Source organism: Psychrobacillus vulpis, from assembly GCF_006861825.1.
Classification (GTDB): Bacteria; Bacillota; Bacilli; order Bacillales_A; family Planococcaceae; genus Psychrobacillus; species Psychrobacillus vulpis.
Window position 1 is genome coordinate 294 of the sequence record NZ_VDGI01000004.1, and the last position, 115343, is coordinate 115636.

At 34.0% G+C, this 115343-nt stretch carries 109 protein-coding genes, 8 pseudogenes, 3 riboswitches and 2 other annotated features; of the genes and pseudogenes, 27 read left to right on the top strand and 90 right to left on the bottom strand.

Going from position 1 to position 115343, the window contains the following annotated elements; translation table 11 throughout:
- A partial coding sequence (locus FG384_RS05700; RefSeq protein WP_142641792.1) for an IS3 family transposase occupies positions 1–86 on the top strand: 86 nt, incomplete at its 5' end.
- Positions 87–389: 303 nt separating this feature from the next.
- Positions 390–1556, top strand: a complete 1167-nt coding sequence (locus FG384_RS05705; RefSeq protein WP_142641632.1) for an MFS transporter — start codon at positions 390–392, stop codon at positions 1554–1556.
- A gap of 159 nt (positions 1557–1715) precedes the next feature.
- Here FG384_RS05705 and FG384_RS05710 read toward each other — a convergent pair whose 3' ends face one another.
- Positions 1716–3080: an amino acid permease gene (locus FG384_RS05710; RefSeq protein WP_142641633.1), complete on the bottom strand. Its 1365-nt coding sequence runs from the start codon at positions 3078–3080 to the stop codon at positions 1716–1718.
- A gap of 380 nt (positions 3081–3460) precedes the next feature.
- Positions 3461–4332: pseudogene (locus tag FG384_RS05715) on the bottom strand (pentapeptide repeat-containing protein).
- A gap of 125 nt (positions 4333–4457) precedes the next feature.
- Between FG384_RS05715 and FG384_RS05720 the strand changes: the two are divergent.
- Together FG384_RS05720 and FG384_RS05725 are read left to right on the top strand one after the other, a co-directional pair.
- Positions 4458–6155, top strand: coding sequence for a ribonuclease J (locus FG384_RS05720; protein ID WP_240793357.1), 1698 nt, complete (start codon positions 4458–4460; stop codon positions 6153–6155).
- Between the two features lie 18 nt (positions 6156–6173).
- On the top strand, positions 6174–6425 hold the full coding sequence (locus FG384_RS05725) for a (4Fe-4S)-binding protein (RefSeq protein ID WP_142641635.1): 252 nt from the start codon (positions 6174–6176) through the stop codon (positions 6423–6425).
- A 149-nt stretch (positions 6426–6574) separates the two neighbouring features.
- Here the strand turns inward: FG384_RS05725 and FG384_RS05730 are convergent, their stop codons facing one another.
- Entirely contained in the window at positions 6575–7444 is an 870-nt protein-coding gene (locus FG384_RS05730; RefSeq protein ID WP_142641636.1) for a DMT family transporter, read from the bottom strand.
- Positions 7445–7779: 335 nt separating this feature from the next.
- Between FG384_RS05730 and FG384_RS05735 the strand changes: the two genes are divergently transcribed.
- Positions 7780–8601 carry a GNAT family N-acetyltransferase gene (locus FG384_RS05735; RefSeq protein ID WP_142641637.1) on the top strand — a complete coding sequence of 274 codons (822 nt, stop codon included), beginning with the start codon at positions 7780–7782 and terminating at the stop codon, positions 8599–8601.
- Positions 8602–8665: 64 nt separating this feature from the next.
- On the opposite strand, the gene FG384_RS05740 is transcribed toward FG384_RS05735, so the two are convergent.
- Together FG384_RS05740 and FG384_RS05745 are read right to left on the bottom strand one after the other, a co-directional pair.
- Positions 8666–9577: a phosphotransferase gene (locus tag FG384_RS05740; RefSeq protein WP_142641638.1), complete on the bottom strand. Its 912-nt coding sequence runs from the start codon at positions 9575–9577 to the stop codon at positions 8666–8668.
- Between the two features lie 45 nt (positions 9578–9622).
- A complete protein-coding gene (locus tag FG384_RS05745; protein WP_142641639.1) occupies positions 9623–10396 on the bottom strand; it encodes a Cof-type HAD-IIB family hydrolase in 774 nt (257 codons plus the stop codon).
- A gap of 252 nt (positions 10397–10648) precedes the next feature.
- On the opposite strand from FG384_RS05745, the gene FG384_RS05750 reads away from it, so the two are divergent.
- Entirely contained in the window at positions 10649–11392 is a 744-nt protein-coding gene (locus FG384_RS05750) for a MerR family transcriptional regulator (protein WP_166462385.1), read from the top strand.
- 10 nt (positions 11393–11402) lie between these two features.
- On the top strand, positions 11403–12056 hold the full coding sequence (locus FG384_RS05755; protein ID WP_142641641.1) for a VC0807 family protein: 654 nt from the start codon (positions 11403–11405) through the stop codon (positions 12054–12056).
- Positions 12057–12109: 53 nt separating this feature from the next.
- Here the strand turns inward: FG384_RS05755 and FG384_RS05760 are convergent, their stop codons facing one another.
- The 8 genes from FG384_RS05760 to FG384_RS05795 form a co-directional block, all read right to left on the bottom strand.
- Complete coding sequence (locus tag FG384_RS05760) at positions 12110–12367, bottom strand: phage holin (protein ID WP_142641642.1); 258 nt, start codon at positions 12365–12367, stop codon at positions 12110–12112.
- A gap of 75 nt (positions 12368–12442) precedes the next feature.
- Positions 12443–12997 carry a GNAT family N-acetyltransferase gene (locus FG384_RS05765; protein WP_142641643.1) on the bottom strand — a complete coding sequence of 185 codons (555 nt, stop codon included), beginning with the start codon at positions 12995–12997 and terminating at the stop codon, positions 12443–12445.
- Between the two features lie 240 nt (positions 12998–13237).
- The gene (locus FG384_RS05770) at positions 13238–14194 is read right to left on the bottom strand and encodes a tyrosine-type recombinase/integrase (protein WP_142641644.1); all 957 of its coding nucleotides are present in this window, start codon (positions 14192–14194) and stop codon (positions 13238–13240) included.
- 657 nt (positions 14195–14851) lie between these two features.
- Positions 14852–16462 (bottom strand): amidohydrolase, encoded by a 1611-nt coding sequence (locus FG384_RS05775; protein ID WP_142641645.1) that lies wholly within the window; start codon positions 16460–16462, stop codon positions 14852–14854.
- A 32-nt stretch (positions 16463–16494) separates the two neighbouring features.
- The gene (brnQ, locus tag FG384_RS05780) at positions 16495–17814 is read right to left on the bottom strand and encodes a branched-chain amino acid transport system II carrier protein (RefSeq protein WP_142641646.1); all 1320 of its coding nucleotides are present in this window, start codon (positions 17812–17814) and stop codon (positions 16495–16497) included.
- 178 nt (positions 17815–17992) lie between these two features.
- Positions 17993–19357 carry a sigma-54 interaction domain-containing protein gene (locus FG384_RS05785; RefSeq protein ID WP_142641647.1) on the bottom strand — a complete coding sequence of 455 codons (1365 nt, stop codon included), beginning with the start codon at positions 19355–19357 and terminating at the stop codon, positions 17993–17995.
- 33 nt (positions 19358–19390) lie between these two features.
- On the bottom strand, positions 19391–20308 hold the full coding sequence (locus tag FG384_RS05790; protein WP_142641648.1) for an aminoglycoside phosphotransferase family protein: 918 nt from the start codon (positions 20306–20308) through the stop codon (positions 19391–19393).
- A 155-nt stretch (positions 20309–20463) separates the two neighbouring features.
- Entirely contained in the window at positions 20464–21270 is an 807-nt protein-coding gene (locus tag FG384_RS05795; protein WP_142641649.1) for a YitT family protein, read from the bottom strand.
- A 266-nt stretch (positions 21271–21536) separates the two neighbouring features.
- Here FG384_RS05795 and FG384_RS05800 point away from each other — a divergent pair, with 266 nt between their 5' ends.
- A complete protein-coding gene (locus FG384_RS05800; RefSeq protein WP_142641650.1) occupies positions 21537–21914 on the top strand; it encodes a hypothetical protein in 378 nt (125 codons plus the stop codon).
- Positions 21915–22020: 106 nt separating this feature from the next.
- Here the strand turns inward: FG384_RS05800 and FG384_RS05805 are convergent, their stop codons facing one another.
- From FG384_RS05805 to FG384_RS05845, 9 genes and pseudogenes are all read right to left on the bottom strand, one after another.
- Complete coding sequence (locus tag FG384_RS05805; protein ID WP_166462386.1) at positions 22021–22821, bottom strand: DUF4097 family beta strand repeat-containing protein; 801 nt, start codon at positions 22819–22821, stop codon at positions 22021–22023.
- Positions 22822–22965: 144 nt separating this feature from the next.
- Positions 22966–23409 (bottom strand): GNAT family N-acetyltransferase, encoded by a 444-nt coding sequence (locus FG384_RS05810; RefSeq protein WP_142641793.1) that lies wholly within the window; start codon positions 23407–23409, stop codon positions 22966–22968.
- 14 nt (positions 23410–23423) lie between these two features.
- Positions 23424–24002, bottom strand: a complete 579-nt coding sequence (locus FG384_RS05815) for a lysophospholipid acyltransferase family protein (protein ID WP_142641652.1) — start codon at positions 24000–24002, stop codon at positions 23424–23426.
- Positions 24003–24096: 94 nt separating this feature from the next.
- Positions 24097–24993, bottom strand: a complete 897-nt coding sequence (locus FG384_RS05820; RefSeq protein WP_142641653.1) for an aminoglycoside phosphotransferase family protein — start codon at positions 24991–24993, stop codon at positions 24097–24099.
- Between the two features lie 145 nt (positions 24994–25138).
- Positions 25139–25528, bottom strand: coding sequence for a cytochrome-c oxidase (locus FG384_RS05825; RefSeq protein ID WP_142641654.1), 390 nt, complete (start codon positions 25526–25528; stop codon positions 25139–25141).
- 132 nt (positions 25529–25660) lie between these two features.
- Positions 25661–26146 (bottom strand): tetratricopeptide repeat protein, encoded by a 486-nt coding sequence (locus FG384_RS05830; RefSeq protein ID WP_142641655.1) that lies wholly within the window; start codon positions 26144–26146, stop codon positions 25661–25663.
- A 37-nt stretch (positions 26147–26183) separates the two neighbouring features.
- Positions 26184–26708: pseudogene (locus FG384_RS05835) on the bottom strand (YfiT family bacillithiol transferase); the annotation flags it as partial.
- 11 nt (positions 26709–26719) lie between these two features.
- On the bottom strand, positions 26720–27601 hold the full coding sequence (locus FG384_RS05840) for a GNAT family N-acetyltransferase (RefSeq protein WP_142641657.1): 882 nt from the start codon (positions 27599–27601) through the stop codon (positions 26720–26722).
- Position 27602: 1 nt separating this feature from the next.
- Positions 27603–28430 (bottom strand): MerR family transcriptional regulator, encoded by an 828-nt coding sequence (locus FG384_RS05845; protein ID WP_142641658.1) that lies wholly within the window; start codon positions 28428–28430, stop codon positions 27603–27605.
- A 103-nt stretch (positions 28431–28533) separates the two neighbouring features.
- On the opposite strand from FG384_RS05845, the gene FG384_RS05850 reads away from it, so the two are divergent.
- Together FG384_RS05850 and FG384_RS05855 are read left to right on the top strand one after the other, a co-directional pair.
- Positions 28534–29007 (top strand): GNAT family N-acetyltransferase, encoded by a 474-nt coding sequence (locus FG384_RS05850; protein WP_142641659.1) that lies wholly within the window; start codon positions 28534–28536, stop codon positions 29005–29007.
- A 29-nt stretch (positions 29008–29036) separates the two neighbouring features.
- Positions 29037–30401 (top strand): MATE family efflux transporter, encoded by a 1365-nt coding sequence (locus FG384_RS05855; RefSeq protein ID WP_142641660.1) that lies wholly within the window; start codon positions 29037–29039, stop codon positions 30399–30401.
- Between the two features lie 72 nt (positions 30402–30473).
- Here FG384_RS05855 and FG384_RS05860 read toward each other — a convergent pair whose 3' ends face one another.
- From FG384_RS05860 to trpD, 7 genes are all read right to left on the bottom strand, one after another.
- Positions 30474–30809, bottom strand: coding sequence for a hypothetical protein (locus tag FG384_RS05860; RefSeq protein ID WP_142641661.1), 336 nt, complete (start codon positions 30807–30809; stop codon positions 30474–30476).
- 103 nt (positions 30810–30912) lie between these two features.
- Positions 30913–31089 (bottom strand): hypothetical protein, encoded by a 177-nt coding sequence (locus tag FG384_RS19730; RefSeq protein WP_166462387.1) that lies wholly within the window; start codon positions 31087–31089, stop codon positions 30913–30915.
- A gap of 426 nt (positions 31090–31515) precedes the next feature.
- A complete protein-coding gene (trpA, locus tag FG384_RS05865) occupies positions 31516–32304 on the bottom strand; it encodes a tryptophan synthase subunit alpha (RefSeq protein ID WP_142641662.1) in 789 nt (262 codons plus the stop codon).
- Entirely contained in the window at positions 32304–33503 is a 1200-nt protein-coding gene (gene trpB / locus FG384_RS05870) for a tryptophan synthase subunit beta (protein ID WP_142641663.1), read from the bottom strand. Before trpB ends, trpA begins: the two co-directional genes overlap by 1 nt.
- A gap of 13 nt (positions 33504–33516) precedes the next feature.
- On the bottom strand, positions 33517–34110 hold the full coding sequence (locus FG384_RS05875) for a phosphoribosylanthranilate isomerase (RefSeq protein WP_142641664.1): 594 nt from the start codon (positions 34108–34110) through the stop codon (positions 33517–33519).
- The gene (gene trpC, locus FG384_RS05880) at positions 34107–34898 is read right to left on the bottom strand and encodes an indole-3-glycerol phosphate synthase TrpC (RefSeq protein WP_142641665.1); all 792 of its coding nucleotides are present in this window, start codon (positions 34896–34898) and stop codon (positions 34107–34109) included. The genes FG384_RS05875 and trpC overlap by 4 nt, the downstream gene beginning before the upstream one ends.
- On the bottom strand, positions 34898–35926 hold the full coding sequence (gene trpD, locus FG384_RS05885; RefSeq protein ID WP_142641794.1) for an anthranilate phosphoribosyltransferase: 1029 nt from the start codon (positions 35924–35926) through the stop codon (positions 34898–34900). The genes trpC and trpD overlap by 1 nt, the downstream gene beginning before the upstream one ends.
- 86 nt (positions 35927–36012) lie before the next feature.
- Positions 36013–36237: a binding site (T-box leader), on the bottom strand.
- 582 nt (positions 36238–36819) lie between these two features.
- Here trpD and FG384_RS05890 point away from each other — a divergent pair.
- Positions 36820–37524, top strand: a complete 705-nt coding sequence (locus FG384_RS05890) for a metallophosphoesterase family protein (RefSeq protein ID WP_142641666.1) — start codon at positions 36820–36822, stop codon at positions 37522–37524.
- Between the two features lie 279 nt (positions 37525–37803).
- Here FG384_RS05890 and ileS read toward each other — a convergent pair whose 3' ends face one another.
- The 5 genes and pseudogenes from ileS to FG384_RS05910 all read right to left on the bottom strand — a co-directional run bounded on the left by ileS (position 37804) and on the right by FG384_RS05910 (position 43796).
- Complete coding sequence (gene ileS / locus FG384_RS05895) at positions 37804–40893, bottom strand: isoleucine--tRNA ligase (protein WP_142641667.1); 3090 nt, start codon at positions 40891–40893, stop codon at positions 37804–37806.
- A gap of 55 nt (positions 40894–40948) precedes the next feature.
- Positions 40949–41191, bottom strand: a binding site (T-box leader).
- A gap of 142 nt (positions 41192–41333) precedes the next feature.
- A pseudogene (locus FG384_RS05900) lies at positions 41334–41887 on the bottom strand (GNAT family N-acetyltransferase).
- Between the two features lie 85 nt (positions 41888–41972).
- The gene (locus FG384_RS05905; RefSeq protein WP_142641668.1) at positions 41973–42197 is read right to left on the bottom strand and encodes a hypothetical protein; all 225 of its coding nucleotides are present in this window, start codon (positions 42195–42197) and stop codon (positions 41973–41975) included.
- 158 nt (positions 42198–42355) lie between these two features.
- Positions 42356–42487, bottom strand: a complete 132-nt coding sequence (locus tag FG384_RS20280) for a hypothetical protein (protein WP_276612733.1) — start codon at positions 42485–42487, stop codon at positions 42356–42358.
- A gap of 1 nt (position 42488) precedes the next feature.
- Complete coding sequence (locus FG384_RS05910) at positions 42489–43796, bottom strand: helix-turn-helix domain-containing protein (RefSeq protein ID WP_142641669.1); 1308 nt, start codon at positions 43794–43796, stop codon at positions 42489–42491.
- Positions 43797–44337: 541 nt separating this feature from the next.
- Here FG384_RS05910 and FG384_RS05915 point away from each other — a divergent pair.
- Genes FG384_RS05915 through FG384_RS05925 form a run of 3 tightly spaced genes read left to right on the top strand, consistent with a single transcriptional unit; the run spans position 44338 to position 45218 of the window.
- On the top strand, positions 44338–44853 hold the full coding sequence (locus tag FG384_RS05915; RefSeq protein WP_142641670.1) for a sigma-70 family RNA polymerase sigma factor: 516 nt from the start codon (positions 44338–44340) through the stop codon (positions 44851–44853).
- Positions 44846–45019 carry a YvrJ family protein gene (locus tag FG384_RS05920; protein ID WP_142641671.1) on the top strand — a complete coding sequence of 58 codons (174 nt, stop codon included), beginning with the start codon at positions 44846–44848 and terminating at the stop codon, positions 45017–45019. Before FG384_RS05915 ends, FG384_RS05920 begins: the two co-directional genes overlap by 8 nt.
- A 1-nt stretch (position 45020) precedes the next feature.
- Positions 45021–45218: a hypothetical protein gene (locus tag FG384_RS05925; protein ID WP_142641672.1), complete on the top strand. Its 198-nt coding sequence runs from the start codon at positions 45021–45023 to the stop codon at positions 45216–45218.
- A gap of 166 nt (positions 45219–45384) precedes the next feature.
- Here FG384_RS05925 and FG384_RS05930 read toward each other — a convergent pair whose 3' ends face one another.
- From FG384_RS05930 to FG384_RS05945, 4 genes are all read right to left on the bottom strand, one after another.
- On the bottom strand, positions 45385–46026 hold the full coding sequence (locus tag FG384_RS05930; RefSeq protein WP_142641673.1) for a hypothetical protein: 642 nt from the start codon (positions 46024–46026) through the stop codon (positions 45385–45387).
- A gap of 17 nt (positions 46027–46043) precedes the next feature.
- A complete protein-coding gene (locus FG384_RS05935) occupies positions 46044–46685 on the bottom strand; it encodes an HD domain-containing protein (protein ID WP_142641674.1) in 642 nt (213 codons plus the stop codon).
- Positions 46682–47338, bottom strand: a complete 657-nt coding sequence (locus FG384_RS05940) for an HAD family hydrolase (RefSeq protein ID WP_142641675.1) — start codon at positions 47336–47338, stop codon at positions 46682–46684. Before FG384_RS05940 ends, FG384_RS05935 begins: the two co-directional genes overlap by 4 nt.
- 117 nt (positions 47339–47455) lie before the next feature.
- Positions 47456–48346, bottom strand: a complete 891-nt coding sequence (locus FG384_RS05945; RefSeq protein ID WP_142641676.1) for an alpha/beta fold hydrolase — start codon at positions 48344–48346, stop codon at positions 47456–47458.
- Positions 48347–48573: 227 nt separating this feature from the next.
- A riboswitch (M-box (ykoK) riboswitch) is annotated at positions 48574–48739 on the top strand.
- A 249-nt stretch (positions 48740–48988) separates the two neighbouring features.
- On the opposite strand from FG384_RS05945, the pseudogene mgtE reads away from it, so the two are divergent.
- Positions 48989–50347: pseudogene (mgtE, locus tag FG384_RS05950) on the top strand (magnesium transporter).
- A 568-nt stretch (positions 50348–50915) separates the two neighbouring features.
- Here mgtE and FG384_RS05955 read toward each other — a convergent pair.
- From FG384_RS05955 to FG384_RS05995, 8 genes and pseudogenes are all read right to left on the bottom strand, one after another.
- Positions 50916–51788 (bottom strand): Cof-type HAD-IIB family hydrolase, encoded by an 873-nt coding sequence (locus FG384_RS05955; protein ID WP_142641677.1) that lies wholly within the window; start codon positions 51786–51788, stop codon positions 50916–50918.
- Between the two features lie 131 nt (positions 51789–51919).
- On the bottom strand, positions 51920–52702 hold the full coding sequence (locus FG384_RS05960; RefSeq protein WP_142641678.1) for a DeoR/GlpR family DNA-binding transcription regulator: 783 nt from the start codon (positions 52700–52702) through the stop codon (positions 51920–51922).
- 27 nt (positions 52703–52729) lie between these two features.
- Positions 52730–53743, bottom strand: coding sequence for an ABC transporter ATP-binding protein (locus FG384_RS05965; protein WP_142641679.1), 1014 nt, complete (start codon positions 53741–53743; stop codon positions 52730–52732).
- The gene (locus FG384_RS05970) at positions 53743–54615 is read right to left on the bottom strand and encodes an ABC transporter permease (RefSeq protein WP_142641680.1); all 873 of its coding nucleotides are present in this window, start codon (positions 54613–54615) and stop codon (positions 53743–53745) included. The genes FG384_RS05965 and FG384_RS05970 overlap by 1 nt, the downstream gene beginning before the upstream one ends.
- Positions 54616–54755: 140 nt before the next feature.
- Positions 54756–54878, bottom strand: a pseudogene (locus tag FG384_RS20420) (ABC transporter permease); the annotation flags it as partial.
- Positions 54879–55584: 706 nt separating this feature from the next.
- Positions 55585–56418 carry an alkaline phosphatase family protein gene (locus FG384_RS05980; RefSeq protein WP_142641682.1) on the bottom strand — a complete coding sequence of 278 codons (834 nt, stop codon included), beginning with the start codon at positions 56416–56418 and terminating at the stop codon, positions 55585–55587.
- Positions 56408–57520 (bottom strand): ABC transporter substrate-binding protein, encoded by a 1113-nt coding sequence (locus FG384_RS05985; RefSeq protein ID WP_142641683.1) that lies wholly within the window; start codon positions 57518–57520, stop codon positions 56408–56410. The genes FG384_RS05980 and FG384_RS05985 overlap by 11 nt, the downstream gene beginning before the upstream one ends.
- Positions 57521–58376: 856 nt before the next feature.
- On the bottom strand, positions 58377–58931 hold the full coding sequence (locus tag FG384_RS05995) for a helix-turn-helix domain-containing protein (RefSeq protein WP_142641684.1): 555 nt from the start codon (positions 58929–58931) through the stop codon (positions 58377–58379).
- Positions 58932–59056: 125 nt separating this feature from the next.
- Between FG384_RS05995 and FG384_RS06000 the strand changes: the two genes are divergently transcribed.
- A complete protein-coding gene (locus FG384_RS06000; RefSeq protein WP_142641685.1) occupies positions 59057–60016 on the top strand; it encodes a PLP-dependent cysteine synthase family protein in 960 nt (319 codons plus the stop codon).
- Positions 60017–60059: 43 nt separating this feature from the next.
- On the opposite strand, the gene fosM is transcribed toward FG384_RS06000, so the two are convergent.
- The 13 genes from fosM to FG384_RS06060 all read right to left on the bottom strand — a co-directional run bounded on the left by fosM (position 60060) and on the right by FG384_RS06060 (position 72479).
- Complete coding sequence (fosM, locus tag FG384_RS06005) at positions 60060–60482, bottom strand: FosM family fosfomycin resistance protein (RefSeq protein WP_142641686.1); 423 nt, start codon at positions 60480–60482, stop codon at positions 60060–60062.
- A 108-nt stretch (positions 60483–60590) separates the two neighbouring features.
- Positions 60591–61169: a histidine phosphatase family protein gene (locus FG384_RS06010; protein WP_240793350.1), complete on the bottom strand. Its 579-nt coding sequence runs from the start codon at positions 61167–61169 to the stop codon at positions 60591–60593.
- Entirely contained in the window at positions 61159–61710 is a 552-nt protein-coding gene (locus FG384_RS06015) for a GrpB family protein (RefSeq protein WP_142641688.1), read from the bottom strand. The genes FG384_RS06010 and FG384_RS06015 overlap by 11 nt, the downstream gene beginning before the upstream one ends.
- A 233-nt stretch (positions 61711–61943) precedes the next feature.
- A complete protein-coding gene (locus tag FG384_RS06020; RefSeq protein WP_240793351.1) occupies positions 61944–62456 on the bottom strand; it encodes a DinB family protein in 513 nt (170 codons plus the stop codon).
- Between the two features lie 944 nt (positions 62457–63400).
- A complete protein-coding gene (gene metA / locus FG384_RS06025) occupies positions 63401–64309 on the bottom strand; it encodes a homoserine O-acetyltransferase MetA (protein ID WP_142641690.1) in 909 nt (302 codons plus the stop codon).
- A gap of 90 nt (positions 64310–64399) precedes the next feature.
- A riboswitch (SAM riboswitch) is annotated at positions 64400–64509 on the bottom strand.
- Between the two features lie 99 nt (positions 64510–64608).
- The gene (locus FG384_RS06030; protein WP_142641691.1) at positions 64609–66609 is read right to left on the bottom strand and encodes a methyl-accepting chemotaxis protein; all 2001 of its coding nucleotides are present in this window, start codon (positions 66607–66609) and stop codon (positions 64609–64611) included.
- A gap of 158 nt (positions 66610–66767) precedes the next feature.
- A complete protein-coding gene (locus FG384_RS06035) occupies positions 66768–67295 on the bottom strand; it encodes a 5' nucleotidase, NT5C type (protein WP_142641692.1) in 528 nt (175 codons plus the stop codon).
- Positions 67296–67326: 31 nt separating this feature from the next.
- A complete protein-coding gene (gene abc-f / locus FG384_RS06040) occupies positions 67327–69198 on the bottom strand; it encodes a ribosomal protection-like ABC-F family protein (protein WP_142641693.1) in 1872 nt (623 codons plus the stop codon).
- A gap of 116 nt (positions 69199–69314) precedes the next feature.
- The gene (locus tag FG384_RS20285) at positions 69315–69446 is read right to left on the bottom strand and encodes an RAxF-45 family protein (protein ID WP_276612734.1); all 132 of its coding nucleotides are present in this window, start codon (positions 69444–69446) and stop codon (positions 69315–69317) included.
- 75 nt (positions 69447–69521) lie between these two features.
- Entirely contained in the window at positions 69522–69743 is a 222-nt protein-coding gene (locus tag FG384_RS06045; RefSeq protein WP_142641694.1) for a lipoprotein, read from the bottom strand.
- 126 nt (positions 69744–69869) lie between these two features.
- Positions 69870–70265: a sporulation protein gene (locus FG384_RS06050; RefSeq protein ID WP_142641695.1), complete on the bottom strand. Its 396-nt coding sequence runs from the start codon at positions 70263–70265 to the stop codon at positions 69870–69872.
- A gap of 5 nt (positions 70266–70270) precedes the next feature.
- Entirely contained in the window at positions 70271–71464 is a 1194-nt protein-coding gene (locus FG384_RS06055; RefSeq protein WP_420849946.1) for an AI-2E family transporter, read from the bottom strand.
- A gap of 70 nt (positions 71465–71534) precedes the next feature.
- Positions 71535–72479 (bottom strand): LCP family protein, encoded by a 945-nt coding sequence (locus tag FG384_RS06060; protein ID WP_142641697.1) that lies wholly within the window; start codon positions 72477–72479, stop codon positions 71535–71537.
- 120 nt (positions 72480–72599) lie between these two features.
- On the opposite strand from FG384_RS06060, the gene msrA reads away from it, so the two are divergent.
- Positions 72600–73115 (top strand): peptide-methionine (S)-S-oxide reductase MsrA, encoded by a 516-nt coding sequence (msrA, locus tag FG384_RS06065; RefSeq protein ID WP_142641795.1) that lies wholly within the window; start codon positions 72600–72602, stop codon positions 73113–73115.
- Positions 73116–73621: 506 nt separating this feature from the next.
- On the opposite strand, the gene FG384_RS06070 is transcribed toward msrA, so the two are convergent.
- From FG384_RS06070 to FG384_RS06080, 3 genes are all read right to left on the bottom strand, one after another.
- Positions 73622–73819, bottom strand: coding sequence for a hypothetical protein (locus tag FG384_RS06070; protein WP_142641698.1), 198 nt, complete (start codon positions 73817–73819; stop codon positions 73622–73624).
- Between the two features lie 12 nt (positions 73820–73831).
- Positions 73832–75211, bottom strand: coding sequence for an NAD(P)-binding domain-containing protein (locus FG384_RS06075; protein ID WP_142641699.1), 1380 nt, complete (start codon positions 75209–75211; stop codon positions 73832–73834).
- A gap of 103 nt (positions 75212–75314) precedes the next feature.
- Positions 75315–75761 (bottom strand): MarR family winged helix-turn-helix transcriptional regulator, encoded by a 447-nt coding sequence (locus FG384_RS06080; RefSeq protein ID WP_142641700.1) that lies wholly within the window; start codon positions 75759–75761, stop codon positions 75315–75317.
- A gap of 103 nt (positions 75762–75864) precedes the next feature.
- Here FG384_RS06080 and FG384_RS06085 point away from each other — a divergent pair, with 103 nt between their 5' ends.
- On the top strand, positions 75865–76365 hold the full coding sequence (locus tag FG384_RS06085; RefSeq protein ID WP_142641701.1) for a GNAT family N-acetyltransferase: 501 nt from the start codon (positions 75865–75867) through the stop codon (positions 76363–76365).
- Between the two features lie 207 nt (positions 76366–76572).
- Here the strand turns inward: FG384_RS06085 and FG384_RS06090 are convergent, their stop codons facing one another.
- The 5 genes from FG384_RS06090 to FG384_RS06110 all read right to left on the bottom strand — a co-directional run bounded on the left by FG384_RS06090 (position 76573) and on the right by FG384_RS06110 (position 80333).
- A complete protein-coding gene (locus FG384_RS06090) occupies positions 76573–76902 on the bottom strand; it encodes a DUF3889 domain-containing protein (RefSeq protein WP_142641702.1) in 330 nt (109 codons plus the stop codon).
- Between the two features lie 273 nt (positions 76903–77175).
- Complete coding sequence (arsC, locus tag FG384_RS06095; protein ID WP_142641703.1) at positions 77176–77595, bottom strand: arsenate reductase (thioredoxin); 420 nt, start codon at positions 77593–77595, stop codon at positions 77176–77178.
- A gap of 14 nt (positions 77596–77609) precedes the next feature.
- Positions 77610–78905 carry an arsenic transporter gene (locus tag FG384_RS06100; protein ID WP_142641704.1) on the bottom strand — a complete coding sequence of 432 codons (1296 nt, stop codon included), beginning with the start codon at positions 78903–78905 and terminating at the stop codon, positions 77610–77612.
- A gap of 14 nt (positions 78906–78919) precedes the next feature.
- Positions 78920–79264, bottom strand: a complete 345-nt coding sequence (locus FG384_RS06105; RefSeq protein WP_142641705.1) for an ArsR/SmtB family transcription factor — start codon at positions 79262–79264, stop codon at positions 78920–78922.
- Positions 79265–79679: 415 nt separating this feature from the next.
- Positions 79680–80333: a hypothetical protein gene (locus tag FG384_RS06110; RefSeq protein ID WP_142641706.1), complete on the bottom strand. Its 654-nt coding sequence runs from the start codon at positions 80331–80333 to the stop codon at positions 79680–79682.
- Between the two features lie 29 nt (positions 80334–80362).
- A riboswitch (cyclic di-GMP riboswitch) is annotated at positions 80363–80447 on the bottom strand.
- Positions 80448–80527: 80 nt separating this feature from the next.
- Here FG384_RS06110 and FG384_RS06115 point away from each other — a divergent pair.
- A pseudogene (locus tag FG384_RS06115) lies at positions 80528–80704 on the top strand (tyrosine-type recombinase/integrase); the annotation flags it as partial.
- 100 nt (positions 80705–80804) lie between these two features.
- Positions 80805–82400 carry an ABC-F family ATP-binding cassette domain-containing protein gene (locus FG384_RS06120; protein ID WP_142641707.1) on the top strand — a complete coding sequence of 532 codons (1596 nt, stop codon included), beginning with the start codon at positions 80805–80807 and terminating at the stop codon, positions 82398–82400.
- 28 nt (positions 82401–82428) lie between these two features.
- Here FG384_RS06120 and FG384_RS06125 read toward each other — a convergent pair whose 3' ends face one another.
- Positions 82429–82917, bottom strand: a complete 489-nt coding sequence (locus FG384_RS06125; protein WP_240793352.1) for a YkvA family protein — start codon at positions 82915–82917, stop codon at positions 82429–82431.
- 99 nt (positions 82918–83016) lie between these two features.
- Here FG384_RS06125 and FG384_RS06130 point away from each other — a divergent pair, with 99 nt between their 5' ends.
- A complete protein-coding gene (locus FG384_RS06130; protein WP_142641708.1) occupies positions 83017–83664 on the top strand; it encodes a hypothetical protein in 648 nt (215 codons plus the stop codon).
- Positions 83665–84248: 584 nt separating this feature from the next.
- Here FG384_RS06130 and FG384_RS06135 read toward each other — a convergent pair.
- Positions 84249–84449: a cold-shock protein gene (locus FG384_RS06135; protein ID WP_142641709.1), complete on the bottom strand. Its 201-nt coding sequence runs from the start codon at positions 84447–84449 to the stop codon at positions 84249–84251.
- Between the two features lie 193 nt (positions 84450–84642).
- On the bottom strand, positions 84643–84918 hold the full coding sequence (locus tag FG384_RS06140; protein WP_142641710.1) for a DUF1033 family protein: 276 nt from the start codon (positions 84916–84918) through the stop codon (positions 84643–84645).
- 161 nt (positions 84919–85079) lie between these two features.
- On the opposite strand from FG384_RS06140, the gene FG384_RS06145 reads away from it, so the two are divergent.
- The 3 genes from FG384_RS06145 (at position 85080) to FG384_RS06155 (ending at position 87280) form a co-directional block, all read left to right on the top strand.
- The gene (locus FG384_RS06145) at positions 85080–85361 is read left to right on the top strand and encodes an acylphosphatase (protein ID WP_240793353.1); all 282 of its coding nucleotides are present in this window, start codon (positions 85080–85082) and stop codon (positions 85359–85361) included.
- 79 nt (positions 85362–85440) lie between these two features.
- On the top strand, positions 85441–86118 hold the full coding sequence (locus FG384_RS06150; RefSeq protein WP_142641711.1) for a 5-bromo-4-chloroindolyl phosphate hydrolysis family protein: 678 nt from the start codon (positions 85441–85443) through the stop codon (positions 86116–86118).
- Complete coding sequence (locus tag FG384_RS06155) at positions 86090–87280, top strand: toxic anion resistance protein (protein ID WP_142641712.1); 1191 nt, start codon at positions 86090–86092, stop codon at positions 87278–87280. The genes FG384_RS06150 and FG384_RS06155 overlap by 29 nt, the downstream gene beginning before the upstream one ends.
- Positions 87281–87317: 37 nt before the next feature.
- Here the strand turns inward: FG384_RS06155 and FG384_RS06160 are convergent, their stop codons facing one another.
- The 9 genes from FG384_RS06160 to FG384_RS06200 all read right to left on the bottom strand — a co-directional run bounded on the left by FG384_RS06160 (position 87318) and on the right by FG384_RS06200 (position 100843).
- Positions 87318–88595 (bottom strand): histidine--tRNA ligase, encoded by a 1278-nt coding sequence (locus tag FG384_RS06160; protein WP_166462394.1) that lies wholly within the window; start codon positions 88593–88595, stop codon positions 87318–87320.
- Between the two features lie 260 nt (positions 88596–88855).
- Complete coding sequence (locus FG384_RS06165; RefSeq protein ID WP_142641714.1) at positions 88856–90739, bottom strand: vWA domain-containing protein; 1884 nt, start codon at positions 90737–90739, stop codon at positions 88856–88858.
- Positions 90740–90748: 9 nt separating this feature from the next.
- Entirely contained in the window at positions 90749–91612 is an 864-nt protein-coding gene (locus tag FG384_RS06170) for an AAA family ATPase (RefSeq protein ID WP_142641715.1), read from the bottom strand.
- A 48-nt stretch (positions 91613–91660) separates the two neighbouring features.
- Complete coding sequence (locus FG384_RS06175) at positions 91661–91858, bottom strand: DUF6501 family protein (RefSeq protein ID WP_142641716.1); 198 nt, start codon at positions 91856–91858, stop codon at positions 91661–91663.
- A 917-nt stretch (positions 91859–92775) separates the two neighbouring features.
- Positions 92776–93993 (bottom strand): 2-oxoglutarate dehydrogenase complex dihydrolipoyllysine-residue succinyltransferase, encoded by a 1218-nt coding sequence (odhB, locus tag FG384_RS06180; RefSeq protein ID WP_142641717.1) that lies wholly within the window; start codon positions 93991–93993, stop codon positions 92776–92778.
- Positions 93994–94022: 29 nt separating this feature from the next.
- Positions 94023–96833, bottom strand: coding sequence for a 2-oxoglutarate dehydrogenase E1 component (locus FG384_RS06185; RefSeq protein WP_142641718.1), 2811 nt, complete (start codon positions 96831–96833; stop codon positions 94023–94025).
- A gap of 268 nt (positions 96834–97101) precedes the next feature.
- Entirely contained in the window at positions 97102–98475 is a 1374-nt protein-coding gene (locus FG384_RS06190) for a sensor histidine kinase (RefSeq protein WP_142641719.1), read from the bottom strand.
- Positions 98472–99143, bottom strand: a complete 672-nt coding sequence (locus tag FG384_RS06195) for a response regulator transcription factor (protein ID WP_142641720.1) — start codon at positions 99141–99143, stop codon at positions 98472–98474. Before FG384_RS06195 ends, FG384_RS06190 begins: the two co-directional genes overlap by 4 nt.
- 29 nt (positions 99144–99172) lie before the next feature.
- A complete protein-coding gene (locus FG384_RS06200; RefSeq protein ID WP_166462388.1) occupies positions 99173–100843 on the bottom strand; it encodes a diguanylate cyclase domain-containing protein in 1671 nt (556 codons plus the stop codon).
- Between the two features lie 358 nt (positions 100844–101201).
- On the opposite strand from FG384_RS06200, the gene FG384_RS06205 reads away from it, so the two are divergent.
- On the top strand, positions 101202–101747 hold the full coding sequence (locus tag FG384_RS06205) for a GNAT family N-acetyltransferase (RefSeq protein WP_142641722.1): 546 nt from the start codon (positions 101202–101204) through the stop codon (positions 101745–101747).
- Between the two features lie 73 nt (positions 101748–101820).
- Here FG384_RS06205 and FG384_RS06210 read toward each other — a convergent pair whose 3' ends face one another.
- Positions 101821–102897 (bottom strand): undecaprenyldiphospho-muramoylpentapeptide beta-N-acetylglucosaminyltransferase, encoded by a 1077-nt coding sequence (locus FG384_RS06210; protein ID WP_142641723.1) that lies wholly within the window; start codon positions 102895–102897, stop codon positions 101821–101823.
- Positions 102898–102942: 45 nt separating this feature from the next.
- Here FG384_RS06210 and FG384_RS06215 point away from each other — a divergent pair, with 45 nt between their 5' ends.
- Positions 102943–104301 carry an MATE family efflux transporter gene (locus tag FG384_RS06215; RefSeq protein ID WP_142641724.1) on the top strand — a complete coding sequence of 453 codons (1359 nt, stop codon included), beginning with the start codon at positions 102943–102945 and terminating at the stop codon, positions 104299–104301.
- Positions 104302–104312: 11 nt separating this feature from the next.
- On the opposite strand, the gene FG384_RS06220 is transcribed toward FG384_RS06215, so the two are convergent.
- The 4 genes and pseudogenes from FG384_RS06220 to FG384_RS20425 all read right to left on the bottom strand — a co-directional run.
- Positions 104313–105377 (bottom strand): Ger(x)C family spore germination protein, encoded by a 1065-nt coding sequence (locus FG384_RS06220; protein ID WP_142641725.1) that lies wholly within the window; start codon positions 105375–105377, stop codon positions 104313–104315.
- Entirely contained in the window at positions 105361–106395 is a 1035-nt protein-coding gene (locus tag FG384_RS06225) for a GerAB/ArcD/ProY family transporter (protein ID WP_142641726.1), read from the bottom strand. The genes FG384_RS06220 and FG384_RS06225 overlap by 17 nt, the downstream gene beginning before the upstream one ends.
- Positions 106388–107812 (bottom strand): spore germination protein, encoded by a 1425-nt coding sequence (locus tag FG384_RS06230; protein ID WP_142641727.1) that lies wholly within the window; start codon positions 107810–107812, stop codon positions 106388–106390. The genes FG384_RS06225 and FG384_RS06230 overlap by 8 nt, the downstream gene beginning before the upstream one ends.
- Positions 107813–107932: 120 nt before the next feature.
- Positions 107933–108298: pseudogene (locus FG384_RS20425) on the bottom strand (CAP domain-containing protein); the annotation flags it as partial.
- Between the two features lie 657 nt (positions 108299–108955).
- On the opposite strand from FG384_RS20425, the gene FG384_RS06240 reads away from it, so the two are divergent.
- On the top strand, positions 108956–109642 hold the full coding sequence (locus FG384_RS06240) for an ArsR/SmtB family transcription factor (RefSeq protein ID WP_142641729.1): 687 nt from the start codon (positions 108956–108958) through the stop codon (positions 109640–109642).
- Positions 109643–109749: 107 nt separating this feature from the next.
- Here FG384_RS06240 and FG384_RS06245 read toward each other — a convergent pair whose 3' ends face one another.
- The 6 genes and pseudogenes from FG384_RS06245 to FG384_RS06270 all read right to left on the bottom strand — a co-directional run bounded on the left by FG384_RS06245 (position 109750) and on the right by FG384_RS06270 (position 115334).
- The gene (locus FG384_RS06245) at positions 109750–110634 is read right to left on the bottom strand and encodes a DMT family transporter (protein ID WP_142641730.1); all 885 of its coding nucleotides are present in this window, start codon (positions 110632–110634) and stop codon (positions 109750–109752) included.
- Positions 110635–110855: 221 nt separating this feature from the next.
- Positions 110856–111371: a DinB family protein gene (locus FG384_RS06250; RefSeq protein WP_142641731.1), complete on the bottom strand. Its 516-nt coding sequence runs from the start codon at positions 111369–111371 to the stop codon at positions 110856–110858.
- A gap of 765 nt (positions 111372–112136) precedes the next feature.
- A pseudogene (locus FG384_RS06255) lies at positions 112137–112577 on the bottom strand (CAP domain-containing protein); the annotation flags it as partial.
- A gap of 596 nt (positions 112578–113173) precedes the next feature.
- Positions 113174–114016, bottom strand: coding sequence for a CAP domain-containing protein (locus FG384_RS20290; protein ID WP_338101318.1), 843 nt, complete (start codon positions 114014–114016; stop codon positions 113174–113176).
- Positions 114017–114175: 159 nt separating this feature from the next.
- Positions 114176–114436 carry a hypothetical protein gene (locus FG384_RS06265; protein WP_142641733.1) on the bottom strand — a complete coding sequence of 87 codons (261 nt, stop codon included), beginning with the start codon at positions 114434–114436 and terminating at the stop codon, positions 114176–114178.
- Positions 114429–115334, bottom strand: a complete 906-nt coding sequence (locus FG384_RS06270) for a CobW family GTP-binding protein (RefSeq protein WP_142641734.1) — start codon at positions 115332–115334, stop codon at positions 114429–114431. The genes FG384_RS06265 and FG384_RS06270 overlap by 8 nt, the downstream gene beginning before the upstream one ends.
- Between the last annotated feature and the right edge of the window lie 9 nt (positions 115335–115343).

Consider the following 115343-nt stretch of genomic DNA (forward strand, 5'->3'; position numbering starts at 1 on the left):
AATACATTACTTATTATAACAATATCCGTATTCAAACGAAACTAAACAGCCAATCGCCGGTTCAATACCGTCAATTGGCTGCATAATATGGTGTTTTATTCCTGTCTCAAAAAGGGTAGTCACTGCCGAAGGATATCAGGGTTTTGTCAATAAATGAAAAAATGGTTGATTATTATCACGAAATAGGGTATATTTATTAACTATTATTAATTAGGTAGTTTCTATTATAAATAAACAACTAGGCAATCTGAGTGAGATGCCTTTTTATATTGATAAATTTATAATTAAAGAGGGTGAATCAATTGATTAAAGACATAAGGCAGTTGAAAAACGTTTCAGTGTTCCAGGCGCTTCTAAGTTAAAAAAATTTAGAAGCGAGGAATCTTAATATGGACAATCAAAAAATCTTTAGTAAATCATTTCTTTTTATATTTATCAGCAACTTTTTAGTTTTTATTGGGTTTGAAATGTTACTGCCTATTTTGCCAACTTATTTGTTAAGTCTTAATGCTTCTACCATTCAGGTAGGTTTAGTGACAACGTTATTTACTATAGGCGCTGTACTAATCAGACCATTGGTAGGATACTATTTAATAGATAATCAACGGAAAAGTCTAGCAATTGTGGCCAGTGCAGTTTTAATGATTACTACAATCATCTATCCTTTGCTCAATATCGTATGGATGTTTCTATTGATACGATTTTTTCACGGCATTGCCTGGGGTGTATCAACAACAACCAATAGTACAATAGCAGTCGATATAATTCCTAAGACAAAGTTAGGAGAAGGAATGGGTTATTTCTCTATTTCAACAACTGTGGGGGCAATCATAGCACCGAGTTTAGGTATTTTTCTATATAACTCTTTTTCCTTTGACATTTTAATTTGGTCATCTGTAATACTTAGTCTATTGGCAGTCATAGCACTACAATTCGTACAATCACCTTCTCCTGTACAGAGAGAGAAACAACCATTTCGATTTTTTAACATGATTTTTGAGAAAGACGCATGGTTTCCAGCATTACTGGCGGTCATCACAACACTTGGTTTTGGAGCGATTATTACTTTCTTAGTTCTTTTCGGAAAAGAACAGGGATTAGAACACATTTTTTTATTCTTTCTTATCAATGCAACGGTAGCTACTTTATTACGCCCGTTTACAGGAAAATGGTATGACAAAAAAGGACCTTGGTCTATTATCATTGTGTCAGCAATGTTGGGATTCTTATCACTTGTTATACTTTCTTATGCTACAAATGATCTCCATCTCATTATTGCAGCTATATTATTTGGGGTAGGTTATGGAACAGTTATGCCATGTTTACAAACATGGGCAGTTCAAAGTGTAAGTGAAGAAAAAAGTGGAGCAGCCAACGCAACCTTTTATTCCAGTTTTGACGTTGGTATTGGGGTTAGCGCATTTGTACTAGGTATTTTAGCTGAATGGATTAGTTTAGAGATGATCTTTCGAGTTGTTAGTATAAGTTTTATTGTTGTTGCTGTTTTAGTCTATAAAGATTATTTAAATGAAAAGAAAAGATATAAACAAATATAAATCGGACAAATCCACTTCTTTATTAATAGAAGTGGATTTGTTTGCAAAATGCTTCTCCATGAAATATGAAAACTCCCTATCCCAGTAAGGATAATTGGGAGTTTTCATATTTTATAACGACTTTTCTATTTATCCAAATTGGTACTAATTGTGGTTGTTTTATCTAGGATTCAATTGCTTAACCTTTGTTTTTCGCATCGAATAAATCACAACGAGCAGAACAAACCATACAGGCGTTACAAATAAAGCAATACGAGTGTCTTCGGCAAGTGCTAACACGACAAGAACGAAAGCTAAAAATGCAAGGATTAAGTAATTTGAAAATGGATAGAGTGGTAGTTTAAATTTGTTTACCTTCGCTAGATACGGTCTTGTTTTACGGTATTTTAAATGGCTAATAACCGTAATTCCCCAAATAAATATAAAACATACTGTAGAAACACTTGTAATAAGTGTAAATACACCTTCTGGCATTACATAATTCAACACAACCGCAACAAGAATGACAATAGTTGAGAAGAACAATGCATTAGAAGGTACTTTGTTGGAAGTTAATTTTGTAAATGGAACTGGTGCGTTCTCATCTTTTGCAAGCGTATAAACCATTCTGCTAGTACTAAAAATGGCACTGTTACATGCTGAAGCTGCGGATGTCAGAACAACGAAGTTGACAATCCCTGCTGCTGCAGCAATTCCAACTGCAACGAATACTTGAACAAATGGGCTTGCTAATGGATTGATTGCACTCCAAGGATAAATGCTCATAATGACAACAAGTGCACCGATATAGAATATTAAAATTCGGATTGGAATGTTATTTATAGCTTTCGGAATAACTTTTTCAGGATTTTCCGTTTCTCCTGCAGTCAGACCGACAAGTTCAATACCGACAAACGCAAAAACAACCATTTGGAATGATAGAATAAAGCCATGCATACCATTAGGAAACATTCCACCGTGACTCCATAAATTAGAGAAGCTCGATGCCCCAGCATCAGTGGAAAAGCCTTTAATTATCATGAAAATACCGATTACAATTAATGCTAATATTGCGATAACTTTGATTAAGGCAAACCAGAATTCCATTTCACCAAAGAGTTTAACAGTTGCAAGATTCATAATGAGCAATATGACTAGTGCGATTAAGCCTGGCATCCACTGTGGTACTTCAGGTAACCAATATTGTGTATAGAGACCAACTGCCGTTAAGTCTGCCATTGCGATTGATATCCAGCAAAACCAGTACGTCCAGCCAGTAATAAATGCAGCCATATTTCCTAAATAGTCTTGGACAAAGTCTACGAACGAATGATAATTCAAATTACTTAGCAGAAGTTCACCAAGTGCGCGCATAATTAAAAAGCAAACGATACCTGTTATCAAATATGCGAATAGAATGGATGGTCCAGCAAGATGAATAGATTTACCTGCTCCAAGAAATAATCCAGTTCCTATTGCCCCACCAATTGCTATTAACTGCACATGTCTGTTTTTAAGACCTCTAGATAATTGTTGTTCTTGCATACAATCTTCCTCTCTGCTCTTCTAAGATGCTCAATGAATAAATTATGAGATGACAATTGCGAATTAAGATGAATAACTAGTATCCAAATAAAAGTCTAGCATATAATTCACAAATTCGACAATGGTCAAAATCTTACAATTTAGAAAATGGTAAATACTCAATATGGTATAACATTTCTTTCTTTCCTGCATTTAAATATATATAACCGGATTGTCTAAAAACAAAAAAGTAGAGTGCGGGAACTTCAATCATTCCCACACTCTACTCTATTTTTTCATTATTAGAAAATCGTTCAAAAAGTTGATACTCCTAACCCACCCAGGGAAAAGGAGCCGTTTAAACGATTTTCTTACTTATTCGACGGTCTCATTTAAGTTGTTTAGTTAGTTGACCAATGTGCAGGGTGAGAAAGTAAGTGCGGCAATTTTGTCCTTATGTCCCCTCTTGCCGAGTTAACCTGAATTTGTGTAAGAAAGATACTCCCGGTGAAATCTGCTCCTCTAATATCAGCATCTCGTAAATCAGCACCTATAAAGTCAGCATCTCTCAAGTCGGCATTTTGGAGATTAGTAGCAATAAGATATGCACCTCTTAAGTTTACCCCTCTTAGATTAGCTCCTCTTAAATTTACACCGATAAGATCTGCTCCTCGGCGGTCAAGTTTCAACTTTTTACTGGAATTCGTATTCTTATGTAGTGCTTCCTTCCGTACTAGTTCACTTGTTTGTACTAACAATGAATTAATAGAAGCTCGGTGAGAATGAATGTCTAGTCGCAGGATTTCATCAGGACTAAGTTCAGTCAGATGAGCAGTTTCGTCTAATGCCAATTTAAGCTCTCGGTGAATAGGAATACACGCTTTTAACTCAAGTGCTTCAGCCAAATACGATTGCATCTCATGAAGTTGCTGCATAATTGGGAACACATCGAACATTTTTTTGCTGTTTCTGGGTTATCTCGCCAATCGACGCCATTAAAAGTATATTGAGAAACCTTTTGACCTGCTCCAAAGCAATCAAAAACAGTACAACCTTTGAAACCATTCTGACTGAGGTTTTTATGAATGCCACATCGAAAGTCTGATTGAAGATTCTTACATGGCTTTCCGCTATCTTTATTGATTGTAAAATCAGAGGAAGCTACAAAGGTTAATGCTACACAACATAAGCCAAAACAATTTTCACAATCAGCGCGCAATATACTTTGACGTAAATTGCTTTTTGGATTAGGGTAGTCGATATTCTCTAACAATACGTGCACCCCCTCTTTCAAAATCAGTATTTTATATTAATAACATGATTTTTTCCATATTTTTTTGAAAAAATTTTACTTCCAATATCCCTTATAAAACCAATAAATAAGGCAATACTTTGTATATGATATTGAAGTGGAGGAAACACAATTTGAATACATCAGATCATACACTATCCATTTTCGCTCTTGGCGGTGTAAATGAAATCGGCAAGAATATGTACGTTATACAATCCTCAGATGATATTGTTGTAATCGACTGCGGAGCAAAGTTTCCTGATGAGAGTCTTTTAGGAATTGATTTAATTATTCAAGATATTTCTTTCTTAAAAGAAAACAAGGACAAAATTCGAGCATTGATTGTTACCCATGGGCACGAGGACCATATTGGAGGTATTCCCTATCTCTTAAAACAATTGAATATGCCAGTCTATGCCACCAATCTAACACTTGGTCTAATCGAATTAAAATTGAAAGAACACGGCCTACTTAGACAAACAAAGCTGTTATTAATTGATGAGGAGTCTATAGTACGGCTAGGTACAATTAGGACAACTTTTTTTAGAACGAGTCATAGTATTCCTGATTGTTTAGGAATAGCATTTCATACACCACAAGGTACGATTGTACACACTGGCGATTTTAAATTTGATTTTACGCCTGTTGACAATCAATCTCCAGACATTCATAAAATGGCGGAACTTGGTCAACAAGGTGTACTACTACTTTTATCAGAAAGTACGAACGCAGAAAGACCTGGTTCTACCCCATCCGAACGACTTGTAGGAGATCATATTGTGGATGCATTTCGTGATGCGCCTAGGAAAGTATTTATTTCAACATTTGCTTCTAACGTTCATCGTGTACAGCAAGTTGTGAATGCAGCTATAAAGACAAATAGAAAACTTGCTTTAGTTGGTCGTAGTATGGTTAATGTAGTATCTGTAGCGATAGAGCGTGGTTACTTAGAAGTACCAGAAGGCATGTTAATAGAATCTAGAGAAGTAAGTGCGATGGATCCAGAAAAAGTAGCAATTCTATGTACTGGAAGTCAGGGAGAGCCGATGGCCGCATTATCACGTCTATCGAGTTCAAATTTTCGTGATATTGAAGTTCTCCCCGAAGATACAGTTATCCTAGCTGCAAGTCCAATTCCTGGGAACGAGCGGAGTGTTTCACGCATAATCGATAATTTATTTCTGTTAGGTGCTAGGGTGATATACGGATCTGGTACTGTTACGGGAATGCATGTTTCTGGACATGCTTGCCAGGAAGAGTTAAAACTTATGCTTACTCTAATGAAACCTAAATACTTTATCCCTATTCACGGAGAATATAGAATGCTCCATCAACATCGAATATTAGCCGAATCAGTCGGGGTAAAATCAAATAACATTTTCATTGTAAATAATGGTGATGTTGTAGATATTGTCGATGGAAAAGCTGTTCAAACACGCAGTGTCGATTCAGGGAATATTTTTGTAGACGGCTTCGGTATAGGTGATGTTGGAAATATAATATTACGAGATCGGAAACTCCTTTCAGAGGATGGTATGCTTGTCATTGTGACGACAATTAGTAAATCGCAAGGTAAGATTATTTCTGGACCAGATACTATTTCACGTGGATTTATTTATGGTCCGGAATCAGAAGAACTAATAAAAGAAGTAAATGAGTCAGTTCGAGCAACCATTAACAAAACGAGGGATTTCAATAGAAACCAGCGAGAGTTAAAACAAAATATTAAAAAATCTATTGAAAAACTATTATACAGTCGAACAAAAAGAAGACCGATGATACTACCAATCATTATCGACATTTAAAAGCACTGGAGATTAAATATGCATGAGGAAAATGAAAAGGATCTTATCAAAGCTGGATACAAAAAATATAAAAGCGAAGAGATAGATGTTTTTTTTCACGCAGGAAAATGTACGCATGCAGCTAACTGTATTAAATATTTACCTTCAACGTTTAACATGAATCGAAAACCATGGGTCGAACCAAGCGCATCACTGCATGAAGATGTAAAAAGAGTCATTGCAACATGTCCAAGTAATGCGTTACATTTTATAGAACATAAAAGCTTTTAATCAAAATACTCAATCACGAAATGCCGTTTAATCTGAAGTGTTCCTTCTTCTCTAACGGCATTTTTATATTTAGTACACTCTTCCGACTATCGGAGCAGCATATTTAAAAAGCTGATCGGTAAATACACCAATCAGCTTTTTCTTATTGCTTACTCTTCTCGAATGACTAATAATACACCCATAAAAATTAGTATTGTACCAATCCAAAAAGACAAGCCAATTTGTTCTCCTAGTAATAACCATCCTAAAAATGTACCGACTATAGGTTGGAAAAAGAAAAATAATCCTCCACTTGAAGCATTCAGCATTTGCAGTCCACGGTTCCACAGTAAAAAACCGCATGCTGTGGAAATAACTCCTAAGTATACAAGACCACCCCAAATGGATGGATTCATCATGGAAACAAAATCTAATTCAGGAAGACGACTAAATGTAAATGGCGTAAGTACCAAAATTGCCACCAGAATAGCATAGCTTGTTATAACAATTTGTGAATAATGCCCAGGTACTCTTTTAATAATAACTGACATAAGTGCCCAAGTTAGTGCTGCGGTAAGCAGTGATATGCCACCAAGTTGTGATGAATCTATATGGGCGCTTCCAACAATAACACATACACCAGTTGTTGCAAAAATAATAGAAATAGCTTTTTTAATTGTAATTCTTTCTTTTAAAATGATACGCGCAAATATTACCATAAATGCAGGAGTTGTTGAAGTAATAATGGCCCCCATTTGGGCTGTAGATAGCATAGTACCTACTTCTTGGGTTACGATTGAAATTGTATTTCCAACTAGCCCTATTACAAAGATTAATAACCAGTCTTGTTTCTCGATCCGCCAAGATTGTTTTGTTACAATACCAATAATTAGTAATGTAAAAAATGCAATTACATAACGAATCCATACTAATTCTAACGGCGGAACAACGTCAACTACAACTTTTACAACAACATACATCCCTCCCCAAATACTAGCAGCAATTGATAAATATAATGAACCTAATAAAGTGTTTTTCATTTAGTACCCTCCGTTTTCTCTAGACAGTTCCTGTCCCTAACGGAGATGTAGTTTACTCTACCGTTAAGGGAGAATCACTACAGGTACATCATTTTCAAATAGAGGTGACCACATCATCAGTTTCAACTCCCTTTTAAAACTTTTATTCTATCATACAATATTCTAGTTCAGCATACAAAATGATTCATGTGAGACAGCACAAAATTCTTACTACGTGTTTTTTGTTATCATTCAGATCCCTCATAAATTCTCTGAAAATTATTGTTTTTTTTATTCACTCGTGTAAAATAAAACCATAAATTGTATAATACAAGTCCAAATAAAGGGAGAAATTCATGCTAACATCAAAACAATTGCAAGATATTGAAAAGCTTCAAAAGGAATGTGAAGCACACGATCATATTCAATTAAAATTAAACTGGGAAATGCTTCGGAATAGAGATTCAGATCAACTTGACTTCTTTCATTATGTTAATGATGAACTAGTAGCTTTTTTAGGTTTATACGCTTTTGGTTCTACGGTAGAAGTATGCGGTATGGTGAAACCAAGTGAGCGACGAAAACAGTATTTTTCTCAATTATTTCAACAAGGGATGGCTCTAGCAAAACAAAATGGTTTCAAAAGAATCTTGTTAAATGCACCAGCAAGTTCTGATGAAGCTAAAGCGTTTTTAGCTAAACAAGGAGCTCAGTACGAATTTTCCGAACATCAAATGACGTGGAAAGAAAAGTCTCTCGAAGAGGTCCAAGTGATTACTCTAAGAAATGCAAAATCAGCAGATTTAGAAATGCGTGTCCGTTTGTCTGTAGAAGCATTTGGTCTTCCTAAAGAAGATGCATTATCAATGGAAAGTAGAATAGACGGAGACTCTGACAATAATATGATGATGATCGATGTAAATGAAGAGACGGTTGGGAAGATCCGAGTGAAGCGAGAAAATGGCGAAGCATGGATTTATGGTTTCTCCATCTTGCCGATTCATCAAGGAAAAGGAATTGGACGTAAAGTTTTGCAAAAAGTAGTTAAACAACAGTCTGAGTCGGGTTACTCGGTACATCTTGAAGTAGAAACCAAAAATGCACATGCCCTCCGACTTTATGAATCAATCGGATTCCAAGTAGTACATGCTCAAGATTATTATAATTGGCAAGAATAAGTAGACTTACATGTAAAAATCCCGATTTACCTTTATAGATAAGTCGGGATGGATTATTAGTGAACTATAAATACTTGCGTATTTCTTGAGTTAGAAAATGGACACGTTTAACATAGTAATCTCTTTTTTCGGAATCATTTATGAAAAAGGTGAACAATATAGATAACATTAAAGCAGTATCAAGTCTATATATTGATTGTATAACTGCATCAGTATTTTTGATAATGTCTACTTCTTTATATCCTTTTAAAAATTCACCCTCATTCAACTCTTCAGATTCAGAAATTCTCATTAACTCCATTATTGGATTTCCAATAATGGCATTATCCCAATCTATAATCGCTTTAATTTTTCCATTTTCCCCTATTAAATTTGGCTGCCTTACATCAAGGTGTAGCAAACTATTTTTTGTTTGTGAAGTATCCAAAATTGTTTCAAATTCTTCTTGACTAGGTACAACAATATTAATATTCATTAGTTTACTTAGTGATTTAACTCGTTCTGCTATTCTGTGAGAAACAATGTTACTCAAAGTCCGTTCATTTTGATCGACAATGGATAGACCATCCAACGGAACTGTATGTATTTTAGATGTAAGCTCTCCAATGTCGTAGGAAGAAATCTCTTGATTATCCCCCGATACAAAATCAGATACTAGAAAGTTTATTTCATTACTTAAATACAACTTATGTATTTTTGGTACTGGTATTTGATATTTGTGACAATGCTCTGAAATAGTTGCTTCTTTTTTTAAGGAGATAATTCCACTTGAATCTTTATCCATCATATTTTCTTCTGATCTCCAAGGTGTCCTCACTGCAAGTTTCCCTAAATTTTTCTCGTTTATTAGAAAGACAGCGTTTACTACTCCGTTGTCTATAAAGCTTATCTCTTCAATTTGCCAGTCAAGTCTTTTATTTAGAACATTAAGTATACTCATACTTAACTTTTCTATTGTATTATTTGTTAAAATCATATCCGTAGTTCCTTTTTTATATTATGTCTTCTGTATTCTTATTCCTTAAATGATCCCAAACTTTTTTAGTGCAAAGTCAATTCCGTCTTCACTTGATTTTTTAGTTACGAAATCTGCAGCTCTTTTTAATCTTTCATTTCCATTCCCCATCGCTATACCAAGTCCCACTAATTCCAACATGTCTATATCATTTTCACCATCCCCAAACGCAATTGCTTCTGATTTATCCAAGTCAAAATGCTGTAAAACTTTAATAATAGCTAAAGATTTAGATACTTCTTCCTGTAATACATTCAATACAAAAGGATGCCATCTTTGAAATATTAGATGAGGAAATTTTTGAATATATTTCTCAACAATTTCGTCAGACGCATATAAACACATTAAATATACTTCTTGCGTATAAATCAGTTGATCTACTGTAGGATAGTCCTCTAATGACAAAGTTTCCTTCAATGATTTTAATATCTCATCATTCTTTACACCGTTCATGCTAAAATTCTCCGTGAAGAATGACAAACCATGATTTTCTGTATACGCAAATTCAAATACTTCTTGGATAATGCTTCTATCCAAAGCTACTTTATGAATAACCTCGTTATTGTGCTTTACATATCCTCCATTCGCAGTGATGAAAGTATCTATTCCTAGTTCTCTTATTTCTTTGCACATAGATAAAGGTCTTCCAGTTGCAGCTACTACCCTAATGCCATTGTTTTTTAATACTTTTATTGCTTCTTTCGTATTTTTTGAAATACTACCATCTTCGTGATTCGTAATAGTTCCATCAACATCAAAAAACACAATTTTGTAATCCATAAAAATCCCCTTTAGTAAAAATCATTTGATAACGATTATAGGAAAGTATGTATATACAACTATACAAATATTACCATATAATAAAACTATAAACTTGAATACAAATTCACGCAACATTTCAAAAAAGTATTTTCCGAATCCGCAAATAATCCTCTGTTTAAAAAAATATCTGATATTTTAAAAATTTCACTTGATTCTAACGTAGCGTTAGCTTTTATAATGAATTTAATGTATTGGAAATGAGGGATTATTTTGTATTCAATAGGTAGTCTGGCCAAATTAAGTACTACTACAGTAAGAACTCTTCGTTATTATGATGAAATAGGCTTGTTAAAACCGACTAACATTAGTGATGGTGGACATCGCTATTACGAAGAAAAAGAAGTGACAAAGCTCCTTTATATAAAGATGCTAAAGGAAATTGGCTTTCCACTAACCTCTATTCATTACATGTTAGCGTATCAGAATTTAGATCATAAAGAAGCGCTTATGATGCAATTAGCATTGTTAGAAAAAGAGAAAAAGGAGATTGAAAAACGCGCTCATTCTATTCGATATATACTCCAGTTAAGTGAATTGGAGGAAATAACTAATTGGAAAGATATTTTAAAAGAAACTAGCCTTCACTCTACACCTACCAAACTTGATGTATATGAGGACTTATGGAGACAACACTTTTCGAAAGACGAAATTACTCAGTTAAGAAAATTGCCTAGAATTGGTGATGATGGTGAACAGATGCAAAAATATATTGCACTAATCAATGATGTTCGCAGAAGTGTTGACTTAGATGTTAAAAGTCCTAAAGCACAAGAGTTAGCACGTAGATGGGTTACGTTGCTAGAAGAGGCCTTCAATGGAGATTTTCAAATGGCGCAAAAAGTATGGTCAACCCAAAAAGAGTCAAATGGAACAATTGGTATGTATCAACTAGAAGAAGTAATTGTAAACTTTATCGAAAAAGCAATTGACCATTTTATTAAAGTGAACTATTAAGGAGAATTGTATGAAATCAAAATTTATTATTCTTGAACTCATCTTTTATATGGCGGCTCCCTACCTCATTTGGACATACGGTAGAGAATATTTAGGTGATTATTATGCTATGCTACTTTCTACCTTACCTGCAATCATATATACTCTGTACCGTTTTTTTATAGATAAACAGTTTAATATAGTTGGACTATTTATTATTTCTTCCATGGCACTTAGTACAATTGTTGACTTACTTTCTGGTTCTGCTTTACAAATGCTATGGAATTCTGTTTGGTTGGGCTATGCCTTCACTTTTGTTCATATAGTATCAATGCTTATAAAGAAACCTTTTGCATTATATTTTGCCGTGGATATTTCTTATTTTCAAGGATATCCAAGAGAAAATAGTAAAAAGCTATTTTATTTAAATGGAAATGTAAAGTATTTTCAATTGGTAAATGCAATTATGGTTATTAGGGGACTTGTGATGAACAGTATTCAAGCTTGCCTAATTTTAAATTATGGAGTAGATGCGTTCATGCATTTAATTTTCATCCGAAAAGCTCTCAGTATAGTTTTTGGAGGACTCATATTTATAGCATTTGGATTTGCCATGAAAAAGTGTAGTGAATCTATAAACAATCAGAATATTGATTGGCCAGTACCTATACACGCAACCAAATAGACAAAAAATAGGAAGTAAAACGATTTCACTCGTTTTGCTTCCTAGTTCATTGCTTATCTTAAGCCTTTGTCTTTCAGATACTGTGTATTGCGCCTTGCTTTGTAACGCACATCGTTATTTTTCCACCATGCCCAAACCGATGCAATAAAAGCAAATCCAAACGTAACTGCAAATTCCAACTCTTCGTTATTAATCGGCAATGGACTATAGCCTTTCATAACTAGAAATTGGTTTAACCATGCAACTAATAGTACGACCGTCCGAACAATCATCATTTTCTCAAATGGTGCTGGATGTTGCTTATTCGTCATATGAGGTCCTCCTAAGAGTAATTGATTACAATTAATCATATGATAGGATCTCTTTCAACATTCATATGGCTACTATTATTTTAGTTTGCTGTTTTCCCATTCGCTTCTTAGCATACCGTATACAACGTGATCGACGAAATGATCGTACAACCATTCAGATTGTCTTACACAACCTTCTTCCGTGAATCCTAGTCTCTCTGGTACTGCTCTACTTTTCTTATTTTCTACTGCTGCACGAATCTCGACTCTATTTAATTGCAAGTCTTTCAGAGCATAATCAACTAAAGCTTTGACTGATTTCGTCATCAGCCCTAATCCAACATAATCATTTCCAAGCCAGTAACCAATGCTTGTCGATTTATTGTTCCAATCAATTTTATGAAAACCAATGACTCCAGCAAGATTTCCTTCGTACCAAATACCTGCTTGAAATCCATTATTTTCGCTATATTGTTTCATCGTTGATTGTATAAAATTTTGAGTATCTGAAACAGTTTTCGTGAAATCAATAAATGGTAACCATTCTCTTAGCGTTTCTTTTGATCCAATCATCAAATCGAACAAACGTTCCGAGTCCCGTAAATCGAGCATTTTTAACATTGTTTTATCATCCATATGATATGTAAACATACAAATTCCCCCTTTTTATTATTATACTGAAATTTCATTTAATTTCCAGACCATTCCATAAAATAGTCGGATACATGATTTAAATTTCTATATTGGTTTATCCTATATTTGGACAGAAAAGATTTTATACCATCATAAAATTAATTATCCGGTCTTAATTTTTAGTATTCGGTAATAAATTTTTCTATCTGGTCAGAAACTCTTAAAATCCTTACAACTAGTTTACATAACATTATTATGTTAACCTGAATGATTAAATGGGTTTCTTTCAATTACTTGTTGTATTTCTTTATCTTCTACATGTGTATATATTTGTGTTGTGGAAACACTTGAGTGCCCTAAGATATGCTGTAAACTTCTAATGTCTGCTCCATTTTTGTACATAATCGTTGCAGATGTATGTCTTAGTTTATGAGGGGTTAGTTTATCTTTCTTCAAACCAGAAGCTTCATTAATTTGTTTAACAATCTTTGCAACCGTTTGTCGAGTCAATCTCGTGCCCTTTTGCGATAGGAATAGTGATTCATTCGTACTCGCACCTTTTATATACTGGCGTTCCTTTTGCATGTAAACCTTTAGTGATTGGATACACACATTGTTTAAGAAAACCGCTCTTTCTTTATCGCCCTTCCCTACTACATACAACACCTTCTCCTGTATCGAAGTCAGATTTAAGCTACATAGCTCTGACACACGAAGTCCTAAGTTTAAAAAGAACATTATCATGCAATAGTTACGGTAATAATGATTATTTTTCTTAATCCCATCAATAAAGGTTTCTGCTTCTACTTGATTCATATAAATTGGCTTTTTCTTCCCGATTTTTGGTGTCTCCAATTCATCAGCAGGATTATACTCTAGTAGTCTTCTCTTCCCTTTTAAATACTTAAAGAACGACTTGATTGTTGCTGCTTTTCTTGCACGTGAAGCTGCACTATTATGTCGCTGCACCTCACAATACTCCAAAAATAAATATATGTCTTCTAGCGAAATATCTTTTATAAAGTCGATATTCATTTCTTTTATACTAATTTCATTCATTTGGGCAAGATCGATGTCTTCCTCTATAGATTTTAGGAATCTTAAAAACAGGATTAGATCATATTCATATTCTTTACGTGTTCGTAATGACTTCCCTTTAATTGTAGTTAAATAAACTAGAAAATCCTTTAATATTTTTGGTATTTCTCTATTCATTTTTTACACCTCTTATTCTCCTAGTTTATCACAAAATAAGGTTCCCAAATATGAATTTGGGAACCTTATTTTTTATTCACTGTTTTTATGCAAAATATCAATTTTATTAACTATTTTATGGATATTTATGGGTTGCTTCAAATTGCTCCTGAGACGCTTTTAACTTTTGTTTTGTGTGTGATTATACGTTAGAAGCTTCTAAAATCGAAATGGACAAATGAAGTAAAAAAGCTAAGAGTCTATTAAACTCTTAGCATAAAGTGTAGACAAATACTTATCATTTGAAAAAATGAGTAGTCTACAATCTTTTATTTTTATATTAGACAGAACATGTTTTCCGAAGCTTACTGTTCGCTTTCCGCGGGCGAGCGCCGAGCCGCTTCGTCGCTACGCTCCTTCAGGTCTCGTCTGTCTCGCTGTCCCGCTGGAGTACTGAATACTCCTAGTATTGATTCCTTCATCTAAATTTAAATGGTAACACATGGAAAGGTACACAAACTGCACAAACAGTGCCTTAAGCGGACATAATTTTCAGCACAAACCTTCATCTCAAGGATAAATTTAAAAATCAAAAGGTTTCGAAAGTGTTGATCACTCCCGAAACCTTTTGTCTTACCTCTGAGCTAAAAGTTTATTAATCTCTTAGCAATTTATAACTTATTTCATAATATAGTTTTTTTTATAAACTGAATTTCCTTTTACGTATGTCTCATCTACATTAATTTGATCAATTTCTTCTGGTGAAATTTCTAAAATATCATTGTTGAGTATGATAAAATCTGCTTGATACCCCGATTTTAACTGTCCGATATGCGGAATACGAGTGATTTGTTGAGCGCAACGAGTATATAATTCAATAGCTGTTTCTACATCAACCTTTTCAGATTCTCCAGTGTTTGTTCCTTTATAAGCAACTCTTGTTACCGCTGATTTAATACCAACAAAAGGATTTACAGGGTCTGCCCATGCAGTTGCCGGTGCGTCAGAAGAAAAAGCTACAGGGATTCCAGCTTCTAGCATCTTGTTAACAGGATAGGTTGTTTTTGTACGTTCTGCACCTAAATTATTTATATAGCTCTCAATTTCAGCATATAGAAATATTGGTTGTGGTACAAAAGCAATGCTCATTGTTGATGCACGCTCTAAAGCTTGTGTTGTAGGCATAGCTACATGTTCAATTCGAATAGAAGGCCCATCTTGAACCCAACCTTCTACACCATAGAATGTATTAACAATTAGATCGATCGCTTGTTCTCCCATAGCATGAACAACTAATTGAACTTTATGTTTTTTTGCATATGCAGCAGCTTCCAATAATTCTTCTTCAGAAGTAGTAGAAATACCGTAATTATTCTCATCACCCAAAAAAGCTGGATTTACCCAAGCCGTTTTACCTGAAACACTGCCATCTGCGAATAATTTAACTCCACCTATATGGATAGGGTTTTTACGATTAGTATTTTCATCATTTAATACAGGATTTACTCGTAAATCTTCCCACATATAATAGAGCACAACATTTTGTGAAAGACCCTTTTCTCTAGCTAAATTATACATGTCTAGGTAATCCATTGGTTTATGACTAGCCATTAAATCTGTAATTGCTGTAATTCCATGCGCATATAAAGATTCGGTTAGCTCAGCAAGACGGCTTGCATTTTCATCCATTGAAAGCTGTGGCATCTTATTCAAAACTAGTAAGCGAGCGCTTTCTCTTAAAATACCAGTTGGTTCTCCGTTTTCATCTCTATCTATTTGCCCTCCTGCTGGATCAGGAGTTTCTTTCGTAATACCTGCAAAAGCAAGCGCTTTACTATTTACCGAAACAATATGTCCACATGTACGAGTAATTACTATCGGATTTGTAAGAGAAACTTCATCTAAATCGTGACGATTTGGAGTTCTACCTTCCTTAAGCTTTCCTTCGTCATAGCCCCATCCTTCTATCCATTCGATTTCACTAACATCAACAGCTTTTTTAGAAAGTTCTTCAATCATATCTTTTATGGAATAAACAACTGGAGGAGTACATGCAATTTGTTTGGTTGCATTTGCTAACATTAAAGGATGCATATGAGCATCAATTATACCAGGAAGTACTCGACGATTATTTAAATCTATGACTTCCCCATTGAAGTCATGAATTTCATCCGCTTGTCCTATCCACTCCACAATGCCATTATCAATAATCATTGCATCAGCATATTTTTGGTCTCTATTAGATGTGAAAATCTTACCGTTCTTAAACATTTTTTTTGTCGTATTCATGATGTAAAACTCCTTTGTATTTCAAAATTAAATTATTCCACTTCTACAGGTTTAATAGAATTAGTAGATTCTTTTTGTAGTTTAAATTTATAAATTATCGTACCTACAATAAATCCGACAATAGCAGGCACTAGCCAACTAAACCCGTCAGAACTTAATGGCAACATAACAATTAACTGAGACATCACAGGAACCTTTACACCTAAAGATCCAATTGTTTCAAAGAGACTAACGATAAATGTTAACAAAATTGCTCCTTGATAAGATCCTGCATTTGGAACGAAATTACGGAAAGTTCCAAGTAGAACTAATACAATTGCTACTGGATATAACGCTGTAAAGATTGGCATCGCATAAGTAACAATAGCACCAACTCCAGCAGAACCAATTACAATTCCTACGATACAGACAACAGCTACCCATATACGATAGCTTAATTTATTTTTCGTTAAGTCATTTAAGAAATCAGCGATTACAACAATTACTCCTATTGCAGAAGTTAAACATGCTAATCCAATCGCAACCGCTAGTGATATTGCACCGAAATTTCCAAGTGATATTTCAATTACGTTTGATACCAAGGTAGTGTCTTCGATACCAGTAGGGAATTTCCCACTACCTGAAGCACCAAGAAATAATAATCCACCATACACAACTAATAATCCTAAACCAGCAATAAGAGTTCCTGTTATAGCCATCTTTCGAGCTTGTTTTCCTTTATATCCAAAGCCTGCAATTGCAGCTATAAAAATTGGTGCGCAAAATATTCCAGTTACAACATCTCCAGTTTGATAAGCGCTTATAAAAGCATTAGAAAATGAATTTTTAATGTCTGTTACAACTGGTATTCCAATTGGATCAAAAATACCTTTTCCAACGATTATGAGAAGAATAATTACTAACACCGGTGTAAGAACTTTGCCTATTTTATCTATAACATTTGATTTATCCATAGCGAAGTAAAAACAAATGGAAAAAAACACAATTATCGTAACAATAGCTGGTACCTTCGGAAAAAGCTGGTGAACCCCTAACTCATGTGTCGTTGCAGACATACGTGGGATAGTTACGAACATCCCGATACCAACCATTAATAATAAGTTAAATACTTTATAAAACCACGGGCTAATCGGCCTTGTTAAATCCTCAAATTTACCACCTGCATTTAAGATTGCAATGACAGCTAAAAGCGGCAATACAATACCTGTAATACAAAATCCTATCAACGCTAACACCCATTCAGAACCTGAAACGTTTCCGATGGAAGGTGGAAATATTAAATTCCCAGCTCCAAAAAATATTGCAAATAATGCAAAGCCTACTATTAAGCTATGTTGAACTGATTTTTTCATTTCGTTCCCTTCTTCCCCTTGATTTCCCCATTGAAAACCCTTACAAATTATTGGATTTTTATAAAATGTTATAGCTGGCATCCAATGTTTTAATTTTCTAATAGTTACTTTTTATCTTAATGACTAAATAGAAATAAAAAAAGGAGGTAAATTTTTCACCCCCTTCGTAAAAATATTTTTACCTCAACTCATATTTTTCCATTTTGTATTTCAATAACTGTTTTGAAATTCCTAATCTTCTCGCAGTTTCCGCCAGTTTTCCGCCAGTTTTTCCAAGTTCCATAACTATTAAGCTTTTTTCAAAATCTTCTACTTTATCCTTTAGATTGATTGTGCTATCTATTTTTCCGATTTTCTCTTGTGCACTAGAGTAATTTCTTATTTTCGATGGTATATCGTGTAATGTAATTTGATTAGAATCTGCATTATTATAAGCAGTTTCAATTGCATTCTTCAGTTCTCTAACATTCCCTTGCCAATGATATTGCTCAAAAGCAAACAATACTGTATCATCCAATTTCTCCATTTTCATTTGCATATGACGATTGTAAAAATCTATAAAGTAACGGGAGAGAATGGAAATATCTTCTTTTCGCTCTGATAATCGAGGTAAATCAATTTGAAAAACACTAAGACGATAATATAAGTCTTCCCTTAATATTTTCTCATGAACCAATTTATCTGGACTCTCGTTAGTAGCAGCTATTACTCGAATATTTAAATGAATATCTTGTTTTCCACCTATTCTACGAATGAGTTTTTCTTCAATTACTTTTAATAGTTTAACTTGGAGCTTAATGTCTAGAGCATTTACTTCGTCTAAAAAGATTGTACCTCCATTTGCTTGCTCTAATATACCAAGAATATCGGGTGTGGCAGATAGATTATCCTTCTCTGTTCCGAATAGAGTATGTTCTACAAAATTAGAAGGAATCTCACCACAATTAATAGAGATAAATGGCTGGGTATAGCGATTACTGAGATTATGAATGGATTGAGCAACAATTTCTTTTCCTGTACCTGTTTCACCATTTATTAATATGGTTGAATCTGTATTTGATACTTTATGAATTTTATTTTTTATATCCTCCATCACACTACTTTTCGAAACTAAATTTTCTATTGTATAAATGGTATTATTTTTCCGATATATTTTATGACTAGCAAATTGATCAAGTATTTGCATGTCTTCTTTTTGATAGTAATGCTTTGAAAATTCTATTGCTCCAATTATGGAAGTACCATTTATTATTGGAAAAGTGGAACTTCTCGAGACATATGTAAAGCCATTATTGGATGTTAATTCCTGATCTGTATTCCATAATGGTTTACCGGTCGCTAAAACGTTCATTAATGTACTTGCTTCCTTTGGTAAATTTTTATAGAAGGATGTCACATTTTTCTTTAGAAACTCTTCAGGTTTAAGTCCTATTTGCTTTAAAATATGAAGATCAGCTACATCATAAAAAATTGTATTACCATTCGCATCGACTATTAACACATTGTCATAATCAGATAAATGACTAAGTTCTTTGAAACTCATTTATTTGTCCGTCCTTTCCATTCGGTGAAGGGATCATGCAAACTGTTTTTTAGGATCTCTCAATTCTTCAAACCAAAGAGCGCATTGGTATGTTTTTTTCCAATCTGAGTCATTATCTTCAATTCCCCAACAAGCATATAAAATAGACATCGTAAATCCAGACTTAAGAAGTCGATCCTTATCTAAATTCATTTCTTCACACAACCCAATGACTCTCTGTTCAATTAGTTGTTTAGGATTTGTTTTATGAAACAACTGATTCGTTAAAAATGAAATGAAATCAAAATATGGGTCTCCGATGACACCTTTCGGATCAATTGCAATCCATCCGTATTTATCTGAAAATAAGATATTTTCATGATGTAAATCCCCGTGCAAAAGTTCGCTTCCAATGGAAGTATTACATATTTCATTAAAATAAGTTTGAGCAAGTTGAATGTTATATGTTGAAATTGGCCCTTCATTATTTGTGTAAACTTCTAGATATCTGTCCAATGCCCTCATCCAATGTTTGATAGATGGATGATCTGCATTTTTTTCTACTTGTCTCCTTAGTTGAGTCCATACCTTTGCGAAATGTTTTATTGCAAGCATTTCTTCGACTTCTACAAGCATAGTACCAGGCAGTAAATGTTCTAATAACATTGCTCCGCATTCAGGTTCGCTTTTAATTACTTGAACACAACCCTTCCCATTATACGTATGGAGTGTTCGAATTTCATTGTCAAAGTCGTAGTTTGGAACACCAAGCTTTAGAATTGCTCGATTATCATTCTCATAATTCACTTTTAATACATAATTATACGATAGGTTATCAACTGGACCTTCCGATTGAAGATCCCATTTATCTAAATACTTTTGGACAGTGATATCCAATTCATTTAGCCACTCTCTTCCAATAGTTCCAAAAGCACCTGTCACTTTATTTTCAAACACAATTGGGTATTTCATCTATTGAACACACCTCTCAACTTTATTTGCTAATCTATTCAATTTCAATATTCTTGTTTTATTATCGTATTTATTTTGAAATTGTTTCTTAAAAAGAAATAAAATAGTGAAAAGCAGATACTCATGATTAATGAAATATCAGCTTTTGGGATTGGTTAATTTCTCGCAAAATTTCCGTCTACTTCTACGGTTTCAAAAATATTGATAAATGCTTTTTCATCGTGGTTACGAACAATTTGTTTAATTTGCATCGTTTCATAACGTGTTACGACCATCATTAAAATTTGCTTCTTTTCTTGCGTGAATCCTCCATACCCTTCGGTAATTGTTACACCTCGATAGATGGAATTCACTAAATCTTTTCGAATTAGGTCACCTTTTGTAGTAACAATTTGCATCGTCAATTTCTCGTGATTTGTGTATAAAGTATCCACCATTTTCCCAGACAAATAAATTGAGAGTAATGTATATAAAGCAATTTCCCAATTGAATACAGCACCTGAAATAAGGACAATTACTCCATTCATTCCTGTTAGAAGTAAACCAACACTCATATTACTTGTTCTGGAAATGATAATTGCTATGATATCTAGACCACCCGATGTTCCAGAGTATTTCAAAATAATTCCGACTCCAAGTCCACCAATAATCCCCCCAAAAATAGTTGAAAGTAAAATGTTATCGGTAATGGATTGTGCCGGTATTATATACAAAAAAGCTGAAAGTGAAATAACGCAAATCATGGTACTAATAGTTATCTTTTTCCCAAGCTTAAAGTATCCCAAAACAAGCAAAGGTAAATTGAGCACTAGGTTTAATAGACCTATATCAAAAGGTGTTATTAGACCTATAAGGATGGCAATTCCACTAATTCCACTACTTAATATTCCATGAGGAACTAGAAAGCAATTAAAACCAAATGCAATAATAAGTGAACCTACAATGACGATTAAGTTTTTCAAAATAATTACTCCTTTAACGATTTCATAAAAAAACTCGCCTATCCATTCAGACGAGTTTCATCAGCATTTACTACTAGTTTTCCTATATATCTTCACTTTACAGAATAGATAGATTAGAAACAATTTATCAGAATGGGATATGCAAGTCAATAATTGAAAAATTCTTGACTACTTCCACATAAAATTGTCCACCCCAAAGTTAGTAAAATTCGTTGTATGAAGTTCACGAACAAGTACATCATATGTAAAAAGGAGTTGTGAAAATTTTGCATAAAAAATTCATTATGATTGTTCTAATGATTTTCATTTCTTTAAATATATCCTGGACTGCATTTGCAAAAGATAGACCAGAGGATGAGTTTTATTCTTCGTTATCTCAAAATGAAATTAAGTACAAAGAATATAAAAATGCTACCATGAACATTAGGAAAAAACTGAATGGAAGTGAATTGGAGAAATTAGATAAAGGTTTAGGAAAGTTTGCTTTTCGTTCTTTTGTAGATTATCCTCCGGTAGATGTATATTTTTACGCTTCGATCTATGAGGATAATCATATGATTGTAAAAAAATACGCTATTTATGATTTATACGGAAAATTTTTAAATGGAGGATATGTGGAGAATTTAATGGTTGGGACCAATTAATAGGGGTAGATGAACTGGCAGATGAAAATCCAACTGATTGATTCGTTTACTTTAATTTTCACACATAAAAAACCGATTGATTTGTAAATCAATCGGAAAAAATGTGTTATTGTTTTTTTACAGTTATTTTTCCATTGTCTGTTTCTAATTTTATTAAGTTTTCACCATTTCCAAAGATCGTTTGTTTATTGGATGTACCGAAAACTTCAATTTTCCCATTATCCACCTGTGCATCAATTGTAGCATTAGTAGGCTCTTTATCGGTTTGGATTTGGATTAAGCCGTTATCTGTTTTTAGATTTATCGAACGATCTAAGTTATTAGAAGTTAAGATAATACGTCCATTATCTGTTTTCGCATGGATAGCACCTTCTACTTCTTCCATACGTATTTGCCCATTATCCGTTTTAACTTGAACATTGTCAGCAACTATATTATTCATATCGATCAATCCGTTATCTGTTTCTAAGCTTATTTCGTTCGCATGGATACTTTCTGTTTTTATTTTACCATTATCAATTTCAGTTTTAAGTGATTGATACTCTTTTTCTGGTACGTATACTATTAATTGAATATTACGAGAAGTAAATCCAAATTGGATAAAATTCCATCTTTTTTCTTTTAGCTCTACGTAAAGTGTGTCCCCATTTACATCAGCATTAAATATATAGTTAGATTTTTTCTTGATTTTACCCGAAAATTCTACTTTTGTTTTACCATCTTTTGCTGGTAAAACTTTAACTGATGCGTTCTCTGATAGCACTTCAATGTTCGAATAATTATTATCCTCTACCAGTATTTCATCAGCCTTATCAACAAATGTATCTTTAATGTTTAAAATAATACTAATAGCTGCTCCAGCCAATAACACAAACAAACACCCAATTGCAATTTTTTTAATACTCATCTTTTCATCCTCCATAAAATGTACTTATTATTTCCACCCGTTACTATTGATTATAAAGTATGTCGAAACAAATCAAATGGTCTGGAGAAGTGATTTCATCTACGCCTTAGGACGTAGAAAAGATGTTACAACATAATGCTATGTTTAAACTAATTCTTTTATCATTGTGTAAAAACTGCTTCCAGGTGGATAGTCTTTTACTTCACCTACAACTTTATATCCTTTCGTTTCATAAAAAGTACGTGCTTGAAACTCAAAAGTTTTTAACAATGCTTTTGTTGCACCTTTTTCTTTTGCAATTTCCTCTGTTTTCTCTAGTAAAAAACTGCCTAAACCTTTCCCTCGACATTCATCACTAAACCAAAAATCGTTTATCTCCAGCCAATCCCAATACACCTCGGAGGTAATTCCACCAATCCATTCTTTTTTTTCATCAGATACTATAATATGTATTGGCTTTATGGAGCTTTTTTTTCTAACATCATTGTGATGAACTGAATGTTCATTATTGAATTGTTTAATCATGCTGTTTAAATAAGAGGAAAATTTCTCGTTTTTTTCTAATAAAATTTCAATACTATAATCCATGTTTTTCACCATTTTCATCCTATTTGGTCCTCTAGTAAATTCGTTTTATTGTTCAAGAGTTCTGTGTAAGTAGACAATTCATCTTTGTTAGTTGTTTTCACATAAATAGGTTCACCGAAGATAATAGTTGCTTTCTTCATCTTCTTTAACTCTTTTAAGTTTCGTGGACCTACATAATGAGCTGGTACTATTGGAGCTTGTGATAGATTTGCAATGGTTACAGCACCTCTCTTTAATGGTACCTCCTCAGCTGTTCTAGTACCACTTGGAAAAATTCCTACCACTTCTCCTGATTTTAATAACTTCACAGGCTTTTTTATACTGCTTGGAGAAGGATTTTTCCGATCTACAGGAAAAGCGTTTATTTTATGTAATAAGTAGCCGATTAGTTTGTTTTCAAAAAGTTCTTTCTTTGCCATGAAATGAATTTCTTTTGGCACACACATACCTAAAATGACTATTTCCAACCACCCTCTATGTGTACACGTTACAATGTAGCCTTCGTTTTTGGGTAATAAATGTTCGTTTTTCACTTCCACCTTACCGAGTGAACGTACAACCAATTTCGCAATATTTAATGTAAAATTATACATAGCAACCACCCTTTTTATATCTAGTTTTAGGACCTAGTGATAATTGTATATAAAGAGTAAGAAAAAATCCATGTTTTAAAAAGATTTGGCAAGTCTATAGTGTTACTTTAGATGAATACCATTTCGGAATAAGTGACTTGAAATCATCGAACTGAATTAATGTAAAACGAGTATATTTTTGAAATTTTCCAAGTTGTTTAATACCACCTTCATGTCCCCAAACCTCAGCTGATACGATATGAATAGCTGCATACAACCTATGTAACTCCCAAAAAGAAGAAGGGATAGTTTGTTTATCATGGTAACCATCTAGAACGCCTTGAGAATAGGACCTACTTATAGGTACATTAAAATATTCCATTTTATAAAACTCATTGATTGGATCCGCGTAAGTAATTTTTTGCATATCTATTAAACCAGTAAAAGTATCTTTATGAATTAATATATTCCCAGGATGAAAATCATAATGCTGAACACTGCTTGGCCTATTTTCTAATAAATGTAGATTATCAAATATAAATGGTAAGACGTTTTGATAGTGGGGATGCTTACTGACTATTTCTTCAAAACGAGGTGTTAGTCTTTCTACTCTATCTCGCCACGTTTGTTCCCAACTTGGATAATTATGTGGAGCAGGGATACTATGCATATTTTTAAGAGTTTCTCCTACCTGAATCCCAATCGTATACTGATTCTCGATACTTTTCGTAGGTAGAGCTACTTCTCCGTTTTCTCCGCTTAAATAATCTAAAATCATATAAGCTTTGCCCTCATACATTCCGACATCATGTACATAAGGTATGCGAACATCTTTAACATGAATTTGGTTCGTAATTTCGGCTTGCCTTTGTAATTTATTTAGATCACCATGCGGTGAAATTCGTAGCAAATATGTATGATCTACGCACCATTTTTCATCATCTGAAAATCCTTCATTTATTAGTTGAAAAGACGTACAATTTTTTAAAAATGGAATACCTAGTTTAAACATGCTTCTCCCTCCTTGTTCTTTATATCATGTTTTATATTAAATGATACTAAATTTTACATCTTTTCCTAATAAATAGATAGAGATATAAGACAAGAAAAAGCTGATCAGCTATTTAGCTATAGCTGATCAGCCTTTTGTAATATATTTACTTTAATGCAGCTGATTCCCTAGCTCGCACGTTCATTAATACGTTTATAGCAAATATCACTACACTAAACACTACTAATAAGCTGCCAATGACAACAAAAATTGTTGCTGACTCAACACCACGAAGAATCAGAATGGTTAATGCGATCATCATAATAGGCAGTCCAATATTACCGCTCCAAAAATGTAGCTTCGCAAGCATGTTATTACTTGATTTAGGGAATAAATGATAAATAAATCCAGCAAGTGCAAAGGAAGTCCAGCCTAAAAGATTAATGTGCACATGAACTCCTTTCAACACATAGTCATGTGCCATAGACATGTACAGACCTAAAATTATACCGATGACAAAATAGACAACCGCAATTTGAAGAAATCTGACACCCATTCCTTGTTTCCCCCTTTCCTATAATAGAATAATGAGTCCTTATATATTCTATTGAAATATGAAAAAGAGTATTCTTCCATGGAAAAATAATAGAGTTGTCCTAGTATAAAATATTCTTGCAGTATGTAAGTTTTATGTCCATATCTCATCCAATTTGTCTGCATAAAAATCTATAGCTTTTTGATAACTAAGGATTTCTTTATCGTTAGTCGTATGTGATAAGCACTTCAACAATAGCTCCATCGCAGTGTCATGCTCTTTTAGGTTGTAAAGTGTCATTGCATAGAACACTTGCAAGGCATTATTTTCAGGAAATAGTTTGATAGCATGAAGGAATACTTTTTTAGATTTTTCGTAATCACCTAGTACTCTGTAAGTACTCCCCAATCCTAATAATGCACCTTCCATTTCGTTTTCAGGAAGTCCAAGCTCAATCGCTTTTTCATAGTAGGGCACAGCCTTAGATTCTTCACCTAAAACGTCAAAGCTCCAAGCACAATGGTATTGAATAAATGCGTCATTCGGATGTTGTGATACTATTTGTAATAGTAACGTATTGGATTCCTTTAATTTACCCTCTTTTCTCCATATGATCGCTTGTTGTAATTCTTTCCTCATATTGTTTCTCCTTTACAACTTCGTTTAACGTCAGTCCCTTACTGCTCCAGCCTTGTTGAATACATAAATTAGTAATATGTGCTAGATGGTGTTTTCCATGCCATACGTAGAGACCAATATTTTTTTCAATTGAAATTATACCTGAATCTAGATGAATGAATGTCTTTTTTAGTTCTTCTGGAGTTAAACTATTTAAAAGTTTTACTAATCGAATATGTAATGATTGAAGAAGGGATAATGAAATACCAATTGGAAGCTCGTTATCAACAAATTCTGCCCATTGCGCTTCGTCATATGGTTTTATTACTGGACTTTCTTCCGTAAGAGTTAATTTAAATCGAATGTATGCATTCATATGACTATCCGCTAGATGATGTACCACTTGTCGTACAGTCCATCCACCTTCTCGATAAGGGGTATCTAATTGCTCCTCAGTTAGATCTTTTACTGCTTCATTTAGTAATATCGGGAAATCCTCAAGCTCACTAATCCAACTATGGATAACATCACTTGTCATTTTCCCTTCAAAAATAAATTTACCAATAGGATATTTTACATCCATATTTACCCTCCTCATTTGTTCCAAACGTAATAGGTAAGCTCATGTACTTCTTTAAAACCTGCAGCTTTATATAGATTTATAGCGCGCTCATTATTTTTTGCAACGCTTAAAGTTATTTCTTCAATCTCTTCAAAAGAAAACAGATGCGCTAACGCTGCTCTAACTAGTTTTGTTCCAATGCCTTGCTTACGATTACCTGCTATTACAGCAATATATTCTATAGATCCTTCCTTATGCTCAGGATCTCCTTCAACATACACATAACCTGTAAGTTTTCTTTCATTATCTAGCATAACTAATAATTGATTGTGATCATTTATCCTATACACTATTTCTGATGCGCTATAGTATGTATTGGGAAAAGATGTATCATGAAGATTAGTAAATGGATTTTTATATAATAAGCTGTATGTTTCAATTTGAGTTAAGTCAACTGTTTTTAAATCGTTACGAAAAGCTTTCAATACAAAGTAGTTACCCTTATTGACAGCCCCTTTATTTATTGCAAAATCTTTTGCAAATGAATTTTCTTCATTTACAAAAAACGAAAATTCATTCATCTCAATCCTAGACAATTCAATCACTTTTTCCCATAGTTCATCAGCAAGACCTAAATATTCACTTCTATTTTTTATAAATGGTCCCCATACTTCTGCACTCTTACTTTCTTCGTCTATATCAAGCCCTAAAGCTCCTATTATTTCATCTTTTACGTATGCAATTACAAATGATCTGGCTAAATCTAAATCAGAGAAATCAGAGATTAATGTAGCATAAATCTGTTGTTTTTGTTCCCCACAATAACCGATATGTGTTTCTCTTTTGCTATTCATTTCTTCTAAAAATAAGGCAAGTTTCTCTATATCTTTTGGTGAGCTTATAACAAAGGACATATTATTTACCCTCAACTTCTATCATTATTTGCGTTACATAATTATCATTGCCACTCACAGAAATTTCATCGAGTACATATTCCTCATACGAATAATTACCAAGCTTTATATGATGTGTATCGATAAATTTCATAATTTTTTTATACGTTTTTGAAATATTTTTATCATTCCCTTTATGATACGCGACAACATACAACCCTTTTGGTTTTGTATAAAAAGAAATGTCTTCGGTATTATTTCTTGTTTTTGTATACAAATAAGAGTAATTATCATACTCCTCATTCAGAAGTTTTTCTCTACTTACAATTGCCCCGATTGGATAGCCAATGTCCAATTCATTTTTGTATAGATAATCAATAAATTGAGAAACTGAATTTAAAAATTCACGATCAGAGCAATCTAATATTGACCCACTTAAAAACAATTGATCTTCCTCTTGTTCTATTATTTTTATTTCGGAGAAATCTATTGTTAATGCAAATTCTGTTAGTTCAATCTTTGTGTCGATAATCTTTTGAATTTGATGCAGATTTTCTATCTTTTTTTTAATTTCCAATGACTTTCCCTTTAAAAGTTCGATCAATTCGGAAGGAGTTTTGTTCTTCAAAAATAATTTGATTTCTTTTAAAGGCATGTCCACTTCCTTCAATAGCTCTATCACATTAAAAACATCAAATTGATGGTAGGAGTAGTATCGATAGCCTTTTTCGCTTTTTATTTCTGGTGATAGAAGGCCGATTTCATCGTAATGAAATAAAGTTTGTTTTTTCACATTGCATAATTTTGCAAATTCTCCTGTCGTAAAATATTTTCGTAAATTCTCGCTCATTAATAAATTCCCCCCCTTGACTATATGGTTACCGGATACTTTAGGATGTAACTATACCATTTTCAATCGTTTATTTGTATTAAAAAGAAAGGATTTGATAGTCATGGACATATCTATTCATGACGTAACACATGAAAACATGGAGCAAATTTTAAATTTATCTGTTGGAAAGTTACAAACATCTTTTATAGAAACGACTAGTCAATGTTTGGAAGAAGCCAACGCGTGTACATTCTATAAACCAGTTGGGCTATACTCGGATAATACGTTAGTTGGTTTTGCTATGTATGGCTTTTTCCCTGAAGAAGAGGTAAGTGGTCGATTATGGCTAGATCGGTTTTTAATAGACTCAAAATACCAAGGACAAGGGTTTGGAACGATCATGTTAAATGCTTTAATACAAAAATTAGTCCATGATTTTTCATGTACTCAAATATTCCTGAGTGTATTTGAAGAAAACCAAGCAGCACTACATTTATATGAAAAATTCGACTTTCATTTTAATGGAGAGTTCGATGTCAATAACGAGAAGATTATGGTGAAAAATATATCAACTTTAAACGGACAGCAAGAATAACTCTACTTTTTAGACTTTAGGTGAATAAAATGAATAAAACATCAGTAACTTTACGAAACACACCAACAAAAAAATTATTTATATCCTATTTAATCCCTTCTCTACTCGGGATGTTGCTAATGGCCATAAATATATTAGTTGATGGTATTTTCGTCAGTAATGGAATTGGACCGGAAGCACTTGCCGGAATTAATATAGCAGTTCCTATTTTCTCTATTTTACTATCTATTTCGCTTTGGATAGGTATGGGGGGAGCAACTTTATATTCTATTTCCCTTGGACAAAATAATGTTCAAAAGGCACGCTCCATTTTTACACAATCATTTTTCCTAGCACTTATTGTCGTTGGAGTATTAGTGATATTAAGTTTATGGAAACAAAAAGAAGTTGCATATCTATTTGGAGCAAGTGATGAAATTTTCCCATATGTAAAAGATTATCTCCATATTATTTTAGTATTTGGAGTCATTTATGTGATGGAAAATATTTTGAGTATTTTTATACGAAATGATGGTAATCCAAAGCTTGCGATGCTTGGTCTTGGAATAACTTCATTATTAAATATTGTATTTAACTATATATTTATTTTCATGTTAGAACTAGGTGTAAAAGGTGCAGCGTATGCAACAGTTTTATCAACGGCAATTGGATTAATTGTGTTACTATCTCACTTCGTTCGAAAATCGAGCGTGTTACGATTTGTAAAATTACAATTTGATCTAAAAACAGCGAGCGAAATTTTGAAAATTGGTTTACCGAGTTTTATTGTAGAAGGATCTGCAGCTGTAACTATCATAGCGTACAATGTCACATTTATGCATTTTGTTGGAGCAGTCGGTGTAACTTCGTATGCCGTTGTAAACTATATGCATGCAGTTTTCATCATGTTATTTATCGGTATTGGAGCAGCACTTCAACCAATAGTTAGCTTCCATTATGGTGCAAAGCTGTATGATAGACTGCAACAATCTTTGAAGTTAGGTGTTATAACCGGAGTCGTATTTGGTGCAAGTATTTTACTTGTTGGATGGCTATTTGGAGAAAATATAATATCATTATTTGGAGTTACGTCAGAAGAAGTTATTACTTATACAAAAAAAGGTATCTCCATGTTCTTCATAGGCTATTTATTTTTAGGATTTAATCTAGTTTATGCGGAATACTTCCAAGCGATAAAAAAAATCAAACTTTCTTCTATTATAATAGTAACAAGAAGTATCATTTTGTTTTTACCTCTTCTGTGGCTATTGCCAACCTATCTTAATAGTGATTATATCTGGCTTGCATTCCCAATCGCTGAAGGAGTTACAGCAATTTGCCTAATCGTAGCTAGATATACGTTGAAAGCATTGGCACCGCTTAAAAACACTTCTTCACCAATAATTGAATCATAATACTTATAGAAACTGATGATTTCTAAATTAGGAATCATCGGTTTTTTCTGTTTGATTAAATGATTTCGCATTTTAATTAGTATTTAAGTACTTTCGAGTATTATTCTTCTCTTGCTCCATTAGAATAAAGAGCTTTTCAATTTGTATCCATGCTTTTATATTAAATCTTTCGGGATATGTTTCCTCTAAGTGTTTATTAGTTTCTAATAATTCGACTCCTTTTTTAGTTAAACGGGCAATTTTTATAGAGAAGTCATCATTTACTCTCAAAACTCTCTCTAAATATCCTCTATTTTCTAAAAAGAATATAAAATTTTCAAATTCTCTAGTTTTTAATCCATAATCACTAGCACTAGGTATAAACTCTTTTCTATGAATTTCTCTTAATACACTATAAGCAACACGCACTTTTCAGTCCGCCCTTCCACTTTCATCGTCTATATCCTATCACAAAATTAACACTATTCATTTTTTTGTAGGAGTATTATGGATTTTGAGAGCCAAGTTTGTTTTATTTAACATTTTTTTTATATAAATTAAGACCTGTAATACCTACAACTAAAGTAATTATCATAACTACATAAAGTATTTTTTCATAACCACCACCAGTATGTAAATCGATATATAACCAATAAACTTCCATAAACATAATTACAACCCATGTAATATATGCAGTTAATAAACTCAAATTCCTCTCCTCCGCTTGAAAATATTATTTAGGATTAAACTCAAAACTATCATTGGATTATTATACCATATAGAACATTAAATATTGTTAGTATTCAGATAATTAATAATGCTAATAGAGTCCACCTTATGCTTAGTGCTTCGTAAGACAACAAAAAATTATCTATCCTTTCTGAGGAAATAGCTGCTCTGAATATAGAGTTGTTTTACATTTAATACAATTATAGATTCTTTAATAATTTGGCTCTGTTAAACTATATTATATCGTTGATTTTACTCATTTAATTGATTGTAGTGAAAGGCGGCGACTCCTGCGGGAAAAGCGAGTCTAGGTGAGACCCCCCAGGAGCTTGCGACGAGGAGGCTCACAGACCGCCCGCGGAAAGCGTCCGCCTATAACGGAAATCAGAAGTATTATACATTGCCATTAATTAAGTACTTTCTTTTTGCTTGCTTGAATGAGTGCTTGAATTTTACTTAGGTCATTCTGATGAAAGGCATCTACTATGGCACTTCCAACGATAACCCCATCTGCTAATGCACCGATATTTACTACTTGTTCCGGAGTAGAAATGCCGAAACCAGCTAGAACTGGAATCGGACTTTTCTCTTTTAATGAAACAAAATGCTGTTTCAGTTGTTCATCAAAACCGTCGCGAACCCCAGTTATCCCATTAACAGTTACTGCGTAAATAAAGCCTTCACCTGACGCTATAATTTTAGCGATACGTTCCGCAGGACTTGTGAGCGAAACAAGTGGAACTAAAGCAACATCTGTACTTGCTAGTTCCATCCGAAGAGTATCACTTTCCTCGATAGGTAAATCTGGAACGATTAATCCACTAATTCCGATTCGCTCACAGTCAACTGCGAATTTCTTCAACCCATAGCTCAAAATAGGGTTATAATATGTCATTAGTACAAGCGGTACTTTTACTACTTCGTAAAAGGATTCAATTTCCTTCATTATTAAACGAAGTGTTGTTCCATTTGCAAGTGACCGTTCTCCTGCACTCTGAATCGTTGGTCCATCTGCAACAGGATCGGAAAAAGGAATACCGACTTCTATTGCTGTTGCACCCAAATCTTGGAGGTATAATAGTTTTGTTTTTAACGAATTTAGTCCGCCATCTCCAGCCATTATATACGGGATAAACGCCTTTTCTCCATCGAAGTTAATCTTATTAATCGCTTCTAATAATCTCTTTTTAGCCATTACTGCTCCCCTCCTAACGCATCTCTTACTGTCTGCACATCTTTATCGCCACGTCCTGAAAGGCAAATCACTAATATCTGCTCTGGACTCATTTCTTTTGCAAGGCGAACTGCATAATGAATTGCATGCGCACTCTCTAAGGCGGGAATGATTCCTTCTTTTTTCGACAACAGTTTTACGCCTTCCAAAGCTTCTAAATCGGTGACAGATGTATATTTTACACGACCAATATCATGTAAATAACTATGTTCTGGACCAATTGCAGGATAATCTAACCCAGCTGAAATGGAATGAGCCTCTTGTATATAGCCATCGTCATCTTGCAATATATACATAAATGCTCCGTGTAGAACACCTTCCTTCGCACTAGCAACTGCAGCCGCATGAAGTCCAGTTGTAATTCCACTTCCCCCTGCTTCTACTCCGAATAGTGCTACCGCTTCATCTTCTAAAAATGGATGGAACATTCCGATTGCGTTACTACCACCACCGACGCATGCAACAACCGCATCTGGTAGTTTTCCTTCTCTTTCAAGTATTTGCTGACGTGTTTCAACACCAATGACACGTTGAAAATCACGTACTATTTGTGGGAAAGGATGTGGTCCAAGTGCTGAACCTAAAATATAATGTGTATCTTCTACATTTGAAACCCAATATCTAAGTGCTTCATTCACCGCATCCTTTAGCGTTCCAGAACCTTGATCAACAGACACGACCTTTGCCCCAAGAAGTTCCATGCGAAATATGTTTAACTCTTGCCGACGAATATCTTCTTTTCCCATAAACACAACACATTCCATGTCAAATAAAGCACAAACAGTTGCAGTAGCGACCCCATGCTGCCCAGCCCCTGTTTCAGCTACTATTTTCTTTTTCCCCATACGCTTTGCTAGTACTGCTTGTCCAATTGTATTATTAATTTTATGCGCACCTGTATGGTTCAAATCTTCACGTTTTAAATAGATTTTTGCTCCACCAAGTTCCTTTGTAAGTCGTTCCGCATAGTATAAAGGAGTTTCACGACCTACATAATCTTTCAAATAGTAATCTACTTCTTCTTTAAACGTAGGGTCGTTAATTGCATTATTATATGCCAATTCTAGTTCATTTAAAGCTTTCATCAACGTTTCTGGAACATACTGACCTCCAAACCGACCATATCTCCCAGCTCTTGACTCATCCCTAAGATTTACCATTTGCTCATCTCTCCTAATCTTTGACTGTACGAATAAACGCACGAATCAATTGCTCATCTTTTCTACCTAGTCTCTCTACTCCACTTGAAACATCTACCATATAAGGTTTTACGCGATTTATAGCTTCTGCTACATTTTCTTGATTTAGCCCGCCTGCTAAAATCACTTTTTCTTGATCCACATTATGTCCTTTCATAAGCTTCCAATCAAAAGTTATGCCGCTACCGGCTTGTGGTGCATCAAATAAGAAAAAGTCCGTATCATACATTTTTGCACTCTTAACGTCCTCTTCACTTCGTATAGATAAAGCTTTTATCGAAGGATACCTATTAGATTGAATAAAGTCAGGTTTTTCATTGCCATGGTATTGAATGAAATCTAATGGAACTTCCAGATATGCACGCTCTAACTCTTCTTGTGTTGCGTTTACAAAGACTCCGATTTTCATGACAGAAGAAGGAATTTCTTTCGCAAGTTCATGAGCCTTTGCAATAGATACTTGCCTTTTACTCGGCGCGAAAACAAATCCAATAGCATCTGCACCTGCTTCAACCGAGGCAACTACTTGATCATTTTCCATCAATCCACAAATTTTCACTTTTGTCACTTAGAATTACCTCCTCGCAACACTTGTAAGGACCGAAGTGCATTTCTAACATCGCCACTCCTCATAAGCGATTCTCCGACAAGTACCCCATTAACTCCCATTTGAGCAACACGCTCTGCATCATTTTTTTCCCAAATACCACTTTCACTTATAAGTACCCTTTTTTCATGAAATGGAAAGAGGGAAGCAATTTCCTCCGTTCGATTTAAATCTACCTTAAAGGTTCGTAAATCACGATTGTTTACACCTATTAGCTTAGCTCCAACTTTTAAAGCACTTGCTAGCTCTTTGGAGTCATGCACTTCCACTAATACTTCTAGACCTGTAGAAGTAGCATACTCATAAAGTTCTTTTAACTCTTCCTCACTGAGAGCTGCAACAATTAAAAGAATGACAGAAGCTCCTGCATTTTTAGCATGATCAATTTGTACTTGATGGATGATGAAATCTTTACACAATATAGGAATAGGAACTGAAGTTGCAACTTTAGTTAAGTCTTCAAAAGAACCTTTAAAAAATGGAGTGTCTGTCAAAACAGAAATACACGCAGCTCCTGCCTCGTAATAAGCTTTCGCCTGTTCCATTGGGTCCACATCTTCGGCGATTAATCCTTTAGAAGGTGAGGCCCGTTTTATCTCTGCAATTATTTGTAAGTGATTCGCACGATATAATTGATTGAATAAAGAAGGACGTAAAGCTCCTTCTTCTACTATTGGTATTTTTTTCTCAAGTAAAACCTCGATTTGCTTCTTTTTCTCTATTAGAATCTTATCTAAAATGGTTGGCATCAGACGACCTCCTTTTTACGAGACTCGTTGCTGTATGTGATAACTGCTTCTAATTTCTCTAAAGCTTTTCCAGACAAAATACTATCAGTAGCTAGTTTTACACCTTCCGGGATATTACTAACCATTCCATTTGCAAAGAATCCAACACCTGCATTAAAAATGACTGAATCAAAATAAGCACTTCGATTACCTTGAAGAACTGTTCGCATAATAGTTGCATTTTCCTGTGCATCTCCACCTTGTATAGCTGATATCGGTGCATAGGTTAGACCTACATCTTCGGGAGTTAGAGTAAATGGTATCAAGTCGCCTTTATCTACTAATACAAATTCACTTTTTCCAGCGAGTGATGCTTCGTCCATTCCTTCCGCCCCGCACACAACTATCGCTCGTTCTCGTCCTAGCATTTGTAAAACAGTAGCATATTCTATCGTAAAGTTTGGTCTATTAATACCTGTATACTGACTCTTAAGAGCTACTGGATTTGTTAATGGACCAATCAGATTGAAAATTGTCGGCTTACCAATTTGTTTTCGGACTAGCCCAATTCGTTTTAATCTAGGATGAACATTTGGTGCATAAAGAAAAGTAAGGCCTTCTCGTGCTAGTAGATCCATTGATGAACCAATATCGATACTAGAATCTATCCCAAGTGCTTCTAACACATCAGAGCTGCCTGCTGCGCTTGAAATTTTCCTATTACCATGTTTAACAATAGTTGCGCCTGCACCAGCTAATACAAATGCCGAAGTCGTACTAATATTGAAGCTGTTTAAGCCATCTCCACCAGTTCCACAGTTATCCATATAACTTCCTACTGGTTCATTTAGTTTTAGAGCGAAAGATTTCATAACAGTAGCAAGTGCCGCGATTTCGTTTGTAGTTTCTCCTTTTTTAGATAGCGCAATAAGAAAATTAGCAATTTGTTGCAATTCTGTCGCTTCATTAAACATTAATCGTGAAGCCTCAACCATCTCTTCATAATGTAAATGCTCATTTTTCTCTACTTTTTCAATAAATCCTCTCATCTCAATCTCTCCTCTGCTTAACTCAACTAGGCCTATTTTTTGGAACAAAAAAAGTCCTCTTCAAAGGAATTCAGAAAAATCCCTTTGAAGAGGACGGTGTTGACCGCGTTGCCACCTCTTGTTGGAGTGTCGCTGTCGCCACTCCCACTTCATTTCCTGTAACGTAGGAAACACGTCTTCCTCTAAAACGTAATATCGTTCTCAAGGAAGCTCTCATAAGTCCATTCACACTAACTACAAATCAGTTTTCACCAACCACTGACTCTCTTTTATTGCAATCTAGTGCTACTCCTCTTATTCAAACAATTTCTCAGCTATGCTCATCTAATCTCAACTCATCAGTTCTATGGGCGGCACCGCTCTCGGTACCTTCTACCCTTATCCGAACATAAAAGTTATTGTCTATGTTAGTAGTAATACTACCAATTGTCAAACTATTTTATCGTGCTCAAGCAACTTTTTTATCGGAATTGATACCCCCATCGCTCCATCTGGTATATTTTCCAACATTTCGTTCAGTTTCTTATTAATGATTTTTTATTAACGTACATATTCTTCATTGGGACCAGTAAATTTCTGTTCAACTACAGCCAGAATCGCTGTTATGTTCTTATCATCCGTTAGATCTACTGTATCCCCTTTATTATTTTCTAACTTTTCTTCCGAACAGCCCACAATTACCAAGCAAATACATAGTAAATATCAGATGAACTCGTTCCTCCTCATAAGTTAAAAAGGAATATCTACATGTAACACGTTTGAACATTCTTAAAGTTTCGTTTATGTGTAGAATTGGTAAATATAATATAATTTTACTTCTTAAATAAGCAAACTGAATGTAATATATAAGTTATTAGTTAAATACATATCCAATTTAGAGAGAAGCGAAATAAATGAACAGAACCCTTTTAATAAGTGATATTCACGGTGAACTAGAGAAATTTGAGAAGTTGCTAGAAAAAGTAGTATACAACAAAGAGAAAGATCAACTAATCCTATTAGGTGATTATGTAGATCGAGGTCCTAATGCAAAAGGGGTTATCGAGAAAGTAATGAAACTAAAAGAAAATGGTGCTCGGGTTCTTAAGGGTAACCATGAAGACATGATGATCAGAGCGTTAACGACAGATGTGGAGAAATCATGGAACCACTGGGTTAAAAGGTGTGGAGGAGATAAAACCTTATTTAGCTATGGGTTTTCTGAGAACGATATTACAGTAAGTGAAGAAAATTTTCAAAAACCTCAATTACATTCAGAAGAACTTATAAAACACTTAAAATTCGTACAAGATTTAGAAATGTATATCGAAACAGATGATTACATTTTTGTACACGCAGGTGTGCACCCGACGACACCTATTACTGAAACAGATCCACATAAATTATTATGGATTCGAGATGAATTTCATAAAGAATACAACGGTAACAAAACCGTTATATTTGGGCATACAGAAACAAACTCACTTCATCAAAATCCAGAAAATAACAATGTGTTTTTCGGAAACAATCGAATTATAGGAATTGATGGTGGAGCAGTGTATGGTGGACAATTAAATTGCCTTGAGTTGCCTAGTAAGAAAGTATTCTTTGTAATATAAAATTTTAAACATTCTTCCGTTTCAACGACTATTAGACAAATACAATAGCGAATGGTTTCTCGATAAAATGGAGAAACCATTCGCCTAGTTAAACAAAATCTTTTCTAATTCATATTTGAGATGATTTGTTTTACCTTATTAGATGCATTGAATTTTAAATCACGCAAAAGGATTCAAGTCATAGATAGTTTTGTTTTTGTATCTTCGCAATCACAAGATGAAAAAGGGAGCTGTTCTGCGACCTTTCTTTTTACTTTTCATAATATCCACCTGTGAATATTAGTTTGCAGGTGTTATTTGCAAAGAAACTTTATGATTTGCAATTGTCATTTCTGTTCCCTCTTCAATATTATCTTTTATCTGTAATTTACGCATTAACAAGTTTTGTTGTAACATCTGCTTATACTTTTCAATTACTATTTGCAGTTCTTCGTCTGTTTTTAAAGCAATATCTACACGCATATCGATAGGAAGGTTTAATTGCTTTCTATAAGATTGGATTGCGCGAATCAATTCACGAGCCATTCCTTCTTGTAGGAGTTCTTCTGTTAGAGAAAGATCTAAAGTAACGGTATACTCCCCATTTGTTGCAGAAGCATATCCTTCCCTTGCTACTTTTTCTATTAGTACATCTTCTAGCATTATTTTAACTTTTTCCCCTATAGTTCCCTCTATAGAGCCCGACTGTATAAGTTGTTTTACTTGCTCCTCATTTAAAGATTGGAGCCATGTATTAATTGCATTCGACTGCTTTCCAAATTTCGATCCCGCTTTTTTAAAGTCGAGTTTTATCAATGTTGATACAAATTTCTCATCATTGTCTATTTGCTCAAATAGCTTAACATTTAATTCGTCTTTTATAATATCCTCATACAATTTCCAATTTACATCTTTATTTGAGCTCATTAATGATAAACTACCTAAAGGTTGTTTAACTTTTAATGAGGTCGTATTTCGTATACTTCTTCCTAACTCTACGACTTGAAGAACTGCATCCATTTCTTTTTCAAGTTTTTCATTTATCACGTTTTCGTCATGAATTGGATAAGCTGATAAATGTACACTTTCACCAGTTAAACTCATAAATACATCTTCTGCAATAAAAGGGGTCAATGGTGCTAATAATTGGCTAATTTTTGTTAACACCTCGTAAAGAGTTTGATATGCAGCAGCTTTTTCAGGATTCATATTAGTCGACCAGAATCTTTCTCTAGAGCGTCTTACATACCAATTACTTACTTGCTCCAATAACTTGGCAATTTCTCTAGCCGCGTTTGTAAAGTGATAATCATCTAAGTTAACGTGAACTGTTTTTATCGTGCTATTCAAGCGAGATAATATCCATTCATCCAATTTATTTTTATTTACTTCATACGAACCTTTTGGGTTGTAGTTATCCAAATTAGCATATAACGTATAAAAACTATGAACATTGTCTAGTGTATCAACTAATTTGGATTTAGCCTCTTGTACAATACGTTCTGAGAAACGTTTCGGATTCCAAGGTGCACTATCTACTAATAATGCCCATCTTAATGAGTCAGCACCGAATTTTTGAATTAGCTCTACAGGATCTAGTGCATTCCCTTTACTTTTAGACATTTTTTGTCCGTTTTCATCTAAAATATGCCCTAGAGATAATACACGTTTGTATGGAGCTTTACCTGTAAACAATGTAGACACTGCTAATAAGCTGTAAAACCATCCACGAGTTTGATCAATTCCTTCAATAACAACATCTGCGGGGGATTGCTTTTCGAAAAGCTCTTTATTCTCGAAAGGATAATGGTATTGTGCGAATGGCATAGATCCACTATCGAACCAAACATCAATTACTTCTGGTGTTCTTATCATTGTTCCTTCACACTGTGAACATTTTAGCTTAATAGTATCAACGTATGGCTTATGCAAATCTACGTCCTCTAGTGGAAAAAGGGAATGATTTTTTAAATCCTCCATACTTTTAGGTGCATATTCGTGATCACACGCTTCACATTGCCAAATATTTAACGGTGTTCCCCAATAACGTTTACGACTAATATTCCAGTCTACCATTTGCTCTAAAAAGTTTCCGAATCTCCCATGTTTTATATGTTCCGGATGCCAAGTAACCGTATCATTATTTTGTATAAATTGTTCTTTTAGGGCAGTTGTTTTAATAAACCAACTGTCGTTAGCGTAATACAATAAAGGTGAATCACAGCGCCAGCAGTGGGGATAACTATGCTCGTATTTTTCTTTACTAAATAATAATTCTCTTTCAGCAAGATTACGAACAATATCCACGTCACAGTCTTTGACAAATCTACCTTCAAAGCCTGTGACATCTGCAGTATACTTACCTTTTTCATCTACAACATTAATAAAAGACAAGTTATTTTCTTTCACAACACGATAATCTTCTTCTCCGTATGCAGGAGCTAAATGGACAATTCCTGTACCACTTTCAGCAGATACATAATCAGCCATTATCACTTTATGCCCGTTCTCCACATTAACAAAATTAAATAATGGTTCATAAGGAATGTCTATTAAATCTGACCCAAGATGTACAGAAATTATTTCATAGTTTTCTTTTAAAACGGATTCTACTAATGCTTCTGCTAAAACGAAAATGTTATTCCCATGTTTCGCTCTAACATATTTCAACATTGGATTAACAGCTAACGCAACATTTGCTGGTAATGTCCAAGGGGTTGTCGTCCATCCAAGAAAGAATTCATTATCCCTATCTTTTATTTTAAATTTGGCTGTCGCAGATAAATCTTTTACAATTTTGTACCCTTGTGACACTTCATGAGAACTAAGAGATGTTTGACAACTCGGACAATACGGCGAAACTCGATGGCCTTTCTGAAGCAATCCTTTCTCATGAATTGATCCAAGAATATTCCATTCGCTCTCAATATACGAATTACTCAATGTTAAGTATGGATCATCCATATCTACCCAATAACCGAGCTGCTTAGTAAATTCTCGCCACTGTTTTTCGTAAACAAAAACACTTTCTTTACATTTTTCAATAAATGCTTCCACACCGTATTTTTCGATTTCGTTTTTCCCTGAAATACCTAATTGCTTTTCAACACCTAACTCTACAGGAAGCCCATGCGTATCCCAACCAGCTTTTCTAATGACTTGATGACCTGTCATTGTTTTATATCTTGCAACAACGTCTTTTATTGTTCTTCCTAATGCATGACCAACATGTGGTAACCCATTAGCTGTAGGTGGTCCTTCGTAAAAGACAAATGAAGGATGCTGTTCTCTTATTTCAATCGATTTATTAAATGTCTCCTCTTTTGCCCATTGTCTTCTTATCCGTGCTTCCCTTTGCAAAACAGTTTCTTTGTTGTTCGTTGTAACCAATTGATATCACTCCTAATTGTTTTATATAAAAACATACAAAAAACCCGTCCCTGTAGAAAGGGACGGGTTTAACCGCGATACCACCCTAATTCTATTGAAAACATTTATTTTCAATAGCACTTAGCCACGTACTATCATACGCGTTCCTTTTAACGGTAGACACCCGGTCTCACTTACTTTAATTCAGCTCGACTTCTCAGAGAGGATTTTCACTTGGGATCTGAACACCGGCTTTCAGCATCTACCGGCTCTCTTTAGAACAGTTTCACAAATTACTTTTTCTCATCAACGAATTTGTATGGTTTTATTGTGGATAAATTTATCATAAAGCTACACTCATTGTCAATCAAATTGAAGGTGCATTTCCAGTATTATTAAAAACGTGAATACAGCATACCTTATTTAAGTCATTCCATAATTCTACATACAATTTAGGCAAGTTAATTTCTATTTTGATAATAAATTAGCATGTCCGTCCATTCCTCTTTTTCTAAAGAAAATCGTTCTCTCTTACATTCAAATTTAAAACCAGCTCGCTCTGCTAATTTTTTGGATGGTACATTATCGGTATTAATATGTAATTCAATACGGTGAAAGTTCAATTCAAAAAAGAATAATTCAGTTGCTGCTTTTACACTTTCCAAACCATATCCATTTTTCCAAAACTGATTATGTATGGAATATCCCATCATTGCCCACTGGTAATCCATTCTTAAAATTGTAAATAGTTCTACTTTACCTCATTAACACCATCTTCTTTTCGAAATAATCCTAAATTGTACATTTCATCTCTCTCAGAAGCTTGTTGAAATCCTTCAATCCAATTGGTAAACCATTCTTTTGAGTAATTGGACATATTTGATTGTCCATCATCGTATTTATATTGAGATGGTAGACGATTGTTGAATCCCGAATACCAATTAGCATAATCTTCTACTAAAAACGGTCTAATGATAAGATTTTTTGTCTCTTTATATAAAGTTGTTTTTTTCAAATGTAAATCACCCCACTTAAATAAAGAAAGAACCTCATTTTGAAAGAATAATTGTCAAAACAAGGTCACCATATATTGAACTGCATTACAAAAGAATTTGTTTTCTTTCCGGTTTAAGTCTTTTAAATTTAATATAATTCCCGAAAGCCGTTACGAAAGATATTAGAGCGACTATTTTTAAAACATGAAAAGGATTCAAACCTAATTGGGAACCAAAAATACTTGGAATACTGGCACTAGTTAATAGTAATGCTGTTGTACCTAAAGAAATCGAAAACCAAATCGTTTTTCGGATTTTAGTTAATTCCAAACCTTTTACCATCTCCTTTTATAGATCGATATTTCCATCAATACATGTAAAAACTAACTTAAGTACTATTTTCATTGCAAAGTTAAAGACACTCATCAGCTTCAAATACCTTGAAGCTGATGAGTACTATACAAATACTAGATCTCTATAACTTTCTATTAAAAGAAAGATTTGTCTATAGATGTTGGTCTAGGCGCTTCTTCTTCAGCAAATTTACTCGCTTTCGGTGTAAAACTTAACGTCAATAGGAAAGCTAAAGTTAAACATATTAATAAGTTTTTCTTTTTCATTTCAGAAATCCTCCCATTTCTTAATAAAATTTTGTTTGAACAAAACTTGATTGGATTTTTGATAATACAAACTAGCTGCTTTAAACTTATTTTGTTCAAAATAGTAATTTGCTAATAAAATAGAATACTTTTGTACATGGCGATCATCATGAACCATTTCGAAAAAATTTATACTTTTCTTTAGTACCGACTCAAGGTCATTTGTTAATGAATGAAGAGCCCTATATATTTCAAAGTGCCAATAATAGGAATCAGTTTCAATATTAATTTTATGCTTTACTTCCTCTATAGCTTCAAGACCTTTTTTACACCATCTAAGGACCGCTTCATGATCAGCTTGCTTGGAATACTCCTTAATAATAGAAAGAATAGTTATTAAATATCCTTCCACATTATTGTTATCTTCCTTGCTCTTTAGACTGAGCTTATAATACTCAATTGCCTTATCATGACTCTCCTGGATTGCATGCAATGAACCAATGTTTTGATAGATCATTCCCTCATAATTAGACACTTTATAATCTTTCACAAGTTTTTTGGCTAAATAATAGTTCTTCTCTGCTTCTTCGTATCTCCTCATTTTTTTGTGCGCCATACCCATAACGATATAACTATCAATAGCTCTTTCAAATAACAAATTATCTTTATAGTACATTAGTGATTTTGATGCATGATTAATCGTGTTAAAGAGTTCATTACATTTGAAATAAATCAAGCTCAAAATATTGTGATAATCTGCCACCTCCCATTCCTCAATTGATATATTATTCATTAATTTCCTTGTGCCCTCTAATTGGTTTAATGCTTTATAATAATCACCATTTAAATAATAGTACAGACTTAGATTTAAATTACTTATAAATCTTTGCTTGTCGTCGAAATGATGTTCCATTTTTTTTATAACATCATATGTCGATTGTAAGTTCTCAATCTTTTCATTCAATATTAACATCAGTCGAAACATAAAGAGGTTATAAGTATAAAAATTGCTCAATTGTAACAAATATATCTTTTGGACAGAGAATCTTCGCAAGGATTCTTTGATTATCTTCTTATCTCTCAGAATAACTCCATTTTTATACAGTTCAAAAATATCTTCTAAAAACTTATTTTCCTCTTCGTTTGACACTTTTGTTATCTCTAAATTTAGCCTATCCAGTAATAAATTTATGACTTCCTCACTTGGAACAGTTGAATTATTTTCAATTTTGCTGAGATAGGATGTAGAACAGATACCTTTTGCCAATACAGTCTGTTTAATATTCTGGTTTAATCTCTCCTGTTTGATGATATATCCTATACTACTCATTTTTCCCCACCTCTATGAATGTAGTACATGTATTAATTCGTTAACAAAGTAAAAATACCTTTATCAATCGTTCGACATATTGTGACAGTTCGTACAGGTCTAAGAACTGTTAATGATAAATATAATACATTTATATGCAAAACATCCTAAATTTATTATGAATTATTAAAATTTCCTTCTTTCGAGAAATATGAATTAATTAAGTGAGGATAAAGGTAAAAATATAGAGAAATTTCCCAACCTATTTTTGTACTAAAAAAGGATAAATTTTAGTAAAATTTAGGAAAGATATTTAATTATTTACCAATTAATTCATAACTGATTTTGCCTATCGGACAAGTAAACCTCCTATTTAATTTAGAGCAAATATGCCCCTATTCCATTTATTGAACTTAAATAAGATTTATTTTTAAAGTGGTTGTCAAATGATCAAATAAATCCCCTTTATAGGACAAGATAAATCTTTAATCCAGAAAATAACCCATTATTTTTCACACGCCAAAATCAGAACGTAGATTCTTTTCTGTGGAGGAGTGATAAAATGAATCCGGAAAAACTAAAAGTAGTTCAAGAGTTCCTAAAATGTCCTGCAAACAGAGCACTTCTTGAAGAGTATCATGCTACTAATTCAGAAGAAATAAAATTAATAATTGATAATAAATTTAAGAAATTTTATCAAAACTTTAGAATTTTATCCTATCTAATAAAGGTAGTGCACTATGAAAGTAAACATTTTGATAGAAAAGTTCGCGATCATAGAAATCGGTACCAACTTACCCTTACGGATAATATAGATATTTCCCCAATTTACTACGAGAAATCTTTTTCAGATTCACTTGGTCTATCTGAAGATATTTTGGACCATATATCAAACGATAAACTATTTAATTGTTTAAGAAATCTTACAGGTAGGCAAAAAGAAATACTTTCACTTGTTTTCGTTAGGCAAATGACTGATAAAGAAATTGGTCAGTATTTAGGTATTACACCTCAAGCAGTCTCAAAGACAAGAAGAAATGTAATTAAATATATAAGAAAGGAGCTTACTTATGATTGATGCAGGGAACATCGTACAATTAATTGGCAACTTTGGATTTCCAATTGTAGTTACCATTTATCTATTGCATCGTTTTGAGAATAAAATAGACTCCATTGTAAACGCCATTCATAGTATGGAAAACTCGGTGAACAACACAGTAGAAAAAAAGAAAGGAGGAAAATAAAGTGGACGAATATGATATCCTGTCAATTTTGAAACAACTAGAACCAAAGCTGAAGAGTGTATTATTTCAAACAAGCGATGACTACCGTGAAGACCTCGAACAAGATTTAATAGAGCGTATTATTAAAATCATTAAAAATAATATTAATCACGACTGTCCAGGATTTTTTGACTTTTTAGGTGAAGAACTGTTTGTTTAGTTAAACTGGTCTACTTTATGAAGGGGTGAACATTCTATTAATAGAATAACAATTACATTATTGGAAATAACCCCATCTGTATGTAGATGGGGTTAATTTGTTTATTATCGTACTTTCGTTTCATTAACGAGATGTACTATCTATTATCAGTTGGGCTGTTGCGCACTCAAGTAGTAAAATGAGTAACCAAGGCATTTAATGGATTAATAATAATTGTTGAAGTCTCATTCTCTACATTTGTAGATGCTTGTACCATTGATAATTGGGCAACGGAGATCACTTTCTTTCCGTCCTTAATAGCATTTTTCAAGGACTTGGAAACTTCTTGATTGTATTCTTCTTTTAGTCCTCGCATTAACAATTCAAATGCATTATCAATAACAAAAGCTTCCACATCTAATTCTTTTTGATGAGATTTGGCATACTGATGCAGTCGCTCCATTGTACCTGAAACAGTTGCAGCATTTGTAAAAAAAATCACCTGAGAATCCTTTATATTACAAATTACTTCAAAAAAAGGCTCATCAATTTTTATTATCGGGATGGATTCCGAAAGTTGACTATCGTTTAATAAAGCAATGTAGTTCGTACAAGTGATAAGAATTGCATCTATATTACTTTTGGCAATCCATTCAATTTGTTCGTTAACCTTATTTTGAGCTTCGAATTTCTGTAGTCTTCCATCACTTGTTAAAAGGTTCATTAATCCAGGATCTACAAAATGAATTAATTCAATCTGATCTGATGAAAGGGCACTTTCTATGTAATCAATATTCGAATAATGTGCGTGTAAGCATGCTAACTTCATTTAATCTCTCCAATTAATTAATATTCTATATTTGTATAGATTGTTTTTTCCACACCTGGAAGGAGCGAATAAATACTCATATCAATTAATGATTCTATCTCTTTTTTTATCTTATAAAAACCCTTCCAGCGGATCGCAGTATATGAATTAGTCCCATGTCTTAAACCAACTGAAATAAGACGTTTTTCAAGTGTCGTAAATCCGTTTTCATCAGCTAAAGCATCGCACAATGTGATTACCTTATTGTAAATATCGTATTTAGCGTTCTCCTTTAATACTTGTACTAGCTTTTCTTTCATAAATGGTGGGACATATTCCCATTCAGCAGAGTTTTCTATATGGTTATTTTCACAAGGAAAAGAATGTGTCACACATATAATAGCATTCCCTTTAAAGCCAAGTTCATCCAAGTAAACATAACCGTCATATGAGTGTATAACAGATTTGGTAAATCCCTTGTACCTACCTATATCATGTAAAAGTCCCGCATTATAAGCAATGTCACAATCCAGATTAAACCCTCTAATCTTTAGTTCTAACATGATGTTTTCAGCAGCTTTTGCTACATTCAGTGAATGTTTATACCAAGGGCCAGGGTTTTGTTGGTAAGCATGCTCCAATAATTCTTTTGCATACGTTCTATCCGTTATATAATTCATATGCCAAAATGAAGTGTGGTTTCAGTTAGCACTTGTTTAAATTGTTTTATTTCCTTCATTATTAAATTCGGCTTTGTAATAAAATCAAGCGTTTGATAATCTGCTAACCAATGTACTCCAATCGTATAAACATCGGCACGAACTCCCGCTAGTATATCTGCCTCACTGTCCCCTACAAATATTGCTTCATCTTTTTGTACATCTAAAAGAGCTAATGCCTTTATTATTCCCTCTGGATGGGGTTTCGGATCTATTACATCATCCCCAGTTATTATTACATCAAACAGATCTTCCATATCCAGAGCTTTCAACGAGATATCTAAGCTTCTTTTTGCCTTTCCTGTAACAATCCCGAGCTTAATACCTTTTTCTTTTATATATCTTAATAAATCATCAATATCGCTATTTCTTTCAACTAATTGTTTATGTTTTTCAAAATACTTTTCATAATACATTTCGATTGCTTGTTCTTTGTTTAGATCTAGAAGATTCTCTCTAATTATCCCTGTCTCCGAAGGACCAAACATGGCTTTTATATCTTCAGAAGTAAGGTCTTTATTATCGTATTGTTTAAAAACATGTTGAAATGCGTAATAACAAATAGGTAAAGTATTAGCAAGAGTGCCGTCAAAGTCAAAAATTATAGCTTTCATAGAGTACCTCCAAATATCGTAATATATATATTCCTAATTTTACTAAAATTTTATATTTTATCATACTATGTATTTAACAATAAGCTATTGGCATAATGATTCGAAAATTATTAGATACTATATAAGTACTTTATTTATTGCTTCTATCAAAATGTCAGGTCTATCAAGATAAATAGAATGAGTAGATTGTTTTGCAAAAATTAACTCGCTATTTTGGGACAGATTACATTGTTTCCTAATAAGTTCTTGCCAAGTTTTCTCAAATAATCTTATCTCCCACTCTGGTAACCCTTCTTCAATCCCAATTTCGATATTATAGTCCTTATCACGCCCAATAACCACGAGGGGAATATCATTGATTCCACCTAATCTCTTTATAATCTGCGCATCCTTCTTCCAGTTTTCCACTTCAGCCTTCATTGTTTTATATAATTCAGGTTTCAGTTGAAATTCGATTAAGTGTTGTTGAACATCATGTCGTAGCAGTTTTTGCTTTTTCGTAAGTGTAGGATTAATTATTTTTCTTAATTCTTCCTTAGTAAGTAAAGAATAACTCATACATTTCCGAATCCATTCCTCATCTGATGATTCTTCATTTATTATTGGTAAATCTAGCATATCTAACATCTCTAAATCCTCTGAAGTAGAATCTACTAAGACTAGTCCTCTTACTTTTTGAGGATACATTTTCACAAAATGCTGTGCACACAATCCACCATACGAATGGCCTACCATTAATACTGGTTCCTCAATTTCCAGTAATTTTAACAATATATTAGTTTCTTCGACTGTTTGAATTGTGTTACGTTCCCTTTCACTGACTTCACTTTCTCCAAGTCCAGGTCTATGAAACATGATAACTCTATTAGTATCACTAATAGATTCTGTTACCTCGTACCATTCTTCAAAAGAACAACCCATTCCGGTTAGTATAACTATAGGTGTACCTTTTTTTCCTTTAAGTACAAACTCGAATCGCTTATTATTAATCATAACAAATTGATGCATAGTTAACTCATCCTTGCTTCAGTAATATGGGGAAAAAGGGTGTATGTAAAAAATGAAATAATAATCCACTACATATATATACGATATCATTCCTATAAAATCCTTCACTAGTGTTGTTTTGAGTCAATCAATATAGTGGGAAAACTTAATCATTGGTCAAAATGAAGTAATATTAATATAAACCGTTGACTTCTTCAGGATATTCCATTAGAGTGGTTTTGCAAACTAAATATCCTCGTTAGGTGAGGCTCCTGTGTAGGAGATATGCTACTGCACAAAAATGTCGAAAGACGCCAATGGGTCAACAGAAACTATCGACATAAGGTGGTTTTTAATGTAGCTGGCGTTGTCCTATGCCACACAGTGCTAAAGCTCTACGAATGGAGGAACAGATTTTCTGTAATATTTTTGGCATGCAGAGTAATGTATATATACCGTATCTAACACCTTCATTTGTAATGAAGGTGTTTTTCATTTTTTTGGGAGGTGAGGAGTAATGGATAACTATTCAGAACCCGACTCGAAGCATAAATTCCAAGTAAGTACAAAGATTAAGAAAGGGGAATTTTAAAATATTTTTCTTGCTCTTGTCATTTCATTTGCGAAAAATATTTTTTTACTCCTCGAAAAGGAGTGTCGAAAATGATACAAGACATGACAGAAGACCAAATAACTCTTCAAATTATAAAAGCATTAAAAGAAGGAAAAAATAAAGAATTTCAAGAAATGTTAGCTGAACTCCAACCTTATGATACTGCAAGAATTTTTGAGTGCCTTCCAGAAAAACATCATACACGATTTTTGATATTCCTTACTCCAGAACAAATCGCTGAGTTAATTCAAGAACTTGAAAAAGCACATCAATTAATAATTCTTACTAAGTTAGGAATTGAAAAATCAGGTCAAATAATGGATTTAATGGATAACGATGACCTAGCTTAATTGTTACAAAACCTATCACCTAATAAAATTGAAGAACTTCTTTCATCTATGAAACAAGAGGAATCTAAAATTGTTCAAAATATTATGAACTATCCTCCTGAGACAGCGGGAAGAATAATGACAAACCGTTTTGTATGGATTCCACAACACTATACGGTACGTGAAACAGTAGATAAACTTAAAATATTTGCAGAGTTCTCGGAATCGATTAACTATCTATACGTAATTGATAATGATAAAAAATTAGTTGGTGTTGTCTCCTATCGAGATTTGATAATCAGTGATGAATACGAAAAAATTCAAGATATAATGTATAGTCGCGTTATATCAGTTTCTGCATATGCTGATCAAGAAGAAGTAGCTCGTGTTATTGAGCGTTATGATTTTCTATCCATTCCTGTTATAGAAAGTAATAGTGAGTTAGTAGGAATTGTAACGGTTGATGATATTATTGATGTTGTCATTAGGGAAGCAAACGAAGACATTGAAAAACTTTCTGCATCTGGTAAAGCTATTGATTTTGATACTAAGGCACACGTGGCAGCATATCGCCGACTTCCTTGGCTTATTTTACTTTTGTTTATCGGATTAGTATCTGGAACTATTATCAGTGGTTTTTCTGAAACATTGTCCAATGTGGTTGCACTTGCTTTCTTTATGCCAATGGTTTCAGGTATGACTGGAAATACTGGCACTCAATCTTTAGCTGTTGTTGTAAGAGGTTTAATTAGTAATGATACAGATAATAATGTCGTTTTTAAGCTTATTCTTCGAGAATTAAAAGTGGGATTAATAATAGGAATTACATGTGGAATATTAATATCTATTATTGCTTTTGTATGGCAAGGAAAACATGTTCTTGGTTTTGTAGTTGGAAGCTCATTATTTATTACTCTAATTATCGGGACTTTAGCAGGAACCATCATTCCTCTAATTTTATATAAACTTAAGATCGATCCAGCAGTGGCTTCTGGTCCATTAATTACTACAGTAAATGATATATTATCATTGCTTATTTACTTTGGTATTGCAACAATGTTTATTTCAAAACTGATGTAGATACCAAGACCAACTTCAATTTTACTTGGTACCCAATTAGAATTATTAGTTAAAGAGCGTGTTTTGATTTTACATTTCAAAACACGCTCTTTTCTTTTTTTCGATATTACAATTATGCCCAGTTCCAGCGTGCGTGGAGGCCACTGAAAAACTCTATTTAATATTTTTGTAGGAACTATTTGCTTAATTTATTTAAGAGAATTTAGCGCGACGCATGAGACTCCTGCGGGAAAGCGAGACAGACGAGACCCCGCACGAAGGAGGAGGCTCGTCGCTCGCCCGCGGAAAGCGAATGCCAAAGCGATAAATTCTCTTAACGACTATTTGATAGAAAATTTATTAGAATAATACTTTTTCAGTGGCCTCGCGTGCGTGCAAACGAGGCCAAATAAATATTTTTTTGATAAATTCCTGACTCTAGGGGCGGATTTTTTTATATCCTGAATTCCTATGAGATGTTGCTGATACTTATGGAGAAACAACATAGAATCACCCAGACATTTTCCAATTGTCTTACCATTACTTTATATCCATGCCGTTATATCGATGTCTCCTTCGGCATTGTCACTTATTTTTGAACCACGAAGTTCTCCATATATCGATAAATTGCATGAGCTACCCCATTTTCATTATTTTTTAGAGTTGTCGTTGTACAAACAGCTTTTATGACATCTTTCGCATTTCCCATCGCTACGCTGTATCCAACTTTTTGGAACATGGATAAATCATTGTTACTGTCCCCGATTGCCATAGCCTGATCTAAGGAGCCATTCATCAAGAAAGCTAATTTTTCAAGGGCCATTCCTTTTGAAGCTCTTTTACTAGTAATTTCAATGTTATGATCAGCAGATGAAACAACCATCAACTCATCAAACTTTTTGAATTGGTTCCATGCTTCCTCTAGTTTCTTTTTATCAAAAGAACATGCTAAAATGTTATAGAATTCTTCTTTCTGTTTTAAGATATCTTGATAGTTTTCAACTAAAACATATCCAAACTGGTCAAATTGCCTTTCCGCTACTTCAACTAATTCTTTCATATCTGAATTCAAATCTTCGCTTTTCAAGTTTTTAATCTCATCAGAGAATTGTTCTCTTCTCTTATTAAGAGTATAAATGGCTTTCTCAGTAAACACTTCGTAATAATAATTACGTTCATCTAACCATTGGAGAATAGATTGGACACGATCTTTAGTTAACGTAATAGAAGAAATGCACTTTGCGCTTTTTGAATGAATGGTTGCACCATTTGTCCCGATTACAAATGGGGAAATCCCGGCCTTTTCACAAATTGTTTGAACGTCAAAATAAGCCCGTCCTGTTGAAATAACTACTTCAAAGCCTCTATCTTGGGCATATTGAATCGCCTTTATATTTTCTTCACTAATTTCATTCTGGTCGTTTAATAATGTTCCGTCTAAATCTATCGCAATGAAACTCATTCTATATAGCTCCTTTTCACATTCTATCTATTAAATTTTCTTTCTAGCTTTTTACATGCGCTATCAATAAAAGTTAATCAAAAAGAGAGAGAACACCCTCTTTCATCTCGATATGGACCTTTATGGAATGACTATGCTTGAATCCAATTGACTTCCTCTAATTTCGAATGATTTCTCCATTCCTCTGGAAATGGTTGCTCGCAGACAATCACATCGACTTTATCTAGAGGACAAACTTTACAAAATGTGTCAACACCAATTTTAGAGTAATCCGTTAGCAATATAACTTGCTTTGATACCTCGACCATCTTGCGTGAAACTAATGTTTCATGTAAATGATAATTACTAACCCCACTTTGAATGGAAACACCCCCGGCTGAAATGAACGCTTTATCAATATTAAATTGATTTAACATTTGTTCAGTGATACCGCCACTTATAGATTGATGCTTTGGTTCAATTTGTCCTCCTAGTAATAGGATTTGTCCTGTAAACTTATTTTGATTGAGCATTTCGGTTAACACAAACGACACAGGAAGAGAATTAGTTAAAATCGTAATATCTTTTTTATTTTCAATACACTGCGCAAATTCAAGCATGGTTGTCCCTACATCGATCGCAATCACATCTCCGTTAGAAATGAGTTCTGCTGCTTTTTTTGCAACCTTGACTTTCGCTTCTTGGTTTACCGTTGTACGCTGTGTAAATGGTGGCTCCTCAAATTCAAAGACTGTTTTAATCGCTCCACCGTACACCCTTTTTAAAAGTCCTTTTTCCTCTAATATCATCAAATCGCGTCGAATCGTTTCCTCTGAAACATTAAATTGATCAACTAATTCCATAACTTTTACTTTTCCCATTTTATTAAGTTCTTTTAAAATTTCATTCTTTCTTTCTTCTGGTAAAACAGACATATTTCTTCCCCCGTGATCATTAATAATTTATAAAATAATACATTCTTTCTTTGGTACAAGAATATGAACGCGTGCTCCTTGCTCAAACATATTCCCACGGTGGTGAAGATAGTCTACAAGGAATACGGACTCCTCTGTTTCTACTTCATATCTTAAAACATTACCTGTCATGGAAACATCTTTAATAATACCTTTAATTACCCAGTTCTCTTGTAAATCCAAGCTATCCTCACCAACAGAAACTAATTGTAAAACTTCAGGACGAATGGCGACTTCATTCCCTTTTAATTCTGTGCTGCGAACAAGTTTACGGAAAGCTTCCATATTACAAACATTGTAATTACCGATAAATTTTGCAACGAATGTATTGACTGGAGAAGTATAAATTTCTGATGGAGAACCGGATTGTACAACTTGTCCTTTATTCATGACAAAAATTCGATCAGACATCGTCATTGCTTCTTCCTGATCATGAGTAACAAAAATAGTTGTAATATCTAATTCTTTCTGTATTCTCTTTAATTCTTTTTGCAAATTTTTTCTAATTTTTGCATCCAATGCGCTTAACGGCTCATCCAAAAGCAGTACTTTCGGCTCCATGACAAGTGCACGGGCAAGAGCAACCCTCTGCTGTTGCCCGCCAGATAACTGATGAGGATAAGACTCTTCTTTTCCTATTAAATCAACCATTTCAATCATCTTTTTAACTCTTGATTTAATATTTTTAATCTTCTTCATTTTAAGGCCGTACGCAATATTGTCAAAAACGTTCATATTTGGGAAAAGCGCATAAGACTGAAATACCATACCGACTTCACGCTGACGCGGTGATAAATTAGTAATATCTTTTCCATCAATTAAGATTCTTCCTAAATCTACGTCTTCGAGCCCCGCAATCGAACGTAATAATGTACTTTTTCCGCATCCGCTTTGCCCAAGAAGTGTAGCAAATTCTCCTTTTTTTAATACTAAAGAAATGTCATTTAAAACGACTTGATTTTCATACCCCTTAGTCACTTGATCAATAGTTACATAGCTCATTATTTTTCACCTTCTAAAGTAGTATTTTTATGACTATATTGTTTTCTAAAAAATGAAAGAATTCGCTTCTTATTTGACACTACAGGATATTTTTCGTTTCTAAACGTAAGTTTTAGTACAGTCCCCGTTAATAGTAAAATCATTGAATAATAAGTAATAACAATTGCACTTGTTAAGTGACCACTGCTGTTTAATTTGTCAGCAAGATAAATTTGAAGAGTTTCAAATCGGCCCCCGACAAGCAAATTGGCAAAAGCAAACTCACTAAATAAAAGAGCGACTGATAATAAGGTAGACACTAAAATACCAGATATAATATTTGGAAACACCACAGTGCGAAACGCCTGGAATTTTGTAGCACCGAGTAGTTCAGCAGCATCAACAAGCTGCACAGCATTTAGCGTACGAAGACTGTTACGAATACCTTGATACATAAATGGAAGAATCGTTATAAAATAAGCGCCGATTAAAATCCAAGGTGTTCCAGCAATTTGAATCGGTCCATCTGAATATACCTTGATTAATCCAACAGCTCCAACAATGGGAGGAATTCCATAAGGAAGCATTGCTACCGCTTGAAGTAATCCTTCCCATTTACTGAAATATACCGTGATGATGAAGATAGTCGGAAGCATAATAACAACACTAAGACCTACAGACATGACAATTAAAAACAGTGTTCGTCGAAAAGCATCATAAAACCGTTCATCTTGAAATAATTCAATATACCATTTCATAGTATAACTCTCAGGTAAAATGGTATGATCCCATTTACCGGCAATCGAGAATAAAAATGTCCCTACAAGAGGAATTAATAAATAAATTACTAATAATCCAACAATCACTTTATGAATAGTTAATGAAGATTTCATTTTAAATCCCTCCTAATGCGGCGCATCATTCGTCCATTAAACCACATCGCCCCTATCATAGTCGCTGCTAGAAGAACTCCCAACGCACTACCTAGCTGCGGCTTTAGTGCAACGTCACTAGCAACTAGAGAGGCAATTTGCAATGACAATAAGTTATAGTTGCTGCCGACTAATGCATAGGCTGTAGCGTAAGCTCCCATCGCATTAGCAAACAAAATACTGAATGTACCTACAATACTAGGTAAAAGAACTGGAATCCCAATGTGAAGCCAAAATGATGATGTTGACCCTCCTAACAACGAAGAGGCTTCTTTCCATTGTTTCTTAATTCCTTGATAAGACGGGTAGATGAGCATAACAGCAAGCGGAATTTGAAAATAAACATAAACAAGAATGAGGCCTGTCCATGAATATAAATTAAAATCCGCAAACACATCCCAACCAATCTTTGAAAAGAGCAACGTAAACAACCCATTGTTTCCAAGTAAAATAATATATGAAAATGAAAGGGGTATCCCCTCAAAGTTCGAAGTCATATTGGTAATCATTAGAATGCGATTTTGTATTTTTTGTGAGAACTTTGTAATCGAATAGGCTGCAATGACTGCTATAATCACAGAAACTACAGCAGAAAATAAGGAAATGACAAGGCTATTTTGAATGGCCTGTAAGTAAAATTTACTTTTAAATATGGTGATATATTGATTAATCGTAACTTGAATTCCATTGTCTGCATAAAAACTATTTTTAATCATTGCCACTAATGGTCCTATTTCAAATCCAATCACAAACATAATAAATGGCAGTAAAAGAGCTAATAAGTAAATTTTTTGTTTTTTTATTTTTCGCAAGACTTCTCGCTCCTTTATGTTCACCAACAATTTGGGAATTGGTTTAACAGTACGTTCATTAAACCAATTCCTGTCAACTGTCATTCTTCATTTTAATGTTGAATAATGTGTATCTTTCTTAAAGGGTATTTTTTCCTTTGAGACCTGGCAATTGATATGAAATCATTTTATTGGACGGCTCAATATTTAAAAGTTCACAAACGAGCGGTGCAAAAGCTAATTGCGGAACCACTTCACTATAAACGCCAGGCTCAACTTTTGGACTAATAATAAAGAGCGGTACATCACGCTCACCATCAGTTATGCCGCCATGGTTCCCATATTCACTCATGCCATGATCAGATGTAATTAAAATGTGGTAACCTTCTTTGATCCAAATTGGCAAAAGTTGTGCCAACAAGCTTCCCATTTTTAAGATTTGTTCACGATATTCTTTCGATTCCGAACCGAAAATTTCTCCTTTTACATCTACACCGAGCGGATGAATATATATAAAGTGAGGGTCATACTTTCTCCGCAATGCTTCTGCATCCATTAATACATGACTGTCAGGATAGTCATCATCCCAATAAAATTTTCCATATTGAATCGGCTTAGTCTCATCCTCTTGCTCACGATCTTCCATAAAATCGAATGGCGCGCGATTATAAAGTTCACTTACCCAGTAATAAGATGCTGTTCCATTTCTTAAGCCGTTTTCTTTTGTAAGATGAAAAAGACTTTTCTCAGAAGATAAGCGAACGGCTTGATTAGACGTAATTCCGTTCACTGATGCTGGTGTACCCGTTAGTAACACTTCATATAATGGACGGGAAAGACTTGGGAGTTCCGACTTTACTTTATAAAGTGCTGCCTGATTTGTTTCAACTAGATGTTGAATGTATCCAAGAGCCTCACATGCTTTGTCATATCTCATACCATCAACAACAATTGCAATTACTTTATTTGACATGAACTAACACCTCTTCTTGCCAAAGCTGTGGTAAATTTTTTGCCGTTTCTTCCCAAGCTTTGTAGTCTTCAATTGGTTTTGCATTTTTGTACTGTTCTTCTGGTACCATTTTTTCAGCCACTTCTTTCGGTAGTTCCACTTCGCGAATTGGACGAGCAAATCCTTTAGCTAAGTTAATTTGTCCCTCATCGCTCAAGATATATTCTCTAGTTGCCATCGCCGCGTGCGGATGCTTTGCATATTTGTTAATAATTGTTGCGTAGCCGCTTACGACTGAACCTTCACTTGGAATGCTGACTTCAAATTGATCGCGGTTAATTTGATCAGCGTAACCAAGTGCATTGAAATCCCAAACAAGGGCAACTTCCACTTCCCCTTTTTCGATGTTAGCGGGCTTAGCATCAGTTAGGCTAAGACGACCTTGTTTAGCAAGCTTAGCAAAATAGTCAATTCCTGGTTGGAGATTTGTTTCATCACCGCCGTAAGCGATAGCGGCAGCAAGAACTGCCATTTGGTTCTGTGTACCACGCTGAACATCTCCAACTGTTACTTTATAATCTCCTTTTAATATGTCATCCCAAGATGTTGGCGGGTTATCTACTAATTCTTTATTAGTAAAGAATGCAATCGTTCCTTGGTAGCCAACAACCCAATCTCCGTTGTCATCTTTTGCCCAGTCAGGTACCTCATCCCAATAGGAAGTTTTATATGGTATTGTTAATTCTTTCTGTTCCGCTATCGGCCCAAAGGAAATCCCTACATCGCCGATATCAGCTGTTGCATTCTCTCCTTCAGATTCCATTTTGGCAATCTCTTCGGCACTGGATAAATCTGTATCATTGTGTTCCAATGTATATTTTTCCATCACTTCATTCCAAGTTTCTCCCCAGTTAGCCCATGAATCAGGCATACCGACACTATTAATTGTCCCCTCTTCTTTTGCCTTTGTTTCAATTTCTTTCAGGGTTAACGAACTTGGATCTTTAACCACTGGAGTAGACTCCTCTTTAGTAGCTCCACATGCAGCTAATCCTAGTACACTCACTCCTAACATCACAGCTTGAATAGACTTGTAACAATTCTTCTTGAATGTGTATTTCATAAAAAGTACCTCCATTTAATGTGTGATTTTTAATGTTCATTGCTGTTTGTTACGGTTTAATCATAATCAGTCAATGTTAATCCCTCATTAATCCAAAGTTAAGGTTTTGTAAATCAGTTCTTAACATGTCCAATTCAGCAGCTTTTAATTTCAGATAATCAATTTTTGTCTAGATGACTCGAATAATGAGTGTAATAAAAGTATGTAACAATATTTATCACAAATGTGTTTTATAAAATATTTGATAGAGGAGGGCAAAAACATGAAGTTTGACTGTTTCCACATTTAATCAAAATTTGGACAGCCAAAAGGAACAACTTGAAGAATATAGGTGTTTTCACATTTTCTTTGAAAAAGTAACCGGTACGAAACGAGGGCGACTAGAGTTTAATCGTATTTGGAATTTTTGCGAATAATCGATACGGTTTTTGTGACAGGTCTGACTCGTCTATTCCGTTATACTGAAGACCTAAAATTACAGATCTCATTTCACAAAAGGGAGAGTATATAAAAAGTTAAAGGAATCCGGGAGAATGTGTTTACAATCTTTTTAGATATTGATCAAATTGAGAGAGAGTTAAGTTCTGATCGGACAAAAGAAGGGATTCTGTCTACAAGAAAACGAGGAAAATATCCTGGAAAACTGATATGGAAAAGGTTATGTATGCCATTTATTTTATGGATCAAGGATTGAGTACAATTGCTGCCGAGAAGGAATTGCATTTCTAGTATGACTTTGTATTTTAAAATGCATAAGAACAATGAAATCGAGTAGCATCCATCGGACAAAGGAATTCTTTCGATTATTTCATCGATTCACTTTGCCCCAGGTTGCACGAACTCTGATATTGAGAAGTTAACTAGGATAATGAATTATTACAGTGCATTTTACAAGACTATTGCAGTTATTTTTATAAGTATGAGTACTACTAGCTTGAAAAGTAATAGCATCTTCACAATTCACTACATAAACCTCTTCTCCAATTGCGATCTCTAATACCCCTTCGTTTACAATTATATATTCCTCCACACCTGGATTATGCGGTTCCGAATGATGCTCACATCCTGGTTCTAGAGTTATTGCAAATACCTCAAACTGTTTTTCTGCATTAAATGGAACAAGTGGATATACCCGATACTGTCCATTACTTTCTATTATTGGATTTATCTCTTTCTTCTTTATAAGAGAAACAGATGGAGTTTCTTCACTAATAAGCGAAGAGAACGAAAGTCGTAAACCATTCGCAATTTTCCATAGAGTTGTAACAGTTGGATTCGATTCTCCTCTTTCAATTTGTCCTAACATAGTTTTACTTACTCCAGTTAACTCAGAGGTTTTTTCTAAACTAATATTTCTCTCTCTTCTTACTCTGTTTAGGTTTTTCCCTATATTTTCATTAATTTTATCCATTTATTATCCTCCAAATATATCCCTATGCTATATTGTACAATCGTGCGCTATAGTGTAACGTAATCTTTATAAAGCACAAACGTGCTGTATATTGACTATGATACAGGAAAAGGAGAAATTTTTCTATGACAAACAGTTCCATGTTTTCAGGAGTACATCAAGTAATCGGTAACACGCCTATGGTTCACCTATCTAGAATTACTGAAGGCTTAGAAGGCAATATTTTTGCGAAGCTGGAATATTTAAATCCTGGTTTTAGTAAAAAGGATCGAATTGGATTACAAATAATCGAAGAGGCCGAGAATGCCGGTATACTTATGCCCGGGCAAACAGTTGTGGAATTGACAAGCGGTAATACAGGGACAGGACTTGCCATTGTTTGTGTAGTGAAGGGATATAAATTCGTTGCAGTCATGTCTAAAGGGAATTCATTAGAAAGAGCAAGAATGATGAGGGCACTTGGTGCAGAAGTTGTATTAGTTGACCAATCTCCTGGTTCTCCACTTGGACAAGTTTCCGGTGAAGATCTCGCTAAAGTGGAACAAGTTGCTCAACAAATTACAAAAGAGAGAAATGCGTTTCGAGCAGATCAATTCAATCATATTGGTAATATTCATGCACACGAATATTTCACTGGAGAAGAAATGTGGAAACAAACGAACGGAGAAATTGATGTCTTTCTAGATTTTGCTGGTTCCGGAGGTACCTTTACTGGTTGTGCAAAAGCATTAAAAAAGCATAATTCTGATATTCGTTGCTATTTAGTAGAACCAGACTCAGCATCCTACTATTCAAGTAAAATTCCAACAAACCTTAACCACAAAATACAAGGCGGAGGCTATTCGATGGAATTACCACTGCTAGAGAAAGAGTTAGTAACAGATTATTTACATGTTACAGATGACGAAGCTACTTACGTAGCAAGAGAGTTAGCAAAAAAAGAAGGAATATTTGCAGGGTTTTCTTCTGGTGCAAATGTTGCTGCAGCTTTGAAGTTATTGCAAGGTACTGAAAAAGGAGCAAATATAGTGTTAACAATTAATGATTCTGGACTCAAATATTTAAGTACTGATCTGTTTGAATAATTTTTTTAACACTGGACCTATCCTAATAAAAGGTCCAGTATTGCTACATAAAAAACTCCATATGTTTCTTTTCCTGTATGTAATAGTCCATTCTGGCTTGGAGTGTTCCAGTATGAAATTCGAACTTATGTCCGTCCGGGTCAGTAAAGTAAATAGACTTTTTATCTTTTTCATCTCTTGAACGACCAGTCAGTATATTTACATTTAAATACTTTAACTTTTCGTATATGCTGTCGAAATCTTCTTCATCTATAGTAAATGCTATATGTGTGTATGACTGATTTATTTCATTACGTGGAATATTATCTTCCAGATTCAGAGCAAGCCATATACCATTTAGATCAAAATAGGCAGTACTTTTTCCTTTCACTAAAAGCTTTGCATCAAACACAGTTTGATAAAACTGTATGGAATTGTTTAGATTAGATACAGAAAATAACAAATGATTTAATCCTTTAATCTTCATTTCCAAACCTCCTTATATATATATACATTCCTTAAAATTGTGATGTAGAAGAATATCGGAAGTTACTAAACAGCATATATGTCTTCACATATAATTTTCGGAACGAATCTAACGACTAGAGATTGTAGTTGAGTCACGCCAAATCCTTGTAACTTCAACCAATTCTTTTGCTTCAAAATCTAGTTTATAAATATCAGGCATGGCAAGATTATTCCAAAATTGAATATCATATTTTTTATCAAAGTAATTCATGATTAACACCATCAAATTTCCATGCGAACCTATGACAATATTTTTCCCTTCGTATTTTTCTAACAAATGTAGAGTTATGGCAACTCCTCTCCGCTGCGCAACAATATTAGATTCCCCGCCCTCCCATGAAAAATGATTATCCTCCCACAACTTAGTAATTGCATGTTTGAAATCGCTAACAGGTTCCAAAGACAGTGTTCGTTCACGTAAATCATTATATATTTCTATTTTCTTGCCACAATAATTGGAAATACCTTCAACTGTTTGAATTGCTCTTTTATACGGGCTTGAAACAATAAAGTCAATTTTTTCTTGTTTCAAACATTCTGTCACAAACTTTGCATCTTCCATTCCTTGTACAGAGAGAGGTCTTTCAAGCTCTTCCGGGGTATATGCAGAATGTGCATGCCTAACAAAATACAAACTACTTTTCAAAAAGATCAGCTCCATTTATTCTCATCTCAAAAATACTTTTCACAAAAGGTTCCTTTAAATCGGTATACTTATTTATTGTAATTTTTTCTAGTTTTTCATACGCTAATTTTAACCTTTTATATTCTTCTCTTGCTTCAATATTTGCATTTAAGTAATCTCTAAAAAAAATCAAATTGTTCCATAGATCTTTTTCATAATCGACAACATGGATATAATGTGTTTTTACTTCATATAATTCATCTGTATATCTTGCCAATACAATTTCTCCTGGTCTTACTACTCGAAGTCGAAGAAATCCAACTTCTTTCAAATTTCCAAAAAAAGTAGAGGTGACTTTTGTAATATCATCTACTCCTATGATTATATCGATAATCGGTTTAGCAACCATATTTGTAATTGCAGTACTTCCAATATGCTCTATTCTATGTGATTCAATATCCATATGGCTTAATATATTCTCTTTCACTCTCTGAAACTCATTAGACCACTCAACTGTAAAAGGAACCAATTTTACCTCGTCTCTTGATAGACCTAGTTTCAACTGGATTTCTCCCCTCTTTTTCTGGCCAACCAAAACCACAATAGATAAATGAAAAAGCAAACAATTAGCAATATATTTGGGGTAATTAGATACTCTTTTGGCAATAAAGCAATAAATAAAATAGTAAGAATAACACCAGATCCTACAATCCATAGCCACATTTTCACATACTTATTGTTAATACATAGGTCAAACCTCTCCAAATTCTACACCACACTTCACGAAAAGAAATATTATTTTTTCTTTTTAGGAATCGATAGAGTGGCCCACTCGTTTTCTGGAGTCAATTGTTTAGCAATGAAAACGATTTGACCGACATGGTACGTAAAATGTGTAATACTACGGAAGACTGCTTCCATAACTGTATGAGGCTCATTTCGAATATATATAGTTTGGAGTAAATGCTGTTCTTCTATTGAATCAATTGCTTGTAAGAACAACTTACACCCAGTTTCCCAAACTCGTAATAGCTCTTCGCGTGATTTAATAGTATTCTCAAATTCACCATCTCGATCTCTGTCATGCTTTTCACCATCTGTTGTTAAAAAATCAGTCCAGCGTGAAATGAGGTTACCACTCAAATGTTTGATGATTATCGCAACACTGTTGGAGTGTTCATTCGGCGTCCAAAATAAGGCGTTATCTTCCATTTGAGCAATCGCTTTATCAGTATCACGGATCATTTCTTCTATTCTTTTCCTTGCAACTTGCACAAAATTCTCATGCAGCTTTGCAGATTCTAACAATCTAATCATCTCCTATTTTTTACTTTTCACAAATATTCCAAAAATACCATCTACCTCATATTAAAACACTTCATTTTGAAATTGTATATTATATTGATTAGATTATAGTGTTAGTTACGTATCCGAGCTTAGATTAAGGGATTCTTGTTTGGGACACCATCATCATGAGTGTCTCTATACTTTGCCAACTGGGGTTGTCCAATAAGCCTAATAAAAAAGAAAATCGTTGGAACGGCTCCCTTTCCGGAGGCCACTGAAAAAGTCACTTTTTTTCAAAAAATAAAAACGAAATCCCATAATTCCTTCACTTTTTAGGGTGTTTATGGGGACGTCATGCCAATTTTGATACAAATATACTTCTCAAGTGGTGACTTTATTTTCTGAATTTTGGTTTTTCAGTGGCCTCCCTTTCCGCGGGCGTTGCCTCAACTTCCTCGCTTTGAGGGCACTGAAAAAGTGTCATTCATATAAATTATCTATCAAATAGTCCTAAGAGAATTTAGCGCTTTGGCATTCGCCTTCCGCGGGCGAGCGACGAGCCTCCTCTACGCTTCGCTTCGTGTGGGGTCTCGTCTGTCTCGCTTTCCCACAGGAGTCTCATGCGTCGCGCGAAATTCTTAAAATGATATACAGCAAATAGTTCCTATAAAAATAATAATTTTGAGTTTTTCAGTGGCCTCCCTCGCTTCGCTGCGGGGTCTTCGACTAACGCTATTCCCGCAGGAGTGTCGCCTTTTCCAACGATTTTCTATAAATGAAAAAGTAGAGTGAGGAAATTGTTGATATTCCTCTCAACTTTTGTAGTTTTTAGACACGCCAATCACCCTCTTTTTATTTAGTCAATTATAGGGACTTCTATAGTTCCCTCACGAGCAACAAAGAATGAAAGCGTTTGTCAGCAGTCAGAAAGCACTAAGCAACTCATTTTGCTTAGTGCTTTCAAATTATTCCCATTCAAAAGGTGTTTCCTGATAAACATAGTAGTTCAACCAATTTGAAAATAATAAATGCGTATGAGAGCGCCATGTATTTAAAGGTGGTTTAGACGGATCATTATTTGGAAAATAGTTTTCAGGTACTTCTATATTAATTCCTTTATTTATATCTCGAGAATATTCTTCTGCAAGTGTTGTTGCATCGTATTCTAGATGTCCAGTTATCATAATATGCTTTTCATCTTTTGATATGACGAGAAAAACCCCTGCGTCAACTGAAGTGGAAAGTAGATGTAAGCGTGAATCATTTTGAATTTTTTCGATAGAAACAGATGTATAGCGCGAAACAGGTGCATGAAATTCATCATTAAATCCTCGAACTAAATTGAGTGTATGATCAGACAATTGGTGGATATACACTCCTGAACATTTTTTAGGCAGTTCGTATTTATCAATTCCATAATGATGGTATAAAGCTGCTTGTGCCCCCCAACAAATATGAAGGACTGATGTTACATTTGTTTTTGTCCAGTCCATAATTTCCGCTATTTCATCCCAATAATTCACATCTTCAAATCGTAAATGCTCTATAGGAGCTCCTGTAATTATCATTCCATCATATTTTCGTCGCTTTATGTCCTCAAACGTAGTATAAAACGTATCTAGATGCGTCTTACTGACATTTTTAGATTCATGTGAAGCAGTGTTCAAGAACGTTACATTTACTTGCAGCGGCGTATTCCCTAGTAATCTAAGTAACTGAAGTTCTGTTTTTTCTTTTTCTGGCATCAGATTTAAAATAACTATATTTAATGGACGTATATCCTGTGTAAACGCACGCTCTTCATCCATCACAAATATTTTCTCTTCTCTTAATAACTTTCCAGCTGGTAAATGCTTTGGAATATTAATTGGCATTCATTTCTCTCCCCTTTTCCCTTTGAAAATAATACAAAAAAACCCTCTTTTCTCAAAGATAAGAAAAGAGGGTCCATGATTAGATCTCCGTTCTTATCTCTCAAGACAAATATAGTCTTGTAGGATTTAGCACCTTTCTGATGATTCAGAGGTTGCTGAAGCTTCAAAGGGCCATATCCCTCGGCTTCTCTTGATAAGAGTATTAAATATGAATAATTTGAAATTGTAACAATATATAAATAGTATCATTCAAATAATATATATGCAATTCAGTACAATTACACTAACTACTTATTATTTTATACATGAAAACGATTAACTGCTGTAGAGAGCTTCTCACTCAACTCTGTTAATGTTTCGGATGCTTTAGCAACTGATTGAATTGCCCGCAATTGTTCATCTGAGGAAGCACTCACTTCTTCACATGCTGCTGCCGTCTGTTGAGAAGTCGCTGCCATCATTTGAATGGTTTCCACTACTTGTTCTTTGTATTTCGAAACTTGTTGAATTTCATTAGAAACTTCATCAATGGAATTTTGCATAGTTGCCATTAACGAAGAAATTTTCCCAAATGTCACTTCTGTATCAGATACGACCGTACCTTGCAAACGGAATGTTTCCCTTGTTTCTTTCATTTGTTTAGTTACATGAATAGACTCGAACTGTAATTCTGTTATTGTCTTTTTCACTTGTTCAGTTGCATTTGCTGATTGTTCGGCTAACTTTCTAACTTCATCTGCGACAACGGCGAAACCTTTACCATGTTCTCCTGCTCTTGCTGCTTCTATACTTGCATTCAGTGCAAGTAAATTCGTTTGTGCAGAAATTTCCATTATCGTTTCCATAACTCCGCCAATCGCTTTTACTTTTTGTTCTAAAGTTTCGATAACTGCAGACATGGATTTCAAATTTGTTTCCCAATTATGGAATGATGATTTTAGTTCTCGCATTTGGTTTTGACCACTTGCATTCATTTCATTAGCTTCTATAGCAATTTCATTCATCGAAACTGATTTTTCAGTGATCGAATTTATTTGATCACTTAACTGCGATGAATTATCTGTTACTATTTCTGCGTCTTCCGCTGATTTTGAGGCACCTTCTGCAATCTCACTTACAGCAAGAGCTACTTCCTCGGAAGATGCATTCGTTTCTTCTGCAACAGCACTTAAACTTTCTGAGCTGGCTTGCACATTATTTGCTGAATCTTTTACTACTTTAATAATTTTATTCATATTTTCTGTCATTTTATTGAAATTAAAGGCTAGCTGACCAATTTCATCTTTCGTCTGAACATTTGCATGAACGGTTAAATCACCATCTGCCACTAAATCCATTAATTGTTTTAGTTGATCAACTGGTTTTAACATATATGTGATAGAGAAATACAACACAATACACATAAACAATAGCATTAGTGCTGTTAAAATAATAATTATATTTCTAATACTATCTGCTGTCTGGTTTATGTTCTTTTGATCATACACAGTTCCAATTTTCCATTCCAATCCTGGAATTGTTGTAAATACTGTAACATTTGAAATACTTTCCGTAATATTTCGTACTACACCAGAAGAACTTGCAAGCATTTCAGGCACATAACCATAATCGGATAGGTCTTCTCCAAATTTTGTCGGATGGACAATTGCTGTTCCATCATTTTCAATAATAATTGGATAACCTTCAAACCCTAGCTCATTTGAAGAAAGTTTATCTGTAAGTTTTGATAATAAAATATCAATACCTAGTACACCGACTACTTTCCCATTATCAAGAACTGCCTTTGCACCTGATATTGCATATTCTCCAGTTGCTGAATCTACATAAGGCTTTGACCATGTGAATTTTTCAGGGTTTCCTGTAGCAACTTTATACCAATCTCTTGAGGTTGGATCAAAGTCAGAACCAAGATCTACTTCCGGTAAAATTTCAAGATGCTTATTTGGTAATGCATAATATATAGAAGATGCAGCATCAAACAAAGTTAAAAACTCGGATAGTTTACTATCTAATTGTTTTTCAAGTCTTATTGCTGTAACTGTATCTGGTGAATTTTTTTCATCCATATATTCGATAATCTCACGAGTAGAAGACATTTGCATAATACCTTTTTCGTAAGAACTTAGGTAATTTTCTATCGAAGAAGACATTTCCTTTACAAGAACATGACTTTGATCAATTAAGCTTTCTTCCGTTTTATTACTAATCGTATACGTGCTAATAACATTCAATACTACTAACCCAACAACAATTAGCGTAAATACTGTACTAATAATTTTCCATTTAATAGATTTCTTCATCTCGCATCTTCTCTCTCTTATTAGATATTTCATCAAAGATACTATCTTATCAATAGTAATTCAATAGACTAAATTCCTAACAAAAACTATTTCAGAGAGATAAATAAGTACATTAGCATTACTTTTTGAACGGAAAAATGGTAAATATATAGTTATATTTACTTATTATTGAAATACTTTTCAATTTCATACCAATTATTCAATCTAAAATAACGTGTTTCTTGCATATTATGTGGAGCTGTAAAAAGTATTCCTTTCCCTTTAAACGTTTCTAAATTTTCAGGTGTATCATCGATTAAATAATCTGCACGAATGATGCTTTTGTCACCACAAAATACAAAATTCTTTTCATTTAAAAAATCGTAGTTCTTTTTAAGCCACTTATACTTTGGCGCTAACGAGGACGGGAAATCCATAGCGGCAGTTACAATAAATATTTCATACTGAGAACTTAACTTTTTAATAACTTGTTGACTGTCTTTCACAACTTCTAAGCTTAGAAAAAAAGATTCTAAGCTTAGATATTCATTCACTTTTCTTTCAAATCTCTTGTCTAACTCAACAAGTTTCTTCCCATGTAAATCATTTACAGAATAATTTATATTAAACTCATTATTAAATAACTGTATACACTTAGTACTAAATTGGCTTATTACTTCGTCCATATCTATTGCTATTCGTTTCAAAACCTTACCCCTTTATTTATTGTACGTCATCTTATTGAGTATCCATCCATTGCTCTAGATAATTCTCTAATTCTATCTCTTTAGATTTTTTCAAACTAAGCAACTCTTCGTACTTTTTCCAATCACTTTCTACATCTATTTGCTTGTCTAAAACAGCAATTTCTTCTTCGAGTAAAGCAATTATCACTTCCAATGGTTGCGTTTTAGGCAACTTTGTTTTCACTATCTTTTCCTTTTCTTTATCCTTACATTCAACTGAAATTGAGACAGTTTGATTTAACTGTCGCTCTTCCCATTTCGCACGTGCCCATTCATATGGGCCCTCAAAAGTTAATAATTCACCTTGATCTAGCCAAGCTGTTCTTGGAAACAATTTATTTAAAAAGTAACGATCGTGCGAAACTGCTAGGATCGTTCCTTTAAATTCTTCCAATGCATCTTCAAGTACTTCTCTTGAATCAATATCTAAATGATTGGTCGGTTCATCTAACATCAGTAAATTTATATCTTGATGCATAAGTTGGGCTAGACGAAGACGCATCTTTTCTCCCCCACTTAAATCACCAACTCGTTTGAACACATCCGGTCCGTAAAACATAAATTTCGCAAGAATATGTCTTGCGTCACCTTCGAAAACATTTACTTCGCTTCTAAATACATCGATTAATCGTGCTTTCGGATCGCTCACTTCGAAATGCTGAGATAAAAACCCCACTCGGACATTACTGCCAAGTCTTGCTATTCCCGAATCTACTTGTATCTCTTTGCGCAGTATTTTTAATATCGTAGACTTTCCAGTGCCATTTCGCCCAACGATAGCAATCCGATCCTTCCAGAATACATTTAATTTTGCATTTTGAAGCAACACTTTCGTATCGAATGCTTTATATACTTCGTCCATAATCACAACTTCTTTTCCACTTCTTGGTGCGGCCTCAAATGATAAGTTCATTTTCTTTGGATCCATTAATGGTTTTTTTACTTTTTCCATTCGTTCCAATGCTCTTTCCATATTTCGTGCTTGGCGATGAAGACCAGCATTAGGTGGAACCGCTTCATTTGCCCATTGTTTAAGTCTTTTTATAGCTTCCTTCATTTTTTTTATCTTTTTTTGTTGTTCCTCGTATTGCTGAAACTCACGTATTAATCTCTCTTCTTTCTCTGTAATGAATGCAGAATAATTCCCATGATATAAGGTGAGTTCTCCCTCTTCTAGATCTGCTACTTTCATAACAACTTGGTCTAAAAAGTATCTATCGTGAGAAATGATTACAACCGTACCAGGGTAAGAAACCAAATATTGCTCTAACCATTCTACTGCAAATAAATCTAAATGATTTGTTGGTTCATCCAGAAGTAACAGATCAGGTTTAGTTAACAATAGCTTACCAAGCATGATTTTCGTTTGTTCTCCTCCACTTAAGCTCGAAAATGGTTGAAGTACAAAATTACCTAATTGTAATCCTTGAATTACTTTTTCAATTTCCGAATCCATTGTATATCCATCTCGATTCGAAAATTCTTCCTGAACGTCACCATAAAGCAGTAATAGTTTTTCCATCTCTTCAGGTGCTACAGATGAAAGTTTATTTTCTAGTAATTGCATCTTTTCTTTTAGAACTATTAACTCCTCGAAAGCACTTATTAATACGTCATAACCAGTTGTATTATCTGTGTAGACAGGAATTTGTGCTAAATAACCAATTTTCGTTCCTCTTTTGAAGTGAATACTTCCTTTATCTGGCGATTCTATTCCCGCAAGCAGAGTAAATAATGTCGTTTTTCCACTTCCGTTTCTTCCGACGACACCTAATTTATCCCCTGTTTTAATTGCTAAAGATAAATCTTCAAAGATTGTGTTTCCTCCAAGCATTTTGCTTATTTCTTGTATTGTACAAATCATTAAATTCGCTTCCTCTCGAATAAGTAATTAGCTGGAAGCATTTTTCTGCATAGAAAAAAGACTGCCTGAAAAGCAGTCTTTTCCATAAAAAATATGGTTCAGAAAGAATGACTTTATCAGCTGTGAAATTCATGAAATTTACTAAAAATGGACAGACTAATCCCGTTGTTAGAAATTTCATGAGTAATAGCACAAGATGTGGATAAAAATTCCAATATAAATCCATGTGCATTCACAGTGTTTTTCATTCTTTCCTCACCTCCGTTCATATAAGATAAAATCATTTTATCATAAAAATTCGAACAATTCAATCGATTATTTCATTAAGGTTTTTGAAAAGTTGGATCTTCAATTGTTCCACCAGTTCTTGGAATTCCCATATCATTTTCTTCATTCACTTCTTCGTTTCCCGTGTTTGGAATGTCATCAGATTGACTATCTATTTGGGTTTCTGGGTTCGCTGGAGCATTTGACTCTCTCGTAGAACCACAAGCAGAAAGACTAAAAATTGTAAAAACAATCATAACTACAAAGATTTTCCGCATACTATCACTCCTTCATTTTTCTTAGAATGCTCCATTGTTTTTTGTTTATGCTAATACAAAAAACTCCCATACACTTGTATAGGAGTTTTCAGAATTGTATTTAATTTGTGTGTCTGCCTGGTACAACTATTCTTCGATGTCAAAGTAAATTTCGTCTTCGTCATTGAATTCTGAACCATCTGCGAATAATACCGTTGTACGTAAAATGAGATTAGTTACTTCGGCATTTTCCTCAGGTAGCCATCTTTCATCTGGCATAATTTCAAATGGAATCATTTGCATATCTTTTGAAGCAGCAGCTCCGACTAGTTCGACGGAATGCTTAGAAACAATTTTCGAAATTTCTCCATTTATCAATTTAAATACTTCAAGTTTAATGTTTTCTACTAGTTCATCGCCATGTACGCCATCGATATAGATGGTACCAGATAAATTAATACCGTGTTCAATATATGGATGGTCCACAACTGTTTCAATTTTTACTGATTGTACTTGTATGGAAGACTCAAACTTCTTCACCATTCATCTCAATCCACCTTGTTATTTGTAAGCTCATACTGATTTTCAGAAATAGGCTCATATTTATTATAACGCTTTTTGAATAAAGTATAAAAATGAGAAACAATCACTTTTAATATTGCATACCCTGGAATCCCTAAAATTACTCCTGGTACACCAAACAATGATCCGGACGTAATTAATACAAAAATAATCGTAATTGGATGAACATGAAGTGATTTACCCATAATTTGTGGAGAGATAAATTTTCCTTCAACTAATTGTACGATTGTCCATACCACTGCAAGCTTAATCAACATAAAAGGTGAGGTAACAAGTGCAATTATGGCCGCTGGAGTTATGGCAATTACAGGTCCTAAATATGGGACGACACTTGTTACCATTGCAATAACTCCTAATAATAATGCGTATTCCATCCCGATAATTGTAAAACCAATATAGATCATAAAGCCAATGCACATGGAAACTAAAATTTGCCCTTGGATGTACGAACTGATTTGTTTATCAATATCTTTGAATACGGAGTGTAAATCTTCCCTCATACGTGGAGGAAAAATTTTCATTACAAATCGAGGTAATTTTTCTCCATCTTTTAATAAATAAAAAAGAATAAATGGAACTGTTACAATAGCTAGTACAAAGCTAGTCAACACGCCTACTACCGAAGATATTCCAGTAGCAATTTCAGTAAGAGTGCTTTGAAGGAATTTTCCTATATCTTCTGGTATTCGCTCAATAATTGTATCCACTTTACTTTCAATTTGAAGGTAGTAATCTGTTAAAAAAGATGTTCTCAAAAAATGGTCAAATGAGTTAAGAAGTTGTATAAAATAACCAGGAAACTCTTCCACTAATTTAATAGACTGCGATCTCAAAAAAGGAAATACTAAAAATACTAATAATGTGATTAGTCCTATTAATGCAAGGAAGATGATTAATATTCCCCACACTCTAGGTAATTTTATTCGCTCTAATAATCGTAGCAACGGTCGTAATAAGTAATATGAAATGACTGCTAAAATAATTGGTAAAATCACATTACCTAAAAATACTGTTAAAGGAACAAAAATAAATGAAATATCATCATAAATCATAATAATTAGCCCAATTAACATTACCATTACTAGTGTGAAAACTGTATTACGTCCACCTAAAAACTTTATGTAACGTGTAGAAAAAAAAGAAGGTTTCTCAGGCTCCACTAATATCATACTTCCTTTCCTATTTAATCTTATTTTACGAAGGTATATAAAGATTAGCAACGCATACGTATTACTTTTTTTCTAAAAAGTCAGTAATTGCTGATTTATTTTTTTCTACATTAATTTCAATAACAGATCCAGCATGAGAATAGTTTTTAAATGAGTATGTCCCTTCCACTGGAATTGTCAATTTTTCGATTTCTACTTTACCACTTGTTATAGCATCTAAAATGCGTTTCGCTTTGTCAGTTTTAGAATAATCTGTTTCAATATATCCTTCAGCTGCTCCAACAAATTTAGGGATATTTGATAAATTATCTATGGAAAGCACTTCATTTTTTAATGCTTCTAATACGATTTGCTGTCTAGAAACTCGTCCAAAGTCTCCCTCTGCATCCGAACGAAATCTTGCATAGCCTAGTAATTCTTTTCCAGTTAAATCATGCTGCCCTTTTTTTAGAGAAACACCGATTTTCTCAGACATATCTTTTTCTACATTTATAGGCACACCATCAGGAGCAATTATATCCACTAATGATTCAAAGCTACTAAAATCGATAAGTGCATAATGATGAATAGGAATATCAAACATTTTTTGAATTGTATCTGTTACAAGTTGCACACCATCTAAATAGTAAGCAGTATTTAATTTGTATGATTTATATCCTGGGATATCTGCATATATATCTCGCATTAAAGATACAATTTTGACATCATTATTTTTTTTATCCCAAGAAACAATCATCATCGTATCTGTTCGAGCTTTGTCCTCTCCACGTGAATCTACTCCTAGAACTAATATATTTTCTCTTTCATCTGAAGATAATTTATCTCCAGTAAATTCATGCTTCTTTTGTGGTTCCCCACTTGCTAATTTATATCCTATTGAATATTGAATGACCGAATAAATCCCTCCGATTAATACAACTAAAATAAGTAGAAATACAAATACTCTTCCTACTCTCAATTTTCTTTTTCGCTTTCTTCTAGTTGGCTCTTGTTGGATTTCATCCATCTCAAAATCTCCCCTTCATATTATTATAATAACGTATTTTCTCCCGATTAGTTTCAGTTTTTTGTGCTTCTTTAGGAGTAATGATAAAATAGTTTTACAGATTTAGGGGGGATAATTTTGATAGAAAAAGCAACTTTTGCTGGTGGCTGTTTTTGGTGTATGGTAAAGCCATTCGATTCATGGGAAGGTATACATAAAGTCACTTCAGGATATATGGGCGGTCATTTAGAAAATCCAACATATGAGGATGTAAAAAAAGGGACGTCAGGTCATCTGGAAGTAGTAGAAATTCAATTTGACCCAAATATTTTTTCCTATAAACAATTACTAGAAATTTTTTGGCAACAAATTGACCCAACAGATGCAAGGGGACAGTTTCAAGACCGTGGGGAAAGCTACACTTCTGCAATCTTCGTCCATTCCGATGAACAAAAACAACAAGCAGAAAAATCAAAAGAACTACTAGCAGCTAGTGGTAAATTTTCCAAACCAATTGTTACTCCAATTAGAGAAGCAAAGACTTTTTATGAAGCTGAAGATTATCATCAAGATTTTTATAAGAAGGATCCAAAACATTACAAAGAAGATAGGGCTCAATCAGGGCGTGATGAATTTATCGGAAAAAATTGGAAATAATAAAAAGCTAGCATTCTTGCTAGCTCTTTTATTATTTTCCAATGACAAAGAAGTGTTTTTTTTTAAAAATAGATTAAGTTTTCCGAAGCTTACCGTTCACTTTCCGCGGTCGAGCGTCAAGCCGCTTGGGCCAACATGATGTTGGTCTTGAAGGCGTTGCATCAGGACTAGGCACACTTAGCCTTCCTTCCATTAACATACTCCTACAGGGTCTCGTCTGACTCGCTTTTCCCGCAGGAGTTGATCGGACGCTTCTCCAAACTAATAACTATTTATCCATTCATTTTTATTATTCAAAATAAGATTAATCTTGAATTGATGGAATATGGTGAAAAGAAACTGAAAATATAAGCGGACCAATTAGAAATTACTACAATAGGACAACTTCTTCTACAAGACCAGTTCGTAACTTGGGCTATGAATGATTTCGACTTCATTTATTCAATGCTCTTTGGATGTCTTAGTATTAATCTTTTTGCCTTGTTTAAGTTAAGAAGCTTATTATTTTAGGTTTTTAAATCTTCAATGGCCCGAATAAAATTGTTGTAACTCTCTATTCCGTATATCTCTTTACTCTCCTTAAAGAAGCTTTTTTGCATGAAGATTTTTGCAGATTCTAGAGAATAAGATCTTGCTTTCATAACAAGTCTTAGGTAGGAAATAAAATATTCTTTAGATAAATTAGCCCCATTATTTACAATCATATTGCTTCACCCTTAACATTTAGATGCTTCCGTTCCGCAGCATGATTTCGAAGAATTTTGTGGAGTTAAATTAATGCTACATACACCAGTTTCAGGTAGATCGAGTTCTACCTTTTTAGCTGATTCAAAGTCACCGGAAAGATGGGCCACAATAGACCTAACTTGTTCATATCCAGTGGCCATTAAGAATGTTGGAGCTCGACCATAACTTTTCATTCCAACTATATAGAAATCTTTTTCAGACTGTCTTAATACCTCTTCACCATGAGGTCGAACTGTTCCGCAGCTGTGAAGGTTTGGATCAATCAAAGGAGCAAGAGCCTTAACGCTTTCCGTAGCAGTATCTATACTGAGCCTGATTTCTCTTATAAATGAGAAATCAGGACGGCTTCCTGTATTAGCAATGATTTCATCAACAGGAGAAAGTGTTATTTCACTACCGTCGGATTCCCCAGTAATTCCTATTCCATCATTCGTCTTACTTAATTGATGAATAAGAAAAGGAGTATAGACTTTTACTTGACCAGCATCAACTAATTGATGTATACGGCTACCTAATTCACCTCTTGCTTCAAGGGCGTCTTTGTCTTCTCCACCGTACGCATCTTCTACATTTTCCTTTCTCATTATCCAAGTAATTTCCACTTCATCATTTAACTTTGATAATTCTAAAATTGTGTTAATGGCTGAATGACCGCCACCAACAACTGCCACTCGTTTGCCTTTGTATCTTTCTTTATGCTCGCCCTTAATATCAGGAATTCCATAATATATGTGTTGTTTTAATTCTCTTTCTTCTTTTGTCCAAATACTATCAGCATTAATAGGATTTGAATTTGACCAGGTTCCCGCAGCATCTATTACAGCCCTTGCTTCTATTCTTTTTGATATCCCATTTTGTTCAATGTATAAAACAAAGGGTGAATTGTCACGATTAGCAGTTTTCATTTTATCTAAACCTTTTTTACTTATGGAAACAACTCTTGTATTCAGTGATAAAAAAGGTTTTATCTCTGGTAAATTTGCTAAAGGAATCAAATACTCGTTAACTAATTCACTTCCTAAAGGAAGTTTATCTAAAATAGGTGGATTCCAACCGTGATTTACTAGAGTTTTTTTAGCTATCTTATCGATATTGTATTGCCATGGTGAAAATAACCGCACATGTCCCCAGTTTAGAATATTACTTCCAACACTATCACCTGACTCGAGTAGTATAAAACGTTCTCCAATATTAGCTAGATGGGCAGCTGCTGCTAAACCTATAGGACCAGCACCTATAATCGCTATTGGTAATTCCTTGTTTGAAGATTTTACTACATCTGAATTTATTTGTGCTGCAGGCACGCAGCATCCACCAGTGTATACTTGTTTCAGTTCAATATTATTCATCTTCTTACCTCCATGAAATTTTAGTTGAATTATCATATAAATTGTTCTTATTAATTGCATTTTGCAAGTAATATTCATTTTTTTAAGCAAGACTTAATCTTGCTTAAAGTAGAGGTGTACAGCAAACGCTTGATTTGGACATAGCTTGATTTAATAATTTAATAGAACGAATAACTGTTTCTTTTTCAAATTCGTTCATATGAGAGAATACTTCCTCTAAATAAGCATTCATCGATTCATCAATGGTTGTAGCGACAAACTTACCTTGTACTGTAAGAGATAAAATATATACCCTTTTGTCTGTTGAGGAAGGTGTTTTCTTTACTAATTCCATTTTAATGAGTGTCTGGATTTGTCTGCTAAAAGTCGTTATATCCATTGCTATCGCTTCTGCAATTTGTTGCATGGATGGTGATGTTTGTTTATCTATTTCATAAAGAATGTGACTTTGTACGGATGTTATATCCACAGCTCCAATTGAACAACAATTTTTATTAAGAAGTCCAAACCTACGAGTAAGTACTTGGAATAGTTCACGTTTGTTTTCCATGTTTTCACCTCTTATATAATGTATACATCATTTACTTGCAATGTGCAACAAATAACTATAAAATTTCATTAAATACTTTTTATTTATATTGGGGGAATCAGAGATGAATTTTATGATTCGAAATGCTACAAAAGATGATTGGGATGAAATTAAATATATTTATGAAGCTGGGATTTCCACTGGAGTAGCTACATTTGAAATCATAGCACCCTCCACATATGAAGAATGGATCTTAAAAGCTCATCCTAAATGTACTCTAATTGCACTTGACGAAAATAAAATATTTGGTTGGTGCAAAATTACACCTATATCTGATCGTTTGGCTTATGCAGGTGTTGGCGAAGTTAGTGTCTATGTCCATCCTAAATCACAAGGGAAAGGAATCGGTAGTCTACTCTTGAAAAATTTGATTACTATATCTGAAGAGCAAGGTTTCTGGACTTTACAGGCTTCAATTTTTAGGGAAAATAATAGCAGTATTTATTTGCATAAGAAAAATGGTTTTAGAGAAGTAGGGATACGAGAAAAAATAGGGAAATTAAATGGTAATTGGAGGGATAATGTTTTGTTAGAAAGAAGAAGCTGTTTAATTGGATTAGAATAAGATTCTTAATGTAATTCAAAATTTTAAGGGTATTAATGCAAAATAATAGCCACTCAGTTGAGTGGCTTTCTACAATTATTAAGAATTGTTTTCTGCAGGAAAAAGCGGTTCTGTTAAGTTTAACAAGTAAGCATATACTTTCTTTATCAAGCTAAGAATTTTCACAAGTGAAGTCTATATGTAAGTAATTTACCCGGCTTTGATAATTTATCTAGATGTTTCTAGAAATTCAATATTAACCAATTCTTCTGTTTCTGTTGTATACTCAATTCTTACAAATACACCGAATTCGTTGTCCCCTTCTTTTAACCATAGCTTAAACTTTTCAATTGTTGAATCCTCTTTAGATTCACTTCCTTCATGCAGGTAGTCAATAATTTTCGCATTGGGATATTTTAATTGTGTCTCTTTTACTGCAAGCTGTCCCCACTTTGCATATGCTGGTATTTGTTGTTGTGAATGAACAATAGTTGGATTATATGTTGCTATAGTATTAACAATTGTAAAAATTCCAAGTGCAATAAATGTTTTTCTCATAGTTAATCACATCTCCTTTTCAATAGGATGAGTAATTTGCTTAAAATCATTCTACGTAATTAACATAAGTAGAAGTCCAATAACATGTAAAGAGTTTATTTAGACGAACAGGTACTTCACTTGAAGAAGGCCACTATAATTAATAAATTTTTATTACAAGAAAAAAATCCATTTTGATCAATCTTTTTTCAAAATGGATTTTCTAATTATGGTAATATCGGTTTCAAGAAGTTCACAAATCCCTATTGAACAACTTAAGAACAGATTAATGCATTACTTTCCCGTTTCAGCAAAATGCTTAATTCTTTCTCGAATTTCATCACGAACTCGTTGGAAGGTAGCCCATTTCTCTTCATCAGTACCTTGTGCTTTTGCAGGGTCGTCAAAGCCCCAATGATCGCGTTTCACATGAGGTGGTGTCATTGGACATTTATCCGCAGCATCTCCGCAAAGTGTAACTACAAAATCCGCATTATTTAACGTTTCCATATCAATAATATCTGAAGTCTGATTAGAAATATCAATTCCAGCCTCATTCATTGATTTAACAGCATTAGGGTTTAAGCCATGTGCTTCAATTCCTGCACTTAGTACTTCCCACTCATTGCCTAGATATTTTTTTCCCCAAGCTTCTGCCATTTGGCTTCTGCACGAATTTCCCGTACATAAAAAGTAAATAGATTTTTTTTCCATGATTTCAGTCTCCTTTAGGAAATTAATAATGAAATATATAGTCCAAATAATGTAAGGAATAGAATTGGAATTGTGAGGACAATACCAGTTTTAAAGTAAGTTCCCCATGAAATTTTTACTCCCTTTTGCGATAAAACATGGAGCCAAACTAACGTAGCAAGTGAACCGATTGGAGTGATTTTTGGTCCTAGATCAGATCCAATGACATTGGCATAAATAAGCGCTTCACGAATAGTTCCAGAAGTGTTTGTTTCTGCAATTGCTAATGCATCGATCATTACAGTTGGCAAGTTATTCATAATGGACGAAAGGAATGCTGCAATGAATCCCATCGACATCGTAGCTACGAATAATCCTTTTTCTGCAGCTACTTCGATTACTCCAGCTAATACATTCGTCAGTCCTGCATTTCCTAGTCCGTATACGACTACATACATACCAATTGAGAAAAATACAATATTCCATGGAGCCCCTTTAATAATAGTTCTTGTGTCAACAGCTTTACTTCTTCTTGCCATTAGAATAAAGAATATCGCTATAATTCCAGCCACTATTGAAACCGGTAATTTTATGAATTCACTAGTAAAGTAACCAACAAGTAACATGGCAAGAATATACCATGAAAGATGGAACATTTTTAAATCTTTAATTACTTCTTGTGGTTCTCTTATTTTAGTTAAATCATATGTCCTTGGAATGCTTTTTCTAAAATAGAATAATAAAACGATGATAGTTGCAATCAGTGAGAATATGTTAGGGATTATCATTCGTGAAGCATATTCTACAAAACCGATATTAAAGAAGTCCGCTGATACAATGTTAACAAGATTACTCACTACAAATGGGAGTGAAGTTGTATCTGCAATAAACCCGCTCGCCATTATAAATGGAAAGATCATTGTTTCTTTGAAATTCAAATTACGAACCATTGCCAATACTATCGGTGTTAAAATTAATGCAGCCCCATCATTAGCAAAAAATGCTGCAACAATTGCACCTAATACACTTACATAAACAAACATTTTATAACCATTGCTTTTGGCTGCCCGTGCCATATGCAAAGCAGCCCATTCAAATAATCCGATCTCATCTAAAATTAAAGAAATAAGGATAATAGCAATAAAGGATAAAGTCGCGTTCCAAGTTATGTCTACTACTTCTATGACATCACTAAACTCGACAACTCCTACTAATAGCGCAATAACCGCCCCTCCACATGCAGACCAACCGATGTTTAAACCTTTAGGCTGCCATATAACGAAAATAAGCGTTACTAAGAAAATAATTGATGCTAAAATTACTGATAACATAAAACTAACCTCCATTAATCACATGAGATACGTAATCCCTGCACTTCTAATTCTTCAAGTTTAAAATCTTGGTTCGGAAGATGATGAATCAAGCTCTGGACGAATGGAAAATCATCACTTTCTCTATTCAATGAATAAATAATCCATTGACCTTTTCTTGTTTCTCTAACCAATCCAGCATCTTTTAACTTCCGTACGTGTTGACTAATAGCAGGCTGACTTACTTTAAATATTGCAACAAATTCACAAACACAATAATCATGTGTATCCAGCATTTTAAGCATTGTAAGTCTTGTTTTATCACCCAACAGTTTTAATATTACTGCAGCTTTTTCAATTTCAATCGCTGATGAATTCATAAAATCGCCTCCCTAATAAGCATATAACGATTAACTTATATAATAATCCACTTATATGTTAATTGCAACTGTTCATTTTGTAGTTTTTGAATAGTAATGTAATAATCTTTGAATAACATTTTTACTTCTTTTAGATAGAAAAACCGATTATTCAGAGTGTATCTGGGGGATATTTACTCCTGTAAACTAATTTTTGGGGCTAATTTGGAAAATGTTTGTCTATAAACCTTTCCAATTAGGGATTATATATTTTGTATTTACTATATTCAAAATTAAAAGAGCGTTCCGACTGGAACGCTCTTACGTTGCTACTATTATATTTTCCTTACTACGCTTTATGTTCCTGAAATGTAATAAAGCCAACATAATTAATGTGCTTACTTTTAAACGATTCGAAGAATCTTGCATTACCCAATTAAATTGTTGGTTCTGTTGTTGGTGTTGGTTCTGTTGGAGTTACTGGAATTGTTGTATCTCCAGGGGTGTTCGTATTTTCATCTACTGGTTTTGGAGTGTCAGCTTGTTCTGCCAAAGACTTCACTCGTTTGATTTCATCTGTAGCTTTTTGTTGAAGTTCTTTGGACCTTACAAGTAATGCTTCAAAATCAGCAGCATTTGCTTTGTATTTTTTCTTATCGGAAGCAAGTTGTTTATCAATTGCACGAAGCTTATTAATCTCCGCTTCAAGCTTTCCCTTATAACTATTATATTTTTTATTTGGTGTTTCTTCGCTTACTTCTTTATCAACTGTACCCGCGTCATTTACACCAAAATATGTGTTTATAGATTTCGATAAACTATTGATCGTAGAATCAATAGTATTCAATCGCTTTTCGACTGTTTTACCAACTTTAGATTTAATAACCACTTTTTTTACATTTGAAGATTTGTCTTCTTTTTGTTTTTTATTTTTTTCCGAAGACTTGTCCTCTTTTTGAAATTGGACATTTCCCTTTTGTACTGTATTTCTTTCGTCCGAGCCTTTAGCACTTGCAAATGATGCTGTACCGAAGACTAAAGTTACAACTACTAAACTTGTTAAAAAATTTGAAAACCATTTTGTTTTCATTACCTTTTCCTCCTCTTGGCATTTTTGGTAATGGCAGCTGGCTGGCATAGATTACAATCCTTAGCCCCGGTAGCTTTGTGACATCAAGTTTCCCTGATTGTACCTTTACAGATGTTTCATTTATTTTATCGGTATAAAGCAGAATGAAATAAGCTGAACTTCTAATCTTTCGCTAAATGTTCCTACTATGAATATTATTATTAAATCGCGGACTAAACGTGAAGGTAATCGCTGAACGATTGGGTAATACTCCACAAATGATTTATGAAATCTATGACCATGTATTAAAGGAACTAGAACTAGAACAAGAATCAGTTCACTTATTTAGTCAAAGTTTACAAACAAGTGGGGCTACTATTGGGGCTGACTAGTAAGTAGAGTGGCAAGAAAGCTTGTCGAATCAAGGGTTTGTAGATTTTGTTTAAACTACATGCTATAATAAGAGCATTGTGAATTTTAGGAGGTACTAGCATGATTGCAGTAAGTAATGTAAGTCTTCGTTTTGGTGATCGTAAATTATTTGAAGACGTAAATATAAAGTTTACACCAGGTAACTGTTATGGTTTAATCGGTGCAAATGGAGCAGGTAAATCAACATTTATTAAAATTTTGTCTGGAGAAATTGAGGCACAAGAAGGCAATGTTATTATGAATCCAGATGAGCGTTTAGCTATTCTAAAACAAAACCACTTCGAATACGAAGAATATACAGTTTTAGAAACAGTTATTATGGGTCATAAACGTTTATACGAAGTAATGAATGAAAAGAATGCTATCTATATGAAAGAAGACTTTTCAGATGAAGATGGTATGCGTGCAGCTGAGCTAGAAGGTGAATTTGCAGACTTAAATGGTTGGGAAGCAGAGTCAGAAGCTGCAATCCTTTTACAAGGTCTAGGCATTCCTGATAGTATGCACCAAAAGAAAATGTCTGAGTTAACTGGTTCTGAAAAAGTAAAAGTGTTACTATCACAAGCCCTTTTCGGGAAACCTGATGTTCTTTTACTAGATGAACCTACTAACCATTTAGACATTAAAGCCATTCAATGGTTAGAAGATTTCCTTATCAATTTTGAAAATACTGTAATTGTAGTTTCCCATGACCGTCACTTCTTAAACAAAGTATGTACACATATTGCAGACTTAGACTTTAGTAAAATCCAAGTATATGTTGGAAACTATGACTTCTGGTATGAATCAAGTCAACTTGCATTGAAGCTAGCATCTGATCAAAACAGTAAAAAAGAAGAAAAGATTAAAGAGCTTCAAGCCTTTATCGCTCGATTTAGTGCAAATGCTTCAAAATCTAAACAAGCAACTTCTCGTAAGAAAATGTTAGATAAAATTGAGTTAGATGATATTAAACCATCTTCTCGTAAATACCCTTATGTAAATTTCTCGATGAAACGAGATATCGGAAATGATGTTTTACAAGTACAAGATCTGGGCTATACATTTGAGGGAGAAAAACTATTCTCTAAATTGAACTTCACTTTGAATAAGGAAGACAAAATTATTCTACTTGGAGATGAACTAGCAAAATCTGCATTACTTCGTGTACTAGCAGAGGAAGAAGAACCACAAGAAGGTTCAATCCGCTGGGGTGTAACTACTACTCGTGCGTACTTCCCTCTTGATAATGCAAAATATTTCGAAGGAAACGAGACTTCACTAGTAGACTGGTTACGTCAATATTCGCCTGATGATGAAAGTGAAACATTCCTACGAGGGTTCTTAGGTCGTATGCTATTCTCTGGTGAAGAAGTGAAGAAAAAACCATCTGTACTTTCCGGTGGAGAAAAAGTTCGCTGTATGCTATCTAAAATGATGCTATCGGAGTCGAACGTACTTTTACTAGATGAACCAACGAACCATTTAGATTTGGAATCTATCCAAGCACTAAATAATGGATTGACTGCATTTAAAGGTGCAATGATCTTTACATCACATGACCATCAGTTCATTCAAACAATCGCGAATCGTGTAATTGAAATTCGCGAAGACGGCTCAATTTTAGATAAGCAATTGACATATGATGAATTTTTAGAATGGCGAGAGCAAAAGTAATAATAAAAAGCTTGAGAGATTTTTTCTCTCAAGCTTTTTTTGTCTTTTTTATAAATCTTCCTAATAAAGATTTCGATGGAAGCTTTCCTACAAATGAATTGCTAGTTTCCGCTATTTTTTTTAGAGCGGTTAATAACTTTACATCTCCAGCCCAGTGTTCTTCAATAATTTCAGCGGAAAATTTATTTAATAACATATTCACTATGAAAGTGGCTACAATAATGTCATCGATATATCCACCAGGCCCAACCAAACCTTCTGGCAAGACATCGACTGGAGATATAAAATAAAGTATTCCACTACCAATTAATGTTTTATTTTTCGCATCAATGCGATTATCTAATAGCGCTTTTATAAGAAGATGAAACAAGTCTGGAGCAAATAATAAGTAAGGTGCTAACTTGCTTTTTTTCCCTGACTTTGATGTTAAAAATTCTGTCATTTTAGCACGAAGTTTCACATAAAAATCTTGTTGCTGTTCGTATGATGGTAGTTCTTTTTTTAGTTCGATATTCAAGGTAAGCTCCCCTTTCTTATTTTACTATACCAAAAAAGTAGTAGGATGAAACTTAATTCGTATTAATACGACTAATTCAAATGAAAAGGAGGAATAATTATGCAAAAGTTAATGCTACTATTAATTCCGATACTATTTCTCTTTGCATGTGAGCAAAATCAAACAAACTCTACGAAGCCGGAAACAGCTCCAGAAGATGAGCAAACACCGATTGCTGTAAAAGAACAATCCACTCCGGATATAACCCGCTCTACTTTTTTCATGGGCGATAAGTCTTCTGCTCAGTTTAAAGGAGAAGGAAATGAATATGCAAGCTATACGTTGAAAACGGATTACTTATATGACCATTACGTGTCAACATATGAAGATAATGGTGGAACAGTAATGCAAAGAATTTATCGTATTTCAAATGATAAAATAACAATCGTTTTGGAAGTAGCTGAAGCATATGAAACAAATAATCCAACATTAGAAGAGTTAGATGCAATGCCTGATCTAAAAATATACTTAGCAGGACCTTTTGATGTCGGAACAAAATTCGACGGATGGAAAATAATATCGACGTCTGACACTTTAGCAACTGCTACCCAAAATTTTCAGGACGTTATTGTAATAGAAAAAATAGAGAAAGAAAGTAAAATTCGTAAATACTTTGCAAAAGATTTTGGAGAAATAAAAAGAGAATTTATCATGAACACAAATGGAGAAGAAAACATTATCTCCTCTACTTTCGAAAAAATAATGTAAACAATGAGCAAGCGGCTTGATCATTCTAAGTTCCCGACATCGTGTCGCAACTAGTGTATGACTTGCTTTGTTGCAGTCCCCGTAAAACAATAAATAGACGGAACAATTACATTCTTCTAAAATAGATGGATTTCGTTACAAGCGGCGACTCCTGCGGGATAAGCGTTAGTCGAAGACACGCTAGCTGTGCGAGGAGGCCACTGAAAAACTCGAATTAATATTTTTGTAGGAACTATTTGCTGTATTTATTTAAGAGAATTTAGCGCGACGCATGAGACTCCTGCGGGAAAGTGAAACAGACGAGACCCCGCAAGAAGAAGGAGGCTCGTCGCTCGCCCGCGGAAAGCGAATGCCAAAGCGATAAATTCTCTTAACGACTATTTGATAGAAATTTTATTAGAATAACACTTTTTCAGTGGCCTCGAAGCGTGAAGTCTTAGGCAACGCCCGTGGAAAGGTCCGCATGTAACGGAATCCTTTAAAAAAGACCATGATCGCCGTGTTCATGACATACAAAGTTTTTATACTATAATTATCTTTTAAAAAATAGAAGCTCTACCAGAATGGTGAGCTTCTTTCTATTATTATAGTTTTGACACGTTTGCAGCTTGTGGCCCGCGGTTACCTTCTACTACTTCAAACTCTACTTTTTGTCCTTCTTCAAGTGATTTGAAGCCTTCTCCAAGAATTGCAGAAAAGTGTACGAATACATCGTTTTCGCCTTCTACTTCGATAAATCCAAATCCTTTTTCAGCGTTGAACCATTTCACTGTACCTTGTTTCATTCTATTACCTCCAAAAAGTTAATCAATATGTGAAAAACAAAAATTCACATATTCCATGAAGTACCGACATCACATCGATCACTACATAGGATATGTGAATTGCAAATACGGCTTCTCACTATGAATTGTTACTTAAATTATAACATTTGGATAAATATAGTCAACAAATTTTTTTATTATTCAAAATCGTTTATCATATAACGTTCCAAATGATTCCATGATATATTTGCAAATCTTCGTCGCATGAATCACAAAAACATTGCTCTTTATCAGACCAAAAAACCCAGTATTTATCTTCTTTCATTTTTTCCAAAGGAAACTTTTCACGGAATTCACCTAATATCTTATTTAAGTGTTCTATTCCTTCTTTCTCTTGCACAAACATATACTTTTCTTGAATATTATCTTCCCAACCTTCAAATGCCCACCACGGCTCATAGTCAGCTTTCATATAAATAATTTCATACATTCCTATCACCTCTATGATTTAATGTTAACTCATATTTTACTGTTATAAATTAGAAAGTCTAGTCAAACGAATTATTTGAATAACAAAAAATTGAAAAACCTTCAATTATCAGTTAAGTTATAGATAGGCAATTTTTGTGAATCAGAAAAGGAGGAGTTCTCTTGAAAAAACGAGCACATATTCATATGCACAGTGATGTTGATGGTGTCGGCTTCCGTTTTCTTGTGAAACAAAAAGCACATTCTCTAGGATTAAAAGGGCAATGTAAACAAAATGAGGAGAAAGAAATAATCATAGATATCGAAGGTACTGCAAATAGTTTGGAAGAATTTTTACATTATATTCAAAAAGGCGTATCTCCATTAACAAGAAAAAATTCATTTGAAATTGAATTTTTTGATGAACTAAAAGGATATACAACGATGGAATCTGATATCGTATAAACATCACTTTTTAGCATTGAATGAAACCTTCTTCCCTCTCATTCGTATAATGTATTGTAGATATAAGGAGGTAACCAATATGACGGAAGTAGCCCAAACTTTCATTCGACATTTTTTTAACATACCAATAATGATTACATCCTGGTTCATCTTCTTTTTCGCTTTTGATACTGGGTTTTTCGTTAGTTCTGCACTTTCTATCGTTGTATATTTACTATCGAATTTTACAATTAAAAAATTTCAACAACGTAGAATTATGAAAAAACATCAGCTTACTCTTTCCGAGTACTTCCATATACAGAAGCAATTAAAAGAAGCAAATAATAAAATTAAAACTCTTAATAGTCATTATTTAAAAGTGAGATCGCTTAGTTCATTTAAACAATTATTCGAAATGAATAGACTTGCGAAAAGAATCATTTCATTAGTGAAGGCAAATCCACGCAAATTTTATCAAGCGGAAAATTTCTTCTATGCACATTTAGATTCAGCAGTGGAACTTACTTCGAAATATACACTTTTAGTAGCACAACCGGTTAAAAACATCGACATGAAAATTGCATTACAAGATACACGCGATACATTACAAGCCATCAATTCTGTTATGGAAGATGACTTAAGAGATGTCCTTTCATCAGATATAGAGCATTTGAAAATGGAATTAGATTTCGCAAAATTATCTGTTGGAAAAAAGGAACAACCTTTATATTTAAAAGGAGAATCAGAAAATGAGCGAAAAACAATCGAGTACAAGTAATGACTTTTTAATGGATGAATTATTAGAGAGTCCATTTAATATGACAGCACCACAAGAACAATCCCTTTCATCAAATACAGCTGAACCAGCTCCAACTAAATTGATTGACCGATTGTCAGAAATAGAACAACAAAAAGCACGTCAACTAGCAGATCAAATTCCAGCGGGAAATTATGAAGCAATATTAACATATGGAGCAAATGCCCAAACAGAGCTTTCCCGTTTCTCTCATCAAATGCTAGATCACGTGCAGAAAAAAGATATTGGTCCAGTTGGTGATATTTTAGGGGATCTGATGAAGAAACTTTCTGATATTAATCCGGAAGAACTCTCTGCTCAAAAAAAATCGGGTATAAAAAGATTATTTAACCGAGTAAATCGCTCTGTTCAAGAATTGATGACAAAATATCAGAAGTTGAGTACACAAATCGATCGAATAGGCATTCAATTGGAGCATTCGAAACGCGGTCTTGTGGAAGATGTTCATATGCTGGACAAACTTTATGAGCAAAATAAGACTTATTTCCAAGCGTTAAATGTTTATATCGCTGCTGCAGAATTGAAAAAAGAGGAAATCATTAATAAAATTATTCCAGAGCTACGAAGAAAAGCGGAGGCTTCAAACGATCAAATGGCCTTTCAAGAAGTAAATGATATGGCACAGTTTTTAGACCGTTTAGAAAAAAGAGTATACGATTTACAATTATCTCGACAAATTACGATTCAAAGCGCTCCGCAAATTCGAATGATCCAGCAAACAAATCAAACGCTTGCGGAGAAAATACAATCGTCTATTATGACTTCCATTCCTCTATGGAAAAATCAAATTGCAATTGCCTTAACTCTAAATCGTCAACAAAAAGCTGTAGAAGCGCAAAAACAAGTAACACAAACAACAAATGACTTACTTCTTAAGAACTCTGAAATGTTGAAAGTAAACAGCATTGAAACTGCCAAAGAAAATGAACGTGGTATTGTAGAAATTGATACACTAAAGAAAACACAAGAAAATCTTCTACAAACAATCGAAGAAACACTACGAATCCAAGCAGACGGTCGTGTAAAACGAAAAGCTGCAGAAATAGAAATTGCTCGTATGGAAGAAGAATTAAAACAACGTCTTCTTCTCATAGCGGCTCAATCCCAAAACCGTCCTTCCTAAATCGGAAGGCGGTTTTTTAATAACTTTTCTTCATGACTCACTTATTGTCAAATAGAAATATCTCCTCCCTCTCTATTCCCGACTCCATATCTTTAATTTTTATTTTATTATTCGCTACTTCATTTTCACCAATAAAAATGACTTGTTTAACCCCTTCTTTATTTGCTCTGACGAGAGCTTTGTTCATTTTTTTTATTTTCATTTCAATCTCAACTTTAAATCCCATTGTTCTCAGTTGAGTAGCAACTAATAAAGCCTCTTTTCGAAATTGAAATGGAATAATGTAAAAATCTAACTGTGAACTATAATTAATCATATTATTCAGTTCAACAGCAGCGTATATGACATCTAAGCCAAATGAAATTCCGACAGTCGAGTATGTTTCGTCAGTTCCTAGCAAGCCGCTTATAGCATTGTCATATCTACCACCACTCCCAATACTTGAGCTAATCGAACCATCTTGTAAAAACATTTCATAAATTGTCCCTGTATAAATTTCTAATCCTCTTGCTAAAAATGGATTAAATATACACTGTTTGTTGATATTTAAGTATGTTAGATATTCTGTTAATTCTTTTAATTCCTCCATGCCTTTTGAAATAAGTTCATTTTTTGTAGCAAATTGATCAAAGTAATTGATATCTTTCCCTACCGTCTCCTTTAATAAATTTATTACTTTCTCGATTGACTCTTCATTTATCTTTTTTTCTATCAGTTCTTCTTTAACACCTAGGATGCCAATTTTCTCAAGTTTGTCTATGATCAATATAACGTTACTCATTAAATATTGTTGAATTCCTAGACTCTCCAATAATCCTTGTAAAAGCTTACGATTATTATATTGAATAATAATTGGTAAATTTAACTGGCTAAACACAGATAGTGCCATTTGCATAAGCTCAGCTTCTGCCATTTGATTATCTACACCAACAACATCTACATCACATTGGGTAAATTCGCGATATCTTCCCATTTTAATAGGACCATCTCGAAAAACTTTACCAATTTCATAACGTTTAAAAGGTAATCTAATAGTTGGATTCATCGCAACAACTTTGGCAAAAGGAATCGTTAGATCATACCGTAGTGCTAAATCTCGCTTACCACGATCGTTCAACGTATACATTTCCTCCAATATGGAAGCACCTCCACCATATTTAGAAGACATCAAAGAAGTATAGTTGAGAATAGGTGTTTCTAACGGTTTACATCCATATTGTTCAAAAGTATCCTCTAATGTTCTCCTAATCTTCTTCCGTATCATTTCTGCTTTTGGCAAATAATCTTGAGTCCCTCTGACATTTTGATAATCCATTTTTTTCATCTCAATTCCTCCTAAATAAAATAAAAGAACTGCAAACGATAAAGGATTAAACCCTTTCGATGCAGTTCATGATAAATAGCCTTCCTATAAACGATGTTTTTATCGGATATAGCAAGGCTATTTGTGATGATGATATGAAGTTGATGATGTAAGTGTAATTAGCTGTGACATTTTTTCCACCTCATGTATAAGAAGTAATTCTACTCCAAAAAGATTGAATAGTCAATAATATTACACTACTAAAACAATTCTCAAGAGCTTTTCACAACATGATGTAACATTTTTTTTAGTAAACGTAACGTTTCATCTGAAAATTTTTCTAGAGATGAGGCAGTTGCGGTCTTTTTACCAAATATTAAATGAAATAAATTTATTTGCTCTTCCGTTGCTTCTGTGTCATTTAAAAACAAATGGAGTACCGATATATTTTTTCGTTCTAACTCAATTACTGCTTCTGCAGTATCCATTATGCCATTTTGAGCATATCCAAATGCAGACGGTTCTCCGTCGGAAAACATAAGAATAAATTTATGCTGTTCCTCTCTGTGCTCTAATCTCTTCCCCATCCATCTCAATGCAAATCCATCCCGATTATCTTCATGTGCGTTAATAGATAAAATCTGCAAGCCATTGTCCTTTTGACTATCCTCTAGTTTATGCACCCATTCGAATGTATTGGGATGACTTGATTCAGAGGCTTCAAATGCGTCTTCATAGTGAAGGACAATTTCATGAGCGATTTGTAATTTTCGTAAAACATCATGAAATAAAAGAACAGCTTTTTTTGTTTCTTCTAGCTTATCTTGCATCGATGCCGAACCATCTACTAGTAAGCCGAATACTGCATTTAATTGAGTACTTGGTGCAGATTTTTTATAAAATGGTTTTGGTCGCTCTTCTGTCCAAAATACGATTTGGTTAGACGATAATCGTCCCTTAGATAAATTAACACGTTTATCAACTTTTTTCTGTTCCATTCTTTTTTTAATCTCTTCTACAAAAGCTTTCACATAAGGTGCTTGTTCTTGACGATATGTTTGGAGCAATAACTTATTGGATGATAGTGCGTCCGTTTCTAATCGCTTTTCTTCAAATACGACATTCTTATGTTCTATCCCAAAAGCTTTTCCTGCTTTTTTCACTGAATTCGAACCCTTTTTAGTCAGTTCCTCTTGTTTCAATTCTTTTAAATTTCCAGTTGATCTACCTTGACCGATTTCTGTAATCTCATGTCCTTCTCTTCCCTCTTCCGCGGATAAACTCTGATCAGCTTTTCCATCATTACCATGTTCGAGTTCGTACTGCAGATGGATTCCTTTTTCTTGTTCATTTTCTCGGTGCCAACTTCGAAATAACTCTTCAATTGTATCTTTTTTATCTGTTTCCCCAGCTTCACTCTCTGCCACCCCTTTATGATAATGAAAATGGGCAGCTGGCAAAATAGAAGTTGATACGATGGAATAATATTCATGCAACGTATCTTCATTAATATCCTCAAATATTAAATAATAAAGCTGGAAAACAAGATCTATTGAAGACTGTGTGTCATTATTTTCATATACCTTTTGGATAATACGGTTAGCTTGTTGGAATATTTCTGGACCATTTACATGCATTGTCCCCTCATAGAGACTTATATATAAATAACTAATAAATGCATCTGCTATAAATCCTTTTTGATAATTAACTATTAATTGTTGCTTATGAAAAGTTAGGTACATTTGAATCCTTTTTTCAAATATTTTAATTGTACCTACTCGTTTTTTCTGTATTTTTTCCATTAAACGAAATTCTTCTAAACAAAATAATAGTTGATCCATCAGTTTCGGAAGCTTATTCGGCCGTTCTGAGAGATATGCCTTCCACGCAGAAACATTGAATTCTTTCCAAAATCCTTCTGCCAATATATAAATATCCGATAGTCTACCTGCATCCATCATGTTTTGTTCTCTATGTCTCCAAAACACACTGATTGACATCGTTTGCTCGCTAGGTTGAAATTCCATGAGTTTTCGTTCATTCACTAATAACGTTCCATTTTTCGTTAATGCTTTCGCTAAGTTTTCATAATGCATTAACTGCCTTGCGTCGATTGTTTCATTGTTAAATTGAATAAAACGATTAACAGAGGACATCTAAATCCCTCACTTTATCCAAGAAGAGGCTAATTCTAAGACAAGTCTTTTCTCTTGTTCATCCTCTAACTTTTCAGCTATCGCGTAATTGATCGCCCGCATCGGATCAATATACAGTGCAAGTTCCATTGCATATTGCAAGCTTCGAATAGAAGCAGCTTCTTCTGATAGTAGCCCTTGTATCACTTGCTCCTTCAAATCTTCTGCTAAATTCAACATGAGCGTATGTAATTGTCTAGGTGCAGTAGGAAATAAATCATTCCAAAGGTTTTCCAATAAATCACCAGAAATATAAGGAATCGAGAACGATATAAAACGATTTTTTAATGCTTCATTCATTGGAGTGGTACCTATATATCCTTCATTGATAGCAGAAATAACGGTAAAATCAGGATGCGCATTAATTACTTCACCTGTATATGGATTCGTTAACATTCTTCTGTAATCCAGAACACTATGTAGTATTGGCAATGTCTCAGATTTCGCCATATTAATCTCGTCTATATATAGAATATGACCTTTTTTCATCGCTTCAATAACAGGTCCTTCTACAAATTCAATTGAGTTAAGACCATCTTTTGCTACTATTGTTTTAAATCCTAGGAGCGCCTCAGCATCCAAGTCAACTGAACAGTTGATGCTTTGTACAGGCTGAGAGAAGTATTGTGAAACTGTTTCAGCAAGTTTCGTTTTACCCGCCCCCGTAGGTCCTTTTAGTAAAACTGGTTTTTTTAATGTTACTGCGATTAACACATCATTTAATAAATACTCATTAGGTGATAAATAACCACCAGCTCCTATTAACTGTTGATCTTCTTCACTATGCGATCTACTTCTTCGAATCATCTGTTCCTTTTCAATTAAATCAATCATTTATTATCTCCTTCTAATAAAAAAAGCCGATGATTTTCATCGGATTTTTTATTGAAAATATTCTTTGTAATAGCCGCCAACTTTTCCTGTGTTATCGACCACAAATAGAAACTCTTCTGTTTCATTTTTTACTTCGTATGATTTTCCTACAGTTAGTACATTACTTACTAAAAACTTCTTTGCATCAGTATGTACACACGTAACTGTTTTCATAGTAGGCTTTGTTGCCCAATTTGTATGTATCATTTAACCACTTCCTTTACATATTAGTATACGATTGTCTGTATTAGAATTCAATGTGCATGACACCATTTTTCCTTAAAAAATGACATCTAGCATTGAAAATGTAGATTGTCCAATCTACATTCAGACTGTAGACAATTTCGTTTTACAATGAATAGAGATGTATAAGAGAATCAGCGGGGCCCGCCACTTCGCTTTCCGTGGGATTGGCTTCAGCCTCCTCGTCACTGGAAAAACATATGCTCCTGCGGTTACTCGTCGCAAAGACACTGGCCAAATAAAGTTCGGCCAGTGTCTTTCCTGCGGGGTCTTCAGCTCAAGCTATTCCCACAGGAGTCTCCGTGGCAGGCCCTGCCTATTTTTCAGAAGTTGAAAGTGGAAATCTGAAGATGCTGTGATCAATCCATGTTTCTCGGAATATCTGATAAAAATAACGGATTGACTATCCCATCTCATCAAGTGAAAAGGCTTTAATTGTCCACTTTTCTGTTTATTGAAGTTAAAAATAAGCGGAAGGCGGCGACTCCTGCGGGACAGCGAGACAGTCCAAGACCCCGCAGGCAATAAGTAGGAAGGCTAAGATCGCCGCGTCCTGCGGCAACGCCTTCATGACCAACATCCTGTTGGCCCGAGGCTTGGCGCGAGCCCGCGGAAAGCGCCCGCCTGGAGCGATTGCTACAGGAAAAGCACAATAATCACTATGTTCTTAATACATTTTGATTCATAAAAAATGCAATTGTCGACAAGCTGAATGTAGATTGTCCAATCTAAATTGTTTATTGTCCAACTTTAAAGACAGATTGTCCAAATTTTATCGTTTATTGTCCAACTTCTTAAAAAGATTGTCCAAACTGTCCAAAAGTATCTTAATTAAAAGATATAAAAAAGTACACCACAATTAAGTGGTGTACTAGTTTTAATTAAGAATTCAACATTAGATCTTCTGGATTTTCTAGAAGCTCTTTTACCATTTTTAAGAATCCAACAGAATCTTTTCCATCGATTACTCGGTGGTCATAAGATAGTGCGATATACATCATCGGACGAATTTGTACTTCATTTCCAACAGCGATTGGACGTTTTTGAATTGTATGCATTCCAAGAATACCTACTTGTGTTCCGTTTAAAATTGGAGTTGAAAGTAATGAACCGAATACTCCACCGTTAGTGATTGTAAATGAACCGCCAGACATATCAGAAAGAGCTAACTTGTTATCACGAGCTTTTTTAGCAAGTTCTCCGATATTTCCTTCGATTTCTGCAAAGTTTTTACGATCTGCATCACGAACGATTGGAACTACTAAACCACCTTCTGTTGATACAGCAATACCGATATCGAAGAAATTATTTTTTACAATTTCGTCTCCGTCAATTTGAGAATTCACATATGGATATTTTTTAAGTGCTGCAACAACAGCTTTTGTAAAGAATGACATGAATCCAAGACGTACATCGTTTTGCTCAAAGAATTGATCTTTTTTGCGTGAACGTAATGCCATCACGTTTGTCATATCAATCTCATTGAAAGTAGTTAACATCGCAGTGCTTTGTTTAACTTCTAATAAACGAGAAGCAATTGTTTGACGACGACGAGACATTTTTTCACGAGTCGTACGGCCATCATCTTCTTTCGCTGCAGATGGAGCTGGTGCGGCTTTAACTGGTGCTGGTGCTGAACCATGTGCTGCCACATCTTGAACACGTACGCGTCCCATTGGATCTACAGGTGAAATTTCACTTAAGTTGATTCCTTTTTCACGAGCTAGTTTACGTGCAGCTGGACTAGCAATTGTGCGATCTTGCTCTGTTGAAGTTTCCACTGGAGCAGATGCTGAAGGAGCTGGTGCTGCTGGTGCTTCTTCTGTTTTCGCTTCAGCTACTGGTGCTGCTGCAGCTGAACCAGAACCTGCTCCAACGATTGCAATTACTTGCCCAACTTGAACAGTATCGCCTTCATTAGCAAGTAATTCACTAACAACTCCAGCTTCCTCTGAAATTACCTCTACGTTTACTTTATCTGTTTCAAGTTCAACAATGAACTCACCTTTTTCAATTGTATCGCCTGGTTTTTTCAACCATTGTGCAATGGTACCCTCTGTAATCGATTCTGCTAATTCTGGAACAATAATTTCTGCCACTTGAATTTCCTCCTCTTGTCTTTCCTTACTTAAATGCTTTTAACTGCCTCTTCAATAATACGTGTTTGTTCAACTTTATAAGAATCAATATCGCCTTCAGCCGGACTTGAACGATGTACACGTCCAACGTAAGAAATATTTCTGTCTTTAGCTAACTCTAGTAAATACGGAAGTGCAAAGTTCCAAGAACCCATGTTTTCCGTTTCTTCTTGTGCCCATACAAGCTCTTTCGCATTTGGATAACGATCGATAATTGCTTGAATTTTTTCAGTAGGGAAAGGATATAATTGCTCTACACGAACAATATGTAAGTACTCATATCCAGTTCCATCCTTCACTTTATCAGCTAAATCAATAGCTAATTTACCGCTAGCAAATACAATTTTCTTAACTTTCTTCGCATTTTGTCCAAGACCTGGTTGCTCCATGACAGTTTCAAAATGTCCTGTAGTTAAATCCGCAACATCCGCACCAACTAATGGGTGACGTAATAAAGACTTCGGAGAAACGATAATTAACGGACGAATTGATTCTTCATTTAACATTTTAGCCTGTCTTCTTAATATATGGAAGTAGTTTGCAGCACTTGAAAGGTTCGCTACAGTCCAGTTGTTTTCAGCAGCTAGTTGCAAATAACGTTCTAATCGTGCACTAGAATGTTCTGCTCCCTGTCCTTCTGAACCATGTGGTAGTAACATTACAAGACCTGATTTCAAGCCCCATTTCGAACGTGCAGAACTAATAAAATTGTCAAACATCACTTGGGCCATATTAGCAAAGTCACCGTATTGCGCTTCCCAAATAGATAAAGAATTACTATCCTCTAAATTATATCCAAACTCATATCCTAAAACTGCTGCTTCAGTCAGTGGGCTATTATGAACAACAAAAGATGCTTTTGCATCACTTATGCTATGCATTGGTGTTAATTCTGCACCAGTAACTTCATCATGAAGAACTAAATGTCTATGAGAAAAAGTTCCGCGTTGCGCATCTTGACCAGTCAAACGAATAGAATTTCCGTCTTGTACAATAGTTGCAAAAGCAAGCGTTTCGGCATGACCCCAATCCACTTTTCCTTTACCTTTAAACGGCTCTTCACGACGTTTTAATATTTTCTCAAGCTTTTTAAAAGGAGTAAATTCTTTTGGCCATGTAAGTAGCTCTTCGTTTATTTTCGTTAATTTACTTTCTGAAACTCCTGTTTCAACAACTGGTATACCATTTAATACAGCTTCTGGGATAATGATTTCATGCGCAGTTGTTTGAGGAAGTTCTTTTACACGGTCATATGCTGCTTGCATACCGTTAAAAACTGTCTCGTCTAATGTTTGAACTTCCGATGATTCCACTAATTTTTCTTCAACTAATTGTTTACCATATATTTCACGAACTGTTGGATGTTTGTGAATTACATGGTACATAGTAGGATTTGTCACTAATGGCTCATCCATTTCATTATGTCCATAACGACGGTATCCTAGTAGATCGATCACTATATCTTTTCCAAATTGTTTACGGTATTCATAAGCAAATTTTGCAACCCCAAGAACAGCTTCTACATCATCTGCATTTACATGAATAATAGGAACTTCATATCCTTTTGCAGGGTCAGATGAGTATAAAGTAGAACGAGAATCATAGTGTTCTGTCGTAAATCCGATCATATTATTAGCAATAATATGAATAGATCCACCTGTTTGGAACCCACGAACTCGACTATAGTTTAATACTTCTGTTACGACACCTTGCCCTGGAAATGCTGCGTCACCATGTACAAGAACAGCAAATGCTGCATTTTTATCTTGCACCGGGTAACCAACAGAATTTGTCGTTTCTTGCGCTGCGCGTGTTTGACCAGTAACTACTGGACTTACTACTTCTAGGTGAGATGGATTATAAGCAAGTTTTATAGTTAATCCTGTTTTTGAACGGTAAGTAGCACCATTATGATACTTTACGTCTCCATACCAACCTTTAGAAAATTCTAATGACCCATCTTCAGGTAAGAATGTCTCATTTGGAACATGTGCAAATTCTGCAAACATCATCTCATACGGCTTATTTAAAACATGAGTTAAAACATTTAAACGACCACGGTGAGCCATTCCAATGTTCACTTGTTTAGTATTCGTTTTCTCAGATTGACGAACTAGTTCATCAATTAATACTACTAGAGTGTCTAATCCTTCTATGGAAAAACGTTTTGCACCAACAAAAGTACGATGGATGAATTTCTCGAAACCTTCAATTTGTGTTAAACGTTTTAATAATTCTTTTTTATCATCTGCTGATAGGTTTTCTTTAATAGTACCTTTTTCAATTTTCTCCTGTAACCAAGCACGTTCTTCGGAATTTGCAACATGGGAAATTTCGAAAGCAATATTATTTGTGTATACAGCTTTCAAATGTTCAATTGCTTGAAGACCATTTGTAATATTTCCTGGTGCATTGGAAATGAGTAGTGAAACCGGTATTTCTTTTAAATCTTGTTCAGTTAAATTATAAGTTTTTGAATCAATTTTTGATTCGTTTTTTGGACCATCATTGAGTGGATAAATATTAGCTGCTAAATGACCTTGTGATCGAATAGCATCTGCAAGTTGAATAGCGCGAATAATTTTATCAAAATTATTCGGTGATACCGCCGCGGCAGAAGCACTTGTTCCTGCTCCTAATTGTGAGGATGATGCTAATGACGGAGCACCATACTGTTGAAATAAGCTGACTAACTCACTATCCACTTCTTCCGGAGACTGTAAAAATAAATCATACTGCTCCATTACATAACCAAGGTTCGGACCTGAAAAAGCTGACCAAGGTGATTGATTGTTCGACATTTAGAAAAACCTCCAACATTTTGTGCCTTCTAGGCATTGATGATAAAAATTGCATTAATCATATAAATAAAAAACGAGTTAAATACTGTAAAGCATACGCAATATGTACACAAATACAGTTTACCACTCTTTCATAAGGACATAAAGAACCTTTTGAAAGAACGATTTTTCCATTTCCATCTTACTACTTACGAGAAAAAAAACAACAGTTTTTATTAAAAAATATCTTAATAATGAACTATTTTTCATTTATCATTATTTACATCTGTTAACCACTTATATTATATGGAAAAAAAATACGGAATGTAGTACCTTTACCTAGTGTACTTTCGACCTCTATTCTTCCTTCATATTCCATCACGAGCATATTCACAATACTTAAACCAAGACCTGATCCACCCTTCGATTTTGTACGAGATGAATCGACTGTATAAAATCGATCAAAAATTTTGGATATTTGATCTTTCGGAATTCCTATACCATTATCTTCAACCGTAATAATGATATGAGTTTGATTTTTCATTACTTTAACAATTATGTTTGGCGTATTTTCATTGTATTTAATCCCATTGTCTATAATATTTCTGATAATTTGTTGAAGTGCTGTTTGTTGGACTGATACATAATAATTTTCATCTATGTCCATTTTTATTGATACAGAAGGTTGTATTAACTCATATTCTTTTTGTAATAGTAACACCACATTTAAAATATTTGTTTGTAGGTCCTCTTTTGTATTTTCTCTTCTTGCAAGCTTCAACATTTCTTCCTTTAGTTTTTTCATCTTTTGGATTTCTTCCAGTGATATATTTAATGACTCTTCTAATACCTCTTTATCATCTTTCCCCCATCGGTTTATAAGTGATAAATGTCCTTCAATTACTTGTACAGGTGTTCTTAATTCGTGCGAAATATTGTAAATGAATTCATCCTGTCTATTAATTGTATCGGAAACTTCATGCATTAGTTGTTTATATATTAATAGCAATTCTCCTATTTCATCTTTTGTGGAATAGTCAAAACTAACTTCATTAGAAAACTTGTGTTGTTTTGCTCGTTGCATCTCATTTCTTAGTTCTTTGATAGGTTTCAATAAAATAGAAGATAGTGTGTACCCAATGAGAGCAGATAACACAAGGGAAATAAGGGCAAAAATAACCATTGCAATTAATATATATCTCATCACCTGTGAAAAATTCTCTAAACTATGTGATATTTCTACGTAACCAGAAAAAGTTCCGAAATTTACTTCTGCTACCTTATAAAATAAAGGTTGATTATTAATCACTTCTCGTTCAAATTCAGGAGACAATTGGTTGGAGAATTCCGGGAAATTACTCGCGTCATTTATTCTAAGTATTTCAATCCCATCTTTGTTTACTAATCGAATAGATTGCTCCTGATTGACGATTTGGTTTAACAATGTACGATTTCTACCAATATCTTGAATGGTAAGAAATGGCCCTTTAGATTCTAAAAAAAGGACTACTTCGTTTAATGTGTTTTGTGCAGATTTCTTTTCAGAAATAATCATCCAATTATAAAGTGAAAAATATAATATGATACACATTGTCAGAAAGCTTAAAAAGATAGAGATTGCTGAACTATATGTCCATTTTCTTTGAAGTGTCCAGTTTTTCATCCTCTCATCACATATCCAACTCCTCTTACAGTCTCAATCATATTGGATACTTTCGGTAACTTCTTTCTTAAATGTCTAATGTAGACATCCACTACATTCGTTTCAACCTCTGCATCATAGCCCCAAACAGTTTCTAAAATAGCATCTCTGGATAGAACATTATTTTGGTTTTCCATCAAATAGACTAACATATCAAATTCCGTCTTAGTTAGTTCAATTTCCTGATTCTCATAGAAAACCTGATATGCATTTTTATCGATCTTTAACTGTCCAATCGTTAATACCGATTTTACTTCGACTAGTGGACCCAATCTCCTCAAAACTGCTCGAATCCTTGCTAGCAACTCTTCAATTGCAAATGGTTTGACAACATAATCGTCAGCACCAGCTTCTAAACCTGAAACACGATCGATGATTGCATCGCGAGCAGTAATTAGAATTATAGGTATAGATTTTTGTTTCCTAACTCTTCTACAAATCTCAAGACCATTTAAACCTGGAAGCATAACGTCCACTAAAAGCAAATCATAGTTATTGGAAAGTGCTAATTCTATTCCCTCTCTACCATCGTTTGAAACAGTTACTTGAAAGTTTTCATGTTTTAACTCTAACTCCACAAATTTTGCAATATTTACTTCGTCTTCAATTAATAAAATGTGACGATCCATATGTATGACCTACCTTTTAAAATAGCCGTTCAATATGAACTTTGAACGGCATTTGTATACATAAAATTGTTTTTACCTAGTTTTTTGGCAGTGTACAGTGCTTGATCTGCATTATCTAGTAATTCGTCTACTGTTATTCCATCATCCGGAAAAATAGATATACCAATAGAAGATGTTGGTGTGAAGCAATGTTCGTCAATCGTCCAACCTTTTTTTAATATATTTTGGATTTTTGTTACGACTGCTTGTACTATTTCACTAAAACCCTCTCTATAATCATTTATTTGATCGGCAATAATAACGAATTCATCTCCACCAATTCGATAAATTTTATATTGGTAATCTACACTTTCTTGTAACTTTTCGGCAAAAATGCTTAAAAATTGATCTCCCACGTCATGTCCGAACTGGTCATTCACAGATTTAAAATCGTCTCCATCGATATATATTAAAGCAACATTCGGATTACTCTGATTGACAGATTGAATGACAACCGGAAAATCATAATGAAAAGATCGACGATTTGGTAATCCGGTTAAACTATCATGATACGCCATAAATTTTAGTTTATCTTCTAACTCTCTTTTCTCTGTTATTTCTCTCGATACTACAACAAACCATTTCTCTTCTTCCCCGTCTCTATTTCTTTTAGCAGCTGTAAAACATGTGTCTGTCCAAATAGTATCCCCATCTTTAGTTTTCAGTAATAATTCAGTCCGATGAATCGCGTTTTCTTTTATTATAGGGAATTTTTTTCCCTCTTCCGAATGATTCATATCATTTGATACTAAGTTTAAGTAGTATGTTCCAAGTAACTCTTCTTTATCATAATGTAAAATAGTTTCATGACTAGGGGATGAATAGAGTAAATAACCTTCTTCATCGGTAATTGCTATAAGATCATTTGAATATTCTGTTATAAGTTCAAATGTTCTTTCAATATTACGTAATTCATCGATAATTCTTTTCTTCTCAGTTGTATCGAATTGGATGGTTAAGTATTTTTCTATTTCTCCATTTTCATTCATAATCGGTATGACATTTGCATCTACCCAATAAAAGGAACCTGATTTTGTGCGATTACGAATTTCTCCTCGCCAAATATTCCCTTCTTCCACTGTTCTCCACAGTTCTTCAAAAAATTCATTTTCATGAAAATAGGAGTTAATCATTTGAAAAGACTTTCCTATTAGTTCACGTTGATCAAATTGACATGTAGTTTCAAACACATGATTGACCATTTCGATAATCCCGTCTTTATTAGTCATTGCAACTAGTGCTGCACCATTAATGCCTTTTTTATAACTTTCTAAAACATATGTCGAAGTTTTCATTTCTTCGGTACGAGATATTTCTTTTGTAGTTGCAAGAATATATTGAGTTTCCCCATCATAAATAGGGATAGCAGTTGTTTCATTAACTAGTGTTTCGTTAAATAAACAATGATGATCTTGATAAAAAATTGATTTATTCTCTTTAAATGCTCTATTATAATTATTTATTATAGTTTTAGAGTGAAACTCTTCCAAGCATTGCTCTAGCGTCAAACCGATTGGACTCTCGGAAAAAATTACTTCTGCTTTTTTATTAATATATTCATATACAAATGATTGATTATTTTTTCTCATCAGAAACACATAATCATCGGCTAAATCATATAATAATTTGAATTGGTTTTGAGAAATAAATTTTTGTGTCATTTTTTTAAGCATTCCCCTATCAAATTTCTTACATATATCCTTTAATGATATGTATTTAATAAAAGAGTTACAAGTATTTTAATCTAATTTTCTAAAAAAATGTTTACAAAAAATTAATAATTAGTGTAAGATATTTCTCTATGCAAATTGTATAAAACTTAGTATATTATAAATGCAAATAATTTTATAAGGCAAAGATTACTTTGCCGTGGGAAGGCAAATGGTGCGCCACCAGTTTTGAGCTGGTCCTAGTAGGTTCGATTCCTACCCCGAAATTTTTTATGCAATTCGAAATGAAAAATTTCAGGGAACCTAGGATGATTATGCTCATTTTTGGTTCTTTAAGGGGGCGCTTTTTTTGATTAAAAAGAGAGAATTAAACGAATGTACTTCACTATACGAATTAATGTCTGAACCTAGTGTGCTAGCTTTTGTACGTCATAAAGCGAGTTCAGCAGATGAATACTGGTTTATGACTAAGCAATTAATGGAAGATGAAGAAAATGGAAATGCTGTTAGTAGAACAATTTTTAGTGATTTCGGTCAACCTATAGGCACTATAAATTTGTTTGATATTGAAGACGGAGCTGGGTTTCTAGGCACATGGATTGGAAAACCGTTTCAAGGACTTGGATATAATAAAAAAGCGAAAGAACAATTCCTACATGAATTATTTTTTGAAACAGATATCCATACTGTATTTTTACGAATTCGTAAAAATAATGTTAAAAGCATACGTGCAACAGAAAAACTTCGTTATGCACTAAAAGCAAATGAAACTCATCCACTTATCTATTCTGAGATTAATAAAAAGAACGACATTTATGATCTATACTATATTCCTAAAGACCTCTTCCACTTAAGTATGTTACAAAGTAATACGGAAGAAGAACAGGCTATGTAAGGCGTAATACCAGTTCTTATATTGTAAAATAATACTCCCGTCAAATTGTAAATTGACGGGAGTTTCTTTTTTCTTATTTTTTAAAAGTAAGAAGAGTATCAACGAATTCGGACGGTGTTTTAGAAGAATTAGCTGATTTCTGATTGGAAATAATGTCATCTCTTTTATTTACTAATGTTGTAATTGAATCTAAAAAAGAATTTGGAGTTAAATTCTCTTCTTCTAAAACAATAGCGTATCCTTTTTCTTCAAAATAGTTTGCGTTTAATACTTGGTCCCCCCTACTTGCATGAATTGATAATGGAATTAATAGCATTGGGAACTTTAATGCTAGAAACTCAAAGATGGAATTTGATCCCGCTCTACTTATTACATAATTCGACATTTTCAAAAGATGTGGCAATTCATTTGTAACATACTCAAAAGCAATATAATTAGGTTTTCCTACTAATGAATTATTAATGTTTCCCTTACCACAAAGATGAATGATCTGAAAATCTTTTGTTAAAGCATCTATATTTTCATAGATAGATTCATTTATTTTTGTTGCACCTTGACTTCCGCCCATAATAATGATTGTATCTTTTCCATATTTAAACCCGGTAAGCTTCTCCGCAATAATTGCGTCCCCATTAAACAAATCTGGACGAATAATGGCACCGATAGAAGAAGATTTGTCTGATGGTAAGTATTTCAATGTTTCATTAAAAACGGTAAAAATATGCTTTGCAAAGCTCATTGCTATTTTATTCGCCAGTCCTGGAGTGATATCAGACTCATGAATAACAACTGGAATATTTGCAAGTTTTGCAGCAAGTACGACTGGAACAGAAACAAATCCACCTTTAGAAAAAACAAGTGAAGGCTTAACTTTCTTTAAAACTCTTGCTGCTTGCAGAGTACCATAAAGTACTTTAAATGGATCAGAAAAATTTTTAATCGAAAAATATCTTCTCAGTTTCCCATTGGATATCGAGTGATATGGTATCGAAGGGAAATTATCTGTTATAATTGGTTTTTCTATTCCATCGGAGGAGCCAATATAATGTATTTCATAGCCTCTATTTATTAATTCTGGGATAATTGCCTGATTTAATGAAACATGTCCAGCAGTTCCTCCACCTGTTAATACAATTGTGTTATTATTCATTCATAATCTCCTAACTATTTTATAACTTTAAAGGATGTATGCAAAATGCAAGAAACGAAAACATTACCTGAAAAAAGCATTAGAATGATTAAAATTGTCTTACCTATATTAATCACTCAAGTAGCTCTCTATTTAATGACCTTTTTTGATGTATTAATGACAAGTAAATATAGAATTGATCATTTAGCAGGTGTTTCCATTGGTTCATCTCTTTGGGTTCCTATATATACTGGGCTAACTGGTATATTATTAGGAATTACGCCCATTGTAGCACAATTAATGGGAGCAAAAAAGAAGGAAGAAGTTCGTACCTTCGTCCAACAAGGATTTTTTATTGCAGTTGTTTTAGCTATTCTTGTTTGGATTGCAATTTTACTGTTCATCGATCCTATACTTAATCGGATACCACTTGAAGATAGTGTACGCGATGTTGCAAAAAATTATTTATTTATGATGAGCATAGGACTTATTCCACTTTTCCTTTATAGTGTACTCCGTTCTTTTATAGATGCTTTAGGCAGAACTAGAGTATCCATGTTTATCACTTTATTATCAGCCCCAATTAACATTGTACTAAATTATGTATTCATTTATGGAAAGCTTGGTATGCCTGCACTTGGTGGTGTAGGAGCAGGTCTTGCTTCAGCACTAACCTATTGGGTCGTATTGCTAATTGCTATTATAATTGTCTATAGAACAAAACCTTTTGCCCCATTAAGGATTTTCAATAATTGGAGTAAACCTTCCATAAACAAAATTAGTACATTAACAAAAATCGGTTTACCAATTGGATTATCCATATTTGCGGAGACGACAATTTTCTCTGCTGTAACACTCTTAATGAGCGCATATTCGACAGAAGTTATTTCTGCCCATCAAATCGCGTTGAACTTCACTTCTCTTTTATATATGATTCCTCTAAGTATTGCAATGGGAGCTACAATATTAGTCGGTCATGAAATTGGTGCAAAACGATACAAAGACGCCAAAACGTATAGTTGGTTAAGTGTTGCAACAGCAGTAGCATTTAGCTTTGTTTCTGCATCGATACTATTGCTTTTTAGAGAACCTATCGCTGCAATATACACAAATGATCAAGCAGTGTTAACACTCACTGTTCAATTCTTTTTCTTTGCAGCACTTTTTCAACTTTCTGATGCGATACAAGCGCCAGTTCAAGGAGCCCTTCGAGGATACAAGGATGTTACGATTACATTTATTATGGCTATCATCTCCTACTGGGTAATTGGCCTACCAACAGGATATGTATTAGCTAATTACACTTCCTTTGAACGATTTGGATACTGGATCGGTCTTATTGTTGGACTTACATTAGGTGCAATTACACTTGGAATCAGACTCATATATTTACAGAAAAAAATTACTAAAAACGACGCAGTCTAACTGCGTCGTTTTTAATCCATGACTCCCGTATCTGTAATATTAATACTAACTTTCGGAACAATCGTTAACGTTGGATATATATCTTTCCACTTACCTTCTTCGAATAAATCTTGATGAAATGCTCGAGCAATTCTACCTAAACCGAGCGCATCACTATTTGCATCATGTAGAATTTTAACTATTTTCTCCATATCTGTTGTTAACTTTTGTTGTAAAAATTTTTCTAACTCTTTTTTTCTTTCCTTGTTTTGAAAATCATTTTTATAATATTCCATTATTCCAATCTTTATCTTATAGTCTATATGAATAGTTGTACCATCCCACTTCATGTCCTTATTTATTTGTTTTATATTTATTGTGACTGGTACGTTTTTATCCATATAAGTTATATATGCATACTTACCAATTTTGTCCATCATTACATTCAATAATATTGATTCTTCTCTTTTTAACGTCTTTCCGGTGAAATTACCTTCGTCAAAAAGAGCCAATCCACCGACCTCTGGAACATCATTTTCATTTGAGATTTTGATATACGGCAGTACTAAATCTATCCCTTCATCCAATAAATACGAACAAGCCAATTGCAAATCAATATCCGGGAAAATAGATTTTTGAACGAACCCTTTTACTAGTTGGCTGTAATAATTATTTACATTGCCGCCCATTTTTTCACCATATTTTATAAATGGTTCAGCACTTCCTTCAGTTATTAACATAGAAGTATTCAACCGATTTCTAGCATTCCTATAATACATATCCAATAAACTGTACAAGTCATGCTCTGCTAATTGATCTGATATTAAAATGCTAGACAGTTTAGATAAGTCTACCCCTTCACTTACTTGTAAATCGATCTTTTGTCTAACCTCTTCCACTGAAGCACCTTCTGCTTTCAAGAAACTAAACTCGCCAGCATTCTGTTGTTGTCCTGGAATTCCAAAGTACCCTTTTAGTTCACCAATTTCACCATCAAACCCTATCATAGGTACAATTGCAATATCTTTGTTTGGCCGCTCATCCCAGCAACCGCTTAGTAACAACACGATAAAGACAATACTAACTATTTTTTTCACGTAATGACTTCCTCCAGCCTCTTAACATAATAAATAAAGGAAATAGTATGCCAAAAAATAAATGGGTGTACAATAATCCATCATGTAATTTTTTTACCATTTCCCTAGTGATAAAAAACGCAGGTAGGATAGAAACAACAATATGAATGAAAACCGTAAATTTAATACTACGAGTATACATCGTCTTATATAAATGAAGCCCTAAAAACATAAATAATGTAATCGAAATAACACTCCAAGTCATCCAAATATACGTAAAAAATAAATCTAATCTCTGTAAAAATGTAATCTCTTGTGATTTAAGTAGGTACATGATCGTTACTGGAATTATCTGTATTTCTTTTAAGGAAAAAAATAGGAGTGAATAAATAATAGTTATTACAAAAAAAAGGGTAAAGATTAGTTGATAAAGAGCAATTTTTCGGTAGGTAATTTGTTTTTTATCTTGCACAAATGGTCGTAAGATTAAATACGCTTCTATTCCTATAAACGCATATATAGTTTTTCCAAAACCTTCCATCCATTGTTTTAGTTCTATTTCACCTATTGGAAAAAAATTTGTCCATGTCAAATCTTTTGTAGACAGACTCAACATCGCGAAAAACACAAAAATAAACGGTATTAATATAACCGAAATATTAAAAATCACTGCATATTTACTAAGATTTGCGTAAAGCGATATAATCGCCATTAAACTAATTACTATAAAAGCTGGAGTTAGAGGAAATGCCCATAATTTTAATACAAAGTCAATATAAGTTAAAAAAATTACAACAATTGAGTACCAATATAACTGGTATAACCATTTTTCAAATTTGTTCATTTTAAAATACTTATAGTATTTATCGAATAGGATAAGTAATAATAAATGCAAACCACTCACTATGACAAAAACGATCCATGCATTTTGCTCTGCTGCATTAATTACACGTGATTGGAAAGAAATAAATACAGTACCTGTTTGCAGTATAAATAAAAATAAAAATAACTGCTTATTAGATATAGTAAACTTAGCCATTTCTCTTCGACCCTTTTTTACTGAAAAAATAGAAACTTCTATGTTGAGGAATCTGTTTGTAAAAAGGGAGTCGGAAAAATACTGCTTTAATCTTCTTCGGTTCGAAAGGTATAACTGGGCTTAAGTATGGTTGATTTAATGATTGTAAGTTTAATAAATGGATAAACAATATCATAGAACCAATGACGATTCCAAAAAAACCAAATAGCGATGCAGCTACCATAAACGGAAAACGCAATAATCGAATCGTCGTGTTCATCTCTACAGATGGTACAACAAAGCTTGCCAGTGCTGTAGAGGCAACTACTATGACCATTAAGTTGGAAGCGAGACCTGCAGAGACAATTGCATCCCCTATAACAAGCCCTCCAACAACCCCTATTGTCTGTCCAATGGGGCTAGGCAATCGAATACTTGCTTCTCGTATAAGCTCAATCATTAGTTCTAATAATAATGCTTCAAATATTGGACGGAATGGGATATTACTAACGGAGCTTTTAACTTGTTCACCAAGTTCTAGTGGCATTATTTCAAAATGAAAACTAGCAACTGCAATATAAAATGCGGGTAAAAAAATTGCTGTAAAAAAACTTGCTAATCGAACTAATCTATAGAATGATCCAACTAGGACTCTTCCATTAAAATCATCAGGGGACTCGTAAAAAGTAAACAAACTAATTGGTCCAATTAATGCAGTAGGATCCGAATCAGTTAATATAACAATTTTCCCCTCCACCAAATTAGCAATTACTCTATCGGGTCGTTCTGTATTTAAAAATTGAGGAAATGGTGACCAAATGGAATCTTCTAAATAGTCTTCCAACTGACCGGAACTATACATCATTTCAGTTTCTATTTGATCTAATCTTTCTTTTAATGTGTCTAATGCTTCTGTATCTACTTTCGTAGTTAAGTAAATAATTGAAACGGTAGAATTAGACTTTGTCCCAATAACTCGATTTTCAATTTTCAAATCAGCCGATCGAAGCTTTTTACGTATTAAATTTATATTAACGTCTAAATTTTCTACGAAACCATCATGAGAGCCCCTTACAACATACTCATTTTCTGGTGATTCCGGTCCTCTTGAAGCAATCTTTGGGAGTAAAATACTAATCATATTATCTGAGCTAGGAAATATGATAACAGTTTCTCCTGCACATATACTTTCTTTTAATTGTTTCATTGTGAACTTATTTTCTTTTGTAAAAGCTGTTTCTCCCCATTTTGCTTTACCTGATTCAAATCGTTTTTGAATCGTTTGTAATTGTTCCATTACAACAGCTGTGTCAATCATCGATGAGTAATAGCATAGAATTACATGTTCATTTTTCCAATCTAATTCTTTTGCAACAAAATCGACGGTTTGAGAAAACTCTTCTACAATGACATCCACTATGTCTTTATACAAAACCATTCGCTCACCCCTTGAAACAAAGTGTGTGCAAAATAATTTGAAAGTAAACGCAAAAATGCCTATCAAGAATAAATCTTGATAGGCATTACTAGTTCAAAGAGCTTGTAAACTTATATGAACTTATTTTCCGATAAATTGTTGTGTCCAGTAGTATCCACTATCAGATAATCCTACTCCGATATGTGTATATGCTGGGTTCATAATATTTTCTCTATGACCTGGTGATTTCATCCATGCGTCAACGACTTCTGCTGCAGTACGTTGTCCCATCGCAATATTTTCTGCTGCTGACTTATACGAAATACCAAGAGATTTCATTTGATCAAATGGTGAGCCGTATGTTGGGCTCGTATGAGAAAAGTAGTTTTTGTTTTTCATATCTTGAGATTTAGCTTGTGCTGATTGTGTAAGTGTAGTATCGATTTGTAATGCTTTTAGTCCAGCTTTAGTACGTTCTTTATTTGTTAAATCTACAACTTCTTGAATGACTGCAGGTACTGTTGCTCCTTCACTTGCTGTTTGAGCAGGCTTCTGTTCTGTAGCTTCTTGTTTAGTAGTAGTTTGATTCACGTTCTCAGTAGGCTGACTGTTGTTATTTTTATATTGAAATGGAGAGTTCCATGTTTGTGTCTCACAAGTTTTTGCTTCTGAAGTGGTATTTGAATTATCAGTTGACATAGATGCTTCCACAGAGTGTGTTGAAAATAGTAAGCTTCCCGCAAGTACCACAACTAGTAACGAATAGTTTTTATTCATTTACTTCTCCTCCTTCGTCTTTTGCTTTCTCATTAAAACATGAAATTGGAGGTTTTTTTTCAATAAAATATTCCAGTGAATCCAGTCTAGCTGAAAATGTTATCAAGAACAGCCATACTTTTTTAAAAAATTGGATAAACTATCCTCCATGCTTAGTTATTTCTTCTGAAATGCTGTTGACAGATTTGGAGATTCCTCAATATACAACGAAAATCCTACTAGGCTGACTGAATTACAAGCAATAACTCATGATTGTATCCTGAATAAATGTAATGTACAAAAGTATCATTCTAATGTCTCGATACTTACTTGGATTGTTATTATTAATAAAAATATTTGAAACTTCAGCTATAATTTATATATGCAATGCAGAAAGGTTGGGTAAAAATGAGTATAAATCCAAATATGTCGGAAGTGGCTGCTCTACTTGGGGAGAAATCGCGGGCAACAATTCTAACTAGTTTAATGGACGGGCGTTTTCATACTGCCAGTGAATTAGCTTTTATGGCTGGGATTACACCTCAAACAGCGAGCTTTCACCTTTCAAAATTGGTTGAAGGGAACCTAGTTATCGTTGAAAAAAACGGACGTCATCGTTATTTTAAGTTAGCCAATGGAGACATCGCACGAATTTTAGAAACGTTTCTTTCGATATCTCCACCTCCCGAAGTTCGTTCATTAAAACAATCTAGTCAATTAAAATTGCTTCAGGAAGCCAGAACTTGTTATGACCATTTAGCAGGTAAATTAGGTGTCTACTTAACTGAAGCGTTGTTGAACTCTGGTTATTTGAAAAAAGAAGAGAGAGAATTTGTAGTCACACCAAAAGGAGAACATTTCTTTTCTGATTTCGGTATAGATTTAAGTGACTTAAAAAGAAAACGTAGATCATTTTCTCATGCATGTTTAGATTGGAGTGAGCGTCAACATCATCTTGCTGGAGCTTTAGGACATCGACTTTTTACACACTTTTTGGAAGTAGGTTGGATAGTTCGAGTTCCTTCGATTCGCGCTGTAAAAGTCACAGTTAAAGGGAAAGTAGGATTTAAACAATTTTTTAATATAAATGTGTAATTTAGCGCAAAGAAAAAATCCCTTTCCTAGTAGCAGATTTATTTTCTGCACACTAAGAAGGGATTCTAGTCTGTGATTGAACGGTTTACAGCAAGCTACTCATTTATTTATAATGTTCTTCTAACAAGACTACTTTTCTGCTGAAAATTACTATTTACAAGATAGATACCAATAATAATAAACAAGCCACCAACTATGAGTGAGGAGTATAACGGCTCTCCTAGTAATAACCAACCAGACAAAACACCGAAGAAAGGTGCCAAAAATAAATAAGCACTCGTCTTTCCTGGATCACCATTTTGTAAAAGATAATACCAAACTGCAAATTGAACAATCGAAGACATTATACTTAACCATAATAAAATAAAGAATGAATTGACGTTCAAAATAAAGAATGGTTTTTCAAAAAGAAAACTACAAAGTAAAAGTAGTAATCCACCAAAAAGCATCTGATAGGCAGATAAAACCCAAGTATCGAAAAACGCTCCCCACTTTTTAGCTAATAGTGTGGAGATTGCCCAAAAAACAGCGGAAAGAATTCCAAATAGAATGCCAATCTTAAATTCAATTTGTGCACCCATCGTAATACTTACCCCCACTAACCCTAAAAGAACACCAATCCATTGATAAAGTTTATAGTTAGTTTTTAAAAAGATAGTACCGAATACAACCACAAGTAATGGGTTCGTGAATGTAAGAATTGAAGATTCGCTAGCTGTAATAGTTCGCAAACTCAAGAAAATACATCCCATAACACCAGCTGTTTGGAAAGCACCAATAGTAAGCATCATTATCCAGTTTCCTTGGGTTGTTGGATGCTTTCTTTTTAATACGATAACTATTACTGCCATTATAAATCCTGCAAGTGTGAAACGTAATGCTGCTAATAACAACGGGGATGAATAAAGCAATGCAACTTTAACTACAGCAAAAGAAGAACCCATTAAAAATGTTGTTAATAGTATCAACAGTATAAATTTGTAATTATTCATTGTGTAATCTCCCTACATATATTAATAACCAATCCATGGCTATTATAACTGCTGAATATTTCAGCAATCATCGAAGTATGGAATGCAAATGGAGATTTGTTAAAAATAATAACCTCAAAGTTGTTTGAATCGATTTCTCTACTTGTGAATTGGTTAGTCGAAATTGAAAATCGCAAATAATTATCTTTCTTGACCCTAGTTCCCGTAGACGACAAGTGGAATTATACTAAATATTTTTCCTTGATGATATTTACATGATGAAGTTCATGCCCCGCAATAATGTAAGCAAGAGCTCTTACAGATAGTTCACTATTGTTGGCAAAACCTCTCCTAGACCAAAATTCTTCAGACAGTCCTCTAACTAGTGTAATGGTTGAACCTCTTACTGCAATATACTCCTCTAGTAAATCTGCTAAAGAGCGAGAATGGAATGAAGCCTCTTTGACATATTGTTCGTCATCATAGCCTGCGAGAGGAGTTTTATCTCCTCTCGATATTCTTAGTAACCTATAGCTCATAATTCGTTCAGTGTCTATAAGATGACCAATTACTTCTTTTAATGTCCATTTACCTAAAGCATAACGATAATTTGCCTGTGCATCAGAAATGTCCATAAGTAATTCAGTTGTATCCTCAAGCTGTTTGAATAGAATAGTGGTCAAGCTGTCTTCTGACACCAGACTAATATACTTACTATAATAAGTGGGGTATTCTTGATTTGAAGGTTTATTGTACATTTCATTTCCTCCTTTTTTATTACCATAATATACTACTTTTAATCATACACGACAATTACTTCTTAATCGTTTGTAAATAACAACAGGAACACTTTGTTTTATATCATATTTCATTTAGATACTAAAATAATTAAAGGCCCAAATCATATGTGATTTGGGCCATCAGACTGTAGACAAATTCGTTTTACAATGAGTAGAGATGTATAAGAGAATCAGCAGGGCCCGCCACTTCGCTTTCCGTGGGCTTGGCTTCAGCCTCCTCGTCACTGCAAAGACACTGGCCAAATAAAGTTCGGCCAGTGTCTTTCCTGCGGGGTCTTCAGCTCAAGCTATTCCCACAGGAGTCTCCGTGGCGGGCACTGCCTATTTTTCAAAAGTTGAAAGTGGAAATCAAAAGATGCTGTGATCCAATCAATGTTTCTCGGAATATCTGATAAAAATATCGGATAGACTATCCCATCTCATCAAATTGATAAGCTTTAATTGTCCACTTTTCTGTTTATTGAAGATAAAAATAAGCGGAAGGCGGCGACTCCTGCGGGACAGCGAGACAGTCCAAGACCCCGCAGGCAAAGCCGAGGAGGCTTGGTGCGAGCCCGCGGAAAGCGCCCGCCTGGAGCGTTCTTAATACATTAGGATTCATAAAAATGCATTTGCTATCAAACTGAAAGGCCCAAATCATATGTGATTTGGACCTTTACTTGCTACTTTAATATTTATTCTTAAACCTAATCCATCAATAAGTGTTGGTAGGTATTCAAATTATTATTTTCCGATAAATTGTTGTGTCCAGTAGTAGCCACTTTCAGATAATCCTACTCCGATATGTGTATACGCTGGGTTCATTATATTTTCTCTATGACCTGGTGACTTCATCCATGCGTCAACGACTTCTGCTGCAGTACGTTGTCCCATCGCAATATTTTCTGCTGCTGACTTATACGAAATACCAAGAGATTTCATTTGATCAAAAGGTGATCCGTATGTTGGACTCGTATGAGAAAAGTAGTTTTTGTTTTTCATATCTTGAGATTTAGCTTGTGCTGATTGTGTAAGTGTAGTATCGATTTGTAATACTTTTAGTCCAGCTTTAGTACGTTCTTTATTTGTTAAATCTACAACCTCTTGAATGTCTGCAGGTACCGTTGCTCCTTCACTTGCTGTTTGAGCAGGCTTCTGTTCTGTAGCTTCTTGTTTAGTAGTAGTTTGATTCACGTTCTCAGTAGGCTGACTGTTGTTATTTTTATATTGAAATGGAGAGTTCCATGTTTGTGTCTCACAAGTTTTTGCTTCTGAAGTGGTATTTGAATTATCAGTTGACATAGATGCTTCCACAGAGTGTGTTGAAAATAGTAAGCTTCCCGCAAGTACCCCAACTAGTAACGAATAGTTTTTATTCATTTACTTCTCCTCCTTCGTCTTTTGCTTTCTCATTAAAACATGAAATTGGAGGTTTTTTTTCAATAAAATATTCCAGTGAATCCAGTCTAGCTGAAAATGTTATCAAGAACAGCCATACTTTTTTTAAAAATTGGATAAACTATCCTCCATGCTTAGTTATTTCTTCTGAAATGCTGTTGACAGTTTTGTATAGTCCTCGTCTAAGATGATTTTCTTATTTCAATCAATATATTATTATTAAATTCTTTTTACTTAAACATAAAAAACCATACAGATATTCATTACGATTTTATTGAATGAAAGAAAAATATTATTTTATATCTGTCATTTCAAACTATCGAATAGAATCGCGTTTACACAAAAAAACCTACCAAATTCTATCTTGGTAGGTTTACAATCTATTATTTTCCGATGAATTGTTGTGTCCAGTAGTATCCGCTATCAGATAATCCAACTCCGATATGAGTGTATGATGGGTTCATAATATTTGCTCTATGTCCTGGAGATTTCATCCAAGCATCTACTACTTCAGCTGCACTACGTTGACCCATTGCAATATTCTCTGCTGCTGATTTATAAGAAACACCAAAAGATTTCATTTGATCAAACGGTGAGCCGTATGTTGGGCTAGTATGAGAAAAATAGTTTTTGTTTTTCATATCTTGAGATTTAGCTTGTGCTGATTGCGTAAGTTTCGCATCAATTTGTAAAGGTTTCAAACCTGCATTCGTACGTTCTTTGTTTGTTAAATCAACAACTTGCTGAATAACAGAACCAACTTTAACGTCTTGCTTGTTCTCAGTTACTGGTTGTTGTACTGAAGTACTTGGTTTTTGTGTAACCGGTTTTTGTGCTACTGGTTTTTGTTCTACTGGCTTTTGAGCAACCGGTTTTTGTGCTACAGGCTTTTGTGCTACTGGCTTTTGCGCTACTGGCTTTTGTTCTACTGGCTTTTGCGCTACTGGCTTTTGCGCTACTTGTTGATTTTGAGCAGCTTGTAATTCTTTTAGAATCATTGGTTTTAGAGCTAATAATTCGTTATTAATAATATTTTGAATGGCCTTGTCATTTAAATTGTAATTAGACAAAATATTAACCGGTGATTGCCATTTATAAATAACAGATGATTGTGCCTCGGAAGTAGTTTGTGAATTTCCAGTTGTAGTCGCTGCATCTGCTGTATTAGTAGAAAACAATAAGCTCCCTGCTAGTAGACCAACCATGATAGAATGTTTTTTATTCAATTTCATTTCCTCCTTCTTTTGTGCACCCCTATTGTAAACACAAAATCTGAGGAAGTTTTCTCATAATATATTCCAACACTACCATCTTGCATTTATATATTGATAGAAATCATTATCTATTCCTTCTTTTTTGGTTAACATAACCAATGCACTCAAAATTTACGTTTCATCTACTGTTGACAGTTTCATATATTCCTCTCTGTAAATGGTTATAAGTTTTTGTTGATCCATATCAGATAAATCACTTTGAGTGATTCGATTCACTGCAATCTCATACTTTTTATGAATCGATTGTCTAGCTCTTGGATGTGTTAATTCGTCCAAAAGCTCGCTTACTACAAATTTACGTATATCTTCTACTGTTTGAAGTTTATCTGTTGACACTCTTCCTTTAAACAGTAATTGAAACGACTTAATCATTACTTATTCTCCCTAACACATCTATTCTATCTACTTGATCGCCAATAATAACGATTTGAGGTGGCATTTTTATCATTTCAGGTAGCCATTGTACCATTCCATACGCATATTGAAATAATAATGGGTTTTTATGTCCTACTAATGGAACATACCCCTTCATGCGATATACAGTATCCGGGAGTTCTTTTAACCAACACTCAAAATCTTCTTGATTAACTGGTTCTTGAAAAGTATGTAATCGAGAAGAAAGAAAAAGCTGTTTGCCAATCGCTGTTTCGTTTATTTCTTTTTCATGAAAAGTTGCTTCTATCTTCTTCATAATGTTTAGAGGAAGTTTACTATTAGAGGTCTGAATAATAGGTGCTTTTGCATTTAGTGCTTGTAATTGCATCGTAACTGTTGCAATTTCAGAATCCGTTAATAAATCGATTTTATTTGCAACTATTAAATGAGCATGTCTTATTTGTTCTAAAAACAACATACGTGTTTGAGGTGTCATTTTATCTCGGTCTAGCCACCTCTTACAATCTGCTACTGTAATAATCCCCTTCATATTTAGCTTACTTGCAAAAAGTGGAGAATAAACAGCATCCATTGCTTCAACTGGATGTGCGGCACCTGTTGTTTCTATTAATAACACATCAAAGCTTTCACCTTCTAAAAGCATTTGAAGTTGAGCTTCCATTTTTTCAGATCCCGTACAGCAAATACAACCCTCCAACATCTCTTTTAGCGGTACATCTGCTTCTACTGCTCTACTATCGAAAGGTAGCTTTCCTAGTTCATTCATTATTACCGCGGGTTTCGTTCCTTCCTTTTTAAACTGTTCAATAATATGTGACAGTAAAGAGGTTTTGCCACTTCCTAAGAAACCACTTAAAAGGTAAACATCAATCATCCGTCCAAA

Coding starts and splice junctions, on each gene's coding strand:
- FG384_RS05940 (WP_142641675.1), bottom strand. CDS start 47,338: ATGAAAGCTATAATTTTTGACTTTGACGGCACTCTTGCTAATACTTTA.
- trpB (WP_142641663.1), bottom strand. CDS start 33,503: ATGGTAAATCTTAGGGATGAGTCAAGAGCTGGGAGATATGGTCGGTTT.
- fosM (WP_142641686.1), bottom strand. CDS start 60,482: ATGAAGATTAAAGGATTAAATCATTTGTTATTTTCTGTATCTAATCTA.
- FG384_RS05815 (WP_142641652.1), bottom strand. CDS start 24,002: ATGTATAATTTTACATTAAATATTGCGAAATTGGTTGTACGTTCACTC.
- FG384_RS05890 (WP_142641666.1), top strand. CDS start 36,820: ATGAACAGAACCCTTTTAATAAGTGATATTCACGGTGAACTAGAGAAA.
- FG384_RS06085 (WP_142641701.1), top strand. CDS start 75,865: ATGAATTTTATGATTCGAAATGCTACAAAAGATGATTGGGATGAAATT.
- FG384_RS05770 (WP_142641644.1), bottom strand. CDS start 14,194: ATGAATAGAGAAATACCAAAAATATTAAAGGATTTTCTAGTTTATTTA.
- FG384_RS06135 (WP_142641709.1), bottom strand. CDS start 84,449: ATGAAACAAGGTACAGTGAAATGGTTCAACGCTGAAAAAGGATTTGGA.
- FG384_RS06155 (WP_142641712.1), top strand. CDS start 86,090: ATGAGCGAAAAACAATCGAGTACAAGTAATGACTTTTTAATGGATGAA.
- FG384_RS05830 (WP_142641655.1), bottom strand. CDS start 26,146: ATGAGGAAAGAATTACAACAAGCGATCATATGGAGAAAAGAGGGTAAA.
- FG384_RS05965 (WP_142641679.1), bottom strand. CDS start 53,743: ATGAGCTATGTAACTATTGATCAAGTGACTAAGGGGTATGAAAATCAA.
- FG384_RS06250 (WP_142641731.1), bottom strand. CDS start 111,371: ATGTACAATAAACCTTCAAATCAAGAATACCCCACTTATTATAGTAAG.
- arsC (WP_142641703.1), bottom strand. CDS start 77,595: ATGGAAAAAAAATCTATTTACTTTTTATGTACGGGAAATTCGTGCAGA.
- FG384_RS05945 (WP_142641676.1), bottom strand. CDS start 48,346: ATGCATCAATTTGTTATGATTAATAATAAGCGATTCGAGTTTGTACTT.
- FG384_RS05740 (WP_142641638.1), bottom strand. CDS start 9,577: ATGATTTTAACAAATAATACAATAGAAAAGTTAAGTATGAGTATACTT.
- FG384_RS05805 (WP_166462386.1), bottom strand. CDS start 22,821: ATGAGTATTAAAAAAATTGCAATTGGGTGTTTGTTTGTGTTATTGGCT.
- FG384_RS05825 (WP_142641654.1), bottom strand. CDS start 25,528: ATGGGTGTCAGATTTCTTCAAATTGCGGTTGTCTATTTTGTCATCGGT.
- FG384_RS06120 (WP_142641707.1), top strand. CDS start 80,805: ATGATTGCAGTAAGTAATGTAAGTCTTCGTTTTGGTGATCGTAAATTA.
- FG384_RS06150 (WP_142641711.1), top strand. CDS start 85,441: ATGACGGAAGTAGCCCAAACTTTCATTCGACATTTTTTTAACATACCA.
- FG384_RS05855 (WP_142641660.1), top strand. CDS start 29,037: ATGAATAAAACATCAGTAACTTTACGAAACACACCAACAAAAAAATTA.
- FG384_RS05785 (WP_142641647.1), bottom strand. CDS start 19,357: ATGAGTTTCAAAGAACTTAGTCATTTATCTGATTATGACAATGTGTTA.
- FG384_RS05710 (WP_142641633.1), bottom strand. CDS start 3,080: ATGCAAGAACAACAATTATCTAGAGGTCTTAAAAACAGACATGTGCAG.
- FG384_RS05725 (WP_142641635.1), top strand. CDS start 6,174: ATGCATGAGGAAAATGAAAAGGATCTTATCAAAGCTGGATACAAAAAA.
- FG384_RS06210 (WP_142641723.1), bottom strand. CDS start 102,897: ATGAATAATAACACAATTGTATTAACAGGTGGAGGAACTGCTGGACAT.
- FG384_RS06080 (WP_142641700.1), bottom strand. CDS start 75,761: ATGGAAAACAAACGTGAACTATTCCAAGTACTTACTCGTAGGTTTGGA.
- FG384_RS06265 (WP_142641733.1), bottom strand. CDS start 114,436: ATGATTAAGTCGTTTCAATTACTGTTTAAAGGAAGAGTGTCAACAGAT.
- metA (WP_142641690.1), bottom strand. CDS start 64,309: ATGCCAATTAATATTCCAAAGCATTTACCAGCTGGAAAGTTATTAAGA.
- FG384_RS05790 (WP_142641648.1), bottom strand. CDS start 20,308: ATGAAATACCCAATTGTGTTTGAAAATAAAGTGACAGGTGCTTTTGGA.
- FG384_RS06110 (WP_142641706.1), bottom strand. CDS start 80,333: ATGAAAACAAAATGGTTTTCAAATTTTTTAACAAGTTTAGTAGTTGTA.
- FG384_RS06070 (WP_142641698.1), bottom strand. CDS start 73,819: ATGATTGTAAATAATGGGGCTAATTTATCTAAAGAATATTTTATTTCC.
- FG384_RS06200 (WP_166462388.1), bottom strand. CDS start 100,843: ATGACACAAAAATTTATTTCTCAAAACCAATTCAAATTATTATATGAT.
- FG384_RS05955 (WP_142641677.1), bottom strand. CDS start 51,788: ATGAGTTTCATTGCGATAGATTTAGACGGAACATTATTAAACGACCAG.
- FG384_RS05705 (WP_142641632.1), top strand. CDS start 390: ATGGACAATCAAAAAATCTTTAGTAAATCATTTCTTTTTATATTTATC.
- FG384_RS05745 (WP_142641639.1), bottom strand. CDS start 10,396: ATGGATTACAAAATTGTGTTTTTTGATGTTGATGGAACTATTACGAAT.
- FG384_RS06185 (WP_142641718.1), bottom strand. CDS start 96,833: ATGTCGAACAATCAATCACCTTGGTCAGCTTTTTCAGGTCCGAACCTT.
- FG384_RS20285 (WP_276612734.1), bottom strand. CDS start 69,446: ATGAAAAACACTGTGAATGCACATGGATTTATATTGGAATTTTTATCC.
- FG384_RS05760 (WP_142641642.1), bottom strand. CDS start 12,367: ATGACGAATAAGCAACATCCAGCACCATTTGAGAAAATGATGATTGTT.
- FG384_RS05845 (WP_142641658.1), bottom strand. CDS start 28,430: ATGAGCGAGAATTTACGAAAATATTTTACGACAGGAGAATTTGCAAAA.
- trpC (WP_142641665.1), bottom strand. CDS start 34,898: ATGCCAACCATTTTAGATAAGATTCTAATAGAGAAAAAGAAGCAAATC.
- FG384_RS05980 (WP_142641682.1), bottom strand. CDS start 56,418: ATGTCAAATAAAGTAATTGCAATTGTTGTTGATGGTATGAGATATGAC.
- FG384_RS05755 (WP_142641641.1), top strand. CDS start 11,403: ATGAAATCAAAATTTATTATTCTTGAACTCATCTTTTATATGGCGGCT.
- FG384_RS05720 (WP_240793357.1), top strand. CDS start 4,458: ATGATATTGAAGTGGAGGAAACACAATTTGAATACATCAGATCATACA.
- FG384_RS05840 (WP_142641657.1), bottom strand. CDS start 27,601: ATGTCCTTTGTTATAAGCTCACCAAAAGATATAGAGAAACTTGCCTTA.
- brnQ (WP_142641646.1), bottom strand. CDS start 17,814: ATGAAAAAATCAGTTCAACATAGCTTAATAGTAGGCTTTGCATTATTT.
- FG384_RS05820 (WP_142641653.1), bottom strand. CDS start 24,993: ATGTTTAAACTAGGTATTCCATTTTTAAAAAATTGTACGTCTTTTCAA.
- FG384_RS06215 (WP_142641724.1), top strand. CDS start 102,943: ATGCAAGAAACGAAAACATTACCTGAAAAAAGCATTAGAATGATTAAA.
- trpA (WP_142641662.1), bottom strand. CDS start 32,304: ATGGCTAAAAAGAGATTATTAGAAGCGATTAATAAGATTAACTTCGAT.
- FG384_RS06045 (WP_142641694.1), bottom strand. CDS start 69,743: ATGCGGAAAATCTTTGTAGTTATGATTGTTTTTACAATTTTTAGTCTT.
- FG384_RS06030 (WP_142641691.1), bottom strand. CDS start 66,609: ATGAAGAAATCTATTAAATGGAAAATTATTAGTACAGTATTTACGCTA.
- FG384_RS05910 (WP_142641669.1), bottom strand. CDS start 43,796: ATGAGTAGTATAGGATATATCATCAAACAGGAGAGATTAAACCAGAAT.
- FG384_RS20280 (WP_276612733.1), bottom strand. CDS start 42,487: ATGAAAAAGAAAAACTTATTAATATGTTTAACTTTAGCTTTCCTATTG.
- FG384_RS05960 (WP_142641678.1), bottom strand. CDS start 52,702: ATGTCTGTTTTACCAGAAGAAAGAAAGAATGAAATTTTAAAAGAACTT.
- FG384_RS05985 (WP_142641683.1), bottom strand. CDS start 57,520: ATGAAATACACATTCAAGAAGAATTGTTACAAGTCTATTCAAGCTGTG.
- FG384_RS06190 (WP_142641719.1), bottom strand. CDS start 98,475: ATGAAAAACTGGACACTTCAAAGAAAATGGACATATAGTTCAGCAATC.
- FG384_RS06130 (WP_142641708.1), top strand. CDS start 83,017: ATGCAAAAGTTAATGCTACTATTAATTCCGATACTATTTCTCTTTGCA.
- FG384_RS06105 (WP_142641705.1), bottom strand. CDS start 79,264: ATGAATTCATCAGCGATTGAAATTGAAAAAGCTGCAGTAATATTAAAA.
- FG384_RS06175 (WP_142641716.1), bottom strand. CDS start 91,858: ATGATACATACAAATTGGGCAACAAAGCCTACTATGAAAACAGTTACG.
- FG384_RS06075 (WP_142641699.1), bottom strand. CDS start 75,211: ATGAATAATATTGAACTGAAACAAGTATACACTGGTGGATGCTGCGTG.
- FG384_RS05935 (WP_142641674.1), bottom strand. CDS start 46,685: ATGAATTATATAACGGATAGAACGTATGCAAAAGAATTATTGGAGCAT.
- FG384_RS05970 (WP_142641680.1), bottom strand. CDS start 54,615: ATGAAATCTTCATTAACTATTCATAAAGTGATTGTTGGATTATTAGTA.
- FG384_RS06165 (WP_142641714.1), bottom strand. CDS start 90,739: ATGTCCTCTGTTAATCGTTTTATTCAATTTAACAATGAAACAATCGAC.
- FG384_RS06160 (WP_166462394.1), bottom strand. CDS start 88,595: ATGGATTATCAAAATGTCAGAGGGACTCAAGATTATTTGCCAAAAGCA.
- FG384_RS05810 (WP_142641793.1), bottom strand. CDS start 23,409: ATGGATTATAGTATTGAAATTTTATTAGAAAAAAACGAGAAATTTTCC.
- FG384_RS06060 (WP_142641697.1), bottom strand. CDS start 72,479: ATGGATGAAATCCAACAAGAGCCAACTAGAAGAAAGCGAAAAAGAAAA.
- FG384_RS05765 (WP_142641643.1), bottom strand. CDS start 12,997: ATGTTTACATATCATATGGATGATAAAACAATGTTAAAAATGCTCGAT.
- FG384_RS06230 (WP_142641727.1), bottom strand. CDS start 107,812: ATGGTTTTGTATAAAGACATAGTGGATGTCATTGTAGAAGAGTTTTCT.
- trpD (WP_142641794.1), bottom strand. CDS start 35,926: ATGAGAGGATTTATTGAAAAAGTAGAGAAAAATGAGCATTTACATTAT.
- FG384_RS06050 (WP_142641695.1), bottom strand. CDS start 70,265: ATGGTGAAGAAGTTTGAGTCTTCCATACAAGTACAATCAGTAAAAATT.
- FG384_RS05730 (WP_142641636.1), bottom strand. CDS start 7,444: ATGAAAAACACTTTATTAGGTTCATTATATTTATCAATTGCTGCTAGT.
- FG384_RS05915 (WP_142641670.1), top strand. CDS start 44,338: ATGAATCCGGAAAAACTAAAAGTAGTTCAAGAGTTCCTAAAATGTCCT.
- FG384_RS05850 (WP_142641659.1), top strand. CDS start 28,534: ATGGACATATCTATTCATGACGTAACACATGAAAACATGGAGCAAATT.
- FG384_RS06090 (WP_142641702.1), bottom strand. CDS start 76,902: ATGAGAAAAACATTTATTGCACTTGGAATTTTTACAATTGTTAATACT.
- FG384_RS06100 (WP_142641704.1), bottom strand. CDS start 78,905: ATGTTATCAGTAATTTTAGCATCAATTATTTTCTTAGTAACGCTTATT.
- FG384_RS06240 (WP_142641729.1), top strand. CDS start 108,956: ATGAGTATAAATCCAAATATGTCGGAAGTGGCTGCTCTACTTGGGGAG.
- FG384_RS06195 (WP_142641720.1), bottom strand. CDS start 99,143: ATGGATCGTCACATTTTATTAATTGAAGACGAAGTAAATATTGCAAAA.
- FG384_RS06245 (WP_142641730.1), bottom strand. CDS start 110,634: ATGAATAATTACAAATTTATACTGTTGATACTATTAACAACATTTTTA.
- abc-f (WP_142641693.1), bottom strand. CDS start 69,198: ATGATTTGTACAATACAAGAAATAAGCAAAATGCTTGGAGGAAACACA.
- FG384_RS05920 (WP_142641671.1), top strand. CDS start 44,846: ATGATTGATGCAGGGAACATCGTACAATTAATTGGCAACTTTGGATTT.
- FG384_RS06140 (WP_142641710.1), bottom strand. CDS start 84,918: ATGTATGAAATTATTTATATGAAAGCTGACTATGAGCCGTGGTGGGCA.
- FG384_RS05775 (WP_142641645.1), bottom strand. CDS start 16,462: ATGAATACGACAAAAAAAATGTTTAAGAACGGTAAGATTTTCACATCT.
- FG384_RS05995 (WP_142641684.1), bottom strand. CDS start 58,931: ATGGATAAAATTAATGAAAATATAGGGAAAAACCTAAACAGAGTAAGA.
- FG384_RS06225 (WP_142641726.1), bottom strand. CDS start 106,395: ATGGCTAAGTTTACTATATCTAATAAGCAGTTATTTTTATTTTTATTT.
- FG384_RS06000 (WP_142641685.1), top strand. CDS start 59,057: ATGACAAACAGTTCCATGTTTTCAGGAGTACATCAAGTAATCGGTAAC.
- FG384_RS06170 (WP_142641715.1), bottom strand. CDS start 91,612: ATGATTGATTTAATTGAAAAGGAACAGATGATTCGAAGAAGTAGATCG.
- FG384_RS05930 (WP_142641673.1), bottom strand. CDS start 46,026: ATGAAGTTAGCATGCTTACACGCACATTATTCGAATATTGATTACATA.
- FG384_RS06270 (WP_142641734.1), bottom strand. CDS start 115,334: ATGATTGATGTTTACCTTTTAAGTGGTTTCTTAGGAAGTGGCAAAACC.
- FG384_RS05735 (WP_142641637.1), top strand. CDS start 7,780: ATGCTAACATCAAAACAATTGCAAGATATTGAAAAGCTTCAAAAGGAA.